Origin of the sequence: Qipengyuania marincola, from assembly GCF_029688625.1 — a bacterium.
Lineage (GTDB): Bacteria > Pseudomonadota > Alphaproteobacteria > Sphingomonadales > Sphingomonadaceae > Qipengyuania.
The window spans coordinates 1-113531 of the sequence record NZ_JARULC010000003.1; the positions used below are offsets into that span (position 1 = coordinate 1).

Sequence of the window (113531 nt, forward strand, 5' to 3'; positions counted from 1 at the left end):
GGCCCCTTCGTCTAGCGGTCTAGGACGCGGCCCTTTCACGGCTGAAACACGGGTTCGAGTCCCGTAGGGGTCACCACGGTGGCGTTTTGCATTCGCGACAGGCGCAAGCCTGGCGGACGGATGTGGCCCCTTCGTCTAGCGGTCTAGGACGCGGCCCTTTCACGGCTGAAACACGGGTTCGAGTCCCGTAGGGGTCACCACCACCGGTGACTGTGACAAGAATGCGATTGTGATTGGCACGGTAGAGCCCGTGCGGCTAAGCGACGCCGCGATGGACGCTCCCCGCCTTCCCCTCCCGGGTCTAGTGCTAGCGCTCGCGACCTGCGCGATGCTGACGTTGGCAGGCCTCGAACTCACGTCCGCGCTGGCGACCCTGCTGGTGTGGGCGGGATCGCTGTGGCTCGTACGATCCGAGCCACCGCCGTCCCGCGAGGACCGCAATGGTGTCGGCCTTTCGCGAGATGCGATGGGAGATCTCTTCGAATATTCCGAAACACCGGTCCTCATTACCGAAGGCGACCGGGTCATCATCGCAAATCACTCTGCCCGCGGCCTCCTCGGCACGCATATACTGGGGCAGGACGCGCGCATGGCACTGCGTCAGCCCGAAGCGGTGAGATTGCTGGACAGATCCGCCGACGGCACCGCCGTCGTCCGGGGCCTGGCTCGACGAAACGACATCTGGCGAATCAATCGCAAGAAACTCGACGGCAAGCTGGCGGTGATCGAATTGGTCAACAAAACGGCTGAAGCCGATATCGCACGGGCACATACCGATTTCGTTGCCAATGCCAGCCATGAATTGCGAACGCCGCTCGCGTCCATCATCGGCTATGTCGAGACGCTGCGCGAGGATGTTGACAATCTGGACCCTGGCATCGCGGACCGTTTTCTCGCAACGATACAACGCGAAGGTCGACGTCTCCAGGACCTGGTCAGTGACCTCATGTCGCTTTCGCGGATCGAAGCGGAGAAGCACGACGCGCCAAGCGCCCGAGTCGATTTGCGCAAACTCGTCGAGGCCGCGGCACGCGACGGAGCAGGGTCCGACCGCTGGGACCGTCTGGATATCGAGGGGTCCGGCGAGTTTCACGTTCGCGGCGACGAGCAACAATTGGAGCAGCTCGTGCGCAATCTCGTCGACAATGCTCTCAAATACGGTGATCCGGACCAACCGGTAACCGTGCGTCTCCATCCGCGCGGTGACAATCGCGTGCGCCTGACCGTGACCGACCGGGGAGAAGGCATCGCCGCAGAGCATGTGCCCCATCTGACGCGGCGCTTCTACCGAACCGATCCTGGGCGCAGCCGGGCCTCGGGCGGCACTGGCCTCGGCCTCGCAATCGTCAAGCATATCGTCGAACGTCATCGCGGCCGGCTCGATATCGACAGCAAGCTTGGCGAAGGAACGCGTGTTACGGTCACGCTGCCTTTGGATAACGCAACTGCGGATTGATGCCATCCTGAGCATCCATCGCGCCCTGTCACACAACTGTAATTTGACGGTCATAGGGGCGTCGCCGGATCGTAACCAATCCTGCGAAGGACCCCAGATGACCCGAATGATTCGCCTTTCCGTTGCGGCGGCAGCGCTCAGCTGCACGATCGCCACACCCGTATTCGCGCAGGAAGTATCGGTTTCCGCAGATGAGCTCGCCGCAATGCGCGCGCAGCTTGCGGCGATGAACGCCCGGATCGATCAGTTGGAAAGCGAGCTGGAAGCGGCAAAGCAGGTCAACGAAACGCAGAGCACGATGATCGCGGCTGCGGCAGAAAGCTCTGCCAACGCAAAGGTCGCCTCCGAAGCAGCGCCGGTCGGCGAACTAGCGAAAAGCGATGGCTGGAGCTTCAAGCCTCGCGGTCGCTTGCAGTATGACGCCGGCTTTGTCGTCGCTCCAGACTCGACCGGCCGGGAAGATGGCTTCGGGAACGACGTGCGCCGCGCCCGCCTCGGCGCCTCGGGAGACTTGCCCGGGGGCTTCGGCTACAAGTTCGAAGTGGATTTTGCCAATAGCGACGTGGCGGTCACCGATGCCATTATCAGCTATGGCACGGGCGATGTCGAAGTCAGCATCGGTCAATTCAACAATTTCCAGTCGCTGGAAGAACTGACCAGTTCGCTGCACACGAGCTTTATCGAACGCGCAGCCTTTACCGACGCTTTCGGATTTGTCCGGCGCGTCGGCATCGGTGTGGAGTATGCACCGGGCGATGTCTTGCTGCAGGCCGGCGTCTTCAGCGATAATATGGACGATTTGCCCAACGACAGCTGGAGTGCAGACGGGCGTGTCGTTTACATGCCTAAAATCGGCAACACGCAACTCCACCTTGGTGCTTCGGCGCATTATCGCGAGCTCGAGGAAGGAGGCACCGTGCGCTATCGCCAGCGTCCGCTGGTGGCATTCACATCCGAACGCTTCATCAATACCGACACCTTCGAAGCCTCGAGCGAAACCTCCTACGGCCTCGAAGGCGCGATGGTTTCAGGCCCGTTTCACGCCGCTGCCGAAGGCTATTGGCGCAAGGTCGCGACACCAGTTGTCCCCGCCGATCCCACTTTTTTTGGCGGCTATGTCGAAATCGGTTACTTTCTTACCCAAGGCGATACGCGCGGCTACAAGGGCGGGACCTTCGACCGCACCAAGCCGGAGAATCCCGTTGGAGAAGGCGGCCTGGGTTCGTTGCAGATCAACGCGCGTTACGATCGGCTAGATCTGACCGATGCCGGCATCGTAGGCGGTTCGCAGGACGGCTACTACTTGTCGCTTGTCTGGAAACCGACCGACTACGTCATGCTTCTCGCGAACTATGGCAAGCTCGACTACAGCAACGCATTCTATCCCACTGACTCAGGTGACCGATCCTACTCGGTCGACGTGATCGGCCTGCGTGGCCAGGTCGATTTCTGAGACGCGGTCAAACGCCTGTCGCAACCCTGTAATATTGAAGCGCTTAGGCGCCGCTAGTTACCACACAAGGGATCTACCATGACCAAGACCAAATCATTCATCTTCGCCGCCGTCTCGGCTGCTGCGCTCGCCGCTTGCGGTGGCGGCGCCGGTGACTCGACCTCGCGCGATTCGATCCGCGCCGTCGGTTCTTCGACCGTCTTTCCTTTTGCAAAGGCCGTTGCCGAAGCGTTTGTCCGCTCCAACCCCGACTATAAGAGCCCGATTATCGAATCGACCGGCACTGGCGGCGGGATGAAGCTGTTTTGTTCGGGCGTTGGCGCGGACACGCCCGACATGTCGAACGCATCGCGCCGGATGAAGGCGAGCGAGTTCGCCGATTGTCAGGCCAATGGTGTGACGGAGGTCATCGAGATCCAGGTCGGTCTTGATGGAATCGCCTTCGCGTCGGCGCAGGGGGGCATCATGATGAGCCTGACCCCGAAGCAGGTTTACGAAGCGCTCGCCGCCAATCCCTACGGCGAGGAGCAGACGAACCGGACGTGGTCGGACGTCGATCCCTCGCTGCCGAACGAACCGATCCTCGTCTACGGCCCGCCCAGCACTTCGGGCACGCGTGACGCTCTCAAGGAACTCGTCCTCGAGGTCGGTTGCGACACCAATGCCGAAATGAAGGCGCTCAAGGACAGCGACGAAGATCGTCACGCTCAGCTGTGCACGGAAGTGCGCTCGGATGGCGCTTATGTCGACCAGGGCGAGCAGGACAATCTGATCGTCCAGAAGATCGAAGGCAACCCGAAGGCCGTCGGTGTTTTCGGATACAGCTATCTTGAGGAAAACGCGGACAAGGTTCAGGGCCTGCCCATGAATGGCGTCGATCCGACGTATGAGAACATCGCCAATTTCGAATATCCCGGCGCTCGTCCGCTCTATGTCTACGTGAAGAAGGCGCACCTCGACGCGATCCCGGGCCTGAAGGAATACCTTGCTCAGTGGACCAAGATGTGGGGCAAAGGTGAGGAACTCTCGAAGATCGGGCTTGTCGCCTCGCCTGACGACGTTATGGCGGCCAACACCCAAGCCGCGCTCGAGTACACCACGCTCGACGGCTCGCAGCTGAAGTAAGGCGAAACAACCCGCGTATGTCACCAGCCATCCTGCTTCTCCTGGCCCTTGGCCTCGGGCTCGCCGGATGGTTGGCGGCTCGCGCTCGTGCATGGGCTTTCCGGTGCGAGAGCGCGGACGGGCGCCTCGCCAGTCTGCCAACCTACCATGCGTGGTATGTCGCCCTCTGGATCGTGCTGCCCGTGGTCGCTTTCATTGCCGTATGGAGCGCGATCGCGCCCGGCCTCGTGGCGCAGAGCGTTCTTGCCAGTCCCGCTGCAGCGGATTTGCCGGCATTCGGCTTCCAGCGGCAGACAATCCTGAACGAGGCGCGCGCAGTCGCGACCGGAGCAGCGCCGGCGGTTTTCAACCCGCAAGCCCGTGCCCTGGTCGAACCTTTCCGTGACGCCCTGTCGTACTACAATACCATTGGCATTGTAGTAACGGTGCTGATTGCGTTTCTGGCAGGCGCATGGGCATTCCTTCGCCTGAAGCCCGACTTCGCCGCACGCAGCCGGGTCGAACGGATCGTGATGGCAATCCTGCTCGGCGCATCGTTGGTGGCCATCCTGACCACCATCGGCATCCTCGGCAGCCTGGTTTTCGAAACCGTGCGCTTTTTCGGCATGGTGTCGCCGCTCGACTTTCTGTTCGGCACCCACTGGGGCCCCGACCCCATGGGCAATCCCGAAAATCCCGACCCGACACGTTACGGTGCCGTCCCCCTGTTCTGGGGCACACTGTTCATCGGTGCGATCATCGCAATGATCGTCGCCATCCCTCTCGGTCTGATGAGCGCGATCTATCTGACCCAATATGCCAATCCCAAAATCCGGTCCTGGGTAAAGCCCGCGCTCGAAATTCTCGCCGGCGTGCCGACGGTCGTTTACGGCTATTTCGCCGCACTCACCATTGCGCCCGCGATCCGCGATCTGGCCCTGCAACTGGGCGCCTCCAGTGCCTCGAGCGAAAGCGCCTTGGCCGCAGGGCTCGTGATGGGCGTCATGATCATCCCCTTCGTCAGCTCGATGGCCGACGACAGCATTGCTGCCGTGCCGCAGGCGATGCGCGATGGCAGCCTGGCGATGGGTGCAACCACCAGTGAAACGATCCGCCGTGTCCTGGTACCCGCCGCCCTGCCCGGCATCGTGGCGGGCATCATGCTCGCCATCAGTCGTGCGATCGGAGAAACGATGATCGTCGTGATGGCCGCCTCCACCGCGGCTAACCTCAGCGGGAATCCGCTCGAAGCCATGACCACGGTGACAGTCCAGATCGTTGCCATGCTCACGGGCGAAGGCAGCTTCGACCATCCTGCCACACTCAGCGCCTTCGCGCTGGGCTTCGTCCTGTTCATGGTGACGCTGGGCCTCAACTTCGTCGCGCTGCGCGTCGTCAAACGGTATCGCGAAGCTTATGAGTGACCAGGAACCCACAATGCGCGCGCCGACCCGGACCGCCGCTTTCGAAGCGCGACTGAAGCAGCGCTACGCCGCCGAACGTCGGTTCAAGGCAATCGGCCTCAGTGCGATCCTGTTTTCCGTGGCAGTGCTCGTCTTCCTCTTGGGCACGATGACCTTGAACGGGATTGGCGGGTTTCAGCGCGTCGAGCTGCAAGTGCCGATCGACTTCACCGAGGCTGGCCTCGCTGCCGATCCCTCCGCCATGGCGCAACCCGGCGCTATCCAGGCGCTGGAGGCGCAGGGGCTGCCCGATGTCGTGCAGTATTTCGCAGTCGAAGAACTTGGCGAGGATGCGGCGGGGCAACTCGGCGGTCAGGCCTGGCGTGATGTCGCTGCCGCAATCATATCCGACCCGTCGATCCTTCGCGAGCAGGCGACGTTCTCCTTGCCAGCATCCGCTGATTTGGCAGCTGGCTATGAAGGCGAGGGTTCTGCAGAGATGCAGCGAATGGCCGCGTCGCTCTATGACCAGGGCAAGATCGACAAAAACCTCGATCCCGGTTTTCTGACGCGCGCCGATGCGACTAATCCGCAGCAAGTCGGCATCTGGGGCGCGCTCAAGGGCTCGATGCTGACGATGGTCGTCACCCTACTTCTGGCATTTCCGATAGGCGTCTTGGCGGCGCTGTATCTCGAGGAATATGCTCCGAAGAACAAATGGACCGATCTGATCGAGCTGTCGATCAACAACCTCGCGGCGGTCCCCTCGATCATCTTCGGCCTGCTTGGCCTCGCCGTGTTCCTGACGATCTTCCCGAATCTAAGATCAGCTCCGGTCATCGGTGGCATGACACTGGCGCTGATGACCATGCCGGTCATCGTCATCGCCGGCCGCAACGCGATCAAGGCCGTTCCGCCCAGCATTCGCGACGGCGCTTTGGCAGTAGGCGCTTCACCGGTTCAGGTGGTCTTTCACCATGTCTTGCCGCTAGCCTTGCCCGGTATCCTGACCGGGACGATCATCGGCATGGCTCGTGCCCTTGGCGAGACCGCACCACTCCTGATGATCGGGATGCGTGCCTTCGTTGCCACCCCTCCCGATGGTTTCACTTCACCCGCAACAGTCTTGCCGATGCAGATTTTCCTCTGGTCCGATGAAATCGACCGGGGATTCGTGGAGCGCACCAGCGCTGCGATTATCGTGCTACTGTTATTCCTGCTCGTGATGAACGGGCTGGCAATCTACCTGCGCAACAAATTCGAGAAGACATGGTGACCGTAGTCCACGAAAATCTTGATGTGACCGACGCCAAGATGAGCACGCGCGACGTCTCCGTCTATTACGGCGACAAGAAAGCGATCGACGAGGTCTCGATCGATATTCCGACGAAATACGTCACCGCTTTCATTGGCCCCTCCGGATGCGGCAAATCGACCTTCCTGCGCACGCTGAATCGCATGAATGACACGATACCTTCGGCACGTGTCGAGGGGGAAATCACGCTCGACGGCGAAGATATCTATCGGTCCAAGATGGACGTCGTCCAGTTGCGCGCGCGTGTTGGAATGGTCTTCCAGAAGCCGAACCCCTTTCCCAAATCGATTTACGACAACATCGCCTATGGCCCGAAGATCCACGGCCTCGCCGAAGGCAAGGAAGAACTCGACGCTGTCGTCGAACGGTCCCTCAAGCGCGCGGGGTTGTGGGAAGAGGTCAAGGACCGCCTGAGCGATAGCGGCACGGCCCTCTCGGGCGGTCAGCAGCAGCGCTTGTGCATCGCGCGCGCAATCGCCGTCGACCCAGAAGTCATCCTCATGGACGAACCCTGTTCCGCACTGGACCCGATCGCCACGGCCAAGATCGAAGAACTGATCGCCGAATTGAACGGTCGCTACGCCATCGTGATCGTGACGCACTCGATGCAGCAAGCGGCCCGCGTCAGCCAGCGTACCGCCTTCTTCCACTTGGGAAAGATGGTGGAGTATGGTCGTACTTCTGACATATTCACCAATCCGCTCGAACAGCGGACTCAGGATTATATTACCGGGCGATACGGATAACATCATGGATTCCATGCAAGAACATACCGTCAAGGCCTTCGACGAGGACATCACGCGGCTCCGCGGCCTGATCGCCGAAATGGGCGGCCTCGCGGAAGCCGCCATCCAGCAGGCGATCGAAGCGCTCGTGAAAGGCGACGATGCCCTGTCGGACCGGATCGTGAAGGGCGACAAGAAAATCGACGTGCTCGAAAGCGAGGTCGACAGGCTGGCGGTCCGCATCATTGCCTTGCGCGCCCCAATGGCGGATGATTTGCGCGAGGTAATCGCAGCGCTCAAGATCGCCGGCGTCGTCGAGCGGATCGGCGATTATTCCAAGAATATTGCCAAGGCGAGCAAGGAGATCGGATCGAACCGCAAGCAGTTCGAGCCGCTGACCCTGCTCCCGGCCATGGCCGAAGTGGCGAGCGAGATGGTCCATGATGTGTTGACGGCTTACGCCGCGCGCGATGCCGAATTGGCGCGCGAAGTCATCGCCACCGACGAGAAGGTCGACGCCTTCTATAACTCGATTTTCCGCAACCTTGTCAGTCACATGGTCGAAAACCCGTCCACCATTTCAAGCGCGGCACAGCTTCTCTTCGTGGCGCGCAATCTCGAACGCATCGGCGATCATGCGACCAATGTTGCCGAAATGGTACATTTCGCAGCGGTCGGAACCTATCCGCCCGATGACGACGACTGACACAATTCTGTAGCGCGAAGGTCATACTGCCATGCCCGATACGAACTCATCGCGGGAAGGCAAAAACGTGCACGCGGCCAAACTCTTGCTGGTCGAAGATGACCCAGCGCTATCGGAACTTCTGGAATACCGTTTCGCGAACGAGGGCTACAATGTCCGGACCACGGCCGATGGCGACGAGGCGCTTATCCTTGCGTCCGAGGACACTCCCGACCTCGTCATTCTGGACTGGATGATCGAGGGCACCAGCGGGATCGAGGTCTGCCGACGGCTCCGGCGCGACAAGGAGACGGCGCACGTCCCGATCATCATGCTGACAGCACGCGAAGCGGAAGATGATCGCGTCAGGGGCCTCGAGACGGGCGCCGACGACTATCTCACCAAGCCCTTTAGTCCACGTGAATTGCTGGCCAGAGTTGCGGCGGTGATGCGGCGCATCCGCCCCGCCCTCGCAGGTGAGGTTATCGAGGTCGGCGACATCGCGCTCGATCCTGTGGCGCACAAGGTGACACGTCGCGGGCGCACATTACAACTCGGCCCGACCGAATACCGGCTGCTCAAGTTCTTCATGGAGAGTCCCGGTCGGGTGTTCAGCCGTGGACAATTGCTTGACGGAGTCTGGGGCACGGAAAGCGACATCGAATTGCGTACGGTCGATGTGCATATTCGCCGCCTGCGCAAGGCGATCGAGATCGACGGTGCCAAGGACCCGGTACGTACTGTGCGCAGCGCCGGCTATTCCCTGGAAGCCTGACCGGTTCATCGAGGAAACAGCCATTCGGTCTATCGTTGCTTCAAATAGTGGAGGCAGCGATGTTTGAGCGAACGGTGTCGGCGGTCCTCGCCGCTGCGACGACTGCAGCGCTCTTTGCTTGCATTCCGGCGGTGCAGCAAACCGCCGAAGAGCCGGAAAATGTTTCAGGAAATGGCACGTCACCTTTTGCTCGCGCTGCTCCCGTATCAGCGACAGGCGATGTGACCGGCGAATGGGATATCATCAGCTTCGATGGATACGAGCCGCGCCGCACCTTCGGCTCAACCCGCGCAGCCTTCGCTGATTTCGGCGCTACGGGGGTCGCTTTGCGGATCGAATGCAATTATTCCGGCGCGCGCGGCATCATTCGTGACGGCCGCTTTGTCTCGCAACCCGACGACGGAGTGCAGACTGCCATGGGCTGCAGCGATGAAGCCATGGCGCGCGAAGCGGCCCTCTTCGATTTCTTCTTCCAAGATCCAGCAGTCGAAAAGCTGCCAAACGGCCAGATACGTCTTGTCGCAGGCGCGACCGAACTATTGCTGGAAAGGCCTGAACAGCGCAGGCTGGCCTTCCTCCCGAAGCCACAGGAAATCCTTGGCGAATGGCGACTCGTCGAAATCGTGCGCTATTACGACGGCGGTGGCTATGGCGGCGGCGGATTGTCCGAAGTTCCGGGCCGCATCAGCTTCGATGGGATCACGGCCGGCTACACGCGATGCCCGCGATATGACCTGACTTATCGCTACACCGAAGATGGCCGCATTTCCAAGATTGATGGCCCGACACTGCCCGATCGACCGAGCAACTGTGAACCCCTAGCCGCCACCGGCCATTCGCCGGACATGCCGACACCGTGGAATGTGCTGACCGTCCTCCATGACGATCCCTGGCTGGAGAAGGTCGAGGACGACACGCTGTTGATGGCAACCGAACGTTATGGCGTGGTGCTCACCCGCAAACCGTGCGAAATGCTGGAGCAATCCGACGATCACAGCGAAACGCGCATGGTCGATTGCGCCTCGCCGCGATAGGTCATCGGCAAACGCCTCTCCAGCGTGGGCTCATGTCGAGATGCAAGTGGTCGGCATGTGCGGCATTGTAATCCGGCCCCAGAACCGTCGAGAACCCGTCGCACGCACCCTGGTGTGCCTTGCGTAGGAATTCTGCTTCCGGTGTGTTTCCCTGCCAATCGCGCAGCACGCTGATATATCGCCCGTCTTCCAGCTCGAAGCCCGCGATATCGATGGCATTGGCAGTCGCATGCTCGCTCCATGGTCCCTCGTCGCGTCCATAGAGACGTCGACAGGAGTAAGCGCCAAGATGTCGGATCTGCGCGATTCCCGAATCCAGGGTCTCTTGGGCGAGAGGAGTCAGCACGTCTCGCTCCCATATGTGTAGGGCGACGGCAGCCGGGCATGTAATAGCCGGGGTATCAGGACTTAGAGGGAAAGCGGACAGGCGGGTCCTGTCCTCTCGCCGACAGGCACCCTCCCCCGCAGGATCAAGCGTCGAGAAGGCTACGTCACTGCGTTCGAGAACGGCCCGGCACTGGACCGGATCGTCACGCAATTTCAGTAGCTTGCTTTGCGTCGCCCAGCCTGCCGGGTCACGCAGGTTTAGGGGTGCCCACGGATTATGCTGTGGATGCCCCGCCAGCCAGACACGTCCTGCAAGCAAGAGCCCGAGCAGCAATAGCGCGCCGACCACGCGGCGGTCGGCGCGGAATTTGCCGATGCGTCTGGAAAAGAGCGTTGTCACGCGCCACCGAGCCGATTGGTGATCCGACACCTCATGCGATGCACAAAGCCGCTTGTAGCCCCGCCATCAATGAAAATCTCGCGACTTGGGAATGATCCGCACATCGCGCGGATGTGAGCCGCGCCAACCGCATTCGCGATTGCCGGGCGGCGGCTCCTGCCATGGCTCGACCGGCTTGTAGGGATCCTCGCTTCCTTCACGTAGATTATCGCGCGGGTTGAATTTGTCGGGCAGCGGTGAATTGACATGGTCGGCGCGCGCGACCGGCGCATTGAGCATATCGTCCGACAGGCGATAGAGCTGGTGGGTCGCGTCGGCCATGTGATGTGCGATGACGTGAATAACCTCGTCGTCATATTCCACCCGGCCGCGCACCTCCATCAGCCGGCTGCCCATGACGACACGGCGCTGCTTTTCCTTGAGATCGGGCCACACGACGAGATTGATCACGCCCGTCTCGTCCTCCAGCGTGATGAAACAGACGCCCTTCGCACTGCCCGGTCGCTGGCGGATAAGCACCACGCCCGCGACATGGACCATGCTGCGGAATTTGCGCGCACGCAGGTCGCAGGCCCGCACGAAGCCGCGTTCGGCCAGAGACGCGCGCAGGAAGGCCATCGGATGCGCCTTGAGGCTGAGCCGGGTCGTCTGGTAATCGGCCACCACTTCTTCTGACAGCGGCATCGACGGAAGCCGGGTGGGCGATGCTTCGGCGCCCTCGTCGCGCGCCGCCGCGGCAGCGAACAGCGGCAGGTCCGGTCCGCCCACCAGGCTGCGCGCATCCCACAAGGCCTGACGCCGTGATAGCTGCATCGAGCCGAAACAATCCGCGCTCGCGAGCCGCTCGATATGTGCGGGACCGATGCGGGCACGATCCCGCACCGCCGTGACGTCGGCATAGGAGCCGTTCTCGGCACGCTCGGCAATCAACCGTGCTGCCACGGCTTCCGACAAGCCGTCGACCTGACGAAGACCGAGGCGCAGAGCCACATGCTGGTCGAGCCGGCCATTGTCTCCCAGGCGTTGACTGGTCTCCTCCACCCGTTCCAGCGTGCAATCCCATTGGGACAGATTGACGTCAGCCGGCAGCACCGTGACGCCATGCTCCACCGCATCGCGCACGATCTGGGCGGGCGCATAAAAGCCCATCGGCTGCGAATTGAGCAGCGCACAGCCGAACGCGGCCGGGAAGTGGCATTTCAGCCAGCTCGACACATAGACGAGATGCGCGAAGCTGGCGGCATGGCTTTCGGGAAAGCCATATTCGCCGAACCCACGGATCTGGTTGAAACAGCGCTGGGCGAATTCGCGGTCGTACCCCCGCTCGACCATGCGCTCGACCATCATGTCCTGCAACTCGTCGACCATGCCGCGACTGCGGAAGGTCGCCATCGCCTTGCGCAAGCGATTGGCTTCGCGGCTCGAAAACTTCGCGGCATCGAGCGCGATTTTCATCGCCTGTTCCTGGAAGATCGGTACGCCCAGCGTACGCTCGAGGATGCTGGACAACTCGTCCGGCGGGCCGTGTTCGGGCGATGGAGCGGGAATAATGACCTGCTCCGCACCGCGGCGACGCTTGAGATAGGGGTGGACCATGTCACCCTGGATGGGTCCCGGGCGCACGATGGCGACCTGGATCACGAGATCGTAGAACTCGCGCGGACGCAGCCGCGGAAGCATGTTCATCTGCGCGCGGCTTTCGACCTGGAACACACCCAGCGAGTCCCCCTTGCGCAGCATCGCATAGGTTTCCGGATCCTCACGCGGGACAGTGGCCAGCGTGAGCGTGCGGCCATGGTGATCGTCCAGCAGGTCGAGACATTTGCGGATGCAGGTCAGCATACCCAGCGCCAGAACGTCAACCTTGAGAATGCCCAACGCCTCGATATCGTCCTTGTCCCATTCGATGAAACTGCGTTCGGGCATGGCGCCATTGCCGATCGGCACGGTCTCGGTCAGCGCACTCTCGGTGAGGATGAAGCCGCCGACGTGCTGCGATAAATGGCGTGGCATACCAATCATTTGCTCGGTCAGTTTCAGGACACGGCGCAAGTGCGGATCGGTTACATCCATACCGGTTTCGGCGGCGTGCGCCTCGCTGATTTCGCGACCCCATCCGCCCCATACGGTCTTGGCGAGCGCGGCGGTCACATCCTCGGTCAGGCCCATTGCCTTGCCCACCTCGCGGATCGCCATGCGCGGGCGATAGTGGATGACGGTGGCGCACAGACCTGCGCGATGGCGGCCGTATTTGCGATAGATATACTGGATAACCTCTTCGCGTCGTTCGTGCTCGAAATCGACGTCGATGTCGGGCGGCTCCTTGCGTTCTTCCGAAATGAAGCGATCGAACAGCAACGCATGCCGGGCCGGGTCGACGCTGGTAATGCCGAGGCAATAGCAGACGGCGGAATTCGCCGCGCTACCGCGCCCCTGGCACAGGATCGGCGGATCGCATCGCCGCGCATAATCGACGATGTCCTTGATGGTCAGGAAATAGCGCGCCAGGTCGAGCTTGCCGATGAGCGCCAGTTCCTTGTGCAGCGTCTGACGCACGCTGTCGGGTAGCCCTGCTGGATAGCGCCATTCCGCACCCTTCCACGTCTCGCTTTCGAGAAAAGCCTGCGGTGGCTGGCCGTCCGGGTAGATTTCCTCCGGATACTCATAGGCCAGTTCATCGAGCGAGAAGTTGCAGGCATCGGCCACCTCGCGCGTAGCGGCGATGGCATGCGGCCAACGCTCGAACAGCCGTATCATTGTCTCGGGCGGCTTGAGATAGCGTTCAGCATTGCCGTGGAGCAGATGCCCTGCCGCCGCCACCGTGGTCTTGTGCCGGATCGCGGTCATCACGTCCTGTAGCGGGCGCCGGTCGGGCGTGGCGTAATGCACGTCGTTGGTGGCGAGGATCGATACACCGTTTGCGCGAGCCAGTGCGTCGAGATGCCCGATCCTGGCGACATCATCGCCGCGATAGAGATAGCTGGCGGCGATATGGCGCATGGTTGCCAAGCCGGCGACGAGATGCGGCACGATGGCCTCGAACGGGCCCGTAATGCTTTCCTGAACCTGCTGTCCGCCGAGACCCACGACATTGCTGGCCCACGCTGGGACGGTGAAGGCCGCCTTGAGATCGCTCGGCGGCAGCAGGATCAGTTGCACATTCTCGGCATGATCAGCCAGCATCGCAAGGCTGATGTCGCACTCGCCCTTGGCCTGCCATTCGCCATCCAGCGTCCGCATTCGGCCTGCGGAAATCAGCCGGCATAGACGGCCGTAAGCGGTTCGGTTCTCCGGATAGGCGAGCAAGGAAAGGCCCTCGATCGTTTCTATCCGGCAACCGATAAGGGGTTTTATCTTCAGCGTTTTCGCTTCGGAATGAATGCGTACCACCCCGGCCATGCTGTTCGCATCGGCAATTCCGATCGCATCATAACCATGCGCATGTGCAGCGAGCATGAGATCGACCGCGTCCGAGGCTCCGCGCAGGAAGCTGAAGCAGGACAGGAGACCCAATTCGACGAAGGCGCCGCGCAGCGGCGCATCTATCGTGTCCGGATCAAGCTCGATCGTGCGCTTGGGGATCTGGAGGTCGTTTTCGGGCATCGCGTCACCCGGCCAGTTCCTCGAGCCGCTCCTTCACCGCCGCCAGATCGGCATCGAACAGGCGCGCCTGCTCTTCGCGCGCCGCGCCATCGAGCCGCAACAGGTAGGACGGGTGTGCCGTGACCCAGAGCTCGCTCCCATCATCGAGTTCGATTGGTGCGCCGCGAACTTTTGAAATGCTGACCGTCTTGCCCAACATGCCCCGAGCCGCGCTCGCTCCCATGGCGAGCACCAGCTTCGGCTGCACGATCGCGCGTTCGCTCTCGATCCACCAGCGGCAGGTATCAATTTCCTTCGCGCCGGGGCTCTGGTGAAGCCGTCGCTTGCCGCGCTGGACATATTTGAAATGCTTGACCGCATTAGTGACATAAGCCGCCTTGCGCTCGATCCCGGCTTTTTCGAGGTGGCGATCGAGCAGTTGCCCTGCCGGCCCCACGAAGGGTCGACCCACCTGGTCCTCCTGGTCGCCGGGCTGTTCACCGACGATCATCAAGGCGGCATCCTGCGGCCCTTCACCCATGACCGCATGATTGTCGAGCTGGCCGATCGGGCACTTGCGGCAGCCATGGATCGCCTTGTCGATCGCTGCCAGCGTTTCAGGTCGCTCTTCGAATTCCAGCGCACCCTTCTCGACCATCTTCGCCTCGCGTCCCTGGGCCCCTGCCACCAGCTCGGGAATGAGCGCGGCTTCAGGCATGTTCTTCCAGTATTTCTTGGGCATCTCCTTGAGCATGGCCCCGATCTTCAAACGCGCCGGATTGAAAATGGATGCGTAATAGCTGCGCCACAGATCCTCCATCGGATCGCCTTGCGGCGCATCGCTGCGCTCGGCCGGCGGCCCTTCGCGCATGATTTCGCCATCCCAATGCAGCGAGCCGCGCGGCGTCAGGATCGACCACTGCATATTGGAAAAGCGCCGCATGAAGAAGCCGGCGTTGGCGCGCACGATGTGGTGGTCGGGCTCGAACCAGGCGACGTAGTGCTCCTGCGTCTCACCGTCCTTTTCGCTCTCCACGAGTCGGAATCGTACGAACGCGTGCATCTTGTGGCTGTCGCGCCGCACGTTTTTGTCGAGCTCCTCGACCCGGCGAACATCGGGATCGGCCTTGTCTTCCATCATCCGCGGATTGGCCTGCAGTCGCCACAGCAGGCGATAGAGCAGCGCGAACCGCTCCGGATCGGAATGCAGGATCGCATTGCGCGCCAGGCTTACGAACCGGCGATTGGCACGCACCGGCTTCGCATCGGGATCGGGCACGGGGCTGCGCCGCTCGCCGTGAGCGAAGAGATCGCCGCTACCCCCAGGTTCGACCCAGGCGACCCGGTCGGGCGGAACCTCGCACTGGACCAGCGCGCGCGCCCGCTCGCGCCAGAAATCGAAATCGTCGGGCGTCGGCATTTGTACGACATAATATGTGCCGAGCTTCACATTGGCGAGATTGCGCGCAGTCTTCATGCGGCAAACAGCTCTAGCTGCTCGGTCCTCGGCGCGAGCAGCCTGCGCAGGTCCGCCCGGTCGGTCAACGTGACAGGCTGCCAGTCGACCGTGCAGATGAACGGCCGAACCTTGGTGATGGACTGGGTCAGCAATGCCACGTCGTCCAGGCGCAGGTTACGATGCCGCCGACTGGCCAGGATCTTGTGCACCGCCTTCACGCCCAGGCCGGGCACGCGCAGCAGTTGTTCCTTGCTCGCCCGGTTGACGTCGACCGGGAAAGCGTCGCGAAACTTCAAGGCCCATGCAAGCTTGGGATCGATATCGAGCGGCAAATTGCCGTCCGCCTCGGTCGCCTGCATCACCTCGGTCGGCTTGTAGCCATAGAAACGCATCAACCAATCGGACTGGTAAAGGCGATGCTCGCGGATCAGCGGCGGACGCTTCAACGGCAATACGGCGCTGGCATCCGGAATGGGCGAGAAAGCGCTGTAGTAAACCCGGCGCAAGCGAAAGTTGTCGTAGAGCCGGCTTGCCTTGCCAACGATATCGGCATCGGTCGCAGCGTCGGCACCGACAATCATCTGTGTCGACTGGCCCGCGGGTGCAAAGCGCGGCGCATGCCTGAACCGCTTGCGGGCATCCTTCGCCTCGACAAGATCGGCCTTTACCTTGCCCATCGCGCCTTCGATCTGGCCCGCATTCTTGTCGGGCGCGAGTCGGGTGAGGCCGCTGTCGGTCGGCAACTCTACATTGATCGAGACGCGATCTGCATAAAGCCCCGCCTGATGGACGATCTCGGCATCGGCTTCGGGGATGGTCTTGAGATGGATATAGCCGCGAAAATCGTGCTCTTCCCGCAGGATGCGGGCGACTTCCACGATCTGTTCCATTGTATGATTCGAGCTTTTCACGATGCCCGAGGAGAGAAACAGCCCTTCGATGTAATTGCGCCGGTAGAAAGCGAGCGTGAGGTCTACCACTTCCTGCGGCGTGAAACGCGCCCGCGCCACGTTCGAACTCTTGCGGTTGACGCAGTAGTGGCAGTCGAACACGCAATGATTGGTCAGCAGGATCTTGAGCAGGCTGATACAGCGACCGTCGGGCGCATAGGCATGACATATGCCCATCCCTTCGGTCGAACCGATTCCCTTGCCACCCAGCGAGTTCTTCTTCGCTGTCCCGGATGACGCGCAGGAAGCATCGTATTTCGCCGCATCGGCGAGAATCTCCAGCTTTTGAAGGATGGTCTGCGAAGCCATTCGTTCTTTATATGTTCTACCGATGGGTTTTCCAACAGCAAATCGAAGAAGCATTGAACCGGGCCGACCATTCGACGTAAATAAGCCACGGACCGGGCCACTCTGGCGGGCACTCATGCGCACGCTATGTCGGACGTATGATAGCCTGCAATTGGCGTGGATGAATGCAATCCACGGCGCAGGCTGATCTCTTCCCGAGAAATTCAACTTGGGACAGGTGCACTTTCACGCTCCTTCCGAACATGCCTTTAATGACGATCGCTTCCGCTCGTCGCGCATTTTGTTCACGCCACCGATGCGGGTGAGCTGGGGGTCCTCGGCGTAATGTACGAGCAGGGCGGAGCTAACAGCGCCTTGGCCAGCATCGTGGATGGCGTCGGCCAGGGTAATGGAGCATCCGTTTCTTTCGACGTGAACGACATGGTCCCTGAGGCCTCCAGCATTTAACGGTACATGGGCTCGCTCACCACACCACCGTGCAGCGAAGGCGTGAACTGGCACATCGCCGAGACCGTAATGACCGCCAGTGCAGAACAGATTGCAGCGATGGAAGCCAGCCTCGGCCCCAGCGCCAGGTCGCTTCAGCCGCTCGGTTCCCGACCGCTGGTTGCACCTGTGGAGTGAAATAGCGCCCGCCTGGCACTACGCCAGGCGGGCATGCTTAACGCGTCAGTGACCGTCTTCTTCAACTCGCCGCTAAGGACACGGACGCATTTCTGCGCGTAAGGGGGGCGACGGTTGGCACTGTTCCAGAGAAAACCGGCAACTGCACAGGCGGAGCGGCGGATCGCACGCCGACATGTCGTGGACTGCGCCGCGCGCCTGCAGCTTCTGGGTGGAGAACACGCTGGAAAACTCAGCAACTTGTCGATCGACGGGGCGCGGTTCGAAGCATCCGCCCCTCCTGCCGCGGGGGTCTCCGGACTGCTCGCCTGGGGCGATCAGGAGCAATGGTGCAAAGTGGTCTGGAGCCGGGATAACAGTTGCGGTGTAGTTTTCGAGCGCAGCATCCCGCAGGCCGTAGTCGACGCGACCTCCGAGACCGTTGAGGTCGAACCGGGACCAAGCGCCGACTTCAGCAAAATACCGCTTGGGCAGAGGCGCGCACGACGCATGGCAGTGGTACCCAAGGCTTAGGCACACAAACCCTGCATATACCAATCGGGTGCACCACCACGCCCATCGCCGACGATACCCTGGCGATAAATCCAGTAGCGTCGGCCACATTCGTCCTCGATCCTGTAATAGTCGCGCAGGCGCGCAGAACCGCGTTCGCGCCACCATTCGGGTGCGATCCGTTCGGGGCCCTCCACCCGCGCGACTTCATGTACATGACCGCGCCAGCGAAATCGCTGGGGATAGCCATCGGGCGTGGCGTAGAGCACCGCGATATGCTCCGGCGCATCGAGCATTTTCAGCGGGCGCGCGTGGAATTCCAAACTGCCCTGCACTAGCGGCTCGGCCTCGAGCGGAGGTTGCCAGCGTTGCGCGCGCTCGGGAATATGACTGGCGAAGGGGACCGGGCGACTGACCGCCTTGGGGCCGAGTCTGACCGTCAGCCTGTCGATGCAGGCGGCAAGCGAAGTCCCGTGGATTTCGGCACCCGCTTCGATATCGCCCTGCTCCAGCGCCAGCGGCTCTGCCCAGCTGGCGCGCAGGCGCAACATCTCGATCCCGAAACCGGCATCGATATCGTCGAGCCGTGTGGCGAATAAACGGCAAATATGCGCTGGATCGCGTGACGCGGCAGCCATTTCCAGCTGGCGCACCGCTACCTCACCATCGACACGCCACAGGCCCAGTTCGAGCCGCCGTGCACCGAGCCCCTTGCCCTCCAGTTCGCGTGCCATGTCGACGGCAAGATCGCCGACTACCTGATCCAGTAGCGCGCGGTGGCGAATCGGTTCCATCAGGCGGCGCTGGACGAGCGGCATCTGCTGCGGGATGACCGGAAGAAGCGGTTCGGGCACCCGGCCGAGCAGCTGGTCGAGCCGGATCAGCGGATTGGCCGCGGGCGACTTGCGGTTGCGGAACCGCCGGTGCAGCGCGTCGCGACCGATCATAGTGATATCCCCGATCCGCTTGAGGCCGAGGCGACGCAATACCGTCAGCACATCGCTGTCGAGGCGCAGTGCAGCTACTGGCAGATCCGATAAGGCCCGCTCTATATCGGCATCGACGATTGCGGCAGGCGGGCCGTAGTGTGCCAGCGCCCATGCCGCTCCCGCAGTGGGCGCGATGGCCGCCCGAAGGGCGAGGTGGCGCTGGTCGAAGGCGGCGGACACATCGTCGAGCAGGGCCCCTTCCCCCCCGAACAGATGCGGCACCGCGGTCACGTCGACCAGCACGCCGTCGGGCGCATCCATCGCCGACCATGGCCCCCAGCGACGCGCCCAGGCAGCGAGCTTTTCGAGGAATGCCAGGTCACCTGCCGGGTCGGATGGGGCGGTCGCGATTTCAGGGCACAGCGTGCGTACGTCGGCCAGCATCATACCGGCTCTCGCCCCTGCCGTCTTCCCTGCACGATTGGCCGCTTCGATGCGCGGGCCGTGTGCGGTTTCGGCAATCAGGACAAGGGGCCTGTCATCGAATTCGCGGCGGTCTGGCGAGCCCTGTCGCCAGCGATCGATTGCCATCGCCGGAAGCCAGATTGAAAGAATGCGCCGCGATCCGGCCATGTCGCACGGTCAGCCCCGCGCGATTAGCGGACGCGTTGCCGCCTCGCCGAAGAACGCTCGCCCGATCGAACCGCCAGTCGAAGGAACATCGCGACCCTGTCCCGCACGACGTGCAGACAACGATCCGCCCGTTTGCGACAACACCCAGTGTCCCGGCGCATGCGAACGCGCACGGAAAAGTTCCGCCTGCCATGCCGGCTGGCCCGGGGCCTGCGCATTCCATCGGGGCGTGTCTGAACGTGCCGAGGTCACCTCCCAACGCATCCGGGCAGACGAGAGGTCTCGCGCGGCGTCCAGGCGCACGAGGTACAGCGGTACACCATGCTTTTGCGCCGCCAGCGTCAACCGGCGTGAAGCGGTGAAATCGAGCGAACGAGGATTGCCCGCGACCTCTCCGATGACGAAAGCGAGATCGCGACAGCGCAGCCCTTCTTCCAGCGCGAAGAGCGCGTCTTCGGGCTTTTCGGCCAGCACATGAACAATGCGCGATTGCAATTCGCGGGGCAAGCCCGCGCGATAGGGGCGCCCGCCGATCCTTGCCGCATCGCGGGTCTGCACCCACAGCACGCTGCGCCGGTCCTCTGCTTCCTGCCCTGCCGGGCGAGGCAGGTGCTGCAGGTCGTCCAGTGCGAGCGCCAACGCCACCCCTGCACCGGCCGCTTCGCGCGAGGAGGCGAAAACCTCGTTATGCAGTGCCGCCCCTTGCCGCATTGCAAGGCCGGGACGCCAGCGTGCACTCCGCTGGGCGGACAGGGCCGCGACGTCCGCGAAGGATGCCAGCGGCAGAGCGGCCTGATCGGCCGAGCGATCGGTAAGAGACATAGTGGAGCGACTCATATGTTCTTATTATGTTCCAATCCGGATCGATTCGCAATCGCTCCCGCCAAACTCTCGCCGATACGGAACGCCTCCCCATCCACGAACGTTGGCAGGAAAACATGTGAAAGGACCACTTGATGAAACATGCCGCCGGAAACCCCGACAAGCTCAAGACCGAATTCTGGAAAGCCATGGCGGATTCGCCCTTTGTCTTTCTTGAACTCGACGGACGACCTGACACCGCCGTTCCCATGACTGCGCAGCTCGACAAGGATGCCAACAGCTCGATCTGGTTCTTCACACACAAGAAAAGCGATTTCGCCCAGCTCGGCGCTGCTACCGCGACCTTCGCAGGCAAGGGGCATGAAATGTTTGCCCGCTTTGGCGGCAAGCTGGCTGTCGAAACCAGCAAGGAACGCTTCGACCATTTCTGGAACAATTTCGTCGAGGCCTGGTACGACGGCGGCAAGAACGATCCCGACATCCTGTTCCTGCGCATGGACCTCGGAACGGCAGAAATATGGAACGGTGATCTAGGCGTCCTCAATACGGCCAAGATGGCACTCGGCATGAACGTGCATGACGAAGCCGAAGAACAGCATGCCGAGAAGGTCGACCTCTAAACGGGTCCTTCTCCAAATGACCTGTAAAAACGAAAGGGCCGCCCTTGCCGGGCGGCCTTTTCTCGTCAGTCGGCGCTGGCAGACGGGTGGATCGGCACCATGGTTTCCTCGCCCGCGACATCATCGACCACTTCAATGATTCCTTTGCCCAGATGACTGCTGCGGCGACTGTAGCCGAAATAGACTATCAGGCCGATCGCGGACCATACCGGCAGGACCAGCATCGCCTCCAGCGGGAGGTTGAGGAACAGGAAAGCGCAGCCTGCGATTGTCGCCGGCCCGACGAACCACAGCGCCGGGGTGCGAAAGTCGCGCTTGCGGTCGGGCGCTGTTCGACGCAGGACCATCACCGCGACCGCCACCATCAGGAAAGCATAAAGCGTGCCGGCATTGGCAATATCCGCCAACTGCCCAACCGGGAAGAATGCCGCACCGACTGCGACGATCGCGCCGGTCAAGGCGGTGACCACATAGGGCGTCTTCCATCGCGGATGGACCTTGGACAGGCCTGCGGGCAGCAGCCCGTCCCTGCTCATCACGAAGAAGATGCGTGTTTGCGCAAACAGCAAGACAAGGATGACCGAGGGAAGTGCCAGGAAGGCCGCGATGCCGAGCATGTTGCCGATCCCGGAGAACCCGATCTGGCGCAGGACATGAGCGAGCGCCTCGTCTGAGCAGACGAGGGCATCGGCATAAAGTGGGAGAGCGCATTGCCGGGCAAGTTCTTCCGACCCCGCAGGAAACGGAATGCCGCCCGGCCCCATGATAGGCTGCCCGCCAATGGTGCCGATCGCGCCCGCCGCGACCAGGATGTAGAAAACCGTGCAAAATACCAGCGACCCGACCAGGCCGATGGGAACATTGCGTTGCGGATCCTTGGTCTCCTCCGCCGCCGTTGAGACGGCATCGAAGCCGACATAGGCGAAAAAGATCGTCGCGGCGGCCCCTACCGCCCCGACCCCGGTGCCGAACCCGCCGAAAATCCCTGCAGGTAGGAACGGGTTGAATTGGTCGGGATCGAAATAGGCGCTGGTCAGTGTGAGCCCGATAAAGGCGGTCAGTGCCGTAACCTTGATAGCCACGAGCACCGCATTGACCTTGGCGCTTTCGCTGGTGCCGATCATCAGCAGCCAAGTCACCAGCAGGGCGATCACCAGCGCGGGCAGGTTGATCAACCCTCCCGGCTCTCCCCCAAGAGCGAGCGGCCCGGCTGACAGCCATTGCGGAAGGTTGATACCGAGAAACTCATTGAGGATCGTGCCGGAGAAATACCCGGACCAACCAACCGAAACCGCCGATGCAGCAATCGCGTACTCCAGGATCAGCGCCCATCCGACCGTCCAGGCCAGCAATTCCCCCATTGTCGCGTAGCTATAGGTGTAGGCTGATCCTGCCACAGGGATCATGGCAGCGATTTCCGCATAGCAAAGCGCTGCGACCACGCAGACGGCACCCGCGATAACGAAGGCCAGCATCAGACCCGGCCCCGCCTTCTGCGCCCCGGCAGCGGTAAGGACGAAGATCCCTGTCCCGATGATGCAGCCGATACCGAACAGCATCAATTGCCATGCGCCAAGCGAACGGTGCAGCGATTTCCTTTGCGCCGCCGCGAGAATTGCGTCGAGCGGCTTCACTCTGTCGAGGATCATATGTGCGTGCAGGCTCCACCGGATCGCCGCGGAAACCTCCCCGCTCGGACAGCCGGAAGCTGCCGATTACTCGGAAATTTTGCGGTCGCCTAGCGCAAAATGTCAGGAGGGCAGAATGCTGGGGAACAATCCGGTCACGAGGATAATCGCCACTGCGATCGGGCACAGCCACGCGATGAGAAACCGCCAGATGCCAAAAGCCACCGGCGAAAGGCCGGTGGTCGAGCGCAGCAGCGTCGTGTCGGCCTTCCATCCGATGAAGATCGAGGTGAGCAAGGCGCCGATCGGCAGCATGACCTTGCCGGTAAATCCATCGACCGTGTCGAGAATGTCGGTGTTTTCGAACAACGACCAGAAGCCGAGTGGCCGGACATCGGCCCACACATTGTAGCCCAGCAGGCAGGCGATCCCGATCACGAAGGCGCCGCCGCCGAAGATCAAGGCCGACTTGTGGCGACTCCAGCCGCGCTCGCCGATACCCCAAGCAGTCGGCACTTCGAGCAACGAAATCGAGCTGGTGATCGCAGCCACGAGGATCAGGACGAAGAACAGGAAACCGAACAGCGCCCCGGCCGGCATGGTCTGGAAAGCGAACGGCAGCGTCTGGAACACCAGCGTCGGCCCCGCCGCAGGATCGAGCCCGACTGCCAGCACGATCGGGAAAATCATGAGGCCCGCAAGCAATGCCACGCTCGTATCGGCAAGTGCGATGAGCGCCGAAGTCGGCCCCAGTCCGCTACCTTCCTTGATGTAAGACCCATAAGTGATGAGTCCGGCAACGCCGAGCGACAGTGAGAAAAGTGCCTGTCCCAGCGCCGAGTTCATCACTTGCGGAGTCAGTTTTGACCAGTCGGGTGTGAAAAGGAATGTGACGGCATCACCGATATCGCCCTCGATCGCCCCGTAAACCACGAGGCCGACAAGCAGGACGAAAAACAGTGGCATCAGATAGGTTGCCGCCTTTTCGATGCCCGAGCTCACGCCGCGCGCGACGATGAACAAGGTGAGGCCCATAAAAGCGAAGTGCATCGCGAGCAGGAGGCCGGGATTGGCGAACATGTCACCGAGGCGCTGCTGGATCTGCGCCTCGTCTTCGCCCACCAAGGCCCCCCGGAACGGGTCGCCGGACATGATGGCATCGACCAGATCGGCCCCCATGACGCCTGAATAATAGAGCACCCAACCCGCTACGACCGAGTAGAAGGAGACGATAAGAAAAGCCGCCAGCGCCCCGATGCCGCCGAAGATCGACCATGCAGGCGATGCGTTGGACTGGCCAGCTACCCTGCGGATGGAACCCACTGCATCGGTCTGGCCTACGCGACCGATGAAAATCTCGGAAAGCACCAGGGGCAGGCCAAGGAGGAAAACGCAGGCAATGTAGAAGAGGACGAAGGCACCGCCACCGCTTTCGCCCGCAAGGGTCGGAAACCGCCAGATATTGCCAAGACCTACGGCAGCTCCCACCGATGCCAGAATGAAAGCCGAGCGGGATGACCAGCCTTCGCCGGTCGAAGTGGTGGTGGCGACCATTATCGTCTTTTCCTCTCTGGACGGCGGCCCCTCTGCCGCCCGTTCCCGTGGGCGCCCTTAAACACATAATCGGACTGGATTCCAAGCGCCGCTTTGCCTTCGCTCCCCGGCTTGCTAGGGGCATGTCAATGTCCACGACCTTCCAACTCGATACATCGACCAGCCGGGCGAATCCCACGCCGCAACCGATGAAGCGCCTCACCGTGCCCAAAATCAGGGCGCACAAGAAAGGCGGCACGGTCGAGCAACCGCTCGTGATGCTGACCGCCTACACGGCGCGCCAGGCACAGTTGCTGGACGCGCATTGCGATATCCTGCTCGTCGGCGACTCTCTCGGGCAGGTCATTTACGGTCTGCCCTCGACGATACCCGTCACTATGGAAATGATGGCCAATCATGCCGCAGCTGTCGTGCGCGGCAGTTACCACGCGGTCGTGGTGGTAGACATGCCCTTCGGCTCCTATGAGGCATCGAAAGAACAGGCGTTCGAAAGCGCGGCCTATCTCCTGAAGCAATCGGGCGCTGCGGCGGTCAAGCTGGAAGGCGGGGCGCAGATGGCCGAAACAGTGGCATTCCTGAACCAGCGCGGCATCCCTGTGATGGGACATGTCGGCCTTACCCCGCAGGCGGTGAATGTGCTGGGCGGATACATGGCACGTGGGCGCAGCGAGGCCGAGGCTGAAAAGATCGTCTCGGACGCGCGTGCGCTCGACGAGGCAGGCACCTTTGCCATCGTTATCGAGGGCGTCGTCGAACCCATCGCTATCGAGACGACCAAGGCTGTCTCCTGCCCAACAATCGGCATTGGCGCCTCGGCGCAATGCGATGGCCAGGTTCTCGTTACCGAAGACATGCTCGGAATGTTCGAACGCGTCCCGCGCTTCGTAAAGAAATACGCGGCGATCGGCGACGTGATCGAGAAAACCGTCGCCCAGTATGCCGAGGAGGTGCGTTCGCGAAGCTTCCCCGGTCCAGACCAGACTTACCAGCCGATAAGCTGATTACCGGACAATTTATGGATACGCTGCTTCGCTATTACGCGTTTTCGCTCGGCTTTACGGCCGTCTGCCTCGGCCTAGGGGCCTGGTATGGCTGGGCTAGCAGCGGCACGATCGGCGGCATGCTGTCGGTCCTGTGGATCGTGATCGTGCTATCGATCCTCGAGGTTTCTCTGAGTTTCGACAATGCAGTGGTCAATGCCACCGTGCTGCGCGACATGGATCCGGTCTGGCAGCAGCGCTTTCTGACTATCGGCATATTGATCGCGGTATTCGGCATGCGCATTGTCTTCCCGATCGCTATTGTCGCCATTGCCGCGCAGGTCGGCCCGATCGAGGCCGTCTCACTGTCCTTGAACGATCCGGCCGAATACGAGCGGATCGTGTCGGAGGCCCATGTCGGGATCGCCGGGTTCGGGGGAGCCTTCCTGGCGATGGTCGGCCTCACCTTCTTCTTCGACAATGACAAGGAAGTGCACTGGATTTCCGCGATCGAGAAAGCGATCAACAAGTTCTCGAACGTCCCTGCGGTGGAGATCGGGCTTGTCCTCGTTCTCGTCTATACCGTGTCGACCGCACTACCTGCAGACGACACGATCACCTTTTTGACGGCCGCGATCCTCGGCCTTGTCACCTTTATTGCCGTGCACGCGATAGCGGCCATCATCGAAGAGCGCGAAGCAGCCAAGAAAGCTGCGGGCGAGATCGTCAAATCGGGTCTCGGAGGTTTTCTCTACCTCGAAGTGCTCGACGCGAGCTTCAGCTTCGACGGTGTTATCGGGGCCTTCGCCTTGTCGAATAACATGATCGTAATCGCGCTCGGCCTGTCGGTCGGCGCCATGTTCGTGCGCTCGATGACCATCCATCTGGTACGCACCGGTACGTTGGCGCAGTATCGTTATCTCGAGCATGGCGCTTTCTGGGCAATCATTGTGCTGGGGATCATCATGCTGCTGTCCGCGCGCTACCATATCCCCGAAACGATCACGGGCCTGCTCGGCGCTGTTCTGATCGGCCTCAGCTTCTGGTGGTCGGTGCGGCACAATCGCCGCTATCCGCATGACGCGGTGACACAGCCAGCCGACTAGCGATTGGGGCCGCCACCACAAGCTGCGCGAAATGGTACAGCAGTAGCGCGATCACGATAAAGCCGGCGTCGCTTGGCGCGAAAAGAATGGTCGCCAGCGGCGCGCCGACCGCCGCGCTTTTCTGAGCGCCGGCGAACAGGAACGCGATCCTGTCGCCGCGCGTGAGCCTCAGCACGCCCGATGCGAACCAAGCTCCGGCATTGGCAATCGCCAGAAACACAAGAACGAGAAGGAGGATGACAAGCCAGTCTACACCACTCAGGCGTTGCCAGATGCCCTGTTCGACCGCGCCCGAGAATGCGACGTAGACGGCTGCGGCAATGGCAAACCTGTCCACCCAGGCGATCTTTTGCCTGTGCCGGCCGATGAATTGCTTCGCATGCGTTTGGAGCAATTGCCCAATGGCGAAAGGCAGGACCAGCAAGATCATGATCTTACCGATCACCTCAAAACCGACGGCGCCGCTGCCGCTTCCTCCGAGAGCCAGAAAGATCGGCACGGTCACGAAAACGCCCAGAATATTGAGCAGGGCGGCACCGACGACCGACAGGGCGATATTGCCACCTGCCAGCGAAGTATAGGAGGTGGCCGACTGCACAGTGGACGGCAGAGTTCCGAGATAGAGGAACCCCAGGGCCACCGCAGGAGCGAGGGTTTGCGCCCCGATGGTAGCCAGAGCCAGCCCACCAAGCGACATGGCACCGAACACCCACAAGACCAGCGGTAGCAAGAAGCGCCAGTTTCTGACGCCCATAGCGATTTCGCTACGCGCTATTCGCAACCCATTGAGCAGAAACAGGATGAAGATAGCGGCGTTCGCAACTGCCTGCGCGGCCGCCCGGCCTTCCCCGATGGCAGGAACAATCGCAGCTAGCGCGACTGCACCCGCAAGCATACGCAGCATGGGATCGGCAAGAACGGTTCGCAAAGCCATCGGAGCGCTCTGTGCCTTGGCTTGGCGCTTGTCGAGCCTTCAGTCCGACGTGAGCGACTCCAGCTTTGCATAAAGATCTGCGCGCGCCGTGACCTCCGCCGGGGGCAAAACCGCGAGCAAGGCCGCGACCGACCGCGGATTGAGCGGCTGCAGGTCGTGAGCCTCGATCGCGAAGTCAATGGCCTCGTCAGGCTGTCCGAGTTGCGCGGCGACCAGGGCACGCGCCGACAGGACCCATGGAACGCGAGCTTGCCCGTGCAGGATGGCATGGTCGAGCAATTGCGCTGCGACCGACCATTTCCCCTGCGCTGCATAGGCATCCGCAAGCAGGGCGGCTGCGTGTCCGTTCAACGGATTCGATCGGACGAAACGCTCCAGTAAGGCTGCCGCATCTTCCGGCGTTGCCTGACTGCCTGCCAGGCGCAGGGCCAGAGGCCACGGCTGACGAATATTGGCGGCGCGCGAATATGCGCGGCGAGCAGCGGCCCGATCGCCCGCCGCCAGTTCGGCATCGCCGAGAATGGCGTAGCCATCGCCTGAACCAGGATAGTTGCGCACGAAATCCCGCGCGCTGGAAATCGCCTGGCCACGGGTGCGACCGGCAAGCGCGGCACGCACGTAGTCGCGCGTCTGGCCGCCGCTTCCTCCGCGCGGAACAAGCGTCTCCAGCGGCGCTTCGGTGGGTAGCGGCGCAAGTCTTTGCGGAGCCATTGCGGCGAGGTCGAGGAATCGGGCTGCGGCGGCACGATCCCCCATCGCCTCATACGCTCGTCCGACAAGGACTCTCAGATGCGGAGAGCCGGATGGCCCCGCGGCCCGCGCGGCAAAGCGGCGCACCAGTTCCTTGTCGCTGCCGCTGCGGGACAGCGCGAGGGCAAGCAATTCGACTGCGCGAACGTTGTCCGGCTGGCGTCTGGTCAATCGGTCCAGCTGCTGCGCGGCACTGTCGAAATTGCCGTTCTGCATGTCGACGATGGCGGACAACATGATCGCTGCGGGGCGCCCCTCCTGATCGAATTGCGATCGCTGCAGCAACGCCCGGGCCAGCGGGAAACGGCCGCCTCGCGCCGCAATAACTGCCTGCACGAACAGGCCTTGAGAAGACAGCAAGACGCTATCCCCCCCGGCACGCAGGACCGCAAGTGCCTCCCTCGCCTGCCCTGCATCCGCCAGCGTGGCGGCATAGTCCAGACGCAGTTCACGATTGGCGGGATGCTGGTCCACCGCCGCCGCAAACCAATTCAGGGAAGGCACGAGGCCCTCGGCGTCGCGCAGCAATTGTCCGCGAAACTGCAAGGCCGAAGCATTTTGCGGCGCGAGGGCCAGCGCACGTTCGGCGGCGTCGATCGCCTGCGCCTGCTCGCCCCCTTCGAAACGCAAGCGCCCGATATCGACCCACAGCTCCGGATCCTGCGGGTCGAGGCGAAGGGCCCTGTCATAGGCGCGCCCGGACGCTTCCAGATTCGCACGCGCCATTTCGAGGCGCCCGATCATCCGCAATCCAAGCGCCTCGGTTCCAGCGGAAAACACCTCGGGCTCCAGCCACCGGGCGGCTTCTGCCAGATCGCCACGCTGCAGCGCTGCTTCGCCAAGATAGGCGGCCACGTCCGCCTCGGGCGTGCCCTCGACCAGCGCCCTTTGCAGGACGATCCGCGCATCCTGCGGATTGCCGGCAGCAAGCTGTCGTTTGGCAAGCTCGACCGAGGCAGCGGTCGACGGCGCGGGCTCGCATCCCGCGAGCGCCGTCACGGCCGCCAGGACGCCGGCGAGCCTCAGAAATCGTCTAGGTCTGCAAATCATACTGCTTGAGCAGGTCATACAGCGTAGGGCGGCTGATCCCGAGCAGCTTGGCCGTATTGGAAATATTCCCCTCGCTCCGGGCGAGCGCCTTGCGGATCATCTTGCGATCCGCCTGTTCGCGCGCGGATTTGAGATTTAGCGCCAGATCCTCGCCTTCCTCACCCGTATTATCGAGATCGAGATCCTCGGCACCGATCAGCTTGCCATCGGCCATGATGACGGCCCGCTTCACCCGGTTTTCCAACTCGCGCACGTTTCCGGGCCAGGTCCACCCATCGATGGCGGCAAGGGCATCGGGCGCAAATCCCTTCACCTGAGGATTCATCTCCCGGGCAAAGCGCGTGACGAAGGTCTTGGCCAGCAGCACCGCATCGCCCGGTCTTTGCGCCAGCGTCGGCACCTTGATGACGATTTCGGCAAGGCGATAGAACAGATCCTCGCGAAAGGTGCCTTCGCCGATCATGGCCTCAAGATCCTGGTGCGTTGCGCTCACGATCCGGGTATCGACCGGGATGGGTTTGCGCCCGCCGATCCGCTCGATGGTCCGTTCCTGAAGGAAGCGCAGCAACTTTACTTGAAGGGGCAGCGGTATGTCGCCCACCTCGTCAAGGAATAGCGTCCCGCCATCGGCCAGTTCGATCTTGCCTTCGGTCGTCTTAACCGCGCCGGTGAAGGCGCCCTTTTCGTGACCGAAGAGTTCGCTTTCGAGGAGGTTTTCCGGGATCGCCGCGCAATTGATGGCGATGAAAGCACCCGACCGGCGTTCGCTCGCCTCGTGCAGCCCTTTCGCGAGAAGCTCCTTCCCGGTCCCGCTGGCACCGAGCAGCATGACCGATACGCTGGTCGGAGCCACCCGCTCGATCGTGCGGGCAACCTTGGCCATCTCGGGGGCGGCCGTGATCATCGAGCCAAGGACGGTCTGGTCCTCACCGACCTTTTCCGAAAGACGCCGGTTTTCCTCCTCGATGCGATGCAGGCGCAAGGCGCGATCGACGATCAGGCCCAGAGCGTCGATGTCCACCGGCTTCTGGTAGAAATCATAGGCACCGCGTTCAACGGCCCGCAGAGCACTTTCGCGAGCACCATGACCGGATGCCACGATGACCTTCGTATCGGGCTTCATCGCCATGATTGCATCCAGCACGGCGAAACCTTCGCTGGTGCCGTCCGGATCCGGCGGCAGTCCGAGGTCGAGGGTCACGACTGCCGGTTCCTCGGCGCGCAATGCGGCCAGCGCGGCTTCACGAGTGCCCGCGATGACCACGTCGTAATCGTCATAGGCCCACTTCAACTGCGCCTGCAGCCCCTCGTCGTCCTCGACGACCAGCAGTTTGGGCTTGTCGCTCGCCATCATGCGTCCTCATATCGCGTGGTTGTCGGGTCCAGCCCGATGAAGCGGCTAGTGGCCTGCAGCGGGAGCGTCAGCGTGAAACGCGACCCGATCCCTTCGCGCGATTCCGCGTCGAGCCGCCCGCCCATGGCGCGCACCGTTTCGCGGGCCTCGAAGGCCCCGATTCCGAAACCGCCTTCTTTCGAAGAGACAAACGGCTTGAACAATCCGTTGCGCAGGAATTGCGGGCTCATGCCCTTGCCATTGTCGATGATCTGCAATTTCCCGTTCACTCCGTCGGCATAGACTTCGAGGACCACCGAACTTTCGCTGTCGCTGGCATCGACCGCATTCTGGACCAGATGGATCAGAGCCTGTTCGACACCTTCCTCGTCTCCGATCACCAGCGCGGGCTCTGCCCTGAGCAAAGCTACCGGATGGTTCTGGCGGAACCGATCGACCACGCGACGAGCTGTTGCAGCGAGATCGAAGGCACCCGAGACAGGCTTGTCCTTGCTGCCATACCGACCCAGCCGGGCAAGCAGACTGTTAAGCTTGTCCGCGCTGTTGCGCAGCGTGACCAGCATGTCCTCGCGAAACTCCGGCTTGTCGGCATGCTTCTGCGCATTGCGCAGCAGGAGCGACATCTGGCTCGACAAATTCTTGATGTCGTGCATCACGAACGCCATCCGGCGATTGAATTCGTCGAACCGGCCGGCCTCGATCAATGCCGCCTGGCCTGCCTCTTCGGCAAGATAGCTTGCCAATTGCCGGCTCACCACGGTGAGCAGGTCGAAATCCTCCCAGTCGAGCTTGCGTGCAATGCCGGGGCGCGAAAGAATGGCGAGACCGACCAGCCGATCGAAATGGAGCAGAGGCACGGCGGCCCAGATGGTCCGGTCGCTGCGCAGTCCCGCGGGGATGAGCGCGCATTCGCCATAATGGTCGATCCCGGCGCGAACCTCGTCGAAATCGATTATCAATTCCTGCTGTTCCAGCAGACGGGCCAGCGCAGCCGGAAGGCGGTTTTCGTCCAGCGGCGTTTTGCGCCACTGCCACTCTGCCGCAAGCTCCAGGTCGCCCTCGTCAGTGCAGGCAAACAGCAGGCCGGAGGGGCTGTCGGTTATATCGGCAAGCGCCTTTATCGCGCGCTCCGACAGGCTGGTCTCATCGAAGCCCGTGCGACCGACGGTATTGGTGAAGCGTATCCACTCCGTCCGGTAATCGTAGCGATGCTTGAAAAGGTGCTTCACCGCCGTGACGCGCAACCAACCGCGCAGTCCTGCCGAGGGGAGCCAGATCAGTGCCAATGCACCGGCAGCGATGACCAGCCCGACCTGCACCAGTCGCGCCAGATCGCCCGAGGCCATGTCCAGCCAGCGCGCAATGCCCAGCATGAGGAGCAGATAGGCCCCTATGAGGAGGAGCGAGAGGAAACGGAAAGTGACCGCGCGCGACGGACGGAATTCAAGCCCCGCTGAGGAGCGCGCGAAACCGAGCGCGAACGGCACCGCGACGAACGCCGCCGCCACTCCCCGCAAGGCCGTCATTTCGACAGGCGCGCTGCCGAGGAAGTAAGCGACCGTGTAATAGTTGAGCTCGAACGCCCACAGGCCGGCCAGGGCGGCGGCGTTCCAGCGCAACAATTGCCGCGAGGCGTCGGCAGCACCGACGTAGAGGTTGTGAACCAGCACGAGCGCGCCGATCGCAACGAACAGCCTAAACGTCGTCGCCGTTTCGAATGCCATGCCGACCACCTGGGGCGATGCTGCATTTCTCTGGGCGATGAAAAGAAGCAGCAAGTGCAGCAACTCGACCAGGCACAGGACGGCGAAGGCAGGCCGGACGATCCGCACGGTTTCATCGCGGCCGTCATTCGCGAAATGGCGGAAAAGAACGAACAGCCAGGCAAGGTTGCGAGCGATTTCGGTCAGGCCGACGATCGCGCGCGAAGAATCGAAGCTCGCCGCCGCAATGCACCAGTTTGCAGTCAGTGCGAGGGCCAGGATCGCAGGAATCCGGTCGTTCCGGCCGGCATCGCCCTTGCTCGCGAGCCAGACCGCGCAGATGGCGCAGACGATGGCCCCGATCGTATAGGCGGCATAGACGGAGGTTGCAGCGAGGCCCATCAGCGCGCACCCTCCGGGTAGATGACGACCCGCACCGTCTGCAGCAGGATCAGAAGGTCGAGGAAGGGCGTGTAGTTCTTTGCGTAATAGAGGTCGTATTCCAGCTTCTGCCGCGCATCATCGATACTCGCGCCATAGGGGAAGTTGATCTGCGCCCAACCGGTAATGCCCGGCTTTACCTCGTGACGCTCCGCATAGAACGGCAGTTCGCGTTCCAGCTCGGACACGAAGTGTGGAACTTCCGGGCGCGGGCCGACAAAGCTCATATGCCCCTTCAGGACTGCCCAAAGCTGCGGCAGTTCGTCGATCCTCAGCTTGCGGATGATGCGTCCGACACGGGTGATGCGCGGATCGTCCTCCTCGGCCCACTTGGCGCCATCGGCCTCGGCATCCGTTCGCATGGAGCGCAGTTTCACGACCTCGAATGGCTGGCCATAGAGGCCGATTCTCCTTTGGCGGAAAAACATGGGGCCCTTGCTGTCGAGCTTCACAGCCAGACCAAACACGAGGATCAGGGGCAAGCCGACGATCAGGATCAAGAGGCTGCTGACGATGTCGAACAGGCGCTTCCCGGCAGCCGAAATGCGCTTGCCCGCGGAAAAGCCGTCCGAGAAGATGAGCCAGCTGGGATTGAGCGTGTCGAGATCGACGCGTCCGGTCTCGCGTTCAAGGAAACTGGAGAAGTCGTTTATCGCGACACCCTTGGTCTTCACTCTCAATAGGTCCTTGAGCGGCAGGGCGTTGCGTCGTTCCTGCAAGGCAAGCACGACTTCGCGCGCACCCAAGCGCTCGACATACTGTCCGAGATCGCCGATCGTTGCGCGCGGCACGGCGCGATCGACCACGGGCGGGCAATCGCCCATGTCGACGAAAGCGAGGGGCGTGAAGCCCGATCCCTCTCGCTGCGAAAGTCGCTGCAGGCGGTCCGCTCGTTCACCTGCCCCGAGGACGAGGATACGCCGCCGGAAGGTCTCGGACCCCACCAGGCGCGTAGCCAGAAGGCGATTGCCCACGAGACCCACCAGCGCGATTGCCATCGCGTAGAGAAGAACGGAGCGCCAGAAAGCCGCGCCGGGAACGAGGAAATTGAGGAAGGCGATCCCGATCAGGCCGAGGCTGACGGCAACGAGCAGCCGCGCGGTGCCGAAACGGATCGAGCGCAATGCGTCGGGCGTGTAAGCGCCCACGGCGATCATCGCGACCCACACGACGAGGGCGAAACCTGCCAGCTCCGGCATGCGCTCGGTGAGCGGTCCACTGCTGGAGCCGATCTGTCCGATGCGCAGCTGCCACGCGAACTCGCCCGCTGCCAACAGCAGGGCCAGGTCGATCAGGGACAGGAGCACTACGTTGTAGGAAAAATAGTGCTTGAAGACGCGGATCATCCGGTCGCGCTCGCGAAATTGCTAGTGTCGGGATTCTTGACTAGCAGCAAGGGATGAAGCGTCGGTAAATTTTACACAAGCGGAAAAACCGCTGAAAAGGCGGAGCTTTCACCCCGCCTTTCCCGCGACATGCGAATATTGTTACTGCTGAACTGCGTCCTGGGCCGCTTCGCCCGCCTGCTGCGCGGCATCGCCGACCTGCGACGCTGCGTTGCCAACATCCTCTGCCGCACCTGCAATGGCGTTGTCCTTGGCGATCTCGGCGTCGCTCGCCTGCGAGAAAAAGACCACGCCAGCGACCACTGCGACCAGCAGCAGCACCACGAGCACCCATTTGGCGCCGCCGCCACTTCCAGCGCGATCGGATACCACGGTGTGCGTCGTATGCGTGTTGCCGTCCGGCGTGCGCGTTTCGGTTATCCGTTCTTCAACCACGAGTGTTCCTCCTCAAGAATTTGTATTGTCTTGCTGAGAGCCAGAAAAGCCGTTTCCTGCGGACGGTTCCTGCAGGCGCGTCGATTGTTGGTTAATCGCCGGCAAACTCGAACGGGGTGTTGCCGCGGCGCACCTTGTCGAAGGACAGGCCCCTGCCTTGTGGTGGAAGCGAGCGTTGGCTGCAGCGCATCCTGTGGCATCGCGCGCAGCCCGGACCGATCGGCTGCGCATCCTGGGACCGCAGCGAAACGCCGCGAGCCTGGGCAAGACCTTCCGCCAGAACCGCCTCGATCCCCAGCGCCACCACGAATTGCGCTTCGCCCGGCGCGCCGCGTCCCTCGACCGCGCGCGCCAGAGTGAACCAGCCCCCTTCCCGCTCGCCCGCAATGTCGAGAGCCACGAACTGCACCTGCAATTCCCCTGACCGCTCGAAGGCGCGGTGGACGTGCCACAAGGGGCAGCTGGTATCGGCATCGATGAAGCGTGCGGTGCTGGCCCCGGAGAACGTCTTTGAGAACTGGCCTGCGCGGTCCAGCCTGACCATGAAAAACGGCAAGCCCCGCTGTCCCACACGCTGGAGCGTGGTCAACCGGTGCGCCAGCTGCTCGAAACTGACGCCGAAGCGCCTCTCGAGCACGGGCAGATCATATCCCGTAGCCTCGCACGCGCGCAGGAACCGCCCATAGGGCATGATCAGCGCGGCGGCGAAATACCCAGTAAGATGGCGGGTGAAGAATGATCGTGCCGCCTCATCCTCGAAGCGCGCTCCCTTGGCGATAGAATCGATCATGTCCTGATGCTCAAGCTGCGCAATCTGCAGGGCGAGCTGGAAATTGCGCGAGGAATGGCCGAGCATTTCGGAAAGCTGTACCTGCCGTGCGTGGAGATCGAGGCGGCGCAGGCTGTCGGGCATCACGTCTCGCGGCAGAATCCGGACCGAGAGCTGATGCCGTTCGCGGAGGCGTTCCGACAAGGCAACGCCGATGTCGCCGCGCGACAGGCGGATTTCGTCGGCAAGCTCCTCGGCAGCAAGGTCGAGATCGGCAAAGTGGTTGCGCCATTTCTCGATTTCGCGGCGCGAGGCGGCCAGCGGCCCATCGACACGGTCGGCGACGGGGGACGCATCGTCGTATAGCCGGGCGAAGGCAGCTGCCACCTGCGGCGCGGCAGCGAGCAGCTCCTGCGCCTCCTCCCGATCGATCCCGAGATCCTTGAAGCGTTCGTCGGCAAGCCGGCGCATCATGCCATCGATGCCGCCGATCGTTTCATCCTCGCGCAAAGTGCGGGGGTCGAAATCGAACTGCTCGACGAGCTGCATGACCACTCGCGCGCTGAGAGGCCGCTGGTTGCGTTCGATGAGATTCAGATAGCTTGGCGAGATATCGAGCCGCGTTGCCGTGGCTGCCTGGGTCAGACCTTCGCGCTTGCGGAGGCGGCGGATAGCAGGTCCGGCAAAAAGCGCTTCATCAGCCATCTGTAACTTTCTTTACTGGTTTACACTTCACCTAGCGCAATCAGGCGAGGATAGACAAGAAATTTTGTCAATTTCTCTGTTCTCGAACCGCCGGCCGCTGCAATTTGCCGAGGAGGCGATGACGCCCCCATATCACAAGGAGCATCCCCGTGACCTACCAGGCCCGGATCAAGGAACTGAACGAAACCATCGCTGCCAATGGCGCACCCTGGGGAGCGATCGACGCCGAGAGTGCTGCGCGCATGGTCGTGCAGAACCGTTTTCGCACAGGTCTCGATATCGCGAAATACACCGCGAAGATCATGCGGAAGGACATGGAAGCCTATGACCGCGACCCGGCGAATTACACGCAGTCGCTCGGCACCTGGCACGGGTTCATCGCCCAGCAGAAGATGATCTCGATCAAGAAGCATTTCGGCAGCACCAAGCGCCGGTATCTCTACCTGTCGGGCTGGATGGTCGCCGCGCTGCGCAGCCACTTCGGCCCCCTGCCCGATCAGTCTATGCACGAAAAAACGAGCGTGCCAGCGCTGATCGAGGAGCTGTACACCTTCCTCAAGCAAGCCGACGCCCGCGAGCTCGGCGGCATGTTCCGCGATCTCGATACCGCTCGCGATAACGGTGACGAAGTCGAAGCGCAGCGCCTGCAGAAGGCGATCGACGATCACGAAACGCACGTCGTGCCGATCATCGCCGATATCGACGCCGGCTTCGGCAACGCCGAGGCAACCTACCTGCTTGCCAAGAAGATGATCGAGGCCGGTGCCTGCGCGTTGCAGATCGAAAACCAGGTTTCGGATGAAAAGCAGTGCGGCCACCAGGACGGCAAGGTCACCGTTCCGCACGAGGACTTCCTCCAGAAGATCCGCGCGATCCGCTACGCGTTCCTTGAGCTGGGTGTCGAAGACGGCATCATCGTGGCGCGTACCGACTCGCTCGGCGCAGGGCTGACCAAGCAGATCGCCTATTCGACCGAGCCGGGCGATCTGGGCGACCAGTACAACAGCTTCCTCGATTGCGAGGAAGTCGATCCGGCCGCCATCACCAACGGCCAGGTTTTCATCAGCCGCGACGGCAAGCTGATGGCGCCCAAGCGCCTGCCCAGCAACCTCTACCAGTTCCGTTCGGGGACCGGCGAGGATCGCTGCGTGCTCGACTGCATCACCTCGCTCCAGCATGGGGCCGACCTGCTGTGGATCGAAACCGAGAAGCCGCATATCGAACAGATCGCCGGAATGGTCGACCGCATTCGCGAGGTCATTCCGAATGCGAAGCTGGTTTACAACAACTCGCCCAGCTTCAACTGGACGCTGAACTTCCGCCAGCAAGTCTATGATGCATGGGCAGAAGCCGGCAAGGATGTCAGCGCTTTCGACCGCGACAAGCTGATGAGCGTCGACTATGACGGCACCGATCTGGCCGCCGAAGCCGACGAGCGGATTCGCACCTTCCAGCGCGACGCTGCGAAGCGGGCGGGCATCTTCCACCACCTCATCACCCTGCCGACCTATCACACGGCGGCGCTGAGCACCGACAATCTCGCGAGGGAATACTTCGGGGAACAGGCGATGCTCGGATACGTCAAGAACGTGCAGCGCGAGGAAATCCGTCAGGGCATCGCTTGCGTGAAGCACCAGAACATGGCCGGCTCCGACATCGGAGACGACCACAAGGAATACTTCGCCGGCGAAGCAGCCCTCAAGGCTGGCGGCAAGAACAATACAATGAACCAGTTCGCCGCGGCGTAAGGAGAGGAAGGATGACCACGATGACCGAAGACACCCCCCAGACACAACCGGGGAAAACCGAACCGGGCCGCGCCCGAGCCCTGTTTTCGACTGCCGACTTCCGCCTGCTGCGCACCGCGCTGACGGCTTATGCCCGGCAGATCGAGGACCGCGAGGAACTGGCCAAGATCAACGCGTTGCACCACCGGCTCGGTACCTACGTGCCGTCGGAGGGCTGATCCGGACTTAAATCAGCAGAATTCTCCTGGGGAGGAGAATACGGCCGTCGGAGCGACCCCAAACGCTCCGGCGGCCACATTTTTGCAGAGAATGCCTCAGCCGCCCTTACGCGGCATCAGGTCGAGCGCCGCGCTCGCCAGGGCCTCGGCACCGGTGGCGATGACCTTTTCGGCATCTGGCGCCCAGAAGGGCGAATGAAGCGACGGCAGAGGCGTTCCGTTTTCCTTCAGCGCCGTAAGCATCGCGTCCGGGGTTCCGCTGATCCAGAAAATCATGCTGTCGATCGCGTCCGGATCGGCGCGGCGGAACTGGCTGAAATCCTCACCGCCCATCACCGCAGGCCATTCTACCACCCGGTCTTCGCCGAACCGTTCTGCGAACGACGCCGCCCTTTCTTTCGTGAATTCGACATCGTTGAAGGTCGAGGGCGTATAGGGATCCTCTATGCTGATCTCCGGCATGAGATTTTCAGGCAAACCCGCCGTGATCGCTTCGCCGCGCGCGACCCGCTCGATCCCGTCGAGCAGGAGCTTGCGGCTTTCGTCCGAATAGCTGCGGACGGTCAGCTGGAGCTTCGCCTCGTCCGAAATGATGTTGTGCTTGGCGCCGGCATGGAAGCTGCCGACGGTGATCACCGCCGGATCGAGCGGCGAGGAGTTGCGGCTGACGATGGTCTGCAGCTTCATCACGATCGAACTGGCCAGCACGACCGGATCGACAGTAGTGTGCGGATAGGCGCCATGCCCGCCGATGCCTTTCACCGTGATATCGACGCTGTCGACATTGGCTAGCGCATAACCGGGCGTAAATCCGATCGTGCCCGCCGGGGCAGGTGCGGCGGCATCGTGGAAGGCCAGCGCATAGTCGGGCTTGGGAAAGCGGGTGTAGAGCCCGTCCTCGATCATCGCGATCGCGCCCAGGCCCAGCTCTTCCGCCGGCTGCAGGATCATCACCAGCGTGCCCTGCCACTCGTCCTTGCGCTCGGCCAGAAGCTGCGCCGCGCCGATGAACCCGGCCATGTGCGTGTCGTGGCCACAGGCATGCATAACGCCTGTCGTAACTCCGCTTTCGGGTGTCGCGGTAGCGGTGCTCGCATAGGGCAAGCCGGTCTGTTCGACTACGGGAAGGCCATCCATGTCGGCGCGCAGCATGACGGTTGGCCCCTCGCCATTGCGCATGACCGAGACGACGCCGGTCTTGCCCACCCCCTCGGTCACCTCGAAGCCCAGCGCGCGCATCCGCTTTGCGAGCTTGGCCGCGGTTTCGTGTTCCTCGAAACTCAGCTCGGGATTGGCGTGGAGATCGCGGTAAAGCTCCATGAGCTCGGGCATGTCGGCCTGTAGGTCGGCACGCAGATCGTTCGCACTGGCGGGCGTGGTAATCGCTAGAGCAAGCGTGGCCAACGAAGTTGAAACGGATCTAAGCATTGTGTGAGTTCCCCTCTGAGATCGTACCTTGTAAGCACAGCCGCGTCGAAAACCCTACAGGCTGTAGCTGAGCACCAGCAGGATCGAGAGCGCGGTCACCATGATGATGACCAGCGGGACGCCGGTGCGGACGTAGTCCTGAAACTTGTACGATCCTTCCGCCATGATCAGCATGTTCGTCTGATAGGCGATCGGGGTCGCGTAGCACAGATTGCACCCGAACAGCACGGCCAGCACCAGCGGCTCGGCCGGAAGGCCCAGCTTGCTGGCGATTGCGAAGGCGATCGGCGTGCCCACCGTCGCGGCGGTTGCATTGGACGCGAAATTCGTGAGAAACGTCATGGCGAGCATGATTGCCGCCAGGGCGAACGCGGGCGAAAGGTAGTCGAGACCGACCGCCATGACCGTGCCGATCCAATCCGCCGCCCCGCTGTCGAGAATGATGCGGCCCAGCGCGATACTGGCCGCAACCAGCACGATGACGCTGCCCGACAGGCCACGACCCACGCGGTCGAACTTCACGCACCCGGTTACGAACATCAAAATCGCGCCCGCCAGCGCCGAAATCGCGATCGGGACAAGGCCGACAGAAGAAAGCGCGATCGAACCGCCCATGATAACGGCAGCCAGCGTCGCCTTTGAACGCCGTGGCAGCTCGCGTATCCCCTCCAGCTGCAGCAGACTATCGGTCCGCGCGAAATGCTCCATGTCGTCGGGCAAACCCATGACGAGCAGCACGTCGCCTTCGGCAAATCGGTGATCGCCGCCTTCGGAGAATTGCTCCTTTTCGCCGACCAGACGGTCCGGACGGTGCGTCCCGATAACAGCGACACCATAAAGATCGGCGATCCCGGAGCTCGGAAGCGTCCGCCCGATAAGACGCGAATCCGCGGTGACGATCATCTCCACAACGGCGATATCGATCCCCGTCTCGCTGGAGCGGCGACGAATACGGTCGATTACCCAGCTGGGAGCGGCATCGCCGCGCAGCGTGTTCATCGCTTCCTCGATCGCTTCATGCGTGCCTGTCATGCGCAAGCGGTGTTGCGGCCGCAGCAGGCCGACCGGAACATCGTGAAACTCGATCCCGGCGGGCAGGCGCGAGGAGACTTCGGACAATTCGCGCCCGTTGAGAACCGAATCCTCGGTGACGCGCAGCCGCGTTTCGAACAAGCGAAGCGCATGGACCGACTTTACGCGATTGTCGCCCAGCAAGCGCGGCATCACGATCCAGACGAATGGCAGCGCGACAAGCGAAGCGAGCAGCACGATCGGCGTGAAGTGAAACACGCTCATCTCGGGCATGCCGAGGTCGACGGCGATCGAAACCACGAGAATGTTGGTCGATGTCCCGATCGTCGTGGCCATACCCCCCATAAGCGATGCGGCATTGAGCGGGATCAGCGTCTTCGATGCCGCCATCGCCCCGCGCATTGCCAGCTGCACGAAAATCGGCATCAGCAGGACGAGGACCGGCGTGTTGTTGACTCCCATCGACAGGAGGAAAGTCACGACCAGCGAGAACAGCAGGCCCAGCTGCAAATTGACCTTGAACAGGCGTTCCAGAAACCGCGCAGCGGGCTCGAGCGCTCCTGTTACCACCAGGCCCCGCCCCATGATCATCAGGGCGCAGATTGTAATCAGCGCGTAGTGGCCGAAGCCCGAAAAAGCGAGCGCCAGCCCGTCGGTCGGCTGGCTTTCCGGTAAGGGGAAGAAATAAAGGCCGACCGCGATGACGGCGATTGTCAGCAGCGAGATAATCTCGACCGACATTCGTCCCCGGGCAAACGCTACGAACATCCAGATCGTGACGATCATCGCCGCGATGGCGTGGTATGAGGGCATCCCGATCATCCGCGGGCGGCAATCCCATCCCCGCGCCACGATGACAAGGATTTTCGTGCGTTATGCGGCCACTTGCCGGGCCTGGTCGAGTGGCACGCGGGTCAGCAGGAGTACGCCGACCAGTGCCGTGGCAGCCGTTCCGGCCGCACCGGCGGCAAATCGCCAGCTTTCGGCATCGATCATCGCCAACAGGTTCAGCCCGATGGCGGCAAGCCCTGTCAAAACCGCAAGCACGCCGAGCGCAATATTCATCGTGCCACCTGTGTGCAAAGCCCTTGCGCCGAGAACGAGGCCTGCAAGGCCGAGCAGGAGCTTGGCAAGGAAATAGAGGAAGAACGCGCCGGCGAGTATTGCCGAGAACAATTGCGGGACGGTCTCGCCCGCCTCCATCGCCGGGCCGAACATGGATAGGCCCATCCCCACCTGCAGCGTGTTGAGGACTCCGGACAAGGCAACCACGGACCACAATACCGCCGATCCCGGAAGCCGCGCCGATAGGGCAAGACCCGTTGCCGCCACGGCGCAGAACGCGAAAAGTTCGGTGAACCAGGTGAGCGGTCGCAGCATGGTATCGCCACCCGCGTTGGATACGACGGCGATGTAGAAGATCTGACTCGCCACAGTCAGCAGAAGCGCGAGGCCCAAGGTGCGCAAAAGGCCGCGATCGGTAATGGTCATCGTACTATTCCCTGTCGGTGTTCCGGCGGCAAATGAATGCCTCGCGCAATATTCGCCGGAATGACAGGATTGGTTACACTGCTGCGCAGGTGGTACCCCTGGCCGGACTCGAACCGGCACTTCGTAAGAAACTCGATTTTGAGTCGAGCGCGTCTACCAATTCCGCCACAGGGGCACTGCCAGCAGGAGCGCGGCGGATAGCTTGGGGGGCAAGGTGTGACAAGCGCCGAGTAGGAGATGCGCTAGAAATCCCATCCGATGGCGACATGAGCGAGGCCCGGCACGCCTTTGCGGGTCTTGCCCAATGCGCCGGCCGAGAAGACCGGGCCATCCTTCGCCAGCATGATTGCGACTGCCGGCGGGTCGAATGCGACCGCGCGCAGGTCAGTCCCGCGGGGAATCTCGGGGTTCTGCTGGGTCGCCTGATCCCGCTCTATGCGGTCCGGCGCCCCTAGGTCGAAACGACAGTCGAGCGGAGGGCTGGGCGCCTGAGCGCGCTCTTCGGCGGCCAGCGGTTTTGCCAGCGCAAGGCAGCCTATCGCTGCCGACCAGACCAGTTTCGAAGGTGCGACCATCGTCAATCCTCTATGGGAGAGACGATGGAGGGACAGGCTTAGTTCCCGCTTACTGCACGAGGTGAACGGGTCTTCACCATCGCAAAATGCTCATTTCAGCGCGTTCGCAAGCAGCTTGTGCAGTTTGGAATGCAGGGCATCATTAGCCGCCAGCACCTGCTTGTCATGCACCGGCATTGAGCGCCCGCGAAAATCGGTCACGAAGCCGCCGGCCTCGCGCACCAGCAAACCGCCCGCGGCAGTATCCCAGGGACTGAGGTCGCTTTCCCAAAAGCCGTCGAAGCGCCCCGCCGCCACCCAGGCGAGATCGAGCGATGCGGCCCCGAAGCGGCGAATGCCCGCGACATTCGGACCGATCGCACCATAGATGCGCGTCCACTCGTCGAAGTTGCCGACGCCCTGAAAAGGAATGCCGGTCGCGATCAGCGAATCCGACAGGTTGCGCCGCGACGACACGCGCAGCCGCCCGTCGTGCAGCCAGGCACCACGCGATTTCTCTGCCCAGAAAGTCTCGTCGGTGATCGGTTGATAGACCACGGCAGCGGTAACGTCGCCCCAGCCCCCGCCGCCAAGCTTGGGTTCCTGCACCGCGATGGAGATGGCGAAATGCGGGATGCCGTGGAGGAAATTGCTGGTGCCATCCAGCGGATCGATGACCCAGCGTGGCTGGCCCTCCTCGCCTTCGATGGTTCCGGCCTCTTCCAGCACGAAGCCCCAGTCTGGGCGTGCCAGCTTCAGCTCGTCGTAGAGCGTACGTTCGGCGCGCATGTCGGCCTTGGATACGAAATCGGCCGGCCCCTTGCGGCTGACCTGAAGGTGTTCGATCTCGCCAAAATCGCGGCGCAAGCGATTTCCCGCCTTGCGCGCGGCCTTTTCCATCACGCGGATCAGTCCCGACAATGCGGCCATGATAATTCTCTTATTCGGTAAGGACGCGGATCGACCGCGCCTGGAGGTGAATGTCGCCCCATTCGGAAGCCATGGCGAAGCGCGTTCCCTCGATGTGGAAATCGGAGATCGCAAATCGCTTCCGACCGCCGGCGCCGCCCTCGGGCCGCTCGAGCGAAAGCTTCGAAATGCCCGCGAATTTCAGCATGCCCGGGTGGAAACAGCACTCGTCGCCCTCGCCCGGCTGTTCGTAGTCGGGATGTGCGGGAGCGAGGCAGAAATCCATCTCCAGAACCAACTCGTCGTCATTGATCACCACGCCCAGAAGGACGCTTTTCTCGATGTCGACATTCTCGAACCGGCTGGCGATGGATTTGCCCATGTGTCGCGCCTCTTAGCTGGCTTTGCCGACGTAGCTCTGCTCATACACGTCGACCACGATCCGCGTGCCGCTCTCGATGTGCGGCGGGACCATGATGCGCACGCCATTGTCGAGCACGGCAGGCTTGTAGCTGGACGAGGCTGTCTGCCCCTTCACTACCGCGTCGGCCTCGACGATTTCGGCTTCGACCTGTTGCGGGAGTTCGACCGAGATGGGCTTTTCTTCCCACAGCTCCAGTTTCACCTGCATGCCATCTTGCAGAAACGGCCGGGCATCGCCCAAGAGGTCGGCCGGGAGATTGATCTGCTCGTAGGTGTTCTGGTCCATGAAAACGAGCATATCGCCGTCTTCATAAAGGAACTGGTATTCCTGCGTATCGAGGCGCACCTTCTCGACGGTGTCGGCGCTGCGGAAACGGACATTGGTCTTGCGGCCGTCCTGCAGGTTCTTCATTTCGACCTGCATGTAGGCCCCGCCCTTGCCCGGCTGGGTGTGCTGGATCTTGGCGACCTTCCAGATGCCGCCTTCGTATTCGATGATGTTGCCCGGACGGATGTCCACGCCGCTGATCTTCATGGGGAAGCTACCTTCGACTTTGAAAAGAGCGCGCCGCCATCGGAATGAGCGACGATGTGCCGCGCGCCTTAGCGAAAGGTGACCATGCGGGCAAGCGAGTGGCCAAGCCGGATGCCCGGTGATATGATATTGGCGGATGGACATGATGAAGCCGCACACAAATCTTCTCGCCATCGCGGCCCTCGCCAGCCTTGCCGCATCGCCCATATCGTCGCAGGGGCGCCTGGGCTTGCTGGAGCGCGGCACCTATGTCTGCGCCCTGCCCGGCGATGCGACCGGCCAGGCGTGGATCGAACAGGAAGGGCGGCGCTTCACCGTGACCGGGGGTTCGAGCTACGAGACCCCGCGCGGGGCCGGCACCTACCTTCTCGAAGGCAGGCAGATCACCTTCACCCGCGGCCCCATGCGCGGGATGAAATTGCTCATGCAGAGCTCCGGCCTGCTGCAACAGGTCGACAAGGATGGGAAACTTGGCCGGCTGCGGTGCCACCGCACCGATTGACCCTTCGGCTCAATTGCCCGTCAGCAGGGGATATGGGTTGAGCGCGGTCGCCGGTTCCCACCATTCCGCATCCTCGGTGGTCTGAAGAATGGCGAAGTGGAGATGCGGCGCCTCGTCACTCGCATTGCCCGATGACCCGACCGTGCCAAGGCGCTGACCGCGGCGGATGCGCTGACCTTCTTTCAGTCCCTCGGCATATTCGTCGAGATGGGCGTAGTAGTAGATCGTTTGTCCATCGGTCGAACGAACGTAGACCGTATTTCCGCCCGCATCGGAGCGGAACAGCTTTTCGACGACTCCGGCGGCGGCGGCCACAACGCTGGTACCCGTGGGCGCCATTATGTCGATCGCCTCGTGCAGGCGGCTGCCGCCCGCGCGCGAATCGCTGAAGGTGTCGGTCAAGTCTCCCGGGCGGATATTCTTGACCGGAACGAGCAGCTGGCGTGCCTGCGCCTCGTCCAGCCCCTGTGCGGTTCGCGTATCGAGCGCTCCGGCATCGGGGGCATCGGTTTCGATCTGCTCAGGATCGAGGCTCGGCGATGGTGCCGTGGAGACCGGACTGGGCGCGGCCTCCGCCGGCCGAGTCGCCGCGCGCTGGCTCTCGCCAGTGGCATTCTCGATCAGGCTCCCGCCCACAATGATCCACACCGCACTCGTCAGCGTGGCGGTGATGACGATGGTGAGAATGCGATCGACAAGGCCCATGGCGGCGAGACTAGCGCGTCATGCTTCGAAAATCACCTGCGTCGATTGCGAAACCATCCCCGCAAGCCGCGCCGCGTCCCAATTCGTCAGGCGCACGCAGCCGCTCGACTGCGCCCGACCGATGGTTTCGGGATCGGGCGTACCATGCAGGCCATAATGCTCTTTGCTTAGATCGATCCACACAACACCGACCGGCGAATTGGGCCCCGGCGGCAATTTATACGTCTTGCCATCCTCCTTGCCACCACTCAGAACTTCGGGATCGTAGCTGTAGGGCGGATTGTAGGCCTCGCCGACAATATCCCACTCACCAAGGGGCAAGGGAAACTCGCTGGAACCCGAACTTACGGTGAAGAGAGCCACCAGCTTTTCCCCCTGGTAAGCCTTCAGCGTCTTGCCCGCCTTGCTGACGACGATGCGATCCACTTCGGGCTGGTCGCTGCCGACGCCAAGCGAAGCGAGCGTTTGCTGCCAGCTGGTATCCTCGATGGAGCCAGGCGCGATCCTGTCGCCGCCGATATTGGGCACGCGGATTTGCTGGCCGGGCTTGAAGAAGCTGTCGCCCTGCCCGCTTGCCCCGGACGCGGTCCGCGTCGCGGTGCTACTCGGCGTCGATGACGGCGTCGCGCTCGCTTCAGGCGCGGGCGATGCGCTCGACGAACCGGCCGTCTCGCTACCTGCTCCGGCGGGTCGGCCATTCGGGTTGAGCTGCTTCAACACGTCAATCGTCGTGTGAAAACGTTCGGCCAGACGTTCGTCGAGCGATTTGTAGCCCAGTCGGTCCAGCTCCGCCTTGGCCGCCGTGTCTTCGGGAATGTCGGTATATTCGGCGTCGCTCCAGCTCGCCGGAATGGTCACGACGCGCGTGGCGGGAATACGGTCCCATTCGGCAAGCGCCTGTTTGGTCGCTTCATCCAGCTCGCCGGTCACATCGAGGTCATTGGCTTCCTGGAAGCCGTTGAGCGCGTTTTCGGTGCTCATTCCCATCTTGCCATCGATGACGCCGGGCCCAAAGCCAATGCGGTCGAGCACGACCTGTGCCTGCATGATCGGGCGGTCTTCGGGATCGGGGATGTCCGCGGCCTGCGCATCGCTGCCCGCGTCTGCCGCATCGCCCTCGTTCATATAGCGGTCGTCGTTGGAGGCCATCGTGTCGGCGAGATTGTCTTCGCCATAGGTCTCGTAACCGTAATCCGTGCCCTGGTTGGCGGACGCGACGGTGTCGGTGTCCTGCTCATTATCCTGCCCCTGCATTCCGCAGGCAGCGAGCGCGATTGACGAGACGGCGGCAAAAACGAGTGCGCGCATGGTGAGACCTCTCCTGAATGTGGGACAGGGAACGTCCCTTCAGGTGAGCAAACTCACTGCCGCCCGATTTGCTCCGAAAATGCTTTGATCGCGGCCACTTCGTCGCCGTTCCAGACCGAACCCGACACGGCGAGGAAATCCGCCCCTGCCTCCACGAGTGGCCTGCAATTATCCGGCGTGATCCCGCCGATCGCGACACAGGGGATTTCGAACAGGCCTGCCCACCAGGACAATATCTCCGGTTCCGGTCGATGATCGCTCTGCTTGGTGGTCGATGGATGGAACGCTCCGAAAGCGACGTAATCGGCTCCCGCTTCTCCCGCTTCCATCGCAAGGTGCCTGGAGGCATGACAGGTAACCCCAATCTGCGCCTCGCGGCCGAGCTGCTCGCGCGCATCCTTGGGATCGCCGTCGCCCTGCCCGAGATGGACCCCGTCGGCCCCGAGCCGCCTGGCAAGCGCGACATCGTCGTTCACGATGAAGGCAACATCGCGCGCGGCGCAGAGGGCCTGAAGCGGCTCGGCAAGCCTTGCAGCCTCGTGCTGCACGATACCCTTCACTCTGAACTGGAAGGCGGTGACAAGCCCCTTCCCCGCGTCGAGGGCGCGTTCGAGACGGTCGGGAAACTCCCCCGAAACGTCGAGGGGCGAGATGAGATAGAGTTGGCAGTCGGTCATTGCCTGCGACCTCTAGTGCGACGCTGACGCTTCGTCACCTGTTCAGATGTCAGACAGGGCCTTGCGCGCCATATCGGTGCATGAAATCGCTTTCTGCCACCCCGCTTCTCTTCGTCCTCGGCGCATGCGCCATCATACCCGATACGCCGCGCGTCGATGGCGATGCGCAGGACCAGGGAAGCGCGATCGGGATCAACCAGGCTGTCTGGGCAGGCGATACGATCCTGAAACCGCTGGCGGTGACCGAAGACAGTCGCTGCCCCGTCGATGCCGAATGCGTCTGGGCGGGCAAGCTGGTGGTTTCCACCCGGATCACGGCCACGCACTGGACGCAGACCGCACCGCTCACCCTGGGCGAGCCTTACGAGGTAATGGGGCGGACCTACGAATTGGTGGAGGCGACGCCGGACCGGAGAGCGACCGGCACGATCGGTTCGGGCGACTACCGCTTCGTGTTCGCGCGCCGCTAGGCGTCAGGTCACGCTAGCGGCGTGGATCTGATCGATGGCGCCAGACAGCGTTTCGTCGAATTCCGTATCGCTCTGTTCATGCCGCAAATCCTGCAGCAAGCCGCGGCTAAAGCTGGCGATCATACCGGGATTTTTCGCAAGTTCGCTACAGGCCTCATCCGTGGAATAGCCGCCGGACAGGGCCACGACGCGCAGGACCTTGGGGTGATTTGTGAGGCCGGAATAGAGGCCCGCGGTCTTGGGGATCGATAGCTTCAGCATGATCTGCTGACCTTCGGGTAGCGCGTCGAGGCCCTCTTCGATCGCCTGCAGCATGATAGCCTCGCCCTCGGCCCGGTCATCGGCGGTGATGTCGTATTCGGGCTCGAGGATCGGCACCAGGCCGGTCGACAGGATACGCGCGCCCTCGGCGAACTGCTGACGCACATTTTCCTTGATTCCGGCCGGATTGGCCGACTTGAGCACGCTGCGCATCTTGGTGCCGAACACGCCAAGATCCTTCGCGCGTCGGCACATGTCCTCGAGGTTGGGATTGGGCTTCATCAGCTGCGCCCCGTCGCGCTCGTCCTCCAGCCCCTTGTCGACTTTCAGGAAAGGAACGATGCCGCGTTCCTTGAGGCGCGTCGGCACGCTCTTGCCTCCGCTCGTTCCTTCCATCGTCTTCTCGAACAGGATCGCGCCCAGTACCTTCCCATTGCCAAAGCACGGCGCCTCGATGATCCGCTGGCGCATTTCGTGGATCAGAGCGAACATTTCGTCTTCGGAACTCCACGCGCCTTCCTCGATCCCGTAGCCGCGCAGCGCCTTCGGTGTCGAGCCGCCGGACTGGTCGAGCGCCGCGATAAAACCTTGGCCGGTGGCGATACGCGCCGTCATTTCCTCGAAAGTCATGCTGATGATCCCGTGTCTGTGCATTCGTATGCGCCGCCCTTAGCCAAGCGGTTTTGCGGTCGCAACCGCACTCAGCCAAAATAGCTGTGCCGTTACACCGAGGTGCGGGTGATCTTGCGAATGATGCCGGTGAAACTAAGCGCCGGGGTGCCGTCACCCGTGACAAGCCCACGTACGAAAATGGTCTTGCCGCCTCCGCGCGTCACCTCTCCGCGGGCCTCGACCATCTGCCCGACGCTGATCCCGCCGAGAAAATCACCCGAGAGATTGATCGTAACGCCGAAATTCTCGCCGAGTTCTTCCTGGGCAATCGTGAACAGGGCAAAATCGGCGAAGGTCATCATGCAGCCGCCATGCATCGAACCGGCGCCGTTCATGTGCTCGGGACCTGCGCGAAAGGCGCTGACGCGCTCGCCATCAATCTCGCGCATGTAGAAAGGTCCGGCGCGCGTTTCGAAGGCGTCGTGCGTCCAGCTGCTCCAGCCTGCCCACTCCCCCTCGGTAATGAGAGTCGGCCCATGGGTCGTCATCTCGCTCATGCGGTCAGAGCGGCGACGCCCGGCAAATCCTTGCCTTCCATCCATTCGAGGAAGGCCCCGCCCGCGGTCGAAACGAAGGTGAAATCCTCCTTCACCCCGGCATGGGCAAGCGCGGCAACCGTATCCCCGCCGCCAGCCACGGACGTGAGCGAACCATCCTGCGTCAGCGCTGCCGCAGTCTTGGCGAGCGCCACCGTGGCGGCATCGAAGGGTTCGATCTCGAAGGCGCCGAGCGGCCCGTTCCAAACCAGCGTGCGACATGTCTTCAGCACGTCGCCCAGCGCCTCGGTCGCGAGCGGGCCGACGTCGAGGATTAACTCGTCATTCGCAACTTCATGGACGTTGCAGGTTCGCAACGAAGACGGGTTGGCGGCGAATTCCTTCGCAACCACGACGTCATAAGGCAGGTGCACCGTGCAACCGGCATGATCGGCCTCGTCCATGATGCGGCTGGCGGTGTCGGTAAGGTCGTGCTCGCACAGGCTTTTGCCGACATCGACGCCCTTTGCGGCAAGGAAGGTGTTCGCCATCCCGCCGCCGATGATGAGGTGCTGAACCTTGCCGACAAGGTTCTCGAGCACGTCGAGCTTGGTCGAGACCTTTGCCCCGCCGACCACTGCCGCCACCGGCTGTTCCGGATTGCCGAGGGCTGCGTCCAGCGCCTTCAACTCGGCCTCCATCGCGCGCCCCGCATAGGCAGGCAAATGGTGCGCCAGACCCTCGGTCGAGGCATGGGCACGATGCGCCGCGGAGAAGGCATCATTGACGTAGAAATCGCCATGGGCGGCGATTCCCTTAACGAATTCCGGATCGTTCGTTTCCTCACCCGGCCAGAAACGGACGTTGTCGAGCAGGCCGATATCGCCGTTCCCGAGGATGCCGATCGATTGTTCGACCACCGGGCCCATGACCTCGGGAATGAACATGATTTCCTTATGCAGCACCTTCTCGACATCGCCCTGCACGAAGCTGGTGCTCATGGTCGAATGGCGTTGCCCCTTGGGGCGGCCGTAATGGGCGAGCAAAAGCACCTTGGCGCCTCTGTCCGTGAGTTCGAGGATTGTGGGTTTCACCGCCTCGACCCGCGTAACATCGGTGGCCGACCCGTCCTTCATCGGGAGATTGAGATCGACGCGCACCAGCGCGACCTTGCCGGTGATATCGCCAAGGTCGTCGAGGGTCCGGAATTTACTCATCCTGTTGTCCTTTAAAGGAACTTCGCCATCACACCGGCGGTGTCGATCATGCGGTTCGAGAAGCCCCATTCATTGTCGTACCAGCTGACTACGCGGGCAAGCTTGCCTTCCATTACACTGGTTTCGAGGCTGTCGATGGTCGAGCTGGCCGGATAGTGGTTGAAGTCGCTGCTGACGAGCGGCTGGTCGGTGTAGTCGAGCACGCCCTTCATCTTGCCTTCCGCCGCTTCCTTGAGCGCAGCATTCAATTCCTCGGCGCTGGTGTCGCGGCCGGGGGTGAAGACGAGATCGACGAGACTGACGTTAGGCGTCGGTACGCGGACCGAGCTGCCGTCGAGCTTGCCGGCCAGTTCGGGCAGCACAAGGCCGACCGCGCGCGCTGCGCCGGTGGTGGTCGGAATCATGTTCTGCGCACCGCCGCGGGCACGGCGCATGTCGCCATGCATCTGGTCGAGCATACGCTGGTCGTTGGTGTAGCTGTGGATCGTGGTCATGAAGCCGCGCTCGATCCCGACAGTATCGTGCAGCACCTTGGCCATCGGCGAGAGGCAGTTGGTGGTGCAGCTGGCATTGGAAACGATCACGTCGTCAGCGGTCAATACATCGTGGTTCACGCCGTAGACGATCGTGGCCGAGACATTCTTGGCCGGGGCCGAGATCAGCACCCGCTTGGCACCCGCCTTGAGGTGCGGTTCGGCGGCCTCGTGGCTCTGGAAGAAGCCGGTGCATTCCAGCACTATGTCGATGCCCTGTGCGGCATGCGGCAGATTGCCCGGATCGCGCTCGGAAGTCACCTTGATCGACTTGCCGTTGACGACGATCGCATCGCCATCGACCTCGACGGTGCCGGGGAAACGGCCATGCGTGCTGTCATATTGGAACAACAGGCCATTCGACTTGGTGTCTGCCAGGTCGTTGATCGAAACGAGGTCAAGATCGTGATCGTCCCGCTCCAGAATGGCGCGCGCCACGAGGCGGCCGATGCGTCCGAAACCGTTGATTGCAACCTTCGTCGCCATGATAGAAGCTCCTGCTTAGCCGTTCAGTTTGTTCATGATTTTCGGGACGATTGCGTCCGCCGTGATACCGAATTTCTCGAACAGGTCTTCCGCCGGGGCACTGGCCCCGAAACGGTCGATCCCGATATTCAGGCCGTTCGCCATGGTGTAGCGTTCCCACCCGAAGGTCGTCCCCGCCTCGATGCTGACGCGCAGGATCTGCGACGGATCGACATTCGGCAGGATGTCGTCGCGATAGGCCGCGTCCTGCTCGTCGAACAATTCGGTGCAGACCATCGAAACGACATCGACCCCAATGCCATCCTTTTCCAGGCGCTCCGCACATTCGAGCGCGACATGCACTTCAGAGCCGCTGGCGATGAGGATAACGCGACGCGCGCCGTCGGCGCTCTTGAGGCGGTATGCGCCCTTGCTCGAAGCACCCATGCCTTCCGATGTCCGGACCTGCGGCAAGCTCTGGCGGCTCAACGCAAGGACTGTCGGGCGGTCTTTCTCGCGCAGCGCGATGTCCCAGCACTCGGCCGTTTCCACGGCATCGGCGGGCCGCATCACGAGGAGGTTCGGCATCATGCGCAGTGACTGGACATGCTCGATCGGCTGGTGGGTGGGACCATCCTCGCCCAGCCCGATGCTATCATGGGTCATCACGTAGATTGCGCGCGCCTGCTGCAAGGCCGACAGGCGGATCGCACCGCGGCAATAGTCCGTGAAGACCAGGAAGGTCCCGCCATAGGGGATGACTCCGCCATGCAGCGCCATGCCGTTCATCGCGGCAGCCATGCCGAATTCACGAATGCCGTAATAGATATAGCGGCCGGAATAGTCGTCGGCGGTAAACGGTCCGATGCCGCCCGCCTTGGTGTTGTTCGAGCCGGTCAGATCGGCGCTGCCGCCCATGGTTTCGGTCAGCTGGCCATTGATCTGCGCGAGCGCCATCTCGCTTGCCTTGCGCGTTGCCACCTTCTGCGGGTCTGCGACTAGCTTTTCGATATAGTCATCGAGGCTGAAGCTATCGGGCAGGTCACCTGCCATGCGCCGCTCGAATTCCGCGCGGCGGCCATCGTTCGACAGCCGATCCCGCCAACCGCGATGCTCGGCTTTACCTCGCTCGCCCGTGCTGTGCCAGTCGGAGGCGACCTGATCGGGAATGACGAAGGGCTCGGCATCCCAGCCAAGCTGCTCGCGTGCAGCGGCTATCTCATCAGCGCCCAGCGGTGCCCCATGCGTGGCACTGGTGCCTTGCTTGTTCGGAGCTCCCTTACCGATCACCGTCTGACAGGCGATCAGCGAGGGGCGCTCATTGGCCAGCGCCTCGTCCATCGCGCGGCGGATATCGTCGAAATCGTGGCCGTTGCAGCTCACGACGTGCCATCCGGTGGCCTCGTATCGCGCTTTTATATCCTCGCTGGTGGAAAGCGCGGTCGATCCGTCGATGGTGATGTTGTTGTCATCCCACAGCACGTTCATGCGACCGAGCTTGAGATGTCCGGCGAGGCCGATCGCCTCGTGGTTGATGCCTTCCATCAGGCAGCCGTCCCCTGCGATGACCCAGGTGCGGTGATCGACGAGATTGTCACCGAAGTCAGTATTCAGCTTGCGCTCGGCAATGGCCATGCCGACAGCCATCGCGAGGCCCTGACCCAGAGGCCCCGTGGTGCATTCCACACCGTCGAGCAGGAAGTTCTCGGGATGGCCCGCACAAGGACTGCCGAGCTGGCGGAAATTGCGGATGTCCTGCATCGTCGGCGCCGCATACCCGGACAGGTGCAGGAGCGCGTAGATCAGCATCGATCCATGTCCGGCGGACAGGATGAAGCGGTCGCGATCGGCCCAGTCGGGGGCCGAGGCGTCGAACCTCAGATACTCGCTCCACAATACCGTCGCGACATCGGCCATGCCCATCGGCATGCCGGGATGTCCGGAATTCGCCGCCTGCACCGCATCCATGGAAAGGGCCCGGATGGCATTGGCCATCTGGACCATGCGGGGCGTTTCGAGGCTCATGTGTATTGTCTCCGCAAGAGGTGGCGATTCGACGCGCCGCTGCCATCGCGGAGGCAGGGCGGCAGGTCAAGGCGAGGGGGTGTCGGTGGCTAAGCGTGCACCGGCTGACCCATCTTATCAACAGGTCGGCGCAAGGCTTTGCCTTGGCTCGGCAAACTGGGTAAATCCGATACCCATGTCTCAGCAACGCATCGCGCAGGCAATGGAGCGGATAGAACGCGCCCTCGGCCGCATCGAAACGCAGGCGGCGCTGGCGCGCCATTCAGGCACCGGTCAGGACAGCGATGACTCCAACCTCGCGGCTCGTCACGAAGCGCTCCGCACGTCGGTCGAAGCCAGCCTCGCAGAGCTCGACGGCCTTATCGAAAGGCTTGAACAATGAGCGACGTGACGCTGCATGTCGGTGGCCGCAATTATACGGTCGCGTGCCAGGATGGGCAGGAAGGTCATATCCAGCGCCTCGCCGAAGTGATCGATGCAAAGCTCTCCTCGATGGGGGCGAACCTGTCCACGCAGGAGGCGAAGAACCTGCTGTTTGCCGCGCTGCTTCTGGCCGATGAACTCGAGGAATCGCAGAAGGCCCCTGCCCCTTCCGAGCCCGCGGATTTCGACACCACCAGGCTTGCAACGCAGCTGGAGCGGATCGCTGCGGCGCTGGAGAATGCCGCAACCACCCTTGAGAGCTGAGCGCGCGCATCCTAGATAGCGCGATGGCGGGGCTGCCCGGTACGAGCCGCATGAATATCCCTGAGGCTATAAGCAATCCTAGGGAGCTGTCCCTGCCCTGGAACACGGGCCACTGCGTTCTTCGGAACGGAACCCGGGAACCGGGGTATACGGCGCCCACCTGACGTTTTAGGCGTCAGAGGATTTCAAGGTAACGACCCATGGTGGTCCCGCCACTTTCATTTTGCGCTGCCGCTTTGGTGCTTGGGCGCAGGTTTTATTCTGCGCTGACCCGCCGCTGCATGAGCGTGGGGCGCGCAAGTCTGCAGGGTTGGATGTGACGAAAGACGAGCTTCGCAAACAGTTGCGCGCTGCGCGCAAGGTTCATGTCGCGGCGCTGCCTGACAGCATGCGTGCGCTGGTGTTCCACCGCCCGCCGGCTCCGCTTCTCGATCTCGTCCCCGACGGGGCGATCATCGGCCTCTATCGCGAAACAAGGTATGAGGCTCCTGCAACCGCCTATGCAAAATTCTTTCTCGAGCACGGCCACGAGCTTGCCTTGCCGCGGTTTGCCGGCGGGGGTGAGCCGATGGCTTTTGCTCGCTTCGCAGACCCTTACGAGGCCGCCGACCTCGAGGAAGGACCTTTCGGTCTGATGCAGCCGACCGGGAACGCGCCCGAAATGGTGCCGGACGTGCTGCTCATGCCGCTTGTCGCATTCACCGCTCAGGGCGAGCGCCTCGGCCAGGGCGGAGGGCATTACGACCGCTGGCTCGAACGGCATCCGGATACGGTCGCGATCGGGCTGGGCTGGGATTGCCAGCACGTGGACGATTTGCCCGTGGAGAAGCATGATCGCCGCCTTCATGCGATCGTGACCCCGACCCGCATCTATGGACCTTTCGCATGAGGAGGCGCGCATGAGAGAAGAACCTACCTGGCGCATTCCGGTCGGCCTGCTTGGCCTTCTAGCCGCACTGCTGATCTACGGGATCGTGATCGCGCGCTACGTTCCGGAAGTGATCGGAGACTGGCACGCATTCGCGCAGACTGCGGTCTATCTGGTTCTTGGCCTCGTCTGGCTGCTCCCTCTGAAGCGCTTCCTGATCTGGATGGAAACCGGCCGCTGGGGTTGATTGCCAAGCAGGGATGCCTGCCCTAGCCTCCCGCATGGGAGAGAATGCATGGCATCACACGGCGGCGAAGCGAGCGGACCCGTTGGCGACAAGCCTTCTGTCGGTCTCAAGCTGGCGCACGGTTTTGGTGCGGCGGCTTTCGGAATCAAGAACAACGGGTTCGATTACTTCCTGCTGCTGTTCTACGGCACGGTGATCGGCCTTGAACCCGGCCTTGTCGGCCTCGCCATCCTCATCGCGCTGGTTTTCGACGCTTTATCAGACCCGCTGGTCGGCTATTGGTCCGACAATTTCCGCAGTCGCTGGGGCCGGCGGCATCCGTTCATGTATGCCGCCGCAGTGCCGGTCGCACTCAGCTATTTCCTGCTGTGGACCCCGCCCGATTGGGGGCAGACGGGACTCTTTCTTTATCTGACCGTCGTCGCAATTCTGATCCGCACGTTCATCACCTTTTACGAAACTCCCAGCACCTCGCTAATTCCCGAACTGGCAGTCGATTACGACGAACGCACGAGCCTCCAATCCTACCGGCTGTTCTTCGGTTGGGCTGGCGGCAACATCATGAGCGTAATCATGTTTGGCGTGCTGCTGGCAGGTCCACTCGGCATGCGCGATCCCGAAGCCTTCGCGACTTACGGCATCATCGGCAGCATCACGATTTTCGCTGCGATCATGGTTTCGGCCCTGGGCACGCACCACCGCATTCCGCATCTCCACTGTCCCGTCGCAACGGGCGAGCGCTACAGCGTGCGCCGCATCTTTCGCGAAATGATAGAGACGCTGAGCGAACGCAGCTTCATCGCCCTGTTCCTGGCAATGGTGTTCTTCTCGGTCGCGACCGGCCTCGCAGCGTCACTGTCTTTCCTAATCCTCAACTATTTCTGGGGCTTCAGCGAATTCCAGATCTTCATCTGGACCTGCTCGGTATTCTTCTCCGCCCTTCTTGGATTCCTGCTCGCGCCCTGGTCCGGCAGGCGCCTGGGCAAGAAGAAGGCGACGATAATCCTCGGCCTGCTGGCCTTCACGATCCAGCCCGCACCGGTCTTGCTCCGCCTCGTGGGCGCGATGCCGGAAAACGGCGATCCGCTGTTGTTCCCGCTGGTGCTCGCCGTCAATGTGATCGATCTTGCACTGATTATCGCTGTATCGGCCGTCGCCTATTCGATGATCGCCGACCTCGTCGAGGCAAACCAGCTGAAGACGGGCCGGCGCAGCGAGGGCGTATACTACGCTGCGATCACCTTCACCCGCAAAACGACCCAGGGGCTTGGTGTGCTTGCCGCCGGTGTCATCCTGTCCGCCATTGCCTTTCCGGAAGGTGCAGAACCGAGCACGGTGTCCGAAGACACACTCTGGGCGCTGGGCGCTGGCTACGCCCCATCGCTGCTCGCCCTTTGGCTGGCTGGGCTCTATTGCATCTCGCGGTACCGCATCGACCGCGCCGAACACGAAGCCAATCTGCGCCTGCTGGCAGAACGGGGCTGAGGAACGGCCTCGGCAGGCCTTCGTTCGATTGGCATGCCCGAATTACCCGAGAACGAGGCGCAGCGCCTGACCCTGGAACGGGAATGCCTAAACCGTACGATCGAGGCCGTGGAGCTGGGCAGCGACACCGAATATATCGAATTGCCGGGCGATAACGCGCGCAAGCGACTGGTAGGTCATCAATTCACGCAGACACGGCGACACGGCAAAAACATCTTCGCCGGATCGAAGACCGGCCCCTGGATGGCGGTGCACCTCGGAATGACCGGCAGGCTCGTGCCCTTCGATGCACCGGACGAGGCGCCGGAATATACCAAGCTTCTGATTATTTTCGAAGGCGATCGCCGCCTCGCGTTCCGGTGTCCCCGCAAGCTCGGCCATGTGCGCATCATCGATGATGTAGACGAGTATCTTGCTGGCGAAGACCTGGGGCCCGACGCACTTGAAATCGACAAGGCTAGCTTCCTCGAAGCACTCGGCACCACTCGCAGCGCGATCAAGTCAGCACTGATGAAGCAAGAGCGCATCGCTGGCATCGGGAACCTGTGGTCCGATGAAATACTGTTTCAGACCGAAATCCATCCAGAAACCCGTGCTGATGAACTGGGCGAGGCAGCGCTGGGTGCGATGCACACTGCCATGCGCCGCATTTTGGACGGAGTGATCGATACCGAAGCCCATTATTCCGAGCTCCCCCGCAAATGGCTGATACGCCACCGCGAAAAGGGTGCGGAATGTCGGCGTTGTGGAGGAAAGATCGCGACCGCCAAGGTCGGCGGACGAACCGCCTGCTTTTGCAAGGATCATCAATCGTAGGAAAATCCCCAAGTGGCGCGAGTGACGGGGCTCGAACCCGCGACCTTCGGCGTGACAGGCCGACACTCTAACCAACTGAGCTACACCCGCGTAGCCACTTGGGAGCCGCGCAGTTAGGGCAGGCTCCGATTCCTGTCAATGCCGATCGCGGGGCTTTTTTGTCCTTTTTTCGGCAGCGCGACAGGCCTGTGCTCTTTACCCCAAATTAACCCCTCGCGCACACCTTCGGACTATCGAAATCCGCGTGGGGGAACGGGGGTTCGCAATGCTGAGAACAGTCTTTCTGATCGCATCGCTGACGATGCTCGCAGGCGGCGCACTGGCCGCGCAATCTGCCTTCGACATTCAGGACCAAGCGTACTCGCCCATCGCCCTCGTAAAACGATAGGCCCGAAGCGATAAGCCCGAAACGATAGTCAGGAGCGACAGGCGCGCTGTCAGCTGACGAGAATCAGCGCCGGGGCCTCGAGCAATTTCTTGAGCGCCTGGATGAAGCTCGCCGCATCCCAGCCATCGACGACGCGATGGTCGCAGCTGATCGAGATATTCATCAGCTTGCGCTTCTCGATCCGCTCTACCCCATCGGTGCCGGTCACGTACATGGGCCGTTCGATGATACGATTGGGGCCGATGATGGCGACTTCCGGACGATTGATGACCGGGGTCGTCGCCACGCCGCCTAGGGGGCCGAGCGAGGTAACGGTTAGCGTTCCGCCCTGCATTTCCTCGCTCTTGGCGGTCCCGTTGCGCGCTGCATCGGCAAGTCGGCTGATCTCATTGGCGAGCTGCCACGGGTTCTTCGCCTGCGCGTCCTTTATCACCGGAACCATCAGGCCGGCATCGGTCTGCGCAGCCATGCCCATGTGCACGGACCCATGACGCGTCACGATGCCCGCCTCATCGTCGTAACGGGCATTGATCATCGGGAAGTCCGGCAGGGTCTTGCAGATCGCGGTGATCAGCAGGGGCAGCAGGGTCAGTTTGGGTTTGTCGCCGCGATTGGCGTTGAGCTGGGCGCGCAGCTCTTCCAGATCGGTGACGTCAATCTCTTCGACATAGGAGAAATGCGGGATGTTGCGCTTCGACGCAGCCATGTTCTCGGCGATGCGACGCCGCATGCCGATGACCTTCTTCTCCTCGTCCTCGCGCGTCGGCGCGGCAGATCCATAGCCCGAATTGTACGACAAGAACTGGTCGAGATCGCCATGGCGGATACGGCCGTCCTCTGCGGGCTTTACCTGAGCAAGGTCGATCCCAAGGTCCTTTGCGCGCTTGCGCACCGCGGGCGTGGCGAGAACCTTGGTGTCCGGTGAAGGCGCGGGCGCCGGGGTGGGCTCTGGAAGCGGCTCGGGGTCGGGGTCGGCGGCCAAAGCGTCGTCGGCATCGCTCGCATCGGAGGTCTCGACTTCGATCCGCTCCTCGACTTCCTCGTCCTTAGGTGCGGGAGCGGGCGTTGCTTCCGCAGCCGCCTCGTTCTCTTCGGCAACCTCCTCTTCGGCAACCTCGTCAGGCACCTCGCCTTCGACCTCGATCACGACCAGCATGGAGCCGATCGAGACCATATCGCCCTCGCCTCCGGCGATCTCCAGGATCTTGCCGGTCACCGGGCTTTCCATCGGCACGGTGGCCTTGTCGGTCATCATGTCGACGAATTCCTCGTCTTCACTGACCGTATCGCCAACCTGCTTATGCCACTGGACAATTTCGGCCTCGGCAATGCCTTCGCCGATATCGGGCATGTTGAAGGTGAATTTCGCCATGGAAGTCAGTCCTTGAGAATCTTGTCGAGGGCCTCGCCAATACGGACGGGACCGGGGAAATAGGCCCATTCGAGGCTGTGCGGATAGGGCGTGTCGAAACCGGTCACGCGCTCGACCGGTGCCTCCAGATGATAAAAGCATCGTTCGGTCACAAGCGCCGAGAGCTCGGCACCGAACCCGCTGGTACGGGTTGCTTCGTGCACGATCAGGCAGCGCCCGGTGCGCTCGACCGAAGCCTCGATCGCCTCGATGTCGAGCGGGACGAGCGTGCGCAGGTCGAGAATGTCGGCCTCGACGCCCTTCTGCTTGCAGACCTCCTCGACCACATGGACCATCGTGCCATAGGCCAGGATCGTTACGCGATCGCCTTCGGTCACGCGCCGCGCCTTGCCTAGCGGAATCTTGTAATATCCCTCGGGGACGATGCTTTCATCGAACCGCTTCCACGGCTGCGCAGGCTTGTCGTAATAGCCTGAGAACGGGCCGTTGTAGATCCGTTTGGGTTCGAAGAAGATGACCGGGTCGTTGTCCTCGATCGCGCTGATCAGCAGGCCCTTGGCGTCGTAGGGTGTCGACGGGATCACTGTCTTAAGGCCCGACACGTGCGTGAAGATCGCTTCCGGGCTCTGGCTGTGCGTCTGCCCGCCGAAGATGCCGCCACCGAAGGGCGAACGCACCGTCATCGGCGCAATATACTCGCCCGCCGAACGATACCGCAGGCGCGCCGCTTCACTGATGAGCTGGTCGAGGCCGGGATAAATGTAGTCAGCGAACTGGATTTCGGGCACCGGGCGCAGGCCATAGGCCCCCATCCCTACCGCCACGGCTATGATGCCGCATTCGGAAATCGGAGTGTCGAACACGCGGGTCTTGCCGTGTTTTTCCTGCAGCCCCGCGGTGCAGCGGAATACACCGCCGAAATAGCCGACGTCTTCCCCCATGACGACGACGTCCGGGTCCTTTTCCATCGAGACATCGAGCGCATCGTTGATCGCCTCGATCATGTTGAGGCGGCGTTCCGTGTCCTGCTCTTTCGCGGGCGCGGTTTTCGTCTCGGCTTCGCTCATGCGCCCTTCCCTCCGTTCGGCAGCCCCTCGGGGAACTTGGTCTCGCGCTCGCGAATCGCCTGCTCGGCCTGCTCCCTGAGGTGCCAGGGAAGCTCCTCGAAAACATCCTCGAACATGGTACGGAACGGATGGTGCAGGCCATGGCCGAGAATGCCGTTAGCCTCGGCTTCCTTGGTAGTCTTCTTCACATGCTCGGCAGCCTCGAGGTCCATCTTTTCCTGCCGCTCTTCATCCCATTCGCCAAGCGCAATGAGGTGGTCCTTGAGACGGGTCACGGGATCGCCCAACGGCCATTCGGCCCGCTCCTGCGCGCTACGGTATCCAGTCGGGTCGTCCGAAGTGGAATGCCCCTCCGCGCGATAGGTGAAGAACTCGATCAGCGTCGGCCCCGCATTGGCGCGGGCACGATTGGCGGCCCAGCGCTCGGCGGCATAGCAAGCGAGCGCATCGTTGCCGTCTACGCGCAGACCGGCAAGACCATAGCCCAGCGCGCGGGCGGCGAAGGTCGTTCGCTCCGCCCCGGCGAAACCGCTGAAGCTGCTGATCGCCCACTGGTTGTTGATAACATTGAGGATAACCGGTGCATTATAGACCGTCGCGAAGGTGCAGGCCGAATGAAAGTCGCCCTCCGCAGTGCTGCCCTCGCCCACCCAGGTTGCTGCGATGCGACTGTCGCCTTTCATCGCGCTCGCCATGGCCCAGCCAACCGCCTGCGGTGTCTGCGTGGCGAGGTTGCCGCTGATAGTGAAGAAGCTGTGCTCGCGGCTCGAATACATGATCGGCAGCTGGCGGCCCTTAAGCTTGTCGCCCTTGTTCGAGTAGATCTGGTTGATCATCTCGATCATCGGATAACCGCGCTGGATCAGAATGCCCTGCTGGCGATAGCTGGGAAACACCATATCGTCCCCCGCCAGCGCCATGCTGGCCGAGACGCTGGTTGCCTCCTCGCCGGTGCACTTCATGTAAAAGCTGGTCTTGCCCTGGCGCTGCCCGCGGAACATGCGCTCGTCGAAGGCGCGCGTCATCGCCATGTGGCCAAGCATCTTGCGTAATGTGTCGGGATCGAGCTTCGGATCCCACGGGCCGTAAGCCTTGTTGTCGTCACCCAGGACGCGCACCAGCCCGAAAGCCAACTCGTGCATTTCCTTGGGGTCACAAGTCTCATCGGGGCGCGGCGCCGTGCCGACCTCGGGGATCTGCAGATGCGAGAAATCGACCGTATCGCCGGGTCGAAACTTCGGTTCGGGTACGTGGAGCGACAACTTGGGGCGATTGTCCCCTTGTCCGGCTCCTGAGGGCCTGTCGGCCATAGAAATCTCTCCCAGACGCAATCTTACGCGCAGGCGTTATAATATTTCGCGCACGCGAAACGGTCAAGGGAGGGTCAGTTCACCCGACAAACCACTGGGCCGGATCACACGGCGACGGGCGCCTTGATGGGCCCGTGCGGCGTGTAGTCGCGAACCTCGAAATCCTCAATCCGATAGTCGAAGATCGTGGAAGGCCGCCGCAGGATTTTAAGCCGTGGGTGGCCTTGCGGTTCCCGCGAGAGCTGCTCTTCCACCAGATCCGCGTGATTGAGATAGAGATGCGTGTCCCCGCCCATCCACACGAGCTCGCCCGGCTCGAGATCGACCTGCTGGGCGATCATCCGTGTCAGAAGCGCCGCCGACCAAAGATTGAACGGCAGGCCGAGGGCGACATCGCAACTTCGCTGGTAGAGCAGGCAATTGAGGCGACTTCCCGCCACATGGAACTGATAGGTCTTGTGACACGGCGGCAGCGCCATGCGGTCGAGCTCGGCGACGTTCCAACCTTCGATGATATGACGCCGACTGCCCGGGTTATTCCTGAGCGAGGCGACGACTTCCGCAACCTGATTGACCCCAGGACCCTTCCGATAAAGGCCGCCCTTGACCGGCTGGTAGGTAGGCCAATCGACCCATTGCTTGCCATAGACCGGCCCCAGGTCACCCCATTTCGCGGCGAAGGCCGGATCGTCGGCAATCCGCGCAATGAAATCGTTGAGTGCGATTTCGTCGCCCGTTTCATCGACATAGCGAGCGTGCGGCCACTCGTTCCAGATCTTCACGTCTTGCAGCACCAGCGGGCGAATGTTCGTGTCGCCGGTGAGAAACCATAAGAGCTCACGCGTCGCGGTCTTCCAGTAGACGCGCTTGGTCGTCACCAGCGGCATTGCCCCTTCGGCGAGGTCGAAGCGCAGCGTCGCCCCGAACACCGACCGCGTCCCGATACCGGTACGATCGCGCCGTTCATCGCCCTGCGTCCAGGTGCGGCGCATGAGGTCGAGATATTGGTCTTCGTAATGCTGCTTCGACACGCGTGCAGCCCTAGCCGGAAATTGCGCGAATTGCCCGCTTGCTCTCGCAGCAATCCACACCTATAGGGCCGCCTCTGCCTCGCGGGGTCCGCCCCGCAAGCATCCGGTCGGGGAGTAGCTCAGCCTGGTAGAGCACTGTCTTCGGGAGGCAGGGGCCGGAGGTTCGAATCCTCTCTCCCCGACCATTTCATTCATCTGCGGGCAAGCCGGGTGTGGCGATGGTGCCGGACCGTATTGCTTAACCCCTGCGCGGGCACGAAGGATGTATTCTGATGATTCGTAAATCGCTCGCTATCGCCCTTGTGCTCGCTGGCGCGGCATCGCTCTCGGCCTGCAATACCGTGCGCGGGCTAGGCGAGGATATCAAATCCGTGGCCGATGCTGGCGATCGCGTGACCTGAGAGGCGCGTCGCGCGGTGGTTTCGCCTCGCATGCTTATCAAGCCGTTAACCAATGCGGCTTAGGCGTGCTGCAATGAGAGCGACACTTCCATCATGTGGCTGATCAATTCCGTCGCGCGGCGATCGCGAGGGTCGGGTTGGCGCGCCTATTTCCTGATTGCCTGCGTCGCGCTGCTGGCCGTCCTCCTCGGTGGTGCAAGCTGGAGTGCGTACCGGTCCTCCGTCGAGCGGAATGTTGCGGAGGCCTGGCAGGTTCATACACTTGAGGTCTTGCTCGAGACCGATCGCCTGCGCACTTCGACATTGCAACAGATACGCGGTGAACGGGGATACCTTCTCACTGGTGACGCGAATTTCTTGCGGCCTTACGAATCCGGGCGCCAAGCGTCGATCGAGGCCCGCGAAAAGCTCGCTGCCCTGATCGCCGACAATGCCGAGCAAACGGCCCGCCTACGTGCCATGGACGACGAATTCTCCCGGCTGGGAGAAGTCCTGGAAGCGATGATCGAGCAACAGCAGGACGGGCGCGGCGCTGAGGCTATTGCCTATGTCCGGCGCGGCGCCGATCGCGAAGCTATCGAGGCGATCCTGAGCGGGCTGGAGCAGATCGAAGCAACCGAGCGGCAACTGCTGGCCGATCGGACCGAGGCAGCCCAGCAGAGGGCGCGCGAGAATGAGCTCTACCAATATGGTCTTGCGCTTGTGGGCCTCTCGTTGCTCGTCCTTGCCATGGTCACGAGTTTTCATGTGCGTCGCGCTCTTGACGCAGAAGCCGAAATACGTCGCGAGTTGCTGCGATCTGCCGCCACCGATCCGATGACCGGCCTGCCGAACCGGCGCAGTTTCATGGAGGCGCTGGCGCGGTCGCTGGCGCGGGCAGACGCCGATCCTTCGCGCGATCTATGCATCGCCATCTTCGACATCGATCATTTCAAGCGCATCAACGATCGGTTCGGCCATCCCGCCGGTGACGCGGTGATATGCGAAGTCGGGGCAAGAGCGCATGATGCCTTGCGCAAGCGCGATCTGGTCGCGCGCATCGGCGGCGAGGAATTCGCCATCATCCTGCCCAAAGCCAATCTCGATGGCGCGCTGGCCGTTTGCGAACGCCTGCGCATGACCATCGATGGCCAGCCTGTCCGCCACGGCGATGCCATCATCCCCTTCACGATCAGCATCGGTGTGGCCGAATTTCAGCGCGGGGACGATATGGATCACATCATGGCACGTGCCGATGGCGCGCTATACGAAGCCAAGACCGGCGGGCGAAACCAGGTGCGCATCGCCGCGTGAGCCCTTGCGCCGGGCTGCGTGCGCGCCCAAGTCTGCGGCATGGCCCATACCAAAGTCCTGTTCGTCTGCCTCGGCAATATCTGCCGTTCCCCTCTCGCCGAAGCCGCTTTTCGTCAGGCAGCCGATAGCGCCGGTCTCGACGTGGCGGTCGATAGCGCCGGGACGGCCGATTATCATGTCGGCCAGCCCCCCGATCCCCGCAGCATCGAGGAGGCAGAGCGCAATGCAATCGACATCCGCCACTACCGCGGGCGCCAATTGAGCGAAGATGATTTCCATGAATTCGACTTTATTCTCGGCATGGACAAATCGAACATGCGCGACATTGCGCGGCGCGATCCCGGCAATGGCAAGGCGCATGTCGCCATGCTGCTCGACATCGTCCCTGGCCACGAAGGCCGCGAAGTCGGCGATCCCTATTACGGCGGGGCCGACGGCTTCCGCCGCACTTGGGCAGAGGTTGAGGCGGGAGCCAATGCGCTGGTCGCGGTGTTGATCGACCGGAATGGCTGACGACCCGAACGAGAAACGCGACCGCCATCGCGCGGTGCCATCGTCGCGCGCCGGCCGCTTTGCCGGATTCAGCCGGCTAGCCGGCGGTGTCGCCGGCGGCATGCTGAGCGAGGGCGCACGACGCCTGGCCGCCGGCGAGCGCCCGCGAATGGACCAGCTTTTGCTGACGCCCGGAAATGCAAAACGACTGGCTGACCGGCTCGCACACCTGCGCGGCGCAGCCATGAAGCTTGGCCAGATGATTTCGATGGATGCAGGCGATTTCCTGCCGCCCGAACTGGCCGATATCCTCGCCCGGTTGCGTGACCGGGCGGACTTCATGCCCCCGCGCCAGCTTGACCAGGTTCTCAGCGGTGAGTGGGGCAAGGACTGGCGCCGCCAGTTCCGTCGGTTCGAACCGCGGCCGATCGCTGCTGCCTCCATCGGGCAGGTCCACCGCGCCCTGACGCGGGACGACCGAATGCTCGCCATCAAGGTCCAATATCCCGGGATTGCGCAAAGCATTGATTCTGATGTCGATAATGTCGCTTCGCTGCTCAGGATCGCCGGGCTCCTGCCGAAGGAGCTGGACATCGCTTCGCTGCTCGCGGCCGCAAAACAGCAATTGCACGAGGAGGCCGATTACGACCGCGAAGGCCGGATGATGCAGGCCTATGCCGAATTGCTCGAAGGCGACAGCCGCTATGTCGTGCCGCGGCTCGACCAGGAGCTTACGCGGGAACGGGTGCTGGCGATGAGTTTCGAGGAGGGGCGCCCGATCGAAAGTCTCGCCGAGGAGCCGCAGGATGTGCGCGATCGCGTATTCACAAACCTCATAGAACTGGTCGCGCGCGAGTTGTTCGAATTCGGCTTCATGCAGACCGATCCGAATTTCGCGAATTATCGCTACCGTGCGGACGGAGAGCAGATCGTGTTGCTCGACTTCGGAGCCGCACGGCCGATCGATCCGGTGATCGGCCAATCCTACCGCCGCCTGCTCGAAGCCGGACTCGACGAGGACCGCGACCGGGTACGCGGCGAGGCGATCGTCGCCGGTTTTGTAAATCAGCGTGCGGTCGAACGGCATCCCGAGCACATGGCGCGGGCAATCGACATCATCGTCACCGAGATGTCGCGTGGCGAGCTTCTCGACTTCGGAGACCGCGCCTTTGTGCCCGAAATCCGCGAAGCCGTGATGCCGATCGCACAGGACCGGGAAAGCTGGCACCTGCCGCCGGCTGAGACGCTGTTCGTGCAACGCAAGGTTAGCGGCACAGCCCTGCTCGGCGCACGGCTGGGCGCACGGGTCGACGTCCGCGGGATCGTGCAAGACACGCTGGCGCGCACGGCCTGATGGGCGAGGCTGCCGCCATCGGACGGCTGTGCGGCAGTCCGGTTACAGCCACCCATGCCCTGCCGGGAGGCGACATATCCGGAGCCAGCAAGATCACTCTTGCCGACGGTCGGATTGTCGTCGCCAAACATGGCCCGATGGTCGAAACGGAAGGCCGCATGCTTGCGGCCCTCGCCGAATGCGGCGCGCCTGTTCCCAAAGTCATCGGCATCGAGCGTGGAACGCTCATCATTGACTATGTCGGACCATCTGCGGCGATGCGCGCCGACCATTGGTCGGCTGTTGCCGCCGCGCTCGACACCCTGCGGGACTGCAGCGCGACGGACTATGGCTGGAGCGAAGACTACGCCCTGCGGAATGTGGTCGTCAGCAACATGCGCACGGACAATTGGGTCGAGTTCTGGCGGGACAATCGCCTGTTGTGTGGTTTGGACGAACTGCCCGCGCCGCTTGCGCAACGGGTCGAACGCCTGGCCGGAAAGTTGCGCGACTTGATTCCGTCGCAACCTCCTGCATCGCTAGTCCACGGAGACCTTTGGGGCGGTAACATCGTCGCCAATCCCGACGGACGGATCTGGCTGATCGACCCCTGCGCTTATCATGGTGATCGCGAAGTCGATGTTGCCGCGATGACGGTATTCGACAACCCGCCCAGCGAATTGTTCAATAGTCTGGCGCTGGAACCGGGATGGCGTGAGCGCCTGCCAGTGTATCGCCTCTGGATGTGGCTGACCCATGTCCGGCTGTTTGGAGAAGGCTATCGTCCGGCAGCAGAGAGCGATCTTGAACGCCTTGGGTTTTGAGGGACCACCATACGTCAACCGGGTGACAACAGGTCGGTCGATTGGCCGATCACCCGCCCCTTAGCGTCTTGACGCCATAATCGCGCTCGAAGAGGTAGAGCAGCACGCGCGCCGCCTCCCCTCTTTTGCCGCCCAGCCCGCCATCATGCTCGACGAGCAGACGAGCATCGTCATGGGCCCGCGGCAACAGTGCAGATATCTGTTCGAGGCTGGCAATCGTGAAAGGTGTGTCGCCCGACTGGCGCGTGCCGAGCAATTCACCGCCGCCCCGCAGGCGCAAATCTTCTTCAGCCAGCAGGAAACCATCCTGTGTCTGGCGCATCAGTTTCAGGCGTTCCTGGGCCGTCTCCGAAAGGTTCTCGCCATGCAGCAGCACACAGAAACTCTTCTCGCTTCCCCGGCCCACACGACCGCGCAACTGGTGCAATTGTGCCAAGCCGAAGCGTTCGGCCTGTTCGATCACCATCAGCGTCGCATTCGGAACATCGACACCGACTTCGATCACCGTCGTCGCGACGAGCAGCTTGGTCCGGCCCGACGCGAAGCTCTCCATTGCGGCGTCTTTGGCCTCGGGCGCAAGCTGGCCATGGACCAGCACGACATCCTCACCGAAACGTTCCTTCAGCGAGGCATATCGGGCCTCGGCTGCGGCGATGTCCTCAGGTCCATCCAGTTCACGCACCATGGGGCAGACCCAATAGGCCTGCCGCCCTTCGGCCATCTGCGTTTCGAGCCGGTCGACGAGCGCGCCGATCCTGTCCTGGCCCATCACCACCGTGTCGATCGCCTGACGGCCCGGGGGCAACTCGTCCAGCTTACTGACGTCGAGTTCGCCATATTGCGCAAGTGTTAGCGTGCGGGGGATCGGCGTTGCAGTCATGGCGAGGACGTGCGGCGCTCGCTTGCCCTTGCTCGCCAGCATCAGCCGCTGACCCACTCCGAACCGGTGCTGTTCGTCGATCACCACCATGGCGAGGTTGCGATAAACGACCTTGTCCTGAAAGATCGCATGGGTGCCCACGACGATGTCGATGCTGCCATCGATCAAGCCCATTAACGTGGCTTCGCGAGCTTTCCCCTTGTCCCGTCCAGTGAGCAGCGCGACCCGCGCGCCGGTCGGCTCGGCCATGCGGCGCAGGCTTTCATAATGCTGCCGGGCGAGAATCTCCGTTGGGGCCAGCAGGGCCGCTTGTGCCCCTGCCTCCACCGCGATCAACATGGCTTCGAGCGCCACGACGGTCTTGCCCGCGCCCACATCCCCCTGCAGCAGCCGAAGCATGGGGGCCTCCTGCGCCATGTCACCTTCGACTTCCGCGATCGAGCGCTGCTGCGCGCCGGTCAGCGGGAAAGGCAACGCCAGTTTCCCGCGAAGGCTCCCGTCCCCTTTGAGCGATTGCCCCTTTCGCCTGCGATTGTCCGCCCGCACCAGCATCAGGGCGAGGCTGTTTGCCAACAATTCATCATAGGCAAGCCGGTCGCGCGCCTTCGCATGCTCGCCCTTGTGCGCCAGAACCAGCGCATCCCGCCAGGCAGGCCACCCTTCCTTGTCGAGCTGCGAGCGTTCGATCCACTCGGGTAGTTCAGGCGTGCGCGACAGCGCCTGCTGGATCAGCCCGGCGATCCGAGGCTGGGTTAGCCCTTCCGATAGGCGATAAACCGGCTCGCACAATCGCTGGAGGGACGCGCCGCCCTCTTCGATCACATGATCGGGATGGACCATCTGCAACATGTCGCCGAAACGTTCGAGCTTGCCGGCAACCCAGCGGGTCGCGCCTACCGGCAGCTGTTTCTTCGCAGTGTAGGATGCGCGCCCGAAATAGGTCAGTGCCAGCACATTGCCGATACTGTCCTGCGCCAGAACGCGATAGGGTGCGCGCGGGGAGCGGCTGCTGCGATGTTCAGTAATGGTCAGCTTGACAACGATCTGCTCGCCTTCGCCTGCCTCGTCCACAGTCTCGACAGCGCGCCGGGTCACGAACCGTTCGGGCAGGTGATAATCGAGGTCGCGGACGCGCGTGAGCCCGAGGCGAGTCAGCGGCTTCGTCATTTTCGGCCCGACGCCGTCGAGTGTTTCAGTCTCGGCGAACAGCGGGTTGAGGACATCCGGGCGCATGCCGCCCGCTATAGCCGCTTGCGCGCTCATGGCGAGTGCCCTACCCGCAGCCCATGCCCGAAATGCTCACCTTCGATGGCCGCAGACAGCGCGCGAAGTTCCGCGCATGGCACCGCGGCACGCGCGAGGCCGATTTCATGATCGGCGGTTTCTTCGACCGCTATCACGCCGGATGGGGCGAAGACGAGCTCGCCTGGTTCGAGGCGCTGCTCGAAGAAGACGATGTGGACGTCATGGCCTGGGCTCTCAAGACCCAACCGACCCCGCCGCGCTTCGAAGGCGATCTCATGCGCGCGATGCAGGAACTGGACTACGTCGACATTCCGCGTTGACGGGCCGCTTACGGGCACTATCTCGCCGCTGACGTATTATCGAAGCACCCCCTTCCTCAGCGGACAGGGGGCAATTTGGCGTGAGCAATCCGCAGCGCGCCGAAGCAAGGAACACGATGCCTGACCTCTCCCGCATTCTCAAGGCAAGCCAGCCTCTCACCCTGGCGCAGGTGGCGCGCGGAGCACAGCCGCTGGTCATGGCCGACCTCGCGCGTGCGAGCGAGGGACGCGCCGTCTTCATCGCGCCGGACGATGCGGCCATGCGCAACGTCGCCGATGCTGCAGCATTCTTCGCGCCCGAACTGGAGGTCATCGAATTCCCTGCATGGGACTCGCTTCCCTACGACCGAGCCAGCCCGGCTCTTGCGATAAGCGCCCGTCGTCTGGCGGCGTTGCATCGATTGCAATCGGGCAAGGGGTCGCGGCAATTGCTGGTCACGACGGCCAACGCCATCCTCCAGCGTGTGCTCACCCCGTTCCGCATTCGCGAGAGCGTCCGCGAATTCAAGCCCGGCACCGAGATCGGCCGCGAGAGCCTGTCCGCCCTGCTCCAGCGCCAGGGCTACAGCCGCACCGATACGGTCATCGACAAGGGCGAATACGCGATCCGCGGTTCGATCGTAGACGTCTTCCCCAGCGGCATGGACGAGGCACTGCGACTGGATTTCTTCGGCGACGAACTGGAAAGCCTGCGCAGCTTCGATCCGAACACGCAGATGAGCACTGGGCGGCTCGACAACCACCTGCTACTTCCCGCGAGCGAAGCCTTGCTCGACGAGGACAGCATCAAGCGTTTCCGCACCCGCTATCGCGAGATGTTTGGCGCAAACGCCACGCAAGATCCGCTATATGAGGCTGTGAGCGAAGGCCGTCGCCTCGCCGGCATGGAGCACTGGCTACCTCTGTTCGAGGACAAGCTGGTCACCTTGTTCGACCATCTTGGCAAGGACGATGTCGTGGTGATCGACAATGCCTCGCTCGCCGCGGCGGAAGAACGGCTGAAGGACATCGGCGACTATCACGAGCAGCGCACCGCAATCACCGGACAGGCGAAGGGTAATTACCGGCCGCTGAGGCCTGATGCGCTCTATCTTACCGACGACGAGTTCAGATCGGCGCTCAAGGATGCCCCGGCGCATCGCGCAACCGCTTTTGACGAGCCGGATGGCGAGAAGGTGATCGATTTCGCCTTCCGCTCGGGCCGCGACTTCGCCCCGGAACGTGCACGAGGCGACAATGTTTATCCGGTCCTCGCCGACTACCTGAAGGCGCTGGCAAAGGCCGGCAAACGCCCGCTTCTTGCAGCATATTCCAAGGGCAGCCGCTCGCGCATCGCCTCGATCCTTGGGGAAGCTGGCGTCAACGTGCAGCTGGCCGATAGCTGGCAGGAAGCGCTCGGCCAGTCGGCAAAAGGCAAACCTTCGGCAATGATCCTGCCGGTCGAGGCGAGTTTCGCCAATGACGAGATGGAGCTGTTAACCGAGCAGGATATCCTTGGCGACCGGCTCGTACGCCGCAAGCGAAAGCGGAAAGATGCCGACGCCTTCCTCGCCGAACTGCAGGCCCTGAGTGTTGGCGACCTGATCGTCCATACCGAGCATGGCATCGGGAAGTACCTCGGCCTCGAACCCATCCCGGTCGGCAAGTCCAAGCACGATTGCGTGCAGCTGGAATACAAGGGTGGCGACAAGCTGTTCATACCAGTCGAGAATATCGACGTGCTCAGCCGGTATGGCTCGTCGGAAGAGGCCGTCCAGCTTGACCGGCTTGGCGGCGAAGCTTGGCAAAAACGCCGCGCCCGCCTGAAGGAGCGCATTCGCGAAATCGCCGGCGAGCTCATGCAGGTGGCTGCCCAGCGCGCCTTGAAGAAAGCGCCCGTTCTGGAAGTGGAGGACGGCAGCTACAACCAGTTCCTCGACCGCTTCCAGTACGAGGAAACCGACGATCAGGAACGCGCGATCGAGGACGTACTACGCGATCTTGAAAGCGGCAAGCCGATGGACCGGCTCGTCTGCGGCGATGTCGGCTTCGGCAAGACGGAGGTCGCCCTGCGCGCAGCTTTCGTCGCGGCGATGAACGGCCAGCAGGTTGCCGTCGTCGCGCCCACCACCCTCCTCGCCCGCCAGCATTTCGAGAACTTCTCGCAACGCTTCAACGGCTTCCCTCTCAAGGTCGGGCGGCTTTCCCGCCTCGTCCCGGCAAAAGAAATGAAGGAGACGCGCGAAGGTCTGGAAAAGGGCGATGTCGACATCGTTGTCGGCACGCACGCGATCCTGTCCAAGCAGACGAAGTTCAAGAACCTCGGCCTCGTGATCGTGGACGAGGAGCAGCGGTTCGGCGTGACGCACAAGGAGAAGCTCAAGCAGCTGCGCGCCGATGTGCACATGCTCACGCTCACCGCCACGCCGATCCCGCGCACGCTGCAGATGGCGATGACGGGCCTGCGCGAGCTCTCGACCATCCAGACCCCGCCGATCGATCGCCTTGCCGTCCGTACCTATGTGATGGAGTGGGACGACATGGTGATGCGCGAAGCCCTGCTTCGCGAACATCATCGCGGCGGGCAGAGCTTCATCGTGGTGCCGCGCATCTCCGACATGGAACAGGTCTCGGACTGGCTCCACGAGAACGTCCCCGAGGTGAAATTCGTGGCCGCCCACGGCCAGATGGGCGCAGGCGAGATCGAAGAGCGGATGAGTGCCTTCTACGAGGGCAAATATGACGTGCTGCTCGCAACCACGATCGTCGAGAGCGGCCTCGACCTTCCGAGCGCGAACACCATCATCATCCACCGCGCAGATATTTTCGGCCTCGCCCAGCTCTACCAGCTGCGCGGGCGAGTGGGCCGCGCGAAGCTGCGCGCCTATGCCTATCTCACCTATGCTGCCGACACGCAGCTGAGCGAAGTCGCGGAAAAGCGTCTGAAGGTGTTGGGCGACCTCGACAGCCTCGGCGCGGGCTTCCAGCTTGCCAGTCACGATCTCGACATTCGCGGCGCAGGCAATCTGCTGGGCGACGAACAGTCCGGCCACATCCGCGAAGTCGGTTTCGAACTTTACCAGTCGATGCTGGAAGATGCGATCCTGGCCGCCAAGGCGGGCGAGCTGGGTCTCGAGGCCAAGCCCGAGCGCGTCAGTCCGCAGATCACGGTCGATGCACCGATCATGATCCCGGAGGATTATGTGCCGGACCTAGCCGTTCGCATGGCGCTCTATCGCCGCCTCAACGATGCGCAGGACAAGGCCGAGATCGAAGCGCTCGCTGCCGAGATGATCGACCGCTTCGGCGAACTGCCGGCCGCGACGGCCAACCTCGTGCGCCTCATCGAGATCAAGCATCAGGCGATGGAGGCCAATATCGCCAAGATCGACGTGGGCGCGCAGGGCACACTGGTGACCTTCCACAACGACGACTTCCCCGATGGCCCCGGCCTGATCGCCTACGTCGATCGTCTTCAGGGAACCGCGCGGCTGCGGCCGGACATGAAGCTTGTCATCAGCCGTGCATGGAACTCGCCGGAAAGCAGGCTCAACGGCCTGTTCCAGCTGACCAAGGGACTATCGGGCATCGTGCGCAAGGCACGCAAGCAGGAGAAACAGGCGGCCTAGCCTTCAACCAGACGCAGGAAGGCTTCCGCGCTCATCGGCTCGGCGCGCAGAAAACCCTGATAATATTCGCAACCCTCCGCTGCGACCAGCGCGCGCTGTGCTTCGGTTTCGACGCCCTCCACGACCACGGCGAGATCCAGCGCGTTGGCCATGGCGATGATCGCGCGAAATACTGCGAGATCGCGCTCGTCCTCCAGCACGCCGTCGATCATCGAGCGGTCGAGCTTGATACAATCGATCGGCAGCACCTTGAGATAGCGGAAATTGCAGAATCCCGCCCCGAAATCGTCCAGCGCAAGCCTGATATCGAGCACCTTGAGCTGGTCGAGCACGTGCCCGACACGGTCGAGGTCGGCCAGCAGGACCTGCTCGATGATCTCAAGCGTGATCCGGGCAAGCGAGAAGCCGGTGCGCTCTGCGAGTCGCGCAAATTCCATAGCGAAGCTGTCCGCCGCCAGATCGGCCGGCGTGATGTTGAGCGAGAGCCGCAGATGGTCTGGCCAATGCACCGCCTGTTCCAGCGCGCGCTGCGCGATGTGGCGCGATAGATGCGCGACATGGTCGGCGCGCTCGGCAATCTGGAACAGCGATCCCGCTCCGACGCGGCCAATCGTAGGATGGTGCCAGCGGGCCAGCGCCTCCGCCCCGATCATCCGCTCGTCGTCCAGGGCGTATTGCGGCTGGAAGAGAATCTCGATCTCGTCATTGTCGATTGCCGCCAGAAGGTCCGCCTCCAGCGCGCGGAACGAGCGGCCCGAAACCTCCATCTCGCCGGTCGACCAGTCGATCCGCCGCCCCTGCCCTTGCCGCATTCGGTTCGCAAGCTCGGCCAGGCGGTCGAATACCCGGTCTGCATCGTCCTTTTCGGTGACCCGCAACAAAGCGAGGCGCGGCCACAGGCGCAGGTGCGCCGCATCTTCCTGCGGGCTGGCGATCGGCATGGCAATCGCATCCGCCAGGGCTTCCGCCAGCCACTGCCAACGTTCGCGACTGCATTGCTGGCGGGAAAGGAGGAGGAAGGTACCGCCGCCCACGCGCGCGGCGAGCCAGGCCGTGCTGTCGAGCTCGTCCGAAGCAAAATGCTTGATCCGCTGCGCCACTTCGACCAGCGCGCCATCGCCGGCGCTCTCTCCGAAAGCGACATTGACGTTGTCGATCCGGCCGAGCGTGATCATCATCGCGTGGATCGGGCAGGATATGACCTCCCGCGGCCAATCGTGCTGCCAGCGCGCAATCGTGGCCTTCGCCGCACCGAGGTCGGCGAGCCCGGTAAGGCTGTCGCGCGTATCAACGGACATGTCGTAGGGCATAGTGGCCATCGTCATTCCCATATCGTGTTAACGTTCCATCGCGCCACCCATTTCGTTCATGTTGCCAAATGGGACGCGCGGCCATAGGGACCTCGCATGCCGGGACGCCCGGACAAGGGAGCGGAGGAACGCGCAGTCATGGCCGAATTTACCCGCCTCGCCCTGCTCGTTTCCGATGCCGATCTTGCCCAGCAGGCCGCGCCCGCCTTTCAGGATATCGCTCCCTGGGTCCCGCTGGAGGATGCAGAAGCCGTGGTCGTTTTGGGCGGCGACGGCTTCATGTTGCAGACACTGCATGCCATGCTCGATGCGGAGCGAATCTTGCCCGTCTACGGCGTCAACATGGGCACGGTCGGCTTCCTGATGAACCGCAACCGGAATCCTGACACGCTGCTGACCCGGATCGGCCGGGCAAAGCCCGTCACCATCTCGCCGCTCAGCATGCAGGCAACGACCCAGGACGGCGCGCAGCATCGCTTCTGCGCCATCAACGAAGTCTCGCTCCTGCGTGAAACCCGCCAGACTGCCAAGATCGAGGTCGACGTCGATGGCAAGGCGCGAATCAAGGAACTGGTATGCGACGGCGTCCTGCTGGCCACGCCAGCCGGATCGACAGCGTACAACCTTTCCGCAGACGGGCCCATCCTGCCGCTGGATTCGCACCTGCTGGCACTGACGCCCATATCCGCCTTCCGGCCCCGCCGCTGGAAGGGCGCTGTCCTGCCCGACCGCAGCCGGGTGACCTTCCGCGTGAATGAACCGGCCAAGCGCCCGGTCAGCGCAGTCGCCGACCAGAAGGAATTGCGCGACGTGGCCGAGGTCAGCATCGAGATCGCGCGCGACAGCGAGCTGACGCTGCTGTTCGATCCCGGCCATGCGCTCGATGAACGCATCGTCGCGGAGCAATTCGTGGTGTGAATCCAACATCGGTGCTGCACGCGGGATTTTTCCGATTTGCCCGCTTGCCAAACCGAAATCGCGCCCATATACGCGCGGCCTGCCTAACGGGCTGCTCCCCGATAGCTCAGCGGTAGAGTAGGTGACTGTTAATCACTTGGTCGTTGGTTCGAATCCAACTCGGGGAGCCACACTTTTCTGCGGTTTTCGAGGAAATCGCGAAAGGCGGAAAATCGCTTAAGCAATCACCGAGTAATCACCGTCTTGCGCGCGGGGGCCTCCCCTTGCGCTTACTGCCAGCGCCGTGACGGATACGGTATAAGCGAGCGTAGGCCGACCATGGCGAGATACAGTGTCGATCGGCGAAGCGCTTAATGCCGCCATTCGAACTGCTGGCCACCATCAGCTGCACATCAAGGCGCGGGTTCCAACGGAACTCCTTATTCTCCCGGGGCACGACCTCTTCGACGATCCCGCTTTCCACTTCGGTAAGCGGCCGGACCTTCCCCAGGTCTTCGAGGATCGCCAGCATCACGTCGTAATCGAGCGTTATCTCTCTAGAGCCGCCCGCGTCGATCGGTGATTGCTGATCCATACCCCTGATATAGGGCAAACTTATATCAATGCCTACAGAGACTTACCCTAAGGGACGAAAGGGACAATAGGGACGAAAGGCTGGCGGCGTCTTCCGCGTAGGTCTGGATAAGCTATACGAATCTGATGACCGAATCCAATATCGTCATCGATGCGAATGTCGTCCTTCACTATCAGCGTATAGACCAGATTGACTGGGTTTCCCTGACGGGGGCGAACCATTGCTCCGTCATCGTCGTGCCGGCGCTTATGAGAGAGCTTGAGCGCAAGAAAGCGACGGGAAGTTCGGCTGTCATCAAAAAGCGCGCAGGTAAGGCAGTCGATTTCCTTGCGAAAAGAATGGACGAACCTGACCCGATCGCGCTGCGTCCAGGCTGCACCTTGTCTTTCCGCGACAATGAACCGCTGATCGATTTTCCGTCCAACCGCTTGTCGGTCTCGGTTGACGACGACCACTACATCGCGAGCGCGCTTGAAGTGGCGCAAGAGAGCAGACAGCCCACATTTATCGCGTCAGCGGACAGCGGGCTCAAGCTGAAGCTAAGAGCTCGACCGATTTCGATCCTTGTCCCACCCGAGGCGTATCGCTTGCAAGACGAAGTAGACAGCGAAACCAAAGAACTTCGAGAAGCGAAGCGTGAGCTCGAGAAGATCAAGAATGCTCGGCCGCGGCTGACCCTTCAGTTCAACGACTGTGAGGGAAAGCTCGAACTGCTATTCCCAGAGAAAATTGCGCCGAATATCAGGACGCTTGAAGAGGTGATGCGTGATCACCCATTGAACGAAGTCGGAACCGGAGAGATCACCGCCAGCCCGCTGGGTAAAACTACCGATCTGTCCTTGCTTGGACAGGCGACGTCGCTGGCTTGGCGCGAACGAGAAAACGAGCGAATTCGTGCGTACTACGATGCCTATGATCAATATTTCTCGGAATATGAGGCATGGCTTTCGGAGCTCTGCCAGATCGATTGGATCGCCTTCCGGATAGAGAATCTCGGTGGAGCTGCGGCAACCAACGTGGGGATCACTGTAGCCGCGCCTGAAGGAACTGTTTGGATCGACGAGGATGACATTCCAGATCGGCCTAAAGAGCCTGACAAGCCATCTGCTTTCGCAATCACCAGGATTGAGCCACTGGCCTATCCCCGCAACCTAAATCCACCAAGGGATGGTGACGTCTATGTGCGAGAAGACGGCAGATCGATTTTCGCGAAATGCGGTCAACTCAATCCGGGTTGTGGACTCTCGCTCGAGAAGGCCGTCTTAAGGCTTAGCGACAGCGCAATGATCGGAACCAGTTCAAGTTTTCGCACGCGAATATCGTTTACGGAAGGCGAGCCGATCGAAGGCCAACTACCGTTTGCAATGGTCTCGGGGGGCGTAATCGAAAGAGGCGACACCTAGTTAAATTCGCTCGTCCAACTCGGAAAGCACTACGACCGAGCAGGGCGTTCCTGCAAGGGCCAGCCGCTCCAAGGTATTTTTTCGAGCCTCTCCATCCTCCGCTATCACGCAAACGAGCCCGCTCGGCCGTTCCCGTTCTTCCAGGGCACCGACACGCCGCTGCAGATACCGGCCGTTCACGTTACCTGCTCCACCGGTGTCCATTCGATGCGCTGGATCAGCCGAAGGTCTTCATCGGTCAGGCTTTGTGCACCCTCCCCCTCCAGCTGCCTCATCGCCGCTTCCAGCTGATCAAGTTCGTCATCGGAAAGGCCGACAAGGTTCGGGCGAAGAAGGCAATTTCCCATCGGTGCGCCGCTCTCGAGAGCAGTCACCCTCGCATCAAGACTTTTCAGGTTACGCATTCGGCTGGCCTTTCGAAGACGGTATCAAGTTGACAATCCACGGCTCACGATTGGCTAGATCTCCGTTGTCAGTTTCCCAGTCCTCCACCGCCTGGGCGACTGGCTGACCCTCGCGTCGAAGGATGCAGGCAATCGACAGCGATGGCACTGCGACTCCTTCCAGTCTTTCGATCCGTCGGGACAATGCGGTCTCGCCTTTCATGACTTCGTGTCCTCCAGCGCCTGAATGCGCTCTTCCAGTTCGCTCATGGTCACCATGGACTTATGAGCCGAAAGCACAGCCATCACGCGGCTGGCCTCGTCCGGCGTTATCTCGCCTGCTGCCATCGCATCCAGAACCGCTGATCCAGCCGCGACGGCGTCCGTTGCAGAGCGAACCTGAGGCAGTGGAAACGAGATCGGCGCATCGCGGCGTGGGGGTGCCAGCCTATCGAGACAGAGACGTAGAGCTCGCCCATCACCCGCAAGTGCGAGTTCGACAGCCTTTCGGGTCAGCTTCTCGTGCTCGCCTTCCAGTAACGCCTCGATTGCCAAGGTCACCTTGTGCCGGCTTCCTTTCTTGCTTCCGCCCAATCTATTTCCTGGCGCGAACTTCCCGTCCGTTTTTCGGCCGTCATTGTTCGGTGTTTTTCGCATAGCTAGCTTCGCCACATCCCTTCACCATTTGCCGATGCACAGCGGGGGCGATATGCTTCCCGCATGCGCAGCTTATGGCGGTTCAGATGGGTCATTGCGTTCCCAATCCTTTGGTGGCTGAACCCCCATCTGGATTTTTCGCAGGTTCAGCCGCCATTCTGGTGGCCCCAACGTTGAGCGCATCCGAAATGGCTTTATGCAGGCCAAGCACCTCGGTCGCGATCGCGGGCTCTGCCCGGGCGATCTTCTCGAGCCCATTCATTGCGGACTGAGGGCTAGGCGCCTTTGCCAGAAGGCGCGCCACCTTCGGCGAGGAGAGGAGCAGTCCGCCGATAACGTCGAGAGCAGATAGACCCAGCCACCACGGATTAGTCGCCGCGCCGACAAGGGCGCCGCCGCTAGCGAGCGCGCCAATCGTCGACCCGGTATTCGGGAAGTTGACAAACTTGCGCGCTTCTTTCCGTCCGCTGGCCACGGTCGCGAGATCGTCCAAGGCCTTGCGCAGCTCGCCGCCGAACATTGCACCCTTCGCTCGGTCGGTCATACCCTGCCACTGGGTGAGGAAGCGATCGAGGCTAAAGGTGCTCTCTGCTGTCTCCGTCCCAGCCGTGGGCTTGCCGAGTCGATCGATGATCGTGGCCCTGACCGTGGCAGCGTCCTCCTTCGGAAGAGCAGCCATGAACTTGCCCAACTTGGCGCTACGGCGCTTGGTTGCTGCCTCCAGCGCCATCACTACCTCTTCACCCGACTTCGGGTCAGCACCCTTCCGACCGATGAAAGGGACGAGAACAGTCTCGATAACCTCGAGCCGCTCTTTGTGTGCATCTGCAGCCTGACGATAAGCCCGCGCGGCCCCCTCGCTGCCTGCAGCCACCAGGCTGTCTGTGATGTCATCGTCCGCGGCATCCGTGACCATTTTCATCCGGCGTTCCAGATCCGAGCCGGTGAGCCCGTCGTTCAGGAATTCGTCGTTCAACGAGGTACGCATGCGCTTGACGCCCTCGACCGGATACGGCTGGTCCAGTTCGGCCCGAAGCTTGCGCATTCTTTCGAGGCCCTTGGCTCCGCCTGGAGTCTGCGCAAGTTCCGCAATGTGTTCATCCAGAACGGCGCGCGCATTGATGAGGTCGACAGGCCGATCACCGCCCAGCTTGCGGGCCCTTTCGTAAAGCGTGTTCACCTTGGCACGACTGCGCTTGATGTAGGACTGCGCGCCCTTCAATGCCGTCTCGCCAGCCGCTTCGACTTCCTGCGAGGTTCCGGCGATCGATGCGATTGCATCCTTGGCCTTCTCAGCTTCTTCGCTGGTCCGGTTGGCTTGCCGCACAATCATGCCGGCAGAGATCGGCATCTTACCCATGCCACCCGATGCGTTGCGTATGCCCGGCCCCGCTACGTCCGCAGGCAGTGGGCGGATATTCGAACCGGTGAGGTCGTTCAGGCGGTCTGCAGCCTCGATCATCTCACCACCTTGGCTTCGTGAGGAGTTTGCCCGACGAGCAGCTAGTTTCTCACCAGCCCGCGAGATTCCGTAACCCAAAGCGCCGCCCGCCGCGGCACCAACGCCAGCCCTGACCGTGCTATCGGCAAGACCCTCACCGCTACCATAGCCATACAGCGCGCCTTCTGCGGCCGCGACCTTGGCCGCGGCGCGTGCATTGCGAAGGTAGGAACCCGGTATCAATGCCCCGGTGGGCAATGCACCACCCAACTCGGAAACGGCTGAAGTGATCGGTCTCGCCGCGCGAGCGCGTTCCTGATTGCGACGCACGACATCGCGCTCGGCCTGGTATGCCGCGCCGACATCATTGCCGGTTGCCAGCGCGCGGACGCCGCCCGCGACGCCCGCAATCTCGTCGCCGAGGTTGAACGTCAGGCCCTGCGCGGCGTTGATGCCGACCGCGCCGGAGAAACTTTCGGGATCGGCACCGCGCTGGTCGAGCACCTGGTCGAGCGTTGCCTCGTATGCCGCCTGCGCATCCGATGTGTCGAAACCGGCGTAACGTTGGCCTTGGCGAAGGCTTTCAGCCATTGTGCCAAGCTCTTCTTCGGGTGGCAGCGGAATGTCGAGTTGACCATACAGCGCCGCGATTTGTGTCGGCGTCACCTGCTGGCCGGAAAGCTGGTTCAGCGAGGCCGTAAGCCGTGCTTCCTTGCTTCCCGAAATGCCGTAGGTTTCTTCGAGATAGGCCGCGCGATCAAATACGCTGTCGCTATCGGTGCCGTCCATGCCGAAACGGATGTCGGCCCCGGCGCGGATTGCGTCTTCGGTGGTGGCGGCCCGTGGGGGCGCCGGCTGCGTGGGCACCTCAAAGAGGCTGATACCATTGGACGCGGGATCCACACCCTCTGCCTCAAGAAGGCCGCTATAAGTGCGCACCAGTTCGTTGTAGCCTGCCGACCGCGCAATGAGGTTAGATTGCGCGATGCTCGCCATGTCCGCGCGCTGCTTCTGGTTCAGCCGTTCGCCGCTGACGAGGCTGTTATAGGCGTTCCGGATTTGCCCTGGCACACCCGCCGCGTTCTGCGCGGTGGCCTGCTCGCCCGCCATGACGGTAGAACCCGGGTCGAGCGACTTCATGAACGAAAAGACGAGGCCGAGGTCGCCCATCGCCGAACCTTCACGGTTGGCAAGAGCGTTGATTTGCTCGGAGATATTGCGGACTTCGCGAAACTGGCGGACTTCGGGGTTCGACAGGAATTCTGTGCGAAGTTTTGATGCCCGGTCGAATGCCTGCTCGTCGATTTCGCGCCGCTCGCCGCGTTCTGCACGCCCTTCGGCGGCAATGTCCCGACCTTCCGCCCGGTTGTCCCGAGCGCGCTCGTATTCACCTTGCGGATCGGGCACGGTAAACACCGGCTCTGGTCTTGCCTGCGTGGGTCGTTCGATGAGTTCGTCATTTTCCCAGAACTTGCCCGACGATTTCGTGGCAGGTTCTATTTCGGTGAACTCTGACCATGGGTCACGACTGGTCGGCTGGCTGGTCGACGTTGCCATTAGCTTAGCCCCACCTTTTCGCGCACCGCCGTGCGGAGGAATTCGGACAGGTTCATCCCTCGCTCTTCGGCAGCTCGAGCGGCTGCACTGCGCAGCATGGGAGTAGCGCGAAAGCGGATCAGTTCGTCATGGGTAACACGTTGCATCGGTTAATCCTTTCGCCTCAATTGTGGGGCAACTGTTGCTACCGGCCAACTTAACGGCTTTACGGATCGAACCTACTTTACGGGTTTTACGCGATCGATTGGCAGAAGGGTTCACGTCCAATGAGTGTTCTTCTTTTTCTTGCAGCCGCTGTCGTTCCCGCCGGGGTATCGTTCGAATGCACGCCTACCCACGTGTGGGATGGCGACGGCCCCATTTGGTGCGCCGAAGGCCCGCGCGTCCGCGTCTCCGGCATAGCAGCGCGCGAGACGGACGGAACCTGCCGCCCGGGTCATCCATGTCCCGACGCTTCGCCAGAGGCATCCAAGGCTGCGCTAGTGCGATTGCTCGGCACTCCGATAGGGACAGGGCCGCACGGGCACACTCTGGTGCGTGGTCCATCCATGAGATGCGTCTCGACCGGATCGGCTGGCGGGGACAGAACGGGCGCCTGGTGCGTATCGCCCAAGGTCGGGGATATATCGTGCGCTATGGTACGAGGTGGCTATGCGGCGCGGTGGGACCGGTACTGGCAAGGAAATCGCTGCTCATGAGGGTGTGGCCGCACCCGGGCGATCGTCGTGAACCAGAATGGCGCATCAAAGCTGAATTTTCAATTCTGGCAGCACTGCACCTATTTATAGCAGCGCTATTTCTCGCATCGCTATTCGATTCCGCTCCAGCCCAAGGGCACCCTGGCGGGCTCGCGGCGGACGGCTGTCACAATGATCGGAAAAACGGCGGACGCCATTGCCACCGCGGACCGAACGCAGGCAAGTCGGCGCAGCCCGCGCGTTCCGGCGACATCTATTTTCCCAATTGTTCTGCTGCCCGCGCGGCTGGCGCCGCTCCAGTTCGGCGCGGCCAGCCGGGATATGGAAAGCACCTTGATCGCGATGGAGATGGTGTCGGGTGTGAGTAAAGATGGGCGAGGCAAAATGAAGTGCCCTCCCATAGAGGGACCTGAGTTCGAGAGGCTGATGGGGGAAATCGACCTTAAGCTTTCGAAGGAAGGCGTCGAGATACCCTCGCGACCTATCTTTGCGGTGAGGGAGATCGCCATTCAATACGATCTCAGCATACCGATAGGCACTCCCACGGTCAGGGCTCCGGCAGACCTGAGAGAAAATGCGGTGATCGGCGAGGCCATCAATCGATGGTACCAGAACAATTATGGTGAACGCCTCAAAGAGGATCCCAGCCCCGGTGGCGTAGTCGTCATGCTCGACGGCGATCTGTACCTTCTAATGGTCCCGAGGATATTCGGTAGCGTCGAATTCATCCTGACGCGGGAGTGGTTGCCCCATCCTGGCATTTCGCGCGGTCCTGCCACGGTCAATGCAGCCCAGCTCGTTAAGGATATGACCGCCGGCAAGCTAGCCATGCTCTCGGACGATGCATTGATTGCCATCGCGAGAGCTTTCGAGACGGTTTTGCCAGCCGCTCACACACTGGAATCGACCGACCACAAGTTGATGTATCACGCCCGCGGTGACGTGAAAGTGGCGGTGTCCAACTTGATGGATCGCGGCGGACGATACGGGGAGTCGAAGTGGGCATCGCTTCAGGCTGGAGAAAAGGTTCTGAAGGCAGCGATTAGCTTGTCCGGCGCAACGTATGGGCATACCCATGACCTCGATAAACTGTGTCGAGCGCTAACCGATACCGGGATTCAATTCGACGCTGCTCGCCAGATCGCAGCAATTCAATGCACCCCAGGTATCCGATATGGGGATGAGGCCTGCAGCCGAGAAGAAGCGCTTGCTGCTCATCACGCCTCACTGGAACTGGTCAACATCCTCAGCGCGGCTGGCGCTAGATTCACACCCGGGATGGGTGGGTGAAAGAGCACGATCGGGACTATGCGGGAGCACGTCCCCTTTAGGGCCTGACAAAACTCATCACCATTATATTATCCAAGCAGAGCCACCAATCCGGCAATGATGGTCACCGCGGCGGCGGTAAACTGAACCCATTGAGGAATGCGAGACCAGAACGGCGGTGTCCTGACAGACGCTGACGCAGTCGGCTGGCTCGCTTTCAGGCTTTCCAGCATCCCACTAGCCTGCCGGATTACAGCATTCCGATCCGCGCCATCCCATCTTCCTTCATCAGACGCTGGCGCACGCACACCATTGCGACTTCGGAGAATTGAATCTTTAGCAATTGCGTCCCGCCGAATGCGCTCGGCGAAGGTGACCAGCTTCCCGGCGCAGACATCGATTATCTGTTCCGCCTGCGCGAGTGGCTTGCCCGCGACTTGCTGTTCGAGCCACTCGAATTGCGCAACGATCTCCTTGCGTAGACCTCGAACAATCGCGTCCCAATAGACGTGCACAATGGTTCCGGAATATTCGAGTCCGCCAGTTCTGATTGGCTCGCCGCCGAAGCTGTCGATTTCAACGATTTCTTGGCCACTGATCAACTGCCATCGTGACAACCAACGCTCGAACCAACGGCGACGATCATCCAGCCGCTCTGCAAATCGCGAACTTATGGGAAGGTCCGGACGTAAACGCCGTTCGCTCATCCAGCCGTCATCCTGACCACAGCCCCGGCTAAGTCGCCATCATCGACGAAGCGCACGCGCTTCTTCTCCAGCGCTTTTCGCATCGCATGAACGCTCTCGTCATTCACTGATTTACCGCCCTCGAAGCGGGCCACGGTCATGCGGCCTACGCCCGCAGCTTCCTGCAGGTCGTTGATCGACCATTTGAGCGCGGCGCGAGCCATCCTGCATTGTTCCGGCGTCATGTGGTAACGATAGTCCCACAAATAACTTGACGCAAGCTTGTGAGGGGTGGTAACAATAGTCCCACTTGGCGAGCGCCAGGGCGGACCGAGAGGAAGCTGGAACCTTCCGCCCCGGTCCTATCGCAACCCTACCGAGAGGGCACGACTATGAACGCACCTACCAATATATCCGCACGTGAGCAAAGCGCCTTCGATCGCGCGCTGGCTGAATATCTGCGAGCACGAAACAGTCTCAACGCCATGCCGGTGGAGACCACCAACCAGGAAGACGAACTCATTGCCATGGATGCCATGGCGGCCGCTGAAGAGCGCCTCTTCAAGGCTGACGCGAAATCGATCGAGGACGTTCGCGCTTTGGCCGAAATCGCATGGCAGGAACCGGCGAGTACACCCTCGGACGACATGGTCGCAGCCGTGCTTGTCGCCCTTCGCAAGTTGGCGCCGGGACAGTCCCGGACCTTCGACGCCAAGACATGGCTCAGGTATTTCGTCGAGCATGGCGGCGGCTGGATCAACCAGGACGGCAAGGTGGCGCTGGTATCCCCCGTGCCGGCGGGCGAAACCCTGCAAGGCTTGCTGTGGGAGCTTCGCACGCGAGGCGAGGATGATCAGGTGAAAGCACTGATCATTGCCAAGGGCGAGCCGTTGTCGTCAGATGCCCTCCATGTGCCGGCGCAAGAAGAATGGAAACGGCTCCGCCGCGACTATGGAACCGCCAAGGCAGCCTTGAACGCACACACCGAACCGAAGGGCTATGCTTTCGGATCGGCAGAGAATGATGCGCACGAGGCGGAAACAGAGCGGCTCGCGAACGCCCAGGCGGATGCCTTCGACGCCTTGATGCTGCATCCCGCCCCGGACCTGCCTGCCCTCGCCGACAAGCTCGCAGTGCATTCGAGCTTCCTGCAGGGCGACAACTGGCACAAGGGCGCCGAGATCGCGGAGCAGCTTGCTGCTGACGCTGCACGCCTTCTTGCAGAGGAAGCTTGAGCCATGGCTACCGCTCCCGATTACGAGGCGCTCGATCGCCCCTTCATCCATCCCAACGACATGCCGGACCTGCACGCCCTGCGCGCCTATGGAACCTGCATGGAGCCGCTTCTATCCGACGGCTGCGTGCTGGCCTTCGACAAGCGCGAGACGCCCGAGATCGGGGACATCGTCAGCCTGATCTTTACGCGAGAAGCGGCACAGCGCTGGAAGCTGCCGGGGCTGGTGAAGAAGCTCGCGATGCCTCTGCCCGCTCTGGATGGCCAAGGTGAAGCTGTCGGCCTGGTCGTGGTGGACCAGATCAATCCGCCGCGGCGCTATTGCATCCCGACCACCGATGTCCTGGCCGTTCACAAGTTCGTGGGCGTAGCCGAGAGCACAGGTCCGGGAATGGCCCGCTATCGGCCGCAAGCGAAGGAGGCGTGATCATGGCGACCCGCTATCATCAATCCGGGGGCGCGACGGCGCTTCCGCTCGGCCTTATCGCGCAAGCGATACCAAAGCTTCGTCGGAACGATCTGGTTGCACTGACCGAGCGTCTGATCGATCGGCTGGACGAGCTCGACGGCGATCCAGACGAGGAAGACGACGACCCAGCCGGCCAGTGCGACGAGGATGGCATCAATACCATCGGTCACGCGTCCTATGGCATGCGCGGGCCAACATTTGGCGGGCCGGGGTGCCCTATAAGCGATGATGACCATAGCTATTACTGACGGCGGTTCGGCGGCGGATTGACCGACCCACAAGCCTCCCTTCCCTTCCTGAGCGCTCCGGTTTCACCACCGGGGCGCTTTGGCGTGCCGAAGACCCACAAGTTTCAGGCCAGCCTTGCGATGTCCGAAGGGTTCACCGACGCCCCTTGGTGGCAGGCTCTTTACCGGCGGGCCTTCCCCAGCATGGTGAGCGCCGTCAGTGTCCGACAGGACGGCTGGGCCCAGCGGGGCGGTATCGATCGCGTGATCACACTCGCTTCCGGTCGGGTCTACACCGTCGACGAGAAGGTGCGCTCGAACGACTGGCCTGACATCCTGCTCGAGCGTTGGAGCGACGAACAACGAGGCACGCCCGGGTGGATCCAGAAGCCACTGGCCTGCGACTTCATCGCCTATGCCTTCGCTCCCAGCCGTCGATGCTATCTGTTGCCGGTGGTGCCGTTGCAGCGCGCCTGGCGCCTGAACGGAAGGCAATGGATCGACCACTATGGGGAGCGGTTCGCGATGAACCCGGGCTATCGGTCGAGCAACGTGCCGGTGCCGATTGGGACGCTCATGGGCGCGATCGCCGCGGCTATGGTGCTTTGATTTCTACGCACCAATCTGGTCGAGATCGTCGAAAGCCATACTAAGGGTGGTAGCAGGCTTCGGATACGCTCGACGCACCATCTCCTTGAATTGGTGCCAATTGGTTGCAGCCTTCATCAAGGCAACGACGCCAGCCAGATGGTTTTGCAGTTCGGGCAACCCGTGGCTGGACGTAAGGTGTCGATGTAAATGGTGCTTTAGTCGCCCCTCTTCATCACGCCCCGCGTAGTCTTCTAGCTCTTCCTTCAATCCAGGACCAAGCCGATCATAGACAAGATCATTCGTCCACGTTCCTATAACACCCGGCCGCTTGACCGATGTCGGATCGAATTCCCATCCATTTAGCTCGAAGATGCGCCGATAATAATCATCTGGGAATTGCTTGCGCCAGGGTTGCAGCTCCTTCGTGAGCCATTGGTTCAAGATTTGCTCGAGAGCATTCCGAGCACGAACTTTTTGGTATCCTGTTGCTTCGTCGACGAGCCCGACGATGCCGACGCGGGCCAGCCCCCTGGTGAGAGCTTCGCACTGCTGCGCGATCCGCATCTGCTGCTTTTGCAACGCCCCTGCTTCGCGAGCGGCTAGGACTGCTTCGCACAGCTCGACCAATACCTCAGCGTCATAGCCATAGGCCTTGCCCCCAGTAGGGGTGAGAAAGACAAGGGGTGACTGGATTCGCTCGGTCAACTTGTTGCTTATAAAAGGATTTATCTTCTTTCGGGATGCAAATAGCTCCAGTCGATTCATGCCAGCGACCATCGAGCCACCTCGAGCCAATCCGAGCCCCTCACTCAGACCGCTAGCCGTTAGGACCCGCGTCTCATCCTCAAGAACATAGCAGGGGATCAAGGTATCACCGATCTTCAACGGCTTATCGTGTGATCCGCAGATTGCTCGGGGCAATGTCGCACGAGAAGGATCAGCTTTTGCCCAACGAGCCTGGGCACCTGCAGCGGCTCGCGCCGACCTCTCTTCCGGCGACAATCTGCTTGCGGACGCTTTTCCTGCTTTACTCTGCGGCGAAACCATTGCGCGACTCCTGCTAACGGGCGTAAGCATGGCTTATCGATGCTAACGCCCGTTAGCACAAGCGGTACTCATCAACTTATCCCCGCACGCATCTCGAAGGCTATCATTGACCACCGTTCCTGATCCGTTCCAATTGAGGGAATGGCCCGCCTTAAACTCGATTCGGTTAATGAGTGCGCCCGCCGGGGCTACAACCTGCGCATCACCTGCAGCGGTTGCGGCCGCGCGATCGAAGCGAACGCTGTCCTGTTGACGCAGGAGCTAGGACGCCGCGGGGAAAGCATGGCGCTGGAGAAGCTGGAAGAGCGAGCCAAGTGCCGGGAGTGCGGCCACCGGGGCGCTACCGTGATGCCATGCGAGGTAAATTTCTAGGGGATGGCTATGGACATAAATTGGGACGCGGTCGCGGCGCTGGGGCAAGTAGCAGGTGCAGTCGCTACCTTCGCAGCGGTAGTGGTTTCACTGCATTTGGCTCGCCGATCCGGACGGCCGATCCTTAGGGTCAGTGCGCGAGCGCATATGATTCTGACTGGCGAACATACCGACCATGTCATCACGTTCAGCGTACAGAACCTTGGGGATCGCCCAGCCGAAGTGCGTTCGCTCGGCTGGCGGACCGGGTGGTTAAAATGGGGCCCAGACTGGCTCCGATTTAAGTACGCTACGCAAATGTTTGATGCGCGGCATATGGTACTCTGTCCGCCATACCCGATAGCGCCTGGTAGTGAGGTTTCGAGCTACATTGGCCGCGACAATATGCTCGAACACGCTAAGCGATTTGGAAGGACCGGCCCGATATTTACTCGGAAGTCCCCTTGGGGGGTGATTGCGGCAAAGACGATTGTCCTGGCTTACACAGCCGACGGATATACCTTCAAGGGTGAGGTGGATCGACGAACAATTGGCAAGATTGCTGCTGCAGAAAAAGAAGGGCGACTGCTGGGAGACATGGAGAATGGTGGCTAACTAGTCCAGCCTCACGCATGTCCGTTGGTAGGGGACGCACAGGACCGCCCTCGGATCGCACGCCTCTTCATCATGCTTCGCCAAGGCTACCTTGGCTTTCTCGCATGCTTCGACGGACGTGAATTCCCTCCCTGGCGCATCCTGCCCCGCAACCACCAGTTCAACCCGTTCGGTCGGATTTACCTCAGGTGCGGTCACGACCGGCTCTGGTGTCAGGCCAATGCGTTCTTGCTCCTGCTCGAGGAACTGCTGCTCCACGGTCTTTGCTCCAGGCCTCGGCTCGTTCTCCTCGGCCACCGCACTTTCCGCTTCTTCGCTACGGAGTTCCCCACACGCGGAAAGGAATAAGGGGGCTGCGCTTGCAAGCGCGAGCAGCTTCCGCCGGTCAATCATACACCCCTCCGATACGTGCCTTGCATTAGAGGCAGCACCCGGCGCGTTGGTCAAGACCGCGTCCAGAACAGATGGTCCGGTTCACCTAGTCCGTCCCAGAATGGCTGCATCTTCGGCATGCTTCCACGCCGGTAACGATCCGGCACCCCCCACGATATCCATTCGGCCCGATCCCCGTGCATATCGATGCGTCGGACCTCGCCCAGTCGATCGATCAGACCAAGGTGCTCAATGGCCGCATCCAAGGCCTCAGCCTTCCGCATGTCCGGAAGGGCGGACTTGTGTGGCGACCGCTTGAGTTCGCGCTTGTTGATGGTCTTCATCCCCGTCTTGAGAATGTAACGGGCAAGGACAGCAGCGTTGCGTTCCGAGCGAGGCAGAGCAGCATCACCATAGACCCGCAACGCCATCGGCTTCGCATAGTCTTCCACCCATTCGGCTGCTGCAGCCACAGAGCGCGCCGAGACTTCGCGCGGCTCCGATCCGCCGTTAATTGCCCAGCTGATCAATTCCGCGACCAGCGACAGGCGCAGGACTGCACCGTCCATCTTGCCAACGAACGACTTGAAGAGCGCACTGGCATCGCTATCGAGTTCCGCGTTCTCCTTTGCCCATGCTTCGAAGAGATCGGCGGCCTGGGCGGTCAGAGGCAGAACGACTGGCGCAGCCTTGCCATCAGCGTCGACGGCCCAGCCGAGACTGTCGAGGCGGCGATAGATGTGCTCGAGCTTTCCTGGGTCGGCTGGTCTCGTCGGGCGAGCGAAGCCTTGCTTCTCCGGCCAGGCCCAGAGGAAACGGGCCACAAGGCCGTCGTCCGGCCCGTTGAGCAATGCATCGGCCAGTTTGGCCGGCTGGATGCCTCCAAGGACCGAGACGCCATTGAACGGGATGGAAAGCGGTCCAGCGAGGTTCTTGCGGTCGATAACGAACGGGCGCCCGCCGTAGGCTTCCAGCCAGAACGCACGTCCGCCTTCCGCATAGCGATCAAAGCTGGTCAGCCATCCCGCGAGCTCGTCCCGGAAGTGCAGCGTTCCCATCGGGTTTGCGGCGAGGATTGCGCCAAGTGCTTCGGGCGTGGCGTCCATGACGATTGGCCGCCGCCTACCGGGTTTCTCTGGCTCCGCTGCTTGCTCGGGCATCGGCGGGGGTTCCCGCCCATCCTTTACCGCGGCCTTAACCTCCTTCTCCCATTCCGCGCGGCTGGCCTTCGCCCACTCGCGCGCGCCTTCATAGGCGTGCAAGTCCTCCTTATGCGAATCGGCATGGTCTTGCTCGATTGCACGCATCGGATCGGAAATCGAGTCGAGGGACGGCGACTTGCGAGAGCTGGGATCTCCGACGGCCCCGAACCAGAGGATGCACGGCTCACTCCATGCGGCCGTATCGAATGGGCGCACCTTTCGCTTCCCACCGACGAGGCTGGCGGCGCATGCAAGAAAGCTGATACCCGAGTAATCAATCGGGGTGGACGTGCCTGCAGCGAAGTCCTGAAGCATCGGCCAAGCGTCCCCGAAGAGACCGGCTGGCATCGGCACCGGGGGCCGGCGTCCGGCATCGAGGATGGATTTGTCCGGTGCGGACCAGACGGTGCGGTCTTCAGCTTTCTCGAAGCTGGTATGAAGAGGGGACACGCTCATGCGCGGCCTCCTTTCTGGAGTTGTTCGTTGAAATCTTTGAAGCGAGGATCCGGAAAGACGGTCTTCACCGAGAGACCCAGACCCGAATATCGATCGGCTGCCCGGTTCGCCGCATTCTGGCCGGCAGGGTCATTGTCTCCCGCGATCCAGATACGGCTGACGCTCTCCGGCAAATCCACCTTGCCGAGATTGGACGTGCCGGTCCTCTGACGACCAATTCTCTGCGTTCAGATCAGTCGAAACGGTAAACCGATCGTCCTTTAGCGACAGCGTGCCGCCCAGAGCCCAGACCTCGACAGGCACCGACCAGTTGCGGACGGTCTTCGGCTCGTCTTTCTGGAAAAGAGCAAAGCGGGCGATACACCGGAACCCACCTACCACTAGCGCCGATATGACGCTTCCATTCATTCGGTCCAAGTTCTCGCCATACTTCGGCGTCAGAAGCTCAATCGCCCTCTCGGTTCTGATTAAAACGTCACTCACATTCGCCTCCGCTGGCGACCGCATTTAGAAGGTGACGCGACAGGCGGTGCGGTTCCGCCGTTCGGGAGCTACCCTAGCCGCGTCACCAGCTCATGCGCGGCGCAAAGGCACCACGTTGTCGTCCTCGCCCTCGCCCGAGACCAGCGCAGCGATATGCGCCGACCATGCGGACAGAGCTGCGATCTTTTCGGTCTTCCATTCATGGCGCTGGTAGACGCCAGCAACCCCTGACTTGGAAGCGCCGACGTGATTGAGAATCGCTTCGGTCACTTCGAACCGTACATCGAGGCGCTGCATGCCTGTCGCGAGGGTCCTGCGAAGATCGTGAAATGTCCAGTGGTCGATGACGATCGGCTCATCTTGTGCCTGGTTGAGTTCATCGACGAACTTGTCGAGACGCGCCTTGATCTTGGAGAACCCGTTGATCGGCTTGTCGCCTGTAGTGGTGAATACCGGTCCGCGTTTCGGCCACTCTGCTTCATCCTTCCCGTGCTGCTCTTCGGCAATCTGGTCGAGTTCCTCGAGCATGAGACCGACTAGCGGGACCGTATGCGGCTTCCCATTTTTCGTCTGCACCCCCTTCAGCGTCCACATGCCATCCCCACGATTAAGTGCGGACCAAGCCACTCTCCCGGTTTCGCCCAATCGCTGTCCGGTCAGGATCAGGCTTCGAATATAGGGCCCGTACGGGTACCCCAGCTTGAACGTCGCCTGCCATACAAGCTTGAGCTCTTCGTCGCTCAGCACGCGATCGCGCTCGATCGGGCCGGCGGGCGCCTTCATTCCAGCAATCGGGCTTACCTCGACATCCCCTTCGTTGACCGCCCAGTTGAAGAGCTTCCGCAGGGTCGCGAATGTGTTCTTCTCGGTCGCAGGCATAGCCTTTAGCGGGCGCAGCACGTCCCCGATGTCCTTCTTCGTGATCTGGGTGAGCGGCTTGTCTTTCAGTTCCGGTACAGCGTGTCGCTCGAGCGCGGCCAGAGCCTCACTGTGCGTGCTCTTCCAATTGTGACGCAGGTATTCGTCGTGAAAGCGCTGACAATAGGCATCAAAGGCAAGTGTGCGCGCTTCCTCCCTGCCCTGCATCTTCAAGGATTGCGGATCCTCGCCCTGAGCAACCTTTGCTGCCAGCTGCTCTGCGATCTTCCGCGCCTGGTCAGGCGTGAACTTCCCATGCTTCCCGATTGTGTATCGACGAACTTTCGATCCGCGGCCACCCATGCGGTACTGATAGACGTAGCTTTTGCTTCCGGTCGGCGTGATCTTGAGGCCGAAGCCGCTCACCCGGTCGTCCCACAGATAGGCATCTTTCTCGCCGGCATTAGCGCCATCGACCGCCGCCTTCGTGATCCTCTTATTAGCCATGTGATTACTAGACACCTTCCCAGCTATCACCCGAACGCCGAATGCAGGAACGGGCAGGAACAGCTACGCAGGTAACCTTATCGGAAAACGTAGGATTTTAGCAATAGCGGAACGAGTAGGAAAACGACGGACGGTCCGACCATAGAACTGTTAATCACTTGGTCGTTGGTTCGAATCCAACTCGGGGAGCCACTTTCCTTACAATGAGTGCATCAGGCGCGCGCCGACATAGAGTGTCAGGGCCCCCGTCCCGATCCGGATCCAGCGCAACGGCAGGTATCTGACCGCCAGCAGGCTGCCGATCTGGCCGCCGATCGCAACTGCGATCAACAATGGCAGCCCGGTTTCGACCGCTGTGACCAAGCGCGTTTCTCCGCCCTTCAGCAGCTGGCCCAACAGACCGGCAATCGAATTGACCAGGATGAACAGGCTCGCCGTGGCCGCAATCTGGCGCGCCGCGTTCCAGCGGGTGAGGTGCAGCAGCGGCGCAAGGAAAATACCCCCACCGATGCCGACCATGCCCGCCAGAAACCCGAGCGGGACTGCCGCCACGGGTATGAGCCTGGACAGGCGGGTCGGCCCTGTGTCCTCCTTGGCCGTCGGGAGGAACAGCAGCGCCCCCGCGACCATAAGCGACAGGCCGAGCAGGATCAGGAACTGCCGCTCAGCAATCGGCAGGAGACCACCGACAAATGCGGCTGGCGCGGCCAGCACGGTGAGCGACAGCGCTCCCTTCCATGGCACAAGGCCCGCTCGGGCAAAGCGCACGGTACCACCCGTCACCACGACGATGTTGCACGCCAAGGCCAGCAGCGGGAGGATGCGATAGTCTATACCCGATAGCGCCAGCAGAGCGGTGTAGGTCGAACCGCCGCCAAAACCCACACTGGCGTAAAACACTGCGATGAAGAAAAAGGCGGCGACAAGCGCTGGCATGGCTTGGGCCTAGACCGCCGGTCGGCCTCGGGCTAGTCGGCTACGCATCTTGGGGGCAATTCATGAACGAAAGCGACATCGACCTTGGACCGCGTCTGGAGCGCGCTGGCCCGCGCAATGCACTGCGCCTCGGCTCCGTCACGGCCGACGCGTTTCGCGACGACCCCTTCAACGCATGGCTGTTCGGCAATTTCGCCGGCATCGAGCACCTGTTTCACCTTCAGGCGCGCCGCATCTATTCGCGACGCGGCTACTGCTACACTGCGGGTGACGATGGCGCGTGTATGTGGATGATGCCAGGAGGTGACGGCAGCTTTTCCCGCCTCGACTATCTCGCGTTCGCTCTCCCGACCCTGTTCAAGTCAGGACGCGATGCGGTGAAACGCGGTATTCTGACCGGCAAGGCCATGGAGGCGCGGCATCCGACCTTTGAACACGCCTATCTCTTCAGCATCGGTGTCAGGCAGTCTGCGCGAGGCAGGGGTCTTGGCCGCCGGCTCATCCAGCCTGTACTCGATGCCTGTGACAGGACCGGCACCGCCGCCTATCTCGAGAACTCCAATGTGGCGAACGAGGGCTTCTATCGGTCGTGCGGCTTCGAACAGCTCGGAGAGCCGATCTATCCCGAGCCGGACAGTCCGCCTCTGGTGCCGATGGTCAGGAAGCCCCGCAGCGCCTGACTGCGGGGCTTTGCCAGATCAGGCCCGAGCCCCGGAGCCGATCGCTCCGTGGCAGTGCTTGTACTTGTTGCCCGAACCACAAGGACAAGGCGCGTTGCGACTGATATCCATTCCGGCATAGGGATTTTCGCTGACCGAACCGCCCGGACCGACGGCGGCACGTGGGCTGCCCGCAAGCGCGCCGAACAGCGCCTTGCGATCTTCCGACCCGTCGCCATCCTCGGAATCGTCGAGGCCCGTCAGCGGGTCGATGTGTCCGGTCAGGAAATCCGGCAGTTCAGGCAGGTCGATCGGCGGAAGTGGCTCGGGTTCGCGCATTTCGATGCGCAGCAACTTGTTCGTCACGGTCTCGCGCAGCTTCTCGAGCATCGTCTCGAACAGCTGGAAGGCTTCCTGCTTGTACTCGTTGAGCGGTTGCTTTTGCGCATGGGCGCGCAGGCCAACCACCTGGCGCAGGGCATCGAGCGTGGCGAGGTGGTCTTTCCACTCGCTGTCGAGTTCCTGCAGCAATACGCTCTTCTCGATCCGCCGCCACATGGCCGCATCGCCTGCGGCCAGCTTGCTGTCCATCGCCTGATCGGCAGCTTCGCGGATGCGCTCCTCGATGATTTCCGGTTCGACCTGTTCCTCTTCGAGCCAGTCTTCGAGCGGGAAATCCATTCCGAGCACTTCCTGGGCGCGTTCCTTCAGCGTCGCGACGTCCCATTGCTCCGGATAGGAGCCGGGCGGGCAGGCACTGGCGACCATCGAATTGATCGCATCATGGCGCATATCGACGACCACATCGTCGACTGCCTCGCTATCCATGATCTCCGCGCGCTGTTCATAAATGACCTTGCGCTGGTCATTCATCACATCGTCATACTGCACGACCTGCTTGCGGATCTCGTAGTTGCGCGCCTCGACCTTTTTCTGCGCGGTTTCGATGGCCTTGGAGAGCCATTTCGAACCGATCGCCTCACCGTCCTCTAGGTTGGCGTTCATCATCCGGCTGAACAGCGTGTCCGGCCCGAAAATGCGCAGCAGATCGTCTTCGAGACACAGGTAGAAGCGGCTGAGCCCGGGGTCGCCCTGCCGGCCAGAACGACCGCGCAGCTGATTGTCGATCCGGCGGCTTTCGTGCCGCTCAGTGCCAAGGACGAACAGGCCGCCGGCTTCGAGCACGCGAGCCTTTTCCTCGGCGACCTCTTCCTTGATGCGCGCGATGGCGGCGTCCTTTTCAGGACCCTCGGGCATGTCGCCAAGCTCGTCGCCGATCCGGAAATCGACGTTGCCGCCCAGCTGAATGTCGGTCCCGCGACCGGCCATGTTGGTGGCGATGGTCACTGCGCCGATCCGGCCAGCCTGCGCCACAATATGCGCCTCTCGTTCATGCTGGCGGGCATTGAGGATTTCGTGTTCCACGCCTTCCTGTCGCAGGAATTCGCTGAGCATTTCGGACTTCTCGATCGAGACGGTGCCGACCAGCACCGGCTGCCCGATCTCGTTCTTCTCGCGGATCGCGCGGGCGATGGCGCGGAACTTGTCCTGCGTGTTCTTGTAGAACTCGTCCTCCTCGTCGATGCGCTGGACGGGAACGTTGGTCGGGATCTCGACCACGTTCATCTTGTAGATGTCCCAGAATTCCGCGGCTTCGGTAGCGGCGGTGCCGGTCATGCCCGACAGCTTGGGGTACATGCGGAAATAGTTCTGGAAAGTGATCGAGGCGAGCGTCTGGTTCTCCGGCTCGATCTTGACGCCTTCCTTGGCCTCGACCGCCTGGTGCAGGCCGTTCGACCAGCGGCGGCCGTCCATCATGCGCCCGGTAAATTCATCGATGATCACGACCTTGTCGTCCTTGACGATATAGTCGGTGTCCTTCTTGAACATATGCACCGCACGCAGCGCCTGGTCGAGGTGGTGGACGACCTGCGTGTTCTCGACGTCGTAAAGGTTTTCGGTTTCGAGCAAACCCTTCTCGATCAGGAGTTTCTCGACTTCCTCGGTGCCTTCCTCGGTCAGCTGGATATTGCGCTGCTTCTCGTCCTTCTCGAACCAGTCCTCCGGGAAGGTCTTCACCACCTCATCGATCGAAATGTAGAGGTCGGACTTGTCCTCGGTCGGGCCGGAAATGATCAGCGGGGTACGGGCTTCGTCGATCAGGATCGAGTCGACCTCGTCGATCACCGCGAAGTTGAAGGGGCGCTGCACCATTTGGCTGCGCTCATGCTTCATGTTGTCGCGCAGATAATCGAAGCCAAGCTCGTTATTGGTCGAGTAGGTGATATCGGCGTTGTAGGCCTCGCGGCGCTCGAACTCGTTGAGGTTCGGCACGATCACGCCGATGGTCAGGCCAAGGAACTTGTGCAGGCGGCCCATCCACTCGGCGTCGCGCCTGGCCAGATAGTCGTTCACCGTGACGACGTGGACGCCCTTGCCTTCGATGGCGTTGAGATAGGTCGCCAGTGTCGCGACCAGCGTCTTGCCCTCACCCGTGCGCATTTCGGCGATCTCGCCACGATGCAGCACGATGCCGCCCACCATCTGGACGTCGAAATGGCGCATGCCGAGTACGCGAACCGAGGCTTCGCGCACGGTGGCGAAGGCTTCGGGAAGGATATCGTCCAACGTCTTGCCGTCGGCAAGCTGGGCGCGAAACTTGTCCGTCTGCGCGGCCAGCTCTTCGTCGGAAAGCGCCTGCAACTGCGGCTCGAGTGCATTGATCTTGTCGACGATCTTGCCGAGCGACTTGACGTAACGGTCGTTGGACGAGCCGAACACGGCCTTCATCACGGAGTTCAACATCTGGAAGGGGTGCCCCTTGATAAATTGGTCTTGAAAATTGGCGATTGCACCCGCGCATCACGATGCGCAGGTCGGAATGTCAGCAGCGGAAGCAGCTATTCCAGCGCGCGATCGGGACCCAGCATGACGGTCGGAATGACGACCCGGATGGCGAGTGCGCGGCGACATGTCCGAGATTTGCCGCGCACGGCACGTGGCGCTTGCTGGCGCTGGACGCACAAGGCCGCCTCGCCCTGACCGAGTTGCTCGGCCTGCTGGCTCAGTTCCAGCGTCGCGTCGAGACCAACGGTCATGCCCGCATGCGCAGGTGCGCCAACCGCCGTAAGGCCGGTCAGAATGGCAAGCAGGGTGATCAGACGGCGAAGCATCGCACCGATCAGATAGGCTCTCCGCCCCCAAGCGTCCAGTATTTGCTGACGTCTAATCCAGTGTCCAGACCACGGTATTGGAATAGGTCCCCTCGGTCGGGCGGTCATCGGCATCCAGTGCCGGGTGGAACTTCGCCCGCGTCGAGATGGCACTGCACACACGATTATCCAGTTCAGGATACCCGCTCGGCCTGGTGATGGTGCATTCGTCCACCTCGCCGAATGGCGAGACGGAGACGGTAAAACGCGTCTTGCCAGTAATTCCGCCATCGAGCGCGACGCGCGGATAGTCTTTGGGCAGCACCCAGCTTTGCGGAGCCGTCGCGGGCACGGCGCCGCGCGGACCGTCCATCAAGGGCGGCTGCATCTCCAGACTATATTCCCCGCCATCATAGGCGGTCGAGGACGAATAGGCGAGAAACATGAGGTACATCGCCGCCCCGACGACCGCGCAGAGCACGACCATTTTATGCGCTGATTTCATTTCGACCCGATCGCAAGCGCTGCGTGGCTGACACCGCGCCTTATGGCAAAGCCCGATGCCCTGCGGCAATGATTTACAGCCCCCCCCGGGCCGCACAAGCATTGCCGAGCGCTATTGCGCGTTTTAGGGGCCGAGGCATGGAACTCGTCCGCTCCCCGCTCGCCCGACCATTCCCGGAAATGCCCCCGATCGAGGGCGTGACGCTTCGCGTGGCGCGGGCTCGTTACAAGAACTGGGACCGCTGCGACCTGACCTTGGCAGAGCTTGCCAAGGGGACCGCGGTAGCGGGCGTGTTTACGAAAAGCGCCTGCGCCTCGAGCGAGGTCGAGTTGGGCCGCGAGCAGGCGAAACTCGGAACTGCGCGGGCACTGGTGGTGAATGCCGGCAATTCTAACGCCTTTACGGGCTATCGCGGGCGCGAGGCGGTCGAGGCGATCATGGCGCAGGTCGCGAGCGCGCTGGAGTGCGAGCCGAGCGAAGTATTCGTCTGCTCCACCGGCGTGATCGGCGTTCCGCTCCCCACGGACAAGGCGAAGGCAGGGATCGAAGCAGCGCTGGTTGCCGATCCCTGCAGCTGGGAAGAAGCGGCCACGGCAATCGGCACGACGGACACTTTCACCAAGGGCGCGGGCGCCTCAGCCTTGCTGGGCGAAACACGCATCAAACTGGCTGGCTTCATCAAGGGTAGCGGCATGATCGCGCCCGACATGGCGACCATGCTTGGCTATATCTTTACCGATGCAGCGGTGGAGCCGGCTTTCCTGCAGGAAATGTTGAGCAAGGCCAACGAAGCGACCTTCTCCTGCATCACGGTCGATGGGGATACGTCGACCAGCGACACAGTCCTGCTGTTCGCAACAGGCAAGGCCGGAAACACGCCCCTAACCTCGTGGGACAGCGAGGGCGCGGATGCGTTCTATGCTGCCTTGCTCGACACGTGCCGCGAGCTCGCCCAGCTCGTCGTGCGGGACGGAGAAGGCGCGCAAAAGTTTATCGAAATTGGGGTTTCCGGTGCCGAAAGCGATGCCAGCGCCCGCCGCGTCGGCCTCGCCATTGCCAATTCGCCACTGGTGAAGACCGCCATCGCCGGAGGTGACGCCAATTGGGGGCGTGTCGTCATGGCCGTGGGCAAGGCGGGCGAACCGGCTCACCGCGACAAATTGTCGATCGGGTTTGGCGGGGTATGGGCGGCCAAGGACGGACAGCCCCTCCCCGATTACGACGAGGCTCCGGTGGCGAAGCATCTCGCGGGCGAGGACATCAGGATCGATGTCGACCTCGGCGTCGGCAGCGGCCGAGCGACGGTATGGACATGCGATCTGACGCATGGCTACATCTCGATCAACGCGGACTACCGTTCGTGAGAGTCTGCGCATGAGCGATGTGACAGCCGTTCATTCCGAGGTCGGGGCCTTGCTGCGAAAGGTCAGCGAAGAAGCGATCCTCCCACACTACCGCTCGCTTTCGAGCCATGAAGTGCACGCGAAGGCTGCCGACGATGTGGTTACAATCGCGGATCACAAATCCGAAGAAATGCTGGCTGAGGGGCTAGCGAGTATCGTCCCCGGATTACCCATCGTCGGAGAAGAGGCTGCGCATGACGATCCCTCCGTGCTCGATCGCCTGAAGGGCGATTGCTGGATTGTCGACCCGCTGGACGGCACGCGCAACTTTGCCTCGGGCAAGCCGCCCTTCGGTATTCTCATTGCGATGGCGTCAGGGGGCGAGGCGCACACAGGATGGATTTACGATTGTCTCACTCGCCGGTTATGCGTTGCCGCTAAGGGGCGCGGGGCTTTTATCGACGAGGAGAGGCTCACGGCTCGTGCGACAGGATCCACGCCGCCGGTGGCCGCGATTTCACTTGTCTTCATGGAGGAGGCTCGCCGCGAGGCGGTCAAAACGCATATCGCGCCGCGTTACGAGCTGACGGACATTCCGTACTGCGCAGCCGAACAATATCCGCGTCTTGCGCTTGGCGTGAACGACGCCTCGATTTTCGAGCGCACGCTGGCATGGGACCATGCGGCAGGCGTGCTATGGCTGAACGAGGCAGGCGGCAAGGTCGCCCGACCCGACGGCTCACCCTACCGGGTCGACGAGTGGGACCGCCTTGGCCTCATCGGTGCGGCGAGCCCGGCCCTGTGGGACGAGCTCGCCGAACTCTATGCGAAACTGGATTAAAGCTCGCCTTCAAGCCATTGCTTGAGCTGGCCTTTCGGCGCCGCGCCGCGCATGTGGGCTGTCGCCTCGCCATTCTTGAACAGGACGAGGTAGGGAATCGACTGGACGCCCATGCCGCCCGGCACCTCGGGGTTCTCCATGATGTCCATCTTGGCTATCTTGACCTGGTCGCCCATTTCCTCGCTCAATTCCTCAAGCGCAGGTGCGATCATCTTGCAGGGGCCGCACCAGTCAGCCCAGAAATCGACCAGCACAGGCTTGTCGCTTTCGAGGACATCTGTCTTGAAGCTGGCATCGGTTACGGCGGTGGTGGCCATGGGGAATCTCCTGCTGTTTCGCGTCTGGGTTCTATGTGGGAACAATCCGCAGATTACTCAACGGGCGGCGGGGCAAAGCTTTCCTCCCGAGCGGCAAATGCGCCCTTGAAAGCTGCCAATCGATCGGTCGGCAAGGCGATCAGCTGCGGGGTCTGGGTGTAGAGCACGGCCGCTTCCACCGTGCGGTCCGGATAGATAATCTCGAGCGCAGCGACATAGGCAGCCATCTGCCGCATCGTCGCTTCGGGAACCGTGTCGAGCGATGCGGGCGGGCGGCGCGCAGTCTTGAAGTCGACCACGACAATCCGGTCCTCGGAAATCAGCAAGCGGTCTGCCGTGCCCAGGACTACCTGGCCCTCCACCGTCGCCGCGAGCGGGATTTCAGCCAGGGCGGTCGGGCCGAACACTGTTGCGAACCGTGGATCGTCGAGAACCGCGAGCGCGCTTGCCAGGATGTCCTCTCGCGCGTCCTCGTCCAGGTCGTGCGCCTGCCTCGCCAGCCACTCGCGCGCCTTTTCCTCGCGGGCGTCGACCGGCACCTCCGGCAGGCGTTCGAGCAGCGCGTGGATCAGCGTACCACGGCGTGCTGCTTCCACGGCATGCGCGGGCGGAAGCGGGGGATCGCTGCCCTCGATTTCGCCCAGACCCGAGGGTGCGAGCGGGCGCGGCGGGCGTGGCTCCGGGCCAACCGGCGTTGCCGCCCATTTCGGCAAGTCGGGTATCGCTTGGCTATCGGATTGCGGTGCGGCGGGCACGGATGGCGCCAGCGCGCCGATCTCCCATCGTGCGCCCCAGATCTCGTCCTCGAGTCCGTCATCGGCATCGAAGAGCGCCGCAAGACGTGCATACCAGCTATCGGGGTGCGGGCCGTTCCGCGCATCGCGCGGCCCGAGAGAACCGCCGATGAAGAGAGCTTCCTCGGCGCGCGTCATGGCGACGTAGAGAAGCCGCCAGTGCTCCTCCATCGCCTTCGCCGTTTCGCGCATCTCGGCAAGCGCAACCGGTCCGACTTTCTCGTCCTTCGTCAGAGAGGGTAAGGGAACCTCGCGTGTCGGCTGCGTGCCGATGACCGGCTCGGCCAGGGTCAAATCTCCCGCGCCATCCGGCCTGATCGCGGCATCGGCCAGGATGACGATGGGGGCCTGCAATCCCTTGGAGCCGTGCACGGTCATCACGCGGACCTGGTCACCGCCCTCGCCCGCCTCACGCTTCAGCTCGCCATCGCCGGCATCGAACCAGCGGATGAAACCTTGCAGGCTGGCGACATGCGTGCTGGCATAAGCATTGGCCGCGTTGAGCAATTCGTCGATCGGATCGTTCGCCTCGCGGCCGAGCCGCGCGACCAGCCGGCGGCGGCCATCCAGCGGACCGACGAGCATCCAGTGCAACAATTGCTGGGGGCTGTCGTAATCCGCGCGGCGCAGTATTTCGCGCAGGTTTTCTACGGTTTCGGCAACCAACGGAGCATCGCCCTTGCGCAGGTGCTCCCACAGACGCGTACCCTTGTCCCGGTAACCATGAGCGAGCAGATCGTCCTGCGACCAACCAAACAGTGGCGAGACCAGCAGTGCTGCGAGCGTCAGGTCATCCAGCGGCTGCGCGGCGAAGCGGATTGCCGCCATCAGGTCCTTGACCGCCAGTGGATTGCCGAGCCGCAAGCGGTCCACTCCGGCAACCGGAACACCGTAGCGATACAGACGGGCGACGATTAGCGATGCCAGCTCGCGCCGCTTCTGCACCAGGATCATGATGTCGCCCGCTCCAGCCCGGCGTGGGGACTGGCCCTTGGACAGGGTGAAGCCAGCTCCGTCGGTGTCGAGCCAGCGCTTGATCTGCCGGGCTATCCGGTCGGCGAGCAGGCGATCGTGACGCGCGAGCCAGCCCTTTCCCTCGCTGTCGCTCTCGTCCTCACCCTCGGCGACGCGGATTTCCTTCCAGAGGGTGACAAGGCCCGGCTCGTCGCTCCCGGCGTGGCGCTCGTCGCGCTTGTCTAGGCCGAGGCCGTCATGCCCGATCGCATCGATCGCCCGGTCGACGAAATCCAGTACCACGGCATTGGTGCGATAGCTTCGCTCGAGGCCGTATTCCTCAAGCCGACGCGGTCGCGGTCCGCCCCTGAGTGCTTCCGCTGCCGCAGCCGTTGCGTCCATCCGATCGCGGAACCAGTTTCGTGCGTCGCGGAAATTCTCCGGGCTCGTGCCCTGAAAACCGAAAATCGCCTGCTTGTAATCGCCGACCGTGAAGATCGTGCGCACCGCATTGCCGCGCGCGCCCTCGCCCGAAAAGAAATCGTCGGCCAGCGCCTTGATGATGTCCCACTGCGCCTGATTGGTGTCCTGCGCCTCGTCGACGAGGATATGATCGAAACTGCGATCGAGCTTGTACCGCACCCAAGCGGCCATCTCGCTGTCGGAAAGCAGCTGCGCGGCGCGGGCGATGAGATCGTCGAAATCGACCAGCCCCTCACGTTGCTTCGCCGTCTGCCATGCGAGCGCAAAGGCGCGCCCGGCTTCCAGTTGCGGGGCGAGGAATTCAGCAAGGTCGAGCAGGGCGCGGCGTTCGGTGGCCGTCTTCACACCATCGATGACACTGCCGATGTGCGACGGGTAGGAGGGATCGATCTTCTCCAGATTAGCGAGGCGGCTCGGCTCGCCCTTCTTGGTCACGAGTGTTCCGAAGAAACCATCGATGGCAGCCAGGCGCTGCTGAGGGCTGCCGGCAAGCCATGACGCTGCGAAACCGGCATTGCCGAGCCCGATCTTGGTGCCCCATTCCGCATTGATACGGCTGCAGGCCAGCATGGCCTCGACAGGAAACCGCTCGTCGCTGCACGCCTCGGCAACCCATATCTCGTCGGCGTCGGACGGCATGCCGAGAAGCTGGCGTACCCGATTCGCCATGGGTGAAAGCCAGGCAGTGGGTCCTTCCCACAAATCCATGTGCCTCGCGCAGCGCATCAGCCAGCTGCGCACCGCGTCGGGCCCCTTGCGACGGCTCATCTCGCCAACGGCATCGAGAATGCGTGGGTCGCCGCTTTCCAGCAGCTGGTGCAGCACTTCCCGGCTCAGCAGATCGCGTTCGCGGTCCTCCATCGGCCGCGCTCCCGGCAGGAGTCCCGCCTCACCTGGAAAGGCCGCGAGGAGATATTGCGCGAAAGCATGGATGGTATCGATGCGGAGGCCGCCGCCAGGGCAATCGAGCACGCGCGCGAACAGGGCGCGGGCACGTGACCGGGTCTCGGGATCGCCGGGCGCGCCGAGGAAACCGAGTTCGGTAGCAAGCTCTGCCTCGTCCATCCGGACCCAGCGCGCGAGCACCGAATTGACGCGAACCGCCATTTCCGCCGCACCAGCTTTGGTGAAAGTCAGGCACAGGATCTGCGAGGGGTCTGCGCCGGGCTCCAGCAGAAGGCGCAGGACGCGCGCCGACAGCACCTGGGTCTTGCCGGTCCCGGCACTGGCGGAAAGCCAGACACTATCCTTCGGCTCGACCGCAGGCCGTTGCTTGCCTTGCAGGGGGTACACTTTCCCGCTCATGCGGCACCCTCGCCATCCTGCGTGGCGATCCATTCCTCCAGGCGCATCAGCTGGTCGAACGTGTCATAGGCCGGATAATCGGGATTCTCGCGCGCAAGGAATGGCGCGTCGCCCTTGATGTACCGCGAGATCGCAAGCGACAGTTTCTGGGCTGTGAGCGGCAGGAACTCCTCCGGCTCCACTCCGCTGCGCCTGTTGCCGATCTTCAGCGGTACGTCGACGTATCCGAAGCTGAAGGGATTTTCATCGCTCTTGGCCTTGGCCAGTGACCAGTATTCATAGGCTTCCGGTTCACCCACAATCCCTTCGAACCCGTCGCGCTCCGCGATCAAACCGAGAATGCCGAGCTGCAGCGCGAAGCCCTGCTCAACCATCGCCGCGCTTGGGGGGCTGCCAGTCTTGTAGTCGACAATGGCGAGGCCGCCATCGGCCAGGCGGTCGATCCTGTCCGCGCGGCCATGCACGCGCACTCCGTCGAACCGCATTGCGCCCTGCTTCTCGACTGCAAGCACAGCCCGGTCGGGCGCGGCGTCGACCGTCGCCTCGATCCACTTGAGCGCCGCTTCGAGCCGCGGTTGCCACAGGCCGCGGGTCAGCGCATCGACGCCTTCCTCTTCGAGCACGGCCGCCATAATCGGGGCAAGCTTTGCATCGGGATCGACATCGCGCGCCTCGTGCCAGCGCTGCAGGATCAGATGCGCGGCGTTGCCCTGCCACAGCGGTCCCGGCTCCGCATCCAGCGCATCGAGGTCGGACAGCTGGAGGATCTTTCCGGCATAGAACTGGTATGGGTCCCCCAGCAGCCGGTCTAGCGCCGTCGCGGAAATGTCGACGTTTCGCTGTTCGCTTGAAGGTTGCGGTGCCGGTCGCGGATGGGGCTCCACCGGGGCGGCCCTGCTCATGGCGCGAGCCAAGGCAGCGGTCCGTTCATCTCTATGGTTTTCCGCCATGCTACCCAGCAAGGCCTCGACACGCAGCAGAAAACGCGATGGGATGGCAGGGCCACTTTCGTCGCGTTCGGCCCGGCTCAGCACCACTTCGGGTGCCCCGAGTGCGCCCGCAAGGTCATGGGCGGACAAGCCGATCCGGAAGTCGCCTCCCGGTACGCCCAGCGACCGTAGCAGCGGCGGCGCAAGCAGGGCATCGACCGTTCCCCGCTGCGGCCAGGTGCCTTCATTCAGGCCGGCGCAGACGACGAGGTCCGCCCGGTTCATCCGGCTTTCGAGAAGGCCGAGAACCTGCACCCGCGCATGTCCGCCATACGGTGGCCGCACTGCGACCTGCTCCATCGCATCGCGCAGCGCGATATCGACCTCGTCCCGTGACAAGGCAAATGCGGTCTCGCAAGCGTTGGCGCGCATTTCCTCGACGAATTGCGCCAGCATGCGCCCGTCCTCACGTGCCCACAAATCCTCGCCGCATAGCTGCTCTCCGGCCGTTGCGAGAATGTCGAAGAGGTCGGCAAGCGCGACCCGATCCGGCATATCGAGCAGGGGCGACAGGATGCGATTGACCTGTGCGAACCACGCGCCGACCTTCGGCTGCCGCGACTCCAGTCGTGTTGCGATCGCGCGCACGACTGCAAGACCACCAGCTTTTCGGGGACCACGCAATTCGCGCTCGACCCGACGCAGCTGGCGCAACCATTCGCCACGTTCCATTTCGCCGTGCACCAGCGGATGGCCGAGCAAGGCCATCAGCGATACCGGAGCCGCATCCTTGGCGACAACCTCTGCCAGCAGCAGAAGCAACCGTCCGGCCGCGGATTGCGACAGCGGACGGCCGGCGGAATCGTCCGCGGTGATGTTCCACCGTGCGAGATGATGGACGATTCTTCGGGCAAGCGCGCGATCCGGAGTGACAACCGCGACCCGCTTCTCCGGCTCTGCGAGCGCCTCTCGGACCAGCAGGGCAATCGCCTGCGCCTCCTCTTCTGGGTTCGCTGTGGTCAGAATGCGCACGCCAGCCAAGCGCCGCTTCTCGGCAGGCAGGTCGATCCAGCTCTTGCTCGCTTCGGGCGGCAGGAACAGCGAAGCGATCGCGTGGCTGCGCTCGGGCGGAGCGGCGGCGGCACCCTTGCGATGCCATGGCCGCACCTCCTCCCGGCGGACCGCCATGCGATTGAGCAAGAGCTTGAGGTGATACTGCGGATGCGTGACGGCATCCTCGCCCGCAAAGGGCGTCTGGTCCGGTTCGGGTGCCGCTCCCGCTCTGCCCAATTCCTCCCAGACCGCTTCCTGCATGGTCAGGTCGAAGTCCGGCAGGATCACCGCGCCTTGCGGCAGGTATGCTATCGTGCGGAGCAGACGCGCAAGCGCGGGCGCCGCACTGGTGACCCCCGCCGCGACGATCGGCGTTGCGGGCGGCTGCGCCTTCCACATCGCGCTCGCATGATCGAACAAGCGGTTGCGACGGGCCGCTGCATCGAGCATCCCGTGTTCTGCAAGTTCCGCCAGCCATCGCATCTGGACCCGGGCAAACAGCCGGATGCTGGCCTGCCAATGCACCGAAAGCGATCCGAAAAGGTCGAGCACGGTGTCGCCAAGCAAGTCCTCGGGGCCGACCTCCTCGACCAGCAGGCGATCCATCGTCGCAGCCATTTCCCGCGCAAGGCGCAACAGGGTCGCGCCGCCGTGGGCTGCATCACCCATTTCCTGTTCGATGATCTGGGTGAGGCGAAACAATCGGCGCTGCGGATCGATAGCAGGCGGGATGTCGCTTGCGCCCAGCGGATCGAGCAGCGTTCCGAGTGTCTCGTCAAGATCCAGATCGCCGATCACCGCCATGCGCGGCATCAGCAGGCCGGATCGCCCGGTTTCACCTGCAAGACGAACGAAGGCCTCGGAGATCGTGCGTCGGGCGCGGCTGCTGGGCAGCAGCAAGGTCAGCCGCGCCAGGCCAAACGTCTCGTCGCCGTATCGCGGGACAAGACCTGCAACGAGCGCATCCGCGAAGCCGCGGTGGGCGGCAATCGAATAAATGCTGGGCGCTGGGCGGTCAGCCACCCCTCAGCGCTTCCTCGGTCGGGCGGATGTGCTGCGGCGTACCGACTTCGTACCACTGGCCGGTGAAGGCCAGTCCGAACAGGCGCCCTTCCCCGATCGCACGATCCCACAGTATGTTGGTCGAAAATTTACCCTCGGGCGCGTCGCGCATCAGGCGGTGCGAGACGATCTGGATGCCGGTGTAGATAAAGGGCGCGATCCGCCCGGCAATCTTGCGCGACAATCGACCATTGCCTTCCATGTAGAAATCGCCCGTCCCGTCAAAATTGAACGCGCGCGCGTGCGGGACCACCAGCAGCAGGGCGTCCATGATCTCGGGATCCCAGCGCTGGGACAGATCGACGAAGGCGTTCTGCGGCCCATCAAGCCAGATGCTGTCGGCATTGCAGGCAAAGAACGGGTCGGGCAGCTGACCGGCATCGCGTGCCTTCACCATGCCGCCCCCGGTTTCGAGCAATTGCTCGCGTTCGTCGGAGAAGCTGATCTTCGGTGCGGCACGCCCCCCAATATGCGCCTCGATCGCGTCGGCGAGGTAGTGCACGTTCACCAGCGCTTTCTCGATCCCCGCATCCTGCAACCGGTCCAGCGCGCGGTCGATCAGCGGCTTGCCGGCCACGCGGACGAGCGGCTTGGGCGTGGTGGCGGTCAGTGGACGCATCCGTTTGCCCAGACCCGCGGCCATGAGCATCGCAGTGTCGGAAACCAGGGTCATCAGTCCAGCTCGCCCCCGCCGCTATCGCGCAATTCCTGCGGGACGTTCGCCGCGAACCACGCCGCGACAGGCGCCATGGCGGGATGGGCAAGGTCACGCTCCATGGCGCGCCAGACCCGCGGGATCATCGAAAGATACCGCGCCTTCCCGTCACGCCTGTGCAACCGCGTGAAGATGCCGACGATCTTGGCATTTCGCTGCGCCCCGAGACGGGCGTAATCGGCTTCGAAATTCTCATCCGGCCCGATGGTGTCACGATACCGCGCCAGCATCGCGGCTTCGAGATCCTGGCCGACATCGCGCCGGGCATCCTGAAGCAGGCTGACGAGGTCATAGGCCGGATGCCCGACCAGCGCGTCCTGAAAGTCGATCAGCCCCTGCGCGCCGTGCCGGGTTTCCGGCTCGAGCAACATGATATTCTCGGCATGGTAATCGCGCAGCACGGTTACGCCCGGGTCCTGACGATCGAGCAGCGGAGCAAGCGCTTCGTCCCAGGCGCCGCGCCAGCTTTCGAGGTCGACATCCAGCCCCGCTGCCGGGCAATACCATTCGGTGAACAGGTCAACCTCGCGGCGATATACCGACATGTCGTAGGAGTCGAACGGCCCCGGCGGCAGCTTGTGCAAGGCCACCAGCGCGTCGATCGCGGTTTGATAGATGGCAGTCTCGTCGGCCGGATGCGCGTCGATCCATTCGCGCATCCGCTGGTCACCGAAATCCTCTGTCAGCACCCATCCCGCCTGGCGATCCTGCGCGTAGATTTCCGGAGCGCGCATGTCGTGATCCGCCAGCCATCGGGCGACATGCAGGAACGGCTCCGGATCTTCGTGCGGTGGCGGCGCGTGCATCAGCATGGCTGTCCGCCCATTTTGGCGGAGGCGGAAATAACGCCGGAAACTCGCATCACCGGCGAGCGGCGCGATCTCAGCGCCCACCCATGAGGTGCTATCGAGAAATCCGTGTATGCCGTCGGGCAGGGTTGCGCTCATCGCCAGCGGCCTTGCCAAGTCTCGCCCGCGGTTACAACGGCTTCGCGCCCGTCGCCCACTTTTTTGAGTGTGATGGCGAGGCAAGCCGGCTCATGCGCGAAACCGCCGGCGTGATCCGGCCATTCCGCAATGAGCGCTGCGCCCGCGCGATAATCCTCCAGGCCCAGTTCATTCACTTCGGCCGGGTCTTCAAGGCGGTAGAAGTCGGCGTGAACCAGTGGCGGGGAAACATCGTCATAGGTCTCGATGATCGTATAGGTCGGTGAGGGAACCTCGCCCGTGTGGCCAAGCGCACCGATGATAGCCCGGGCGAGCGTGGTCTTTCCGGTGCCAAGGTCCCCGGACAGGGCGACGACGTCGCCCGCCTGCAAGGCGGCAGCGATGCGTGCGCCGAAGGCATCCATGGCCGCGAGGTCGGGCAGGTCGACGGTCACGGGAGCGTGATCGTCGCAACGGTCCCGGAGCCCGACCGGCTCTGGATATCGAGCCGGCCCTCATGCGCTTCGATCAGCTGGCGCGCGAGCGGAATGCCGAGCCCGTGGCGCCGTTCGATCCCCTTGCCGTCGGCTGCCATGCGAATTCCCTCAAGCGCACGGGCAAGCTCGTGCTGGTTCATCCCCTTGCCGTTGTCCGAGATCACGATTTTCGTTTCCCCGCGCACCTTGCCGATCTCGACCAATATGCGCCCGCCTTCGGGCGTGCCGTTGATCGCATTGTCGAGCAGGTTTCCGATGGCACGACGCAACTGCTGGGCATCAGCATCGACGACCTTGCCCGCGCCGCCTTTCAAATCGAGGGTAAGGCCGCCCTTTACGATGCGCTCTTCCCGGCTGCGGACGATCTGCGTGATGAACGGCAGCAATTCGACCTTCGACAGGTTGAGGGGCATCAGACCCGCCTCGCTCTGCGACAGGTCGAGCACGTTCTCGACCTGCTCGGTCAGCTTGCCGACCGACAGCGAGATCGCCTGTACATATTCCAGCGCCTGCGGGCTCAAATCGCCCGCCATCCCACTCGACAACAATTCGGCAAACCCGCCGATCGACGTCAGCGGAGTGCGGAATTCATAGCTCATATTGGCGAGGAAGCGGGTCATCACCGCATCGGCTTCTTCCAGCACCCGGTTGCGTTCACGCAGGGCTTCCTCCGCCTGTTGCGACGCAGTGACATCGAGCACTGTCAGCAAACCGTTGCCATCGGGCAACGGGACGCCTTCGAGGTCGAGCGTGCGGCCATCGGCGAGCTCGACGCGCGCGGTGCGCTTCTTGCGATCCAGCGTGGCAGACCGGATGATATTGCCGACCACGCTGACGGCATCGGCATCGGCAAGGTTCTTTGCGATCGCGGCGAGCAGGTCCTCCGCCTGGGGATGGCCCTCAAGCACTTCGGGGTCGAGCCCCCAGGCGCCTGGAAAACTGCGGTTCCACAGTTCGAGATGGCCATCAGGTGCGAATACGGCCAGCGCTTCGAACAGGCTGTCGAAGGTCGCCGTGCGCGTCCGCAACAGGGTATCTCGGGTAGCCGACAGGGCGAGCTGTTCGGTGCGATCCTCGGCGATGACCACCAACCCGCCATCGGGCAATGGCTGCGCGACAATGCGCAGATGGGTGCTGTCGGACAGCGGCCAGGCTTCCTCGTGCGGCTCGTCGCGGCGGAACCAGCCTACCAGCTCGTTGCGCCACGAGGGGAAATCGCGAACCTCGGGGATCCGGCCCGCCTCGCGCGCAATCAGCAGCATATGCTCGAAGGTAGTACGATCGTTCACCACGCCCGGCGGCAATGCGAAGACACGGTGGAAGGGCTGGTTGGCGAAGGTCATCCGATGGCGCGCATCGAACTGGGCGACGCCGATCGACAGTTGGTCGAGCATGGATCGCTGCGCTTCGCGGAAGGCGCGAAATTCGCGGGCCTGCTCTTCCATTTCCTCGATATCGACCGCGTAGCCGGCGATGCCCTCGCCCGACAGCGGCAGATCGGTCACGCGGATCGTGCGACGGGCCTCGTTGATGGTCGCAGACACGATCCGCTCGATCGGCTGCCGCCGATCCGCCGCCTGTTGCGCCACCTGGGCCGCGGTGCGTCCGCCAACGGTTTCAACAAGTTCGACCTGTTCCGCCACGACTTCGTCGGCGCTGTCCGCTTCCACCGCCTCGACATAGGCACGGTTCACGAGCCGCAGCTTCATGTCGGACCCGCGGAACCACATCGGCATGGGCGCAGCCTCGATCAGGCCGACCAGTGCACCGAAATCGTCGCGTGCCCGTGCCGCTTCCTCACGCAGCTGGCTTAGCTCGGACTGGCTTTCGCTGTAATCGAACACCCAGACGAGCGCGGCGCCGTTGGGCGATACGGAGGGATCTGCCAATGTGCCGTTCAACGTCAGTGCCCGCTGCGACCCCGGGACGGTCAGCGAGATACGAAACGGCTTGGCTGTTTTCTGGGTGCGACGAACCTTGCTGGTCAGCTCTTCCAGCTGCTCTTCGGCGAGGCCGTTGCCATGCTGGTCGGAAAGCTCGCTGAGGAAATCCGGCACCTTGGGAAGGCCCAGCCACCGCGCCAGCCGGTCCGGTGCCTCGATTCGCCCGTCTGCGCGAACCAGCAGCGGAACCGCGGGCGATTCCTCGAGCATGCGCGCCATGCGCAGAGCCGATTTGCGTGCGGCGGCGAATTTCTGTTCGCGCCCGCTCGCGCGCAGCATCACCCAGACCGCTGCGGCAGTCCAGAAAGCGAGCAATACGCCGATGATGGCAAGCAATGCAGGCGAGAATTCCATTACCCGCCAGCTATGCCGCCTGTTGCGGGGATGCAATGGCGCGGCACTGCAACTCCCCGCAAAGGATCACCGATCAATAGCGATAGTGTTCGGGCTTGAACGGCCCTTCGACCGGCACGCCGATGTAATCCGCCTGCTTCTGGCTGAGCTCCGTGAGGCGGACACCCAGCTTGTCGAGATGCAGAGCGGCGACCTTCTCGTCCAGCCGCTTGGGCAGGACATAGACGTCGTTCTTGTAGTCGCCGGCATTCTTCCACAGTTCCATCTGCGCCAGCGTCTGGTTGGTGAAGCTGAAGCTCATCACGAAGCTAGGGTGGCCGGTAGCACAGGCGAGATTGACCAGGCGGCCCTTGCCGAGGACGATGATTTCCTTGTCGTCGGGGAACTTCACCACGTCGGTGCCCGGCTTGAGCTCGTTCCACTCGTAATTGTCGAGCGCCGAAATCTGGATCTCGCTGTCGAAGTGGCCGATGTTGCAGACGATCGCCTTGTCCTTCATCGCTTTCATATGTTCGGCGGTGATGACATGCTCGTTGCCGGTCGCGGTCACGAAGATGTCCGCCTTGCCTACGACGTCTTCCATGGTCACGACCTCGAAACCGTCCATCGCCGCTTGAAGCGCGCAGATCGGGTCGATTTCCGTCACCAGCACGCGCGCGCCGCCATTGCGGAGCGACTGGGCGCTGCCCTTGCCGACATCACCGAAGCCGGCGACGACCGCGACCTTGCCTGAGAGCATGACGTCGGTTGCGCGGCGAATGGCATCGACCAGCGACTCACGACAGCCATAGAGGTTGTCGAACTTGGACTTGGTGACGCTGTCGTTCACGTTGATCGCCGGGAACGGCAGCTTGCCGCCCTTGGCGATGTGGTAGAGGCGGTGGACACCGGTAGTGGTTTCTTCCGAGACGCCCTTGATATTCTTCACCGAGGCGCTGAGGTAGCCCGGCTTCGCCTTGACAAAAGCCTTGAGCGCGCGCTGGAATTCGATTTCCTCGGCGTTCTGCGGCTCGGGCAGTTCGTCGCCCGCCTCGATGCGCGCGCCCCACAGCGCGAACATGGTCGCGTCGCCGCCATCGTCGAGGATGAGGTTGGCGGTCTGGTCCGGGTTATCGTCGGTCGACCAGTCGAAAATCTTGCCGACATAATCCCAATAGTCGGACAGGCTTTCGCCCTTCACCGCGAACACGGGAATGTCCTGGGCCGCGATGGCCGCCGCGGCATGGTCCTGCGTCGAGAAAATGTTGCAGGTCGCCCAGCGCACCTCGGCGCCCAGCGCGACCAGGGTCTCGATCAGCACGGCGGTCTGGATCGTCATGTGGAGCGATCCGGTGATCCGCGCACCCTTCAGCGGCTGTTCCTCGCCATATTCCTGGCGCAGGGCCATGAGGCCCGGCATTTCGGTTTCGGCGATGTTGATTTCTGCACGGCCATAGTCGGCCAGCGCAATGTCCTTGATGACGTAATCGGAAAAAGCGGTCACGTGATAGTCCTCGGCAAGTTCGGGGGAAGTCTGCGCCACACACGAAAAGGGCGACGCCTGGTTGGCGCCGCCCCTAGCCCCTCCGCCGGACGAGCGCAATGCCCGCGCCCGGACGACCCCGAGGCCTATCGCGAAGCGAAGCGGCCGCCGCTGACCGGCGACGCGGCCAGCAGCTCATCGGCCGCGATGGTCAGGTCCGCCGGATCCTTCGACAGCGACAGATTGTGCGTGATGGACTTCAGCTGGGCGCATTCGAGCCAGGGATGGCCCTGGCCATACTGGTTCGCCATGCCGACGCTGATACGATCGAGTGCACGCTTTGCGCCTTTCGCACCATGTCGCTTGACCAGGCCGCCTTCCAGCGTCTTCGCGGCGCCGTTCAGCGTGGACAGGTGCTTGGCGGAAAACTTGCGGTAATGCGGCTGAAAATCGTCCGACCCCATGCGGCACCGCAAGGACGTGACCATCAGCATGATGTCGAGCTTGCGAATTTGCTCGGCTTCGCGCGGCGAAGCGGCGCTGGCTGTGATCGGAGTGAAAAGAACCGCCGCTGCCGCTGCGCCGGTGACGAATGTCTTCAAGATGTGCATGTCCCTGTCTCCCTGCGGGGCGTCCCGATGGCCCGCGTAAGGAGAAGGTGACGGCAAGGGTTTACTCGAATTTAAAGCGCCGCGGTAAAGCGAAATTAATCATCGGGGGCAGTTGCAAGCGCGACTGGCCAAGACTACCCCACCCCTGGACGGGACAGACGAGGATTTTTGCAATGACGATTTCGGTGGGCGACAAGCTGCCCGATGTGACGCT

At 62.3% G+C, this 113531-nt stretch carries 104 protein-coding genes, 6 tRNA genes and 1 other RNA gene (1 of these 111 running past the window's edge); 48 read left to right on the forward strand and 63 right to left on the reverse strand.

The window, feature by feature from the left end; genetic code table 11:
- The 11 genes from P8Q88_RS09795 (at window position 1) to P8Q88_RS09845 (ending at window position 9950) form a co-directional block, all read left to right on the forward strand.
- Window positions 1-76: transfer RNA gene (locus tag P8Q88_RS09795), tRNA-Glu, on the forward strand.
- A gap of 48 nt (window positions 77-124) precedes the next feature.
- A tRNA-Glu gene (locus P8Q88_RS09800) sits at window positions 125-200 on the forward strand.
- A 71-nt stretch (window positions 201-271) separates the two neighbouring features.
- Window positions 272-1456 (forward strand): sensor histidine kinase, encoded by a 1185-nt coding sequence (locus P8Q88_RS09805; protein WP_278323658.1) that lies wholly within the window; start codon window positions 272-274, stop codon window positions 1454-1456.
- Between the two features lie 97 nt (window positions 1457-1553).
- Window positions 1554-2909 carry an OprO/OprP family phosphate-selective porin gene (locus P8Q88_RS09810; RefSeq protein ID WP_278323659.1) on the forward strand — a complete coding sequence of 452 codons (1356 nt, stop codon included), beginning with the start codon at window positions 1554-1556 and terminating at the stop codon, window positions 2907-2909.
- Window positions 2910-2987: 78 nt separating this feature from the next.
- Complete coding sequence (locus P8Q88_RS09815; RefSeq protein WP_278323660.1) at window positions 2988-4034, forward strand: substrate-binding domain-containing protein; 1047 nt, start codon at window positions 2988-2990, stop codon at window positions 4032-4034.
- Between the two features lie 17 nt (window positions 4035-4051).
- Window positions 4052-5437 (forward strand): phosphate ABC transporter permease subunit PstC, encoded by a 1386-nt coding sequence (pstC, locus tag P8Q88_RS09820; RefSeq protein ID WP_278323661.1) that lies wholly within the window; start codon window positions 4052-4054, stop codon window positions 5435-5437.
- A 13-nt stretch (window positions 5438-5450) separates the two neighbouring features.
- Entirely contained in the window at window positions 5451-6692 is a 1242-nt protein-coding gene (pstA, locus tag P8Q88_RS09825) for a phosphate ABC transporter permease PstA (protein WP_278323662.1), read from the forward strand.
- Complete coding sequence (gene pstB, locus P8Q88_RS09830; protein WP_278323663.1) at window positions 6686-7477, forward strand: phosphate ABC transporter ATP-binding protein PstB; 792 nt, start codon at window positions 6686-6688, stop codon at window positions 7475-7477. Before pstA ends, pstB begins: the two co-directional genes overlap by 7 nt.
- Window positions 7478-7490: 13 nt before the next feature.
- Entirely contained in the window at window positions 7491-8162 is a 672-nt protein-coding gene (gene phoU, locus P8Q88_RS09835; RefSeq protein WP_278324473.1) for a phosphate signaling complex protein PhoU, read from the forward strand.
- Window positions 8163-8229: 67 nt separating this feature from the next.
- A complete protein-coding gene (gene phoB, locus P8Q88_RS09840; RefSeq protein ID WP_278323664.1) occupies window positions 8230-8916 on the forward strand; it encodes a phosphate regulon transcriptional regulator PhoB in 687 nt (228 codons plus the stop codon).
- A 59-nt stretch (window positions 8917-8975) separates the two neighbouring features.
- Window positions 8976-9950: a hypothetical protein gene (locus tag P8Q88_RS09845; RefSeq protein WP_278323665.1), complete on the forward strand. Its 975-nt coding sequence runs from the start codon at window positions 8976-8978 to the stop codon at window positions 9948-9950.
- A gap of 1 nt (window position 9951) precedes the next feature.
- Here the strand turns inward: P8Q88_RS09845 and P8Q88_RS09850 are convergent, their stop codons facing one another.
- From P8Q88_RS09850 to P8Q88_RS09865, 4 genes are read right to left on the reverse strand one after another with little or no spacing between them, the layout of a single operon-like run.
- Window positions 9952-10707, reverse strand: a complete 756-nt coding sequence (locus P8Q88_RS09850; RefSeq protein ID WP_347569010.1) for an extensin-like domain-containing protein — start codon at window positions 10705-10707, stop codon at window positions 9952-9954.
- 36 nt (window positions 10708-10743) lie between these two features.
- Window positions 10744-14280: an error-prone DNA polymerase gene (locus tag P8Q88_RS09855; protein ID WP_278323667.1), complete on the reverse strand. Its 3537-nt coding sequence runs from the start codon at window positions 14278-14280 to the stop codon at window positions 10744-10746.
- Between the two features lie 4 nt (window positions 14281-14284).
- Window positions 14285-15736 (reverse strand): UdgX family uracil-DNA binding protein, encoded by a 1452-nt coding sequence (locus P8Q88_RS09860; protein WP_278323668.1) that lies wholly within the window; start codon window positions 15734-15736, stop codon window positions 14285-14287.
- Window positions 15733-16977 (reverse strand): putative DNA modification/repair radical SAM protein, encoded by a 1245-nt coding sequence (locus P8Q88_RS09865; RefSeq protein WP_278323669.1) that lies wholly within the window; start codon window positions 16975-16977, stop codon window positions 15733-15735. The genes P8Q88_RS09860 and P8Q88_RS09865 overlap by 4 nt, the downstream gene beginning before the upstream one ends.
- A 453-nt stretch (window positions 16978-17430) precedes the next feature.
- Here P8Q88_RS09865 and P8Q88_RS15070 point away from each other — a divergent pair, with 453 nt between their 5' ends.
- Window positions 17431-17601 carry a carbonic anhydrase family protein gene (locus P8Q88_RS15070; protein ID WP_446532554.1) on the forward strand — a complete coding sequence of 57 codons (171 nt, stop codon included), beginning with the start codon at window positions 17431-17433 and terminating at the stop codon, window positions 17599-17601.
- 509 nt (window positions 17602-18110) lie between these two features.
- On the opposite strand, the gene P8Q88_RS09870 is transcribed toward P8Q88_RS15070, so the two are convergent.
- Entirely contained in the window at window positions 18111-19655 is a 1545-nt protein-coding gene (locus tag P8Q88_RS09870) for a Y-family DNA polymerase (protein ID WP_278323670.1), read from the reverse strand.
- A gap of 9 nt (window positions 19656-19664) precedes the next feature.
- Window positions 19665-20492 carry a hypothetical protein gene (locus P8Q88_RS09875; RefSeq protein ID WP_446532555.1) on the reverse strand — a complete coding sequence of 276 codons (828 nt, stop codon included), beginning with the start codon at window positions 20490-20492 and terminating at the stop codon, window positions 19665-19667.
- A 119-nt stretch (window positions 20493-20611) separates the two neighbouring features.
- Here P8Q88_RS09875 and P8Q88_RS09880 point away from each other — a divergent pair, with 119 nt between their 5' ends.
- A complete protein-coding gene (locus P8Q88_RS09880; protein WP_278323671.1) occupies window positions 20612-21097 on the forward strand; it encodes a pyridoxamine 5'-phosphate oxidase family protein in 486 nt (161 codons plus the stop codon).
- 65 nt (window positions 21098-21162) lie between these two features.
- Here P8Q88_RS09880 and P8Q88_RS09885 read toward each other — a convergent pair whose 3' ends face one another.
- Together P8Q88_RS09885 and P8Q88_RS09890 are read right to left on the reverse strand one after the other, a co-directional pair.
- Window positions 21163-22746 carry an amino acid permease gene (locus P8Q88_RS09885; RefSeq protein WP_278323672.1) on the reverse strand — a complete coding sequence of 528 codons (1584 nt, stop codon included), beginning with the start codon at window positions 22744-22746 and terminating at the stop codon, window positions 21163-21165.
- A 102-nt stretch (window positions 22747-22848) separates the two neighbouring features.
- Window positions 22849-24279: a sodium-dependent transporter gene (locus P8Q88_RS09890; RefSeq protein WP_278323673.1), complete on the reverse strand. Its 1431-nt coding sequence runs from the start codon at window positions 24277-24279 to the stop codon at window positions 22849-22851.
- Window positions 24280-24407: 128 nt separating this feature from the next.
- On the opposite strand from P8Q88_RS09890, the gene panB reads away from it, so the two are divergent.
- Window positions 24408-25280, forward strand: a complete 873-nt coding sequence (gene panB, locus P8Q88_RS09895; protein ID WP_278323674.1) for a 3-methyl-2-oxobutanoate hydroxymethyltransferase — start codon at window positions 24408-24410, stop codon at window positions 25278-25280.
- A 14-nt stretch (window positions 25281-25294) separates the two neighbouring features.
- Entirely contained in the window at window positions 25295-26365 is a 1071-nt protein-coding gene (locus P8Q88_RS09900; protein ID WP_278323675.1) for a DUF475 domain-containing protein, read from the forward strand.
- On the opposite strand, the gene P8Q88_RS09905 is transcribed toward P8Q88_RS09900, so the two are convergent.
- From P8Q88_RS09905 to P8Q88_RS09935, 7 genes are all read right to left on the reverse strand, one after another.
- Window positions 26295-27299: a bile acid:sodium symporter family protein gene (locus tag P8Q88_RS09905; RefSeq protein ID WP_278323676.1), complete on the reverse strand. Its 1005-nt coding sequence runs from the start codon at window positions 27297-27299 to the stop codon at window positions 26295-26297. The genes P8Q88_RS09900 and P8Q88_RS09905 overlap by 71 nt on opposite strands.
- Before the next feature lie 39 nt (window positions 27300-27338).
- A complete protein-coding gene (locus P8Q88_RS09910; RefSeq protein WP_278323678.1) occupies window positions 27339-29048 on the reverse strand; it encodes a tetratricopeptide repeat protein in 1710 nt (569 codons plus the stop codon).
- Between the two features lie 34 nt (window positions 29049-29082).
- Complete coding sequence (gene prsR / locus P8Q88_RS09915; RefSeq protein ID WP_278323679.1) at window positions 29083-30450, reverse strand: PEP-CTERM-box response regulator transcription factor; 1368 nt, start codon at window positions 30448-30450, stop codon at window positions 29083-29085.
- On the reverse strand, window positions 30450-32558 hold the full coding sequence (gene prsK / locus P8Q88_RS09920) for an XrtA/PEP-CTERM system histidine kinase PrsK (RefSeq protein ID WP_278323680.1): 2109 nt from the start codon (window positions 32556-32558) through the stop codon (window positions 30450-30452). The genes prsR and prsK overlap by 1 nt, the downstream gene beginning before the upstream one ends.
- A complete protein-coding gene (locus P8Q88_RS09925; protein ID WP_278323681.1) occupies window positions 32558-33943 on the reverse strand; it encodes a TIGR03013 family XrtA/PEP-CTERM system glycosyltransferase in 1386 nt (461 codons plus the stop codon). The genes prsK and P8Q88_RS09925 overlap by 1 nt, the downstream gene beginning before the upstream one ends.
- Window positions 33944-34084: 141 nt before the next feature.
- Window positions 34085-34378, reverse strand: a complete 294-nt coding sequence (locus P8Q88_RS09930; protein ID WP_278323682.1) for a hypothetical protein — start codon at window positions 34376-34378, stop codon at window positions 34085-34087.
- A 91-nt stretch (window positions 34379-34469) separates the two neighbouring features.
- A complete protein-coding gene (locus P8Q88_RS09935; protein WP_278323683.1) occupies window positions 34470-35852 on the reverse strand; it encodes a helix-turn-helix domain-containing protein in 1383 nt (460 codons plus the stop codon).
- Window positions 35853-36001: 149 nt separating this feature from the next.
- Between P8Q88_RS09935 and P8Q88_RS09940 the strand changes: the two genes are divergently transcribed.
- Window positions 36002-37600 (forward strand): isocitrate lyase, encoded by a 1599-nt coding sequence (locus P8Q88_RS09940; RefSeq protein ID WP_278323684.1) that lies wholly within the window; start codon window positions 36002-36004, stop codon window positions 37598-37600.
- Window positions 37601-37611: 11 nt separating this feature from the next.
- On the forward strand, window positions 37612-37818 hold the full coding sequence (locus P8Q88_RS09945; protein ID WP_446532556.1) for a hypothetical protein: 207 nt from the start codon (window positions 37612-37614) through the stop codon (window positions 37816-37818).
- 96 nt (window positions 37819-37914) lie between these two features.
- Here P8Q88_RS09945 and P8Q88_RS09950 read toward each other — a convergent pair whose 3' ends face one another.
- The 8 genes from P8Q88_RS09950 to efp all read right to left on the reverse strand — a co-directional run bounded on the left by P8Q88_RS09950 (window position 37915) and on the right by efp (window position 44190).
- Window positions 37915-39246: an amidohydrolase gene (locus P8Q88_RS09950; protein WP_278323685.1), complete on the reverse strand. Its 1332-nt coding sequence runs from the start codon at window positions 39244-39246 to the stop codon at window positions 37915-37917.
- A 54-nt stretch (window positions 39247-39300) separates the two neighbouring features.
- On the reverse strand, window positions 39301-41091 hold the full coding sequence (locus P8Q88_RS09955; RefSeq protein WP_347569011.1) for an SLC13 family permease: 1791 nt from the start codon (window positions 41089-41091) through the stop codon (window positions 39301-39303).
- 60 nt (window positions 41092-41151) lie between these two features.
- Window positions 41152-41769, reverse strand: a complete 618-nt coding sequence (locus P8Q88_RS09960; RefSeq protein ID WP_278323688.1) for a hypothetical protein — start codon at window positions 41767-41769, stop codon at window positions 41152-41154.
- 90 nt (window positions 41770-41859) lie between these two features.
- Window positions 41860-41944: transfer RNA gene (locus P8Q88_RS09965), tRNA-Leu, on the reverse strand.
- A 67-nt stretch (window positions 41945-42011) separates the two neighbouring features.
- On the reverse strand, window positions 42012-42344 hold the full coding sequence (locus P8Q88_RS09970) for a hypothetical protein (RefSeq protein WP_278323689.1): 333 nt from the start codon (window positions 42342-42344) through the stop codon (window positions 42012-42014).
- A 90-nt stretch (window positions 42345-42434) separates the two neighbouring features.
- Complete coding sequence (locus tag P8Q88_RS09975) at window positions 42435-43253, reverse strand: inositol monophosphatase family protein (RefSeq protein WP_278323690.1); 819 nt, start codon at window positions 43251-43253, stop codon at window positions 42435-42437.
- Between the two features lie 10 nt (window positions 43254-43263).
- Window positions 43264-43614 (reverse strand): hypothetical protein, encoded by a 351-nt coding sequence (locus P8Q88_RS09980; protein ID WP_278323691.1) that lies wholly within the window; start codon window positions 43612-43614, stop codon window positions 43264-43266.
- 12 nt (window positions 43615-43626) lie between these two features.
- A complete protein-coding gene (gene efp, locus P8Q88_RS09985; RefSeq protein WP_278323692.1) occupies window positions 43627-44190 on the reverse strand; it encodes an elongation factor P in 564 nt (187 codons plus the stop codon).
- Between the two features lie 142 nt (window positions 44191-44332).
- On the opposite strand from efp, the gene P8Q88_RS09990 reads away from it, so the two are divergent.
- Window positions 44333-44692: an elongation factor P gene (locus P8Q88_RS09990; protein ID WP_278323693.1), complete on the forward strand. Its 360-nt coding sequence runs from the start codon at window positions 44333-44335 to the stop codon at window positions 44690-44692.
- A 9-nt stretch (window positions 44693-44701) separates the two neighbouring features.
- Here the strand turns inward: P8Q88_RS09990 and P8Q88_RS09995 are convergent, their stop codons facing one another.
- From P8Q88_RS09995 to thiE, 3 genes are read right to left on the reverse strand one after another with little or no spacing between them, the layout of a single operon-like run.
- Entirely contained in the window at window positions 44702-45397 is a 696-nt protein-coding gene (locus tag P8Q88_RS09995; RefSeq protein WP_278323694.1) for a M23 family metallopeptidase, read from the reverse strand.
- 18 nt (window positions 45398-45415) lie between these two features.
- Window positions 45416-46705, reverse strand: coding sequence for a L,D-transpeptidase family protein (locus tag P8Q88_RS10000; RefSeq protein ID WP_278323695.1), 1290 nt, complete (start codon window positions 46703-46705; stop codon window positions 45416-45418).
- 53 nt (window positions 46706-46758) lie between these two features.
- A complete protein-coding gene (gene thiE / locus P8Q88_RS10005; protein WP_278323696.1) occupies window positions 46759-47382 on the reverse strand; it encodes a thiamine phosphate synthase in 624 nt (207 codons plus the stop codon).
- 80 nt (window positions 47383-47462) lie between these two features.
- On the opposite strand from thiE, the gene P8Q88_RS10010 reads away from it, so the two are divergent.
- Entirely contained in the window at window positions 47463-47852 is a 390-nt protein-coding gene (locus P8Q88_RS10010; RefSeq protein WP_278323697.1) for a hypothetical protein, read from the forward strand.
- 3 nt (window positions 47853-47855) lie between these two features.
- Here P8Q88_RS10010 and P8Q88_RS10015 read toward each other — a convergent pair whose 3' ends face one another.
- From P8Q88_RS10015 to tkt, 5 genes are all read right to left on the reverse strand, one after another.
- Window positions 47856-48743 carry a fructose bisphosphate aldolase gene (locus P8Q88_RS10015; RefSeq protein ID WP_278323698.1) on the reverse strand — a complete coding sequence of 296 codons (888 nt, stop codon included), beginning with the start codon at window positions 48741-48743 and terminating at the stop codon, window positions 47856-47858.
- Window positions 48744-48835: 92 nt separating this feature from the next.
- Window positions 48836-49282: a PaaI family thioesterase gene (locus tag P8Q88_RS10020; protein ID WP_278323699.1), complete on the reverse strand. Its 447-nt coding sequence runs from the start codon at window positions 49280-49282 to the stop codon at window positions 48836-48838.
- On the reverse strand, window positions 49279-50478 hold the full coding sequence (locus P8Q88_RS10025) for a phosphoglycerate kinase (protein ID WP_278323700.1): 1200 nt from the start codon (window positions 50476-50478) through the stop codon (window positions 49279-49281). Before P8Q88_RS10025 ends, P8Q88_RS10020 begins: the two co-directional genes overlap by 4 nt.
- An 11-nt stretch (window positions 50479-50489) precedes the next feature.
- On the reverse strand, window positions 50490-51497 hold the full coding sequence (gene gap / locus P8Q88_RS10030; protein WP_278323701.1) for a type I glyceraldehyde-3-phosphate dehydrogenase: 1008 nt from the start codon (window positions 51495-51497) through the stop codon (window positions 50490-50492).
- 15 nt (window positions 51498-51512) lie between these two features.
- The gene (tkt, locus tag P8Q88_RS10035; protein WP_278323702.1) at window positions 51513-53501 is read right to left on the reverse strand and encodes a transketolase; all 1989 of its coding nucleotides are present in this window, start codon (window positions 53499-53501) and stop codon (window positions 51513-51515) included.
- 175 nt (window positions 53502-53676) lie between these two features.
- On the opposite strand from tkt, the gene P8Q88_RS10040 reads away from it, so the two are divergent.
- From P8Q88_RS10040 to P8Q88_RS10070, 7 genes are all read left to right on the forward strand, one after another.
- Complete coding sequence (locus tag P8Q88_RS10040) at window positions 53677-53883, forward strand: hypothetical protein (RefSeq protein WP_278323703.1); 207 nt, start codon at window positions 53677-53679, stop codon at window positions 53881-53883.
- Window positions 53880-54188, forward strand: coding sequence for a cell division protein ZapA (locus P8Q88_RS10045; RefSeq protein WP_278323704.1), 309 nt, complete (start codon window positions 53880-53882; stop codon window positions 54186-54188). Before P8Q88_RS10040 ends, P8Q88_RS10045 begins: the two co-directional genes overlap by 4 nt.
- A gap of 26 nt (window positions 54189-54214) precedes the next feature.
- Window positions 54215-54402: non-coding RNA, 6S RNA (ssrS, locus tag P8Q88_RS10050), on the forward strand.
- A gap of 102 nt (window positions 54403-54504) precedes the next feature.
- The gene (locus P8Q88_RS10055) at window positions 54505-55077 is read left to right on the forward strand and encodes a 5-formyltetrahydrofolate cyclo-ligase (RefSeq protein ID WP_278323705.1); all 573 of its coding nucleotides are present in this window, start codon (window positions 54505-54507) and stop codon (window positions 55075-55077) included.
- Between the two features lie 10 nt (window positions 55078-55087).
- Window positions 55088-55303, forward strand: coding sequence for a DUF2842 domain-containing protein (locus tag P8Q88_RS10060; protein ID WP_278323706.1), 216 nt, complete (start codon window positions 55088-55090; stop codon window positions 55301-55303).
- A gap of 48 nt (window positions 55304-55351) precedes the next feature.
- Window positions 55352-56788: an MFS transporter gene (locus P8Q88_RS10065; RefSeq protein WP_278323707.1), complete on the forward strand. Its 1437-nt coding sequence runs from the start codon at window positions 55352-55354 to the stop codon at window positions 56786-56788.
- A gap of 33 nt (window positions 56789-56821) precedes the next feature.
- Entirely contained in the window at window positions 56822-57604 is a 783-nt protein-coding gene (locus tag P8Q88_RS10070; RefSeq protein WP_278323708.1) for a DNA-formamidopyrimidine glycosylase family protein, read from the forward strand.
- Between the two features lie 13 nt (window positions 57605-57617).
- On the opposite strand, the gene P8Q88_RS10075 is transcribed toward P8Q88_RS10070, so the two are convergent.
- The 5 genes from P8Q88_RS10075 to thyA form a co-directional block, all read right to left on the reverse strand.
- Window positions 57618-57694, reverse strand: a tRNA-Asp gene (locus P8Q88_RS10075).
- A gap of 347 nt (window positions 57695-58041) precedes the next feature.
- Entirely contained in the window at window positions 58042-59364 is a 1323-nt protein-coding gene (locus P8Q88_RS10080) for a dihydrolipoamide acetyltransferase family protein (RefSeq protein WP_278323709.1), read from the reverse strand.
- A gap of 5 nt (window positions 59365-59369) precedes the next feature.
- Window positions 59370-60431: an alpha-ketoacid dehydrogenase subunit beta gene (locus P8Q88_RS10085; RefSeq protein ID WP_278323710.1), complete on the reverse strand. Its 1062-nt coding sequence runs from the start codon at window positions 60429-60431 to the stop codon at window positions 59370-59372.
- On the reverse strand, window positions 60428-61741 hold the full coding sequence (locus tag P8Q88_RS10090) for a 3-methyl-2-oxobutanoate dehydrogenase (2-methylpropanoyl-transferring) subunit alpha (protein WP_278323711.1): 1314 nt from the start codon (window positions 61739-61741) through the stop codon (window positions 60428-60430). Before P8Q88_RS10090 ends, P8Q88_RS10085 begins: the two co-directional genes overlap by 4 nt.
- A 104-nt stretch (window positions 61742-61845) precedes the next feature.
- Window positions 61846-62772, reverse strand: coding sequence for a thymidylate synthase (gene thyA, locus P8Q88_RS10095; protein WP_278323712.1), 927 nt, complete (start codon window positions 62770-62772; stop codon window positions 61846-61848).
- 108 nt (window positions 62773-62880) lie between these two features.
- Between thyA and P8Q88_RS10100 the strand changes: the two genes are divergently transcribed.
- From P8Q88_RS10100 to P8Q88_RS10125, 6 genes are all read left to right on the forward strand, one after another.
- A tRNA-Pro gene (locus P8Q88_RS10100) sits at window positions 62881-62957 on the forward strand.
- Between the two features lie 87 nt (window positions 62958-63044).
- The gene (locus tag P8Q88_RS10105) at window positions 63045-63173 is read left to right on the forward strand and encodes an Entericidin EcnA/B family protein (protein ID WP_278323713.1); all 129 of its coding nucleotides are present in this window, start codon (window positions 63045-63047) and stop codon (window positions 63171-63173) included.
- Window positions 63174-63266: 93 nt separating this feature from the next.
- Window positions 63267-64466: a GGDEF domain-containing protein gene (locus P8Q88_RS10110; protein ID WP_278323714.1), complete on the forward strand. Its 1200-nt coding sequence runs from the start codon at window positions 63267-63269 to the stop codon at window positions 64464-64466.
- 39 nt (window positions 64467-64505) lie between these two features.
- Complete coding sequence (locus P8Q88_RS10115) at window positions 64506-64979, forward strand: low molecular weight protein-tyrosine-phosphatase (protein WP_278323715.1); 474 nt, start codon at window positions 64506-64508, stop codon at window positions 64977-64979.
- Window positions 64972-66312 (forward strand): ABC1 kinase family protein, encoded by a 1341-nt coding sequence (locus tag P8Q88_RS10120; protein WP_278323716.1) that lies wholly within the window; start codon window positions 64972-64974, stop codon window positions 66310-66312. Before P8Q88_RS10115 ends, P8Q88_RS10120 begins: the two co-directional genes overlap by 8 nt.
- Window positions 66312-67115 carry a fructosamine kinase family protein gene (locus tag P8Q88_RS10125; protein WP_278323717.1) on the forward strand — a complete coding sequence of 268 codons (804 nt, stop codon included), beginning with the start codon at window positions 66312-66314 and terminating at the stop codon, window positions 67113-67115. The genes P8Q88_RS10120 and P8Q88_RS10125 overlap by 1 nt, the downstream gene beginning before the upstream one ends.
- A 49-nt stretch (window positions 67116-67164) precedes the next feature.
- On the opposite strand, the gene recG is transcribed toward P8Q88_RS10125, so the two are convergent.
- Window positions 67165-69228 (reverse strand): ATP-dependent DNA helicase RecG, encoded by a 2064-nt coding sequence (gene recG / locus P8Q88_RS10130; protein WP_278324476.1) that lies wholly within the window; start codon window positions 69226-69228, stop codon window positions 67165-67167.
- A gap of 53 nt (window positions 69229-69281) precedes the next feature.
- Here recG and P8Q88_RS10135 point away from each other — a divergent pair, with 53 nt between their 5' ends.
- The gene (locus P8Q88_RS10135) at window positions 69282-69560 is read left to right on the forward strand and encodes an FAD assembly factor SdhE (protein ID WP_278323718.1); all 279 of its coding nucleotides are present in this window, start codon (window positions 69282-69284) and stop codon (window positions 69558-69560) included.
- Window positions 69561-69676: 116 nt separating this feature from the next.
- Window positions 69677-73168 carry a transcription-repair coupling factor gene (gene mfd / locus P8Q88_RS10140; RefSeq protein ID WP_278323719.1) on the forward strand — a complete coding sequence of 1164 codons (3492 nt, stop codon included), beginning with the start codon at window positions 69677-69679 and terminating at the stop codon, window positions 73166-73168.
- On the opposite strand, the gene P8Q88_RS10145 is transcribed toward mfd, so the two are convergent.
- Window positions 73165-74487, reverse strand: coding sequence for a GGDEF domain-containing phosphodiesterase (locus tag P8Q88_RS10145; protein ID WP_278323720.1), 1323 nt, complete (start codon window positions 74485-74487; stop codon window positions 73165-73167). The genes mfd and P8Q88_RS10145 overlap by 4 nt on opposite strands.
- 87 nt (window positions 74488-74574) lie before the next feature.
- Between P8Q88_RS10145 and P8Q88_RS10150 the strand changes: the two genes are divergently transcribed.
- Window positions 74575-75396 carry an NAD kinase gene (locus tag P8Q88_RS10150; RefSeq protein WP_278323721.1) on the forward strand — a complete coding sequence of 274 codons (822 nt, stop codon included), beginning with the start codon at window positions 74575-74577 and terminating at the stop codon, window positions 75394-75396.
- 95 nt (window positions 75397-75491) lie between these two features.
- Window positions 75492-75566 (forward strand) — tRNA-Asn (locus tag P8Q88_RS10155).
- Between the two features lie 65 nt (window positions 75567-75631).
- On the opposite strand, the gene P8Q88_RS10160 is transcribed toward P8Q88_RS10155, so the two are convergent.
- Window positions 75632-75970 (reverse strand): hypothetical protein, encoded by a 339-nt coding sequence (locus P8Q88_RS10160; protein ID WP_278323722.1) that lies wholly within the window; start codon window positions 75968-75970, stop codon window positions 75632-75634.
- Between the two features lie 125 nt (window positions 75971-76095).
- Here P8Q88_RS10160 and P8Q88_RS10165 point away from each other — a divergent pair, with 125 nt between their 5' ends.
- Window positions 76096-77373 (forward strand): PIN domain-containing protein, encoded by a 1278-nt coding sequence (locus P8Q88_RS10165; RefSeq protein ID WP_278323723.1) that lies wholly within the window; start codon window positions 76096-76098, stop codon window positions 77371-77373.
- A 176-nt stretch (window positions 77374-77549) separates the two neighbouring features.
- On the opposite strand, the gene P8Q88_RS10170 is transcribed toward P8Q88_RS10165, so the two are convergent.
- The 4 genes from P8Q88_RS10170 to P8Q88_RS10185 form a co-directional block, all read right to left on the reverse strand.
- On the reverse strand, window positions 77550-77777 hold the full coding sequence (locus tag P8Q88_RS10170; protein ID WP_278323724.1) for a hypothetical protein: 228 nt from the start codon (window positions 77775-77777) through the stop codon (window positions 77550-77552).
- A gap of 198 nt (window positions 77778-77975) precedes the next feature.
- Window positions 77976-78317, reverse strand: coding sequence for a hypothetical protein (locus tag P8Q88_RS10175; protein ID WP_278323725.1), 342 nt, complete (start codon window positions 78315-78317; stop codon window positions 77976-77978).
- Between the two features lie 187 nt (window positions 78318-78504).
- Window positions 78505-81411, reverse strand: a complete 2907-nt coding sequence (locus P8Q88_RS10180; protein WP_278323726.1) for a hypothetical protein — start codon at window positions 81409-81411, stop codon at window positions 78505-78507.
- Window positions 81411-81557, reverse strand: coding sequence for a hypothetical protein (locus P8Q88_RS10185; protein WP_278323727.1), 147 nt, complete (start codon window positions 81555-81557; stop codon window positions 81411-81413). Before P8Q88_RS10185 ends, P8Q88_RS10180 begins: the two co-directional genes overlap by 1 nt.
- Before the next feature lie 120 nt (window positions 81558-81677).
- Between P8Q88_RS10185 and P8Q88_RS10190 the strand changes: the two genes are divergently transcribed.
- The 3 genes from P8Q88_RS10190 to P8Q88_RS10200 all read left to right on the forward strand — a co-directional run bounded on the left by P8Q88_RS10190 (window position 81678) and on the right by P8Q88_RS10200 (window position 83399).
- On the forward strand, window positions 81678-82109 hold the full coding sequence (locus tag P8Q88_RS10190; RefSeq protein WP_278323728.1) for a thermonuclease family protein: 432 nt from the start codon (window positions 81678-81680) through the stop codon (window positions 82107-82109).
- Window positions 82106-82477: an excalibur calcium-binding domain-containing protein gene (locus P8Q88_RS10195; protein WP_278323729.1), complete on the forward strand. Its 372-nt coding sequence runs from the start codon at window positions 82106-82108 to the stop codon at window positions 82475-82477. The genes P8Q88_RS10190 and P8Q88_RS10195 overlap by 4 nt, the downstream gene beginning before the upstream one ends.
- 553 nt (window positions 82478-83030) lie before the next feature.
- Entirely contained in the window at window positions 83031-83399 is a 369-nt protein-coding gene (locus tag P8Q88_RS10200) for a HEPN domain-containing protein (RefSeq protein ID WP_278324477.1), read from the forward strand.
- Window positions 83400-83467: 68 nt separating this feature from the next.
- Here the strand turns inward: P8Q88_RS10200 and P8Q88_RS10205 are convergent, their stop codons facing one another.
- Together P8Q88_RS10205 and P8Q88_RS10210 are read right to left on the reverse strand one after the other, a co-directional pair.
- On the reverse strand, window positions 83468-84085 hold the full coding sequence (locus tag P8Q88_RS10205) for a hypothetical protein (RefSeq protein WP_278323730.1): 618 nt from the start codon (window positions 84083-84085) through the stop codon (window positions 83468-83470).
- Complete coding sequence (locus tag P8Q88_RS10210; RefSeq protein ID WP_278323732.1) at window positions 84082-84288, reverse strand: helix-turn-helix domain-containing protein; 207 nt, start codon at window positions 84286-84288, stop codon at window positions 84082-84084. The genes P8Q88_RS10205 and P8Q88_RS10210 overlap by 4 nt, the downstream gene beginning before the upstream one ends.
- A gap of 168 nt (window positions 84289-84456) precedes the next feature.
- Here P8Q88_RS10210 and P8Q88_RS10215 point away from each other — a divergent pair, with 168 nt between their 5' ends.
- The 4 genes from P8Q88_RS10215 to P8Q88_RS10230 are packed head-to-tail and all read left to right on the forward strand — an operon-like array spanning window position 84457 to window position 86603.
- Entirely contained in the window at window positions 84457-85299 is an 843-nt protein-coding gene (locus P8Q88_RS10215; RefSeq protein WP_278323733.1) for a hypothetical protein, read from the forward strand.
- Window positions 85300-85302: 3 nt separating this feature from the next.
- Window positions 85303-85725 carry a LexA family transcriptional regulator gene (locus tag P8Q88_RS10220; protein ID WP_278323734.1) on the forward strand — a complete coding sequence of 141 codons (423 nt, stop codon included), beginning with the start codon at window positions 85303-85305 and terminating at the stop codon, window positions 85723-85725.
- Window positions 85726-85727: 2 nt separating this feature from the next.
- On the forward strand, window positions 85728-86015 hold the full coding sequence (locus tag P8Q88_RS10225; RefSeq protein WP_278323735.1) for a hypothetical protein: 288 nt from the start codon (window positions 85728-85730) through the stop codon (window positions 86013-86015).
- Between the two features lie 18 nt (window positions 86016-86033).
- Complete coding sequence (locus tag P8Q88_RS10230) at window positions 86034-86603, forward strand: hypothetical protein (protein WP_278323736.1); 570 nt, start codon at window positions 86034-86036, stop codon at window positions 86601-86603.
- A 3-nt stretch (window positions 86604-86606) separates the two neighbouring features.
- Here the strand turns inward: P8Q88_RS10230 and P8Q88_RS10235 are convergent, their stop codons facing one another.
- From P8Q88_RS10235 to P8Q88_RS10255, 6 genes are all read right to left on the reverse strand, one after another.
- Window positions 86607-87632, reverse strand: a complete 1026-nt coding sequence (locus P8Q88_RS10235) for a P63C domain-containing protein (RefSeq protein WP_278323737.1) — start codon at window positions 87630-87632, stop codon at window positions 86607-86609.
- Window positions 87633-88598: 966 nt separating this feature from the next.
- Window positions 88599-88991, reverse strand: a complete 393-nt coding sequence (locus tag P8Q88_RS10240) for a hypothetical protein (RefSeq protein WP_278323738.1) — start codon at window positions 88989-88991, stop codon at window positions 88599-88601.
- A 50-nt stretch (window positions 88992-89041) separates the two neighbouring features.
- On the reverse strand, window positions 89042-90628 hold the full coding sequence (locus P8Q88_RS10245; protein WP_278323739.1) for a DUF3987 domain-containing protein: 1587 nt from the start codon (window positions 90626-90628) through the stop codon (window positions 89042-89044).
- Window positions 90625-90846 (reverse strand): toprim domain-containing protein, encoded by a 222-nt coding sequence (locus tag P8Q88_RS15075; protein ID WP_446532567.1) that lies wholly within the window; start codon window positions 90844-90846, stop codon window positions 90625-90627. The genes P8Q88_RS10245 and P8Q88_RS15075 overlap by 4 nt, the downstream gene beginning before the upstream one ends.
- A 355-nt stretch (window positions 90847-91201) precedes the next feature.
- On the reverse strand, window positions 91202-92476 hold the full coding sequence (locus tag P8Q88_RS10250; protein ID WP_278323740.1) for a tyrosine-type recombinase/integrase: 1275 nt from the start codon (window positions 92474-92476) through the stop codon (window positions 91202-91204).
- A gap of 198 nt (window positions 92477-92674) precedes the next feature.
- Window positions 92675-93412 carry a sulfite exporter TauE/SafE family protein gene (locus P8Q88_RS10255; RefSeq protein WP_278323741.1) on the reverse strand — a complete coding sequence of 246 codons (738 nt, stop codon included), beginning with the start codon at window positions 93410-93412 and terminating at the stop codon, window positions 92675-92677.
- Between the two features lie 62 nt (window positions 93413-93474).
- Between P8Q88_RS10255 and P8Q88_RS10260 the strand changes: the two genes are divergently transcribed.
- The gene (locus P8Q88_RS10260) at window positions 93475-94092 is read left to right on the forward strand and encodes a GNAT family N-acetyltransferase (RefSeq protein WP_278323742.1); all 618 of its coding nucleotides are present in this window, start codon (window positions 93475-93477) and stop codon (window positions 94090-94092) included.
- Between the two features lie 18 nt (window positions 94093-94110).
- On the opposite strand, the gene secA is transcribed toward P8Q88_RS10260, so the two are convergent.
- The 3 genes from secA to P8Q88_RS10275 form a co-directional block, all read right to left on the reverse strand.
- The gene (gene secA, locus P8Q88_RS10265) at window positions 94111-96876 is read right to left on the reverse strand and encodes a preprotein translocase subunit SecA (protein ID WP_278323743.1); all 2766 of its coding nucleotides are present in this window, start codon (window positions 96874-96876) and stop codon (window positions 94111-94113) included.
- A 95-nt stretch (window positions 96877-96971) separates the two neighbouring features.
- Window positions 96972-97244: a hypothetical protein gene (locus P8Q88_RS10270; RefSeq protein WP_278323744.1), complete on the reverse strand. Its 273-nt coding sequence runs from the start codon at window positions 97242-97244 to the stop codon at window positions 96972-96974.
- Window positions 97245-97296: 52 nt separating this feature from the next.
- Window positions 97297-97728: an energy transducer TonB gene (locus tag P8Q88_RS10275; protein WP_278323745.1), complete on the reverse strand. Its 432-nt coding sequence runs from the start codon at window positions 97726-97728 to the stop codon at window positions 97297-97299.
- A gap of 137 nt (window positions 97729-97865) precedes the next feature.
- On the opposite strand from P8Q88_RS10275, the gene argJ reads away from it, so the two are divergent.
- Together argJ and P8Q88_RS10285 are read left to right on the forward strand one after the other, a co-directional pair.
- Window positions 97866-99092: a bifunctional glutamate N-acetyltransferase/amino-acid acetyltransferase ArgJ gene (gene argJ, locus P8Q88_RS10280; protein ID WP_278323746.1), complete on the forward strand. Its 1227-nt coding sequence runs from the start codon at window positions 97866-97868 to the stop codon at window positions 99090-99092.
- 10 nt (window positions 99093-99102) lie between these two features.
- A complete protein-coding gene (locus P8Q88_RS10285) occupies window positions 99103-99912 on the forward strand; it encodes an inositol monophosphatase family protein (RefSeq protein ID WP_278323747.1) in 810 nt (269 codons plus the stop codon).
- Here P8Q88_RS10285 and trxA read toward each other — a convergent pair.
- From trxA to P8Q88_RS10330, 9 genes are all read right to left on the reverse strand, one after another.
- The gene (trxA, locus tag P8Q88_RS10290) at window positions 99909-100229 is read right to left on the reverse strand and encodes a thioredoxin (protein ID WP_278323748.1); all 321 of its coding nucleotides are present in this window, start codon (window positions 100227-100229) and stop codon (window positions 99909-99911) included. The two genes, P8Q88_RS10285 and trxA, sit on opposite strands and share 4 nt — an antisense overlap.
- Window positions 100230-100282: 53 nt before the next feature.
- Entirely contained in the window at window positions 100283-103765 is a 3483-nt protein-coding gene (gene addA / locus P8Q88_RS10295; RefSeq protein ID WP_278323749.1) for a double-strand break repair helicase AddA, read from the reverse strand.
- Complete coding sequence (gene addB / locus P8Q88_RS10300) at window positions 103762-106770, reverse strand: double-strand break repair protein AddB (protein WP_278323750.1); 3009 nt, start codon at window positions 106768-106770, stop codon at window positions 103762-103764. The genes addA and addB overlap by 4 nt, the downstream gene beginning before the upstream one ends.
- Window positions 106763-107482 (reverse strand): nucleotidyltransferase family protein, encoded by a 720-nt coding sequence (locus P8Q88_RS10305; RefSeq protein WP_278323751.1) that lies wholly within the window; start codon window positions 107480-107482, stop codon window positions 106763-106765. Before P8Q88_RS10305 ends, addB begins: the two co-directional genes overlap by 8 nt.
- Window positions 107482-108471, reverse strand: a complete 990-nt coding sequence (locus tag P8Q88_RS10310) for an aminoglycoside phosphotransferase family protein (protein WP_278323752.1) — start codon at window positions 108469-108471, stop codon at window positions 107482-107484. The genes P8Q88_RS10305 and P8Q88_RS10310 overlap by 1 nt, the downstream gene beginning before the upstream one ends.
- Complete coding sequence (gene tsaE / locus P8Q88_RS10315; RefSeq protein ID WP_278323753.1) at window positions 108468-108905, reverse strand: tRNA (adenosine(37)-N6)-threonylcarbamoyltransferase complex ATPase subunit type 1 TsaE; 438 nt, start codon at window positions 108903-108905, stop codon at window positions 108468-108470. The genes P8Q88_RS10310 and tsaE overlap by 4 nt, the downstream gene beginning before the upstream one ends.
- The gene (locus P8Q88_RS10320; RefSeq protein WP_278323754.1) at window positions 108902-111244 is read right to left on the reverse strand and encodes a sensor histidine kinase; all 2343 of its coding nucleotides are present in this window, start codon (window positions 111242-111244) and stop codon (window positions 108902-108904) included. The genes tsaE and P8Q88_RS10320 overlap by 4 nt, the downstream gene beginning before the upstream one ends.
- 73 nt (window positions 111245-111317) lie before the next feature.
- Entirely contained in the window at window positions 111318-112727 is a 1410-nt protein-coding gene (ahcY, locus tag P8Q88_RS10325) for an adenosylhomocysteinase (protein ID WP_278324478.1), read from the reverse strand.
- A 125-nt stretch (window positions 112728-112852) separates the two neighbouring features.
- Entirely contained in the window at window positions 112853-113317 is a 465-nt protein-coding gene (locus P8Q88_RS10330) for an S-adenosyl-L-homocysteine hydrolase (protein WP_278323755.1), read from the reverse strand.
- A 173-nt stretch (window positions 113318-113490) separates the two neighbouring features.
- Here P8Q88_RS10330 and P8Q88_RS10335 point away from each other — a divergent pair, with 173 nt between their 5' ends.
- On the forward strand, window positions 113491-113531 hold the 5' end (the start) of the coding sequence (locus tag P8Q88_RS10335; RefSeq protein ID WP_278323756.1) for a peroxiredoxin. 439 nt of this gene lie beyond the right edge of the window; 41 of the gene's 480 nt are visible here — the first part of the coding sequence; the start codon lies at window positions 113491-113493; its stop codon lies beyond the right edge, outside the window.

Bases quoted from the DNA above. Each gene is read 5' to 3' on its own strand.
- P8Q88_RS09805 (WP_278323658.1), top strand. From the start codon at position 272: ATGGACGCTCCCCGCCTTCCCCTCCCGGGTCTAGTGCTAGCGCTCGCG.
- P8Q88_RS09810 (WP_278323659.1), top strand. From the start codon at position 1,554: ATGACCCGAATGATTCGCCTTTCCGTTGCGGCGGCAGCGCTCAGCTGC.
- P8Q88_RS09815 (WP_278323660.1), top strand. From the start codon at position 2,988: ATGACCAAGACCAAATCATTCATCTTCGCCGCCGTCTCGGCTGCTGCG.
- pstC (WP_278323661.1), top strand. From the start codon at position 4,052: ATGTCACCAGCCATCCTGCTTCTCCTGGCCCTTGGCCTCGGGCTCGCC.
- pstA (WP_278323662.1), top strand. From the start codon at position 5,451: ATGCGCGCGCCGACCCGGACCGCCGCTTTCGAAGCGCGACTGAAGCAG.
- pstB (WP_278323663.1), top strand. From the start codon at position 6,686: ATGGTGACCGTAGTCCACGAAAATCTTGATGTGACCGACGCCAAGATG.
- phoU (WP_278324473.1), top strand. From the start codon at position 7,491: ATGCAAGAACATACCGTCAAGGCCTTCGACGAGGACATCACGCGGCTC.
- P8Q88_RS09845 (WP_278323665.1), top strand. From the start codon at position 8,976: ATGTTTGAGCGAACGGTGTCGGCGGTCCTCGCCGCTGCGACGACTGCA.
- P8Q88_RS09855 (WP_278323667.1), bottom strand. From the start codon at position 14,280: ATGCCCGAAAACGACCTCCAGATCCCCAAGCGCACGATCGAGCTTGAT.
- P8Q88_RS09860 (WP_278323668.1), bottom strand. From the start codon at position 15,736: ATGAAGACTGCGCGCAATCTCGCCAATGTGAAGCTCGGCACATATTAT.
- P8Q88_RS09865 (WP_278323669.1), bottom strand. From the start codon at position 16,977: ATGGCTTCGCAGACCATCCTTCAAAAGCTGGAGATTCTCGCCGATGCG.
- P8Q88_RS15070 (WP_446532554.1), top strand. From the start codon at position 17,431: ATGGGCTCGCTCACCACACCACCGTGCAGCGAAGGCGTGAACTGGCAC.
- P8Q88_RS09870 (WP_278323670.1), bottom strand. From the start codon at position 19,655: ATGGCCGGATCGCGGCGCATTCTTTCAATCTGGCTTCCGGCGATGGCA.
- P8Q88_RS09875 (WP_446532555.1), bottom strand. From the start codon at position 20,492: ATGAGTCGCTCCACTATGTCTCTTACCGATCGCTCGGCCGATCAGGCC.
- P8Q88_RS09880 (WP_278323671.1), top strand. From the start codon at position 20,612: ATGAAACATGCCGCCGGAAACCCCGACAAGCTCAAGACCGAATTCTGG.
- P8Q88_RS09885 (WP_278323672.1), bottom strand. From the start codon at position 22,746: ATGATCCTCGACAGAGTGAAGCCGCTCGACGCAATTCTCGCGGCGGCG.
- P8Q88_RS09890 (WP_278323673.1), bottom strand. From the start codon at position 24,279: ATGGTCGCCACCACCACTTCGACCGGCGAAGGCTGGTCATCCCGCTCG.
- panB (WP_278323674.1), top strand. From the start codon at position 24,408: ATGTCCACGACCTTCCAACTCGATACATCGACCAGCCGGGCGAATCCC.
- P8Q88_RS09900 (WP_278323675.1), top strand. From the start codon at position 25,295: ATGGATACGCTGCTTCGCTATTACGCGTTTTCGCTCGGCTTTACGGCC.
- P8Q88_RS09905 (WP_278323676.1), bottom strand. From the start codon at position 27,299: ATGGCTTTGCGAACCGTTCTTGCCGATCCCATGCTGCGTATGCTTGCG.
- prsR (WP_278323679.1), bottom strand. From the start codon at position 30,450: ATGGCGAGCGACAAGCCCAAACTGCTGGTCGTCGAGGACGACGAGGGG.
- prsK (WP_278323680.1), bottom strand. From the start codon at position 32,558: ATGGGCCTCGCTGCAACCTCCGTCTATGCCGCCTATACGATCGGGGCC.
- P8Q88_RS09925 (WP_278323681.1), bottom strand. From the start codon at position 33,943: ATGATCCGCGTCTTCAAGCACTATTTTTCCTACAACGTAGTGCTCCTG.
- P8Q88_RS09935 (WP_278323683.1), bottom strand. From the start codon at position 35,852: ATGGCTGATGAAGCGCTTTTTGCCGGACCTGCTATCCGCCGCCTCCGC.
- P8Q88_RS09945 (WP_446532556.1), top strand. From the start codon at position 37,612: ATGACCACGATGACCGAAGACACCCCCCAGACACAACCGGGGAAAACC.
- P8Q88_RS09950 (WP_278323685.1), bottom strand. From the start codon at position 39,246: ATGCTTAGATCCGTTTCAACTTCGTTGGCCACGCTTGCTCTAGCGATT.
- P8Q88_RS09955 (WP_347569011.1), bottom strand. From the start codon at position 41,091: ATGCCCTCATACCACGCCATCGCGGCGATGATCGTCACGATCTGGATG.
- P8Q88_RS09960 (WP_278323688.1), bottom strand. From the start codon at position 41,769: ATGACCATTACCGATCGCGGCCTTTTGCGCACCTTGGGCCTCGCGCTT.
- P8Q88_RS09970 (WP_278323689.1), bottom strand. From the start codon at position 42,344: ATGGTCGCACCTTCGAAACTGGTCTGGTCGGCAGCGATAGGCTGCCTT.
- P8Q88_RS09975 (WP_278323690.1), bottom strand. From the start codon at position 43,253: ATGGCCGCATTGTCGGGACTGATCCGCGTGATGGAAAAGGCCGCGCGC.
- P8Q88_RS09980 (WP_278323691.1), bottom strand. From the start codon at position 43,614: ATGGGCAAATCCATCGCCAGCCGGTTCGAGAATGTCGACATCGAGAAA.
- efp (WP_278323692.1), bottom strand. From the start codon at position 44,190: ATGAAGATCAGCGGCGTGGACATCCGTCCGGGCAACATCATCGAATAC.
- P8Q88_RS09990 (WP_278323693.1), top strand. From the start codon at position 44,333: ATGATGAAGCCGCACACAAATCTTCTCGCCATCGCGGCCCTCGCCAGC.
- P8Q88_RS09995 (WP_278323694.1), bottom strand. From the start codon at position 45,397: ATGGGCCTTGTCGATCGCATTCTCACCATCGTCATCACCGCCACGCTG.
- P8Q88_RS10000 (WP_278323695.1), bottom strand. From the start codon at position 46,705: ATGCGCGCACTCGTTTTTGCCGCCGTCTCGTCAATCGCGCTCGCTGCC.
- thiE (WP_278323696.1), bottom strand. From the start codon at position 47,382: ATGACCGACTGCCAACTCTATCTCATCTCGCCCCTCGACGTTTCGGGG.
- P8Q88_RS10010 (WP_278323697.1), top strand. From the start codon at position 47,463: ATGAAATCGCTTTCTGCCACCCCGCTTCTCTTCGTCCTCGGCGCATGC.
- P8Q88_RS10015 (WP_278323698.1), bottom strand. From the start codon at position 48,743: ATGACTTTCGAGGAAATGACGGCGCGTATCGCCACCGGCCAAGGTTTT.
- P8Q88_RS10020 (WP_278323699.1), bottom strand. From the start codon at position 49,282: ATGAGCGAGATGACGACCCATGGGCCGACTCTCATTACCGAGGGGGAG.
- P8Q88_RS10025 (WP_278323700.1), bottom strand. From the start codon at position 50,478: ATGAGTAAATTCCGGACCCTCGACGACCTTGGCGATATCACCGGCAAG.
- gap (WP_278323701.1), bottom strand. From the start codon at position 51,497: ATGGCGACGAAGGTTGCAATCAACGGTTTCGGACGCATCGGCCGCCTC.
- tkt (WP_278323702.1), bottom strand. From the start codon at position 53,501: ATGAGCCTCGAAACGCCCCGCATGGTCCAGATGGCCAATGCCATCCGG.
- P8Q88_RS10040 (WP_278323703.1), top strand. From the start codon at position 53,677: ATGTCTCAGCAACGCATCGCGCAGGCAATGGAGCGGATAGAACGCGCC.
- P8Q88_RS10045 (WP_278323704.1), top strand. From the start codon at position 53,880: ATGAGCGACGTGACGCTGCATGTCGGTGGCCGCAATTATACGGTCGCG.
- P8Q88_RS10060 (WP_278323706.1), top strand. From the start codon at position 55,088: ATGAGAGAAGAACCTACCTGGCGCATTCCGGTCGGCCTGCTTGGCCTT.
- P8Q88_RS10065 (WP_278323707.1), top strand. From the start codon at position 55,352: ATGGCATCACACGGCGGCGAAGCGAGCGGACCCGTTGGCGACAAGCCT.
- P8Q88_RS10070 (WP_278323708.1), top strand. From the start codon at position 56,822: ATGCCCGAATTACCCGAGAACGAGGCGCAGCGCCTGACCCTGGAACGG.
- P8Q88_RS10080 (WP_278323709.1), bottom strand. From the start codon at position 59,364: ATGGCGAAATTCACCTTCAACATGCCCGATATCGGCGAAGGCATTGCC.
- P8Q88_RS10085 (WP_278323710.1), bottom strand. From the start codon at position 60,431: ATGAGCGAAGCCGAGACGAAAACCGCGCCCGCGAAAGAGCAGGACACG.
- P8Q88_RS10090 (WP_278323711.1), bottom strand. From the start codon at position 61,741: ATGGCCGACAGGCCCTCAGGAGCCGGACAAGGGGACAATCGCCCCAAG.
- P8Q88_RS10105 (WP_278323713.1), top strand. From the start codon at position 63,045: ATGATTCGTAAATCGCTCGCTATCGCCCTTGTGCTCGCTGGCGCGGCA.
- P8Q88_RS10110 (WP_278323714.1), top strand. From the start codon at position 63,267: ATGTGGCTGATCAATTCCGTCGCGCGGCGATCGCGAGGGTCGGGTTGG.
- P8Q88_RS10115 (WP_278323715.1), top strand. From the start codon at position 64,506: ATGGCCCATACCAAAGTCCTGTTCGTCTGCCTCGGCAATATCTGCCGT.
- P8Q88_RS10120 (WP_278323716.1), top strand. From the start codon at position 64,972: ATGGCTGACGACCCGAACGAGAAACGCGACCGCCATCGCGCGGTGCCA.
- P8Q88_RS10125 (WP_278323717.1), top strand. From the start codon at position 66,312: ATGGGCGAGGCTGCCGCCATCGGACGGCTGTGCGGCAGTCCGGTTACA.
- recG (WP_278324476.1), bottom strand. From the start codon at position 69,228: ATGCGCCCGGATGTCCTCAACCCGCTGTTCGCCGAGACTGAAACACTC.
- P8Q88_RS10135 (WP_278323718.1), top strand. From the start codon at position 69,282: ATGCCCGAAATGCTCACCTTCGATGGCCGCAGACAGCGCGCGAAGTTC.
- mfd (WP_278323719.1), top strand. From the start codon at position 69,677: ATGCCTGACCTCTCCCGCATTCTCAAGGCAAGCCAGCCTCTCACCCTG.
- P8Q88_RS10145 (WP_278323720.1), bottom strand. From the start codon at position 74,487: ATGGCCACTATGCCCTACGACATGTCCGTTGATACGCGCGACAGCCTT.
- P8Q88_RS10150 (WP_278323721.1), top strand. From the start codon at position 74,575: ATGCCGGGACGCCCGGACAAGGGAGCGGAGGAACGCGCAGTCATGGCC.
- P8Q88_RS10160 (WP_278323722.1), bottom strand. From the start codon at position 75,970: ATGGATCAGCAATCACCGATCGACGCGGGCGGCTCTAGAGAGATAACG.
- P8Q88_RS10165 (WP_278323723.1), top strand. From the start codon at position 76,096: ATGACCGAATCCAATATCGTCATCGATGCGAATGTCGTCCTTCACTAT.
- P8Q88_RS10170 (WP_278323724.1), bottom strand. From the start codon at position 77,777: ATGCGTAACCTGAAAAGTCTTGATGCGAGGGTGACTGCTCTCGAGAGC.
- P8Q88_RS10180 (WP_278323726.1), bottom strand. From the start codon at position 81,411: ATGGCAACGTCGACCAGCCAGCCGACCAGTCGTGACCCATGGTCAGAG.
- P8Q88_RS10185 (WP_278323727.1), bottom strand. From the start codon at position 81,557: ATGCAACGTGTTACCCATGACGAACTGATCCGCTTTCGCGCTACTCCC.
- P8Q88_RS10190 (WP_278323728.1), top strand. From the start codon at position 81,678: ATGAGTGTTCTTCTTTTTCTTGCAGCCGCTGTCGTTCCCGCCGGGGTA.
- P8Q88_RS10195 (WP_278323729.1), top strand. From the start codon at position 82,106: ATGAGGGTGTGGCCGCACCCGGGCGATCGTCGTGAACCAGAATGGCGC.
- P8Q88_RS10200 (WP_278324477.1), top strand. From the start codon at position 83,031: ATGTATCACGCCCGCGGTGACGTGAAAGTGGCGGTGTCCAACTTGATG.
- P8Q88_RS10205 (WP_278323730.1), bottom strand. From the start codon at position 84,085: ATGAGCGAACGGCGTTTACGTCCGGACCTTCCCATAAGTTCGCGATTT.
- P8Q88_RS10210 (WP_278323732.1), bottom strand. From the start codon at position 84,288: ATGGCTCGCGCCGCGCTCAAATGGTCGATCAACGACCTGCAGGAAGCT.
- P8Q88_RS10215 (WP_278323733.1), top strand. From the start codon at position 84,457: ATGAACGCACCTACCAATATATCCGCACGTGAGCAAAGCGCCTTCGAT.
- P8Q88_RS10220 (WP_278323734.1), top strand. From the start codon at position 85,303: ATGGCTACCGCTCCCGATTACGAGGCGCTCGATCGCCCCTTCATCCAT.
- P8Q88_RS10225 (WP_278323735.1), top strand. From the start codon at position 85,728: ATGGCGACCCGCTATCATCAATCCGGGGGCGCGACGGCGCTTCCGCTC.
- P8Q88_RS10235 (WP_278323737.1), bottom strand. From the start codon at position 87,632: ATGGTTTCGCCGCAGAGTAAAGCAGGAAAAGCGTCCGCAAGCAGATTG.
- P8Q88_RS10240 (WP_278323738.1), bottom strand. From the start codon at position 88,991: ATGATTGACCGGCGGAAGCTGCTCGCGCTTGCAAGCGCAGCCCCCTTA.
- P8Q88_RS10245 (WP_278323739.1), bottom strand. From the start codon at position 90,628: ATGAGCGTGTCCCCTCTTCATACCAGCTTCGAGAAAGCTGAAGACCGC.
- P8Q88_RS10250 (WP_278323740.1), bottom strand. From the start codon at position 92,476: ATGGCTAATAAGAGGATCACGAAGGCGGCGGTCGATGGCGCTAATGCC.
- P8Q88_RS10255 (WP_278323741.1), bottom strand. From the start codon at position 93,412: ATGCCAGCGCTTGTCGCCGCCTTTTTCTTCATCGCAGTGTTTTACGCC.
- P8Q88_RS10260 (WP_278323742.1), top strand. From the start codon at position 93,475: ATGAACGAAAGCGACATCGACCTTGGACCGCGTCTGGAGCGCGCTGGC.
- secA (WP_278323743.1), bottom strand. From the start codon at position 96,876: ATGTTGAACTCCGTGATGAAGGCCGTGTTCGGCTCGTCCAACGACCGT.
- P8Q88_RS10270 (WP_278323744.1), bottom strand. From the start codon at position 97,244: ATGCTTCGCCGTCTGATCACCCTGCTTGCCATTCTGACCGGCCTTACG.
- P8Q88_RS10275 (WP_278323745.1), bottom strand. From the start codon at position 97,728: ATGAAATCAGCGCATAAAATGGTCGTGCTCTGCGCGGTCGTCGGGGCG.
- argJ (WP_278323746.1), top strand. From the start codon at position 97,866: ATGGAACTCGTCCGCTCCCCGCTCGCCCGACCATTCCCGGAAATGCCC.
- P8Q88_RS10285 (WP_278323747.1), top strand. From the start codon at position 99,103: ATGAGCGATGTGACAGCCGTTCATTCCGAGGTCGGGGCCTTGCTGCGA.
- trxA (WP_278323748.1), bottom strand. From the start codon at position 100,229: ATGGCCACCACCGCCGTAACCGATGCCAGCTTCAAGACAGATGTCCTC.
- addA (WP_278323749.1), bottom strand. From the start codon at position 103,765: ATGAGCGGGAAAGTGTACCCCCTGCAAGGCAAGCAACGGCCTGCGGTC.
- P8Q88_RS10305 (WP_278323751.1), bottom strand. From the start codon at position 107,482: ATGACCCTGGTTTCCGACACTGCGATGCTCATGGCCGCGGGTCTGGGC.
- P8Q88_RS10310 (WP_278323752.1), bottom strand. From the start codon at position 108,471: ATGAGCGCAACCCTGCCCGACGGCATACACGGATTTCTCGATAGCACC.
- P8Q88_RS10320 (WP_278323754.1), bottom strand. From the start codon at position 111,244: ATGGAATTCTCGCCTGCATTGCTTGCCATCATCGGCGTATTGCTCGCT.
- P8Q88_RS10330 (WP_278323755.1), bottom strand. From the start codon at position 113,317: ATGCACATCTTGAAGACATTCGTCACCGGCGCAGCGGCAGCGGCGGTT.